This is a genomic window from Arsukibacterium perlucidum DSM 18276, from assembly GCF_000382165.1.
Taxonomy (GTDB): Bacteria; Pseudomonadota; Gammaproteobacteria; order Enterobacterales; family Alteromonadaceae; genus Alishewanella; species Alishewanella perlucidum.
In genome coordinates, this window is sequence record NZ_KB907713.1 from 1 (window position 1) to 100,702 (window position 100,702).

General features: G+C 50.5%; 97 protein-coding genes, 1 tRNA gene and 4 pseudogenes. 57 read left to right on the forward strand and 45 right to left on the reverse strand.

Going from position 1 to position 100,702, the window contains the following annotated elements:
- The 3 pseudogenes from H141_RS0110750 to H141_RS22095 form a co-directional block, all read left to right on the forward strand.
- A pseudogene (locus H141_RS0110750) lies at window positions 1–279 on the forward strand (IS4 family transposase); the annotation flags it as partial.
- A gap of 24 nt (window positions 280–303) precedes the next feature.
- Window positions 304–873 (forward strand): annotated as a pseudogene (locus H141_RS22090) (PAS domain-containing protein); the annotation flags it as partial.
- Window positions 874–1,026: 153 nt separating this feature from the next.
- Window positions 1,027–1,392 (forward strand): annotated as a pseudogene (locus H141_RS22095) (methyl-accepting chemotaxis protein); the annotation flags it as partial.
- 36 nt (window positions 1,393–1,428) lie between these two features.
- On the opposite strand, the gene H141_RS0110760 reads toward H141_RS22095, so the two are convergent.
- Both H141_RS0110760 and H141_RS0110765 read right to left on the reverse strand, forming a co-directional pair.
- Window positions 1,429–2,223, reverse strand: coding sequence for a substrate-binding periplasmic protein (locus H141_RS0110760; protein ID WP_019676276.1), 795 nt, complete (start codon window positions 2,221–2,223; stop codon window positions 1,429–1,431).
- A 280-nt stretch (window positions 2,224–2,503) separates the two neighbouring features.
- The gene (locus H141_RS0110765; protein WP_019676277.1) at window positions 2,504–3,127 is read right to left on the reverse strand and encodes a PEP-CTERM sorting domain-containing protein; all 624 of its coding nucleotides are present in this window, start codon (window positions 3,125–3,127) and stop codon (window positions 2,504–2,506) included.
- Window positions 3,128–3,434: 307 nt separating this feature from the next.
- Here H141_RS0110765 and H141_RS0110770 point away from each other — a divergent pair, with 307 nt between their 5' ends.
- A complete protein-coding gene (locus H141_RS0110770; protein WP_019676278.1) occupies window positions 3,435–3,755 on the forward strand; it encodes a hypothetical protein in 321 nt (106 codons plus the stop codon).
- Window positions 3,756–3,762: 7 nt separating this feature from the next.
- Here H141_RS0110770 and H141_RS0110775 read toward each other — a convergent pair whose 3' ends face one another.
- Window positions 3,763–5,493, reverse strand: a complete 1,731-nt coding sequence (locus tag H141_RS0110775; RefSeq protein ID WP_019676279.1) for an SGNH/GDSL hydrolase family protein — start codon at window positions 5,491–5,493, stop codon at window positions 3,763–3,765.
- Window positions 5,494–5,498: 5 nt separating this feature from the next.
- On the reverse strand, window positions 5,499–7,394 hold the full coding sequence (locus H141_RS0110780; RefSeq protein WP_019676280.1) for an SGNH/GDSL hydrolase family protein: 1,896 nt from the start codon (window positions 7,392–7,394) through the stop codon (window positions 5,499–5,501).
- A gap of 77 nt (window positions 7,395–7,471) precedes the next feature.
- On the opposite strand from H141_RS0110780, the gene H141_RS0110785 reads away from it, so the two are divergent.
- The 13 genes from H141_RS0110785 to H141_RS0110855 all read left to right on the forward strand — a co-directional run bounded on the left by H141_RS0110785 (window position 7,472) and on the right by H141_RS0110855 (window position 20,692).
- Window positions 7,472–9,310 (forward strand): carbamoyltransferase family protein, encoded by a 1,839-nt coding sequence (locus H141_RS0110785; protein ID WP_019676281.1) that lies wholly within the window; start codon window positions 7,472–7,474, stop codon window positions 9,308–9,310.
- Between the two features lie 38 nt (window positions 9,311–9,348).
- On the forward strand, window positions 9,349–9,774 hold the full coding sequence (locus H141_RS0110790; RefSeq protein ID WP_019676282.1) for an SxtJ family membrane protein: 426 nt from the start codon (window positions 9,349–9,351) through the stop codon (window positions 9,772–9,774).
- The gene (locus H141_RS21655; protein WP_008984845.1) at window positions 9,774–9,926 is read left to right on the forward strand and encodes a DUF5989 family protein; all 153 of its coding nucleotides are present in this window, start codon (window positions 9,774–9,776) and stop codon (window positions 9,924–9,926) included. The genes H141_RS0110790 and H141_RS21655 overlap by 1 nt, the downstream gene beginning before the upstream one ends.
- Window positions 9,927–10,059: 133 nt before the next feature.
- Window positions 10,060–11,298, forward strand: a complete 1,239-nt coding sequence (locus H141_RS0110805; protein ID WP_019676284.1) for a DEAD/DEAH box helicase — start codon at window positions 10,060–10,062, stop codon at window positions 11,296–11,298.
- A 139-nt stretch (window positions 11,299–11,437) separates the two neighbouring features.
- Window positions 11,438–12,646 (forward strand): EAL and HDOD domain-containing protein, encoded by a 1,209-nt coding sequence (locus H141_RS0110810; protein ID WP_019676285.1) that lies wholly within the window; start codon window positions 11,438–11,440, stop codon window positions 12,644–12,646.
- Between the two features lie 119 nt (window positions 12,647–12,765).
- Window positions 12,766–14,748, forward strand: coding sequence for an alpha-amylase family protein (locus tag H141_RS0110815; RefSeq protein WP_019676286.1), 1,983 nt, complete (start codon window positions 12,766–12,768; stop codon window positions 14,746–14,748).
- Window positions 14,749–14,750: 2 nt separating this feature from the next.
- On the forward strand, window positions 14,751–17,192 hold the full coding sequence (locus tag H141_RS0110820; protein ID WP_019676287.1) for a glycoside hydrolase family 31 protein: 2,442 nt from the start codon (window positions 14,751–14,753) through the stop codon (window positions 17,190–17,192).
- 332 nt (window positions 17,193–17,524) lie between these two features.
- The gene (locus tag H141_RS0110825) at window positions 17,525–18,262 is read left to right on the forward strand and encodes a hypothetical protein (protein WP_157610856.1); all 738 of its coding nucleotides are present in this window, start codon (window positions 17,525–17,527) and stop codon (window positions 18,260–18,262) included.
- Between the two features lie 28 nt (window positions 18,263–18,290).
- Complete coding sequence (locus tag H141_RS21145; RefSeq protein ID WP_019676289.1) at window positions 18,291–18,419, forward strand: DUF2200 family protein; 129 nt, start codon at window positions 18,291–18,293, stop codon at window positions 18,417–18,419.
- Window positions 18,420–18,503: 84 nt separating this feature from the next.
- A complete protein-coding gene (locus H141_RS0110835) occupies window positions 18,504–18,773 on the forward strand; it encodes a type II toxin-antitoxin system Phd/YefM family antitoxin (protein ID WP_019676290.1) in 270 nt (89 codons plus the stop codon).
- Complete coding sequence (locus tag H141_RS0110840) at window positions 18,774–19,073, forward strand: type II toxin-antitoxin system RelE/ParE family toxin (protein WP_019676291.1); 300 nt, start codon at window positions 18,774–18,776, stop codon at window positions 19,071–19,073.
- A 302-nt stretch (window positions 19,074–19,375) separates the two neighbouring features.
- Entirely contained in the window at window positions 19,376–19,771 is a 396-nt protein-coding gene (locus tag H141_RS0110850; RefSeq protein WP_019676293.1) for a hypothetical protein, read from the forward strand.
- Window positions 19,772–19,912: 141 nt separating this feature from the next.
- On the forward strand, window positions 19,913–20,692 hold the full coding sequence (locus tag H141_RS0110855) for an acetoin reductase (RefSeq protein WP_019676294.1): 780 nt from the start codon (window positions 19,913–19,915) through the stop codon (window positions 20,690–20,692).
- Window positions 20,693–20,837: 145 nt separating this feature from the next.
- Here H141_RS0110855 and H141_RS0110860 read toward each other — a convergent pair whose 3' ends face one another.
- Window positions 20,838–22,322 (reverse strand): tryptophan halogenase family protein, encoded by a 1,485-nt coding sequence (locus H141_RS0110860; RefSeq protein WP_019676295.1) that lies wholly within the window; start codon window positions 22,320–22,322, stop codon window positions 20,838–20,840.
- A 189-nt stretch (window positions 22,323–22,511) separates the two neighbouring features.
- On the opposite strand from H141_RS0110860, the gene H141_RS0110865 reads away from it, so the two are divergent.
- From H141_RS0110865 to dauA, 12 genes are all read left to right on the forward strand, one after another.
- Window positions 22,512–23,507: an alpha/beta hydrolase gene (locus tag H141_RS0110865; protein ID WP_019676296.1), complete on the forward strand. Its 996-nt coding sequence runs from the start codon at window positions 22,512–22,514 to the stop codon at window positions 23,505–23,507.
- Complete coding sequence (locus tag H141_RS0110870; protein ID WP_019676297.1) at window positions 23,507–25,363, forward strand: glycoside hydrolase family 13 protein; 1,857 nt, start codon at window positions 23,507–23,509, stop codon at window positions 25,361–25,363. Before H141_RS0110865 ends, H141_RS0110870 begins: the two co-directional genes overlap by 1 nt.
- A gap of 113 nt (window positions 25,364–25,476) precedes the next feature.
- Window positions 25,477–26,703: a threonine/serine exporter family protein gene (locus tag H141_RS0110875; RefSeq protein WP_019676298.1), complete on the forward strand. Its 1,227-nt coding sequence runs from the start codon at window positions 25,477–25,479 to the stop codon at window positions 26,701–26,703.
- Window positions 26,704–26,833: 130 nt separating this feature from the next.
- Window positions 26,834–27,271: an energy transducer TonB gene (locus H141_RS0110885; protein WP_019676300.1), complete on the forward strand. Its 438-nt coding sequence runs from the start codon at window positions 26,834–26,836 to the stop codon at window positions 27,269–27,271.
- Window positions 27,272–27,385: 114 nt separating this feature from the next.
- On the forward strand, window positions 27,386–27,679 hold the full coding sequence (locus H141_RS0110890) for a hypothetical protein (RefSeq protein WP_019676301.1): 294 nt from the start codon (window positions 27,386–27,388) through the stop codon (window positions 27,677–27,679).
- Window positions 27,680–27,810: 131 nt separating this feature from the next.
- Window positions 27,811–28,176, forward strand: a complete 366-nt coding sequence (locus H141_RS0110895; RefSeq protein ID WP_019676302.1) for an ArsR/SmtB family transcription factor — start codon at window positions 27,811–27,813, stop codon at window positions 28,174–28,176.
- A complete protein-coding gene (locus tag H141_RS0110900; RefSeq protein ID WP_019676303.1) occupies window positions 28,173–28,685 on the forward strand; it encodes an SRPBCC domain-containing protein in 513 nt (170 codons plus the stop codon). The genes H141_RS0110895 and H141_RS0110900 overlap by 4 nt, the downstream gene beginning before the upstream one ends.
- Window positions 28,686–28,700: 15 nt before the next feature.
- A complete protein-coding gene (locus tag H141_RS0110905; protein ID WP_019676304.1) occupies window positions 28,701–29,264 on the forward strand; it encodes a DUF5655 domain-containing protein in 564 nt (187 codons plus the stop codon).
- Between the two features lie 53 nt (window positions 29,265–29,317).
- Window positions 29,318–29,548: a hypothetical protein gene (locus tag H141_RS21440; protein ID WP_157610859.1), complete on the forward strand. Its 231-nt coding sequence runs from the start codon at window positions 29,318–29,320 to the stop codon at window positions 29,546–29,548.
- Between the two features lie 255 nt (window positions 29,549–29,803).
- Window positions 29,804–31,300: an MFS transporter gene (locus tag H141_RS0110915; protein WP_019676306.1), complete on the forward strand. Its 1,497-nt coding sequence runs from the start codon at window positions 29,804–29,806 to the stop codon at window positions 31,298–31,300.
- Window positions 31,301–31,302: 2 nt separating this feature from the next.
- Window positions 31,303–33,051, forward strand: a complete 1,749-nt coding sequence (locus tag H141_RS0110920) for an alpha-amylase family glycosyl hydrolase (RefSeq protein ID WP_019676307.1) — start codon at window positions 31,303–31,305, stop codon at window positions 33,049–33,051.
- A 130-nt stretch (window positions 33,052–33,181) separates the two neighbouring features.
- Window positions 33,182–34,933, forward strand: a complete 1,752-nt coding sequence (gene dauA / locus H141_RS0110925; RefSeq protein ID WP_019676308.1) for a C4-dicarboxylic acid transporter DauA — start codon at window positions 33,182–33,184, stop codon at window positions 34,931–34,933.
- Here the strand turns inward: dauA and H141_RS0110930 are convergent.
- Window positions 34,901–35,926: a LacI family DNA-binding transcriptional regulator gene (locus H141_RS0110930; protein ID WP_019676309.1), complete on the reverse strand. Its 1,026-nt coding sequence runs from the start codon at window positions 35,924–35,926 to the stop codon at window positions 34,901–34,903. The two genes, dauA and H141_RS0110930, sit on opposite strands and share 33 nt — an antisense overlap.
- A 244-nt stretch (window positions 35,927–36,170) precedes the next feature.
- Here H141_RS0110930 and H141_RS0110935 point away from each other — a divergent pair, with 244 nt between their 5' ends.
- From H141_RS0110935 to H141_RS0110960, 5 genes are all read left to right on the forward strand, one after another.
- The gene (locus H141_RS0110935) at window positions 36,171–37,043 is read left to right on the forward strand and encodes a MipA/OmpV family protein (RefSeq protein WP_019676310.1); all 873 of its coding nucleotides are present in this window, start codon (window positions 36,171–36,173) and stop codon (window positions 37,041–37,043) included.
- Complete coding sequence (locus tag H141_RS0110940) at window positions 37,043–37,435, forward strand: DUF3019 domain-containing protein (RefSeq protein WP_019676311.1); 393 nt, start codon at window positions 37,043–37,045, stop codon at window positions 37,433–37,435. Before H141_RS0110935 ends, H141_RS0110940 begins: the two co-directional genes overlap by 1 nt.
- Window positions 37,435–38,124: a winged helix-turn-helix domain-containing protein gene (locus H141_RS0110945; protein ID WP_026349389.1), complete on the forward strand. Its 690-nt coding sequence runs from the start codon at window positions 37,435–37,437 to the stop codon at window positions 38,122–38,124. The genes H141_RS0110940 and H141_RS0110945 overlap by 1 nt, the downstream gene beginning before the upstream one ends.
- 2 nt (window positions 38,125–38,126) lie before the next feature.
- Complete coding sequence (locus tag H141_RS0110950; protein ID WP_019676313.1) at window positions 38,127–39,341, forward strand: ATP-binding protein; 1,215 nt, start codon at window positions 38,127–38,129, stop codon at window positions 39,339–39,341.
- Between the two features lie 95 nt (window positions 39,342–39,436).
- Window positions 39,437–40,627: a multidrug effflux MFS transporter gene (locus H141_RS0110960; protein ID WP_033425487.1), complete on the forward strand. Its 1,191-nt coding sequence runs from the start codon at window positions 39,437–39,439 to the stop codon at window positions 40,625–40,627.
- Between the two features lie 44 nt (window positions 40,628–40,671).
- On the opposite strand, the gene H141_RS0110965 is transcribed toward H141_RS0110960, so the two are convergent.
- Together H141_RS0110965 and H141_RS21660 are read right to left on the reverse strand one after the other, a co-directional pair.
- The gene (locus H141_RS0110965; RefSeq protein WP_019676316.1) at window positions 40,672–41,346 is read right to left on the reverse strand and encodes a DUF3334 family protein; all 675 of its coding nucleotides are present in this window, start codon (window positions 41,344–41,346) and stop codon (window positions 40,672–40,674) included.
- Window positions 41,347–41,400: 54 nt separating this feature from the next.
- Entirely contained in the window at window positions 41,401–41,565 is a 165-nt protein-coding gene (locus H141_RS21660; RefSeq protein WP_019676317.1) for a hypothetical protein, read from the reverse strand.
- A gap of 253 nt (window positions 41,566–41,818) precedes the next feature.
- On the opposite strand from H141_RS21660, the gene pyrC reads away from it, so the two are divergent.
- Window positions 41,819–42,850 (forward strand): dihydroorotase, encoded by a 1,032-nt coding sequence (gene pyrC / locus H141_RS0110980; RefSeq protein ID WP_019676319.1) that lies wholly within the window; start codon window positions 41,819–41,821, stop codon window positions 42,848–42,850.
- A gap of 147 nt (window positions 42,851–42,997) precedes the next feature.
- On the opposite strand, the gene H141_RS0110985 is transcribed toward pyrC, so the two are convergent.
- Complete coding sequence (locus H141_RS0110985; RefSeq protein WP_019676320.1) at window positions 42,998–44,503, reverse strand: YifB family Mg chelatase-like AAA ATPase; 1,506 nt, start codon at window positions 44,501–44,503, stop codon at window positions 42,998–43,000.
- Window positions 44,504–44,690: 187 nt separating this feature from the next.
- On the opposite strand from H141_RS0110985, the gene H141_RS0110990 reads away from it, so the two are divergent.
- The 5 genes from H141_RS0110990 (at window position 44,691) to H141_RS0111010 (ending at window position 54,807) form a co-directional block, all read left to right on the forward strand.
- The gene (locus tag H141_RS0110990; protein ID WP_019676321.1) at window positions 44,691–47,003 is read left to right on the forward strand and encodes an efflux RND transporter permease subunit; all 2,313 of its coding nucleotides are present in this window, start codon (window positions 44,691–44,693) and stop codon (window positions 47,001–47,003) included.
- Entirely contained in the window at window positions 46,990–47,796 is an 807-nt protein-coding gene (locus H141_RS0110995) for an outer membrane lipoprotein-sorting protein (protein WP_019676322.1), read from the forward strand. Before H141_RS0110990 ends, H141_RS0110995 begins: the two co-directional genes overlap by 14 nt.
- Window positions 47,797–47,824: 28 nt before the next feature.
- Window positions 47,825–49,537 carry a type IV pilus assembly protein FimV gene (locus H141_RS20145; RefSeq protein WP_019676323.1) on the forward strand — a complete coding sequence of 571 codons (1,713 nt, stop codon included), beginning with the start codon at window positions 47,825–47,827 and terminating at the stop codon, window positions 49,535–49,537.
- Window positions 49,538–49,677: 140 nt separating this feature from the next.
- A complete protein-coding gene (locus H141_RS0111005; protein ID WP_240473120.1) occupies window positions 49,678–52,893 on the forward strand; it encodes a DEAD/DEAH box helicase in 3,216 nt (1,071 codons plus the stop codon).
- Between the two features lie 189 nt (window positions 52,894–53,082).
- Window positions 53,083–54,807 carry a hypothetical protein gene (locus H141_RS0111010; RefSeq protein ID WP_019676325.1) on the forward strand — a complete coding sequence of 575 codons (1,725 nt, stop codon included), beginning with the start codon at window positions 53,083–53,085 and terminating at the stop codon, window positions 54,805–54,807.
- A 79-nt stretch (window positions 54,808–54,886) separates the two neighbouring features.
- On the opposite strand, the gene H141_RS0111015 is transcribed toward H141_RS0111010, so the two are convergent.
- Both H141_RS0111015 and H141_RS0111020 read right to left on the reverse strand, forming a co-directional pair.
- Entirely contained in the window at window positions 54,887–55,300 is a 414-nt protein-coding gene (locus H141_RS0111015) for a c-type cytochrome (RefSeq protein WP_019676326.1), read from the reverse strand.
- A 71-nt stretch (window positions 55,301–55,371) separates the two neighbouring features.
- Window positions 55,372–56,781, reverse strand: coding sequence for an alpha-amylase family glycosyl hydrolase (locus H141_RS0111020; protein ID WP_019676327.1), 1,410 nt, complete (start codon window positions 56,779–56,781; stop codon window positions 55,372–55,374).
- 291 nt (window positions 56,782–57,072) lie between these two features.
- Here H141_RS0111020 and H141_RS0111030 point away from each other — a divergent pair, with 291 nt between their 5' ends.
- The 4 genes from H141_RS0111030 (at window position 57,073) to H141_RS0111045 (ending at window position 59,868) form a co-directional block, all read left to right on the forward strand.
- The gene (locus tag H141_RS0111030) at window positions 57,073–57,813 is read left to right on the forward strand and encodes an endonuclease (RefSeq protein ID WP_019676328.1); all 741 of its coding nucleotides are present in this window, start codon (window positions 57,073–57,075) and stop codon (window positions 57,811–57,813) included.
- A 92-nt stretch (window positions 57,814–57,905) separates the two neighbouring features.
- Complete coding sequence (locus H141_RS0111035; protein ID WP_019676329.1) at window positions 57,906–58,595, forward strand: Crp/Fnr family transcriptional regulator; 690 nt, start codon at window positions 57,906–57,908, stop codon at window positions 58,593–58,595.
- Between the two features lie 76 nt (window positions 58,596–58,671).
- On the forward strand, window positions 58,672–59,172 hold the full coding sequence (locus tag H141_RS0111040; protein ID WP_019676330.1) for an Mpo1 family 2-hydroxy fatty acid dioxygenase: 501 nt from the start codon (window positions 58,672–58,674) through the stop codon (window positions 59,170–59,172).
- A gap of 75 nt (window positions 59,173–59,247) precedes the next feature.
- Window positions 59,248–59,868, forward strand: coding sequence for a DUF6445 family protein (locus H141_RS0111045; protein WP_019676331.1), 621 nt, complete (start codon window positions 59,248–59,250; stop codon window positions 59,866–59,868).
- A 33-nt stretch (window positions 59,869–59,901) separates the two neighbouring features.
- Here H141_RS0111045 and H141_RS20150 read toward each other — a convergent pair whose 3' ends face one another.
- Entirely contained in the window at window positions 59,902–60,297 is a 396-nt protein-coding gene (locus tag H141_RS20150) for a hypothetical protein (RefSeq protein ID WP_019676332.1), read from the reverse strand.
- On the reverse strand, window positions 60,297–61,937 hold the full coding sequence (locus H141_RS0111055; protein WP_019676333.1) for a S41 family peptidase: 1,641 nt from the start codon (window positions 61,935–61,937) through the stop codon (window positions 60,297–60,299). The genes H141_RS20150 and H141_RS0111055 overlap by 1 nt, the downstream gene beginning before the upstream one ends.
- A gap of 270 nt (window positions 61,938–62,207) precedes the next feature.
- Between H141_RS0111055 and H141_RS0111060 the strand changes: the two genes are divergently transcribed.
- On the forward strand, window positions 62,208–63,248 hold the full coding sequence (locus tag H141_RS0111060; RefSeq protein WP_019676334.1) for a DUF2804 domain-containing protein: 1,041 nt from the start codon (window positions 62,208–62,210) through the stop codon (window positions 63,246–63,248).
- A 35-nt stretch (window positions 63,249–63,283) separates the two neighbouring features.
- On the opposite strand, the gene rlmF is transcribed toward H141_RS0111060, so the two are convergent.
- Together rlmF and H141_RS0111070 are read right to left on the reverse strand one after the other, a co-directional pair.
- On the reverse strand, window positions 63,284–64,180 hold the full coding sequence (rlmF, locus tag H141_RS0111065) for a 23S rRNA (adenine(1618)-N(6))-methyltransferase RlmF (protein WP_019676335.1): 897 nt from the start codon (window positions 64,178–64,180) through the stop codon (window positions 63,284–63,286).
- A gap of 104 nt (window positions 64,181–64,284) precedes the next feature.
- The gene (locus H141_RS0111070; RefSeq protein WP_019676336.1) at window positions 64,285–64,701 is read right to left on the reverse strand and encodes an organic hydroperoxide resistance protein; all 417 of its coding nucleotides are present in this window, start codon (window positions 64,699–64,701) and stop codon (window positions 64,285–64,287) included.
- Between the two features lie 143 nt (window positions 64,702–64,844).
- On the opposite strand from H141_RS0111070, the gene H141_RS0111075 reads away from it, so the two are divergent.
- Window positions 64,845–65,294 (forward strand): MarR family winged helix-turn-helix transcriptional regulator, encoded by a 450-nt coding sequence (locus tag H141_RS0111075; protein ID WP_026349395.1) that lies wholly within the window; start codon window positions 64,845–64,847, stop codon window positions 65,292–65,294.
- A 4-nt stretch (window positions 65,295–65,298) separates the two neighbouring features.
- On the opposite strand, the gene H141_RS0111080 is transcribed toward H141_RS0111075, so the two are convergent.
- Both H141_RS0111080 and H141_RS20155 read right to left on the reverse strand, forming a co-directional pair.
- Window positions 65,299–66,330 (reverse strand): hypothetical protein, encoded by a 1,032-nt coding sequence (locus tag H141_RS0111080; RefSeq protein ID WP_019676338.1) that lies wholly within the window; start codon window positions 66,328–66,330, stop codon window positions 65,299–65,301.
- A gap of 45 nt (window positions 66,331–66,375) precedes the next feature.
- A complete protein-coding gene (locus H141_RS20155) occupies window positions 66,376–67,119 on the reverse strand; it encodes a substrate-binding periplasmic protein (RefSeq protein ID WP_169337171.1) in 744 nt (247 codons plus the stop codon).
- A gap of 237 nt (window positions 67,120–67,356) precedes the next feature.
- On the opposite strand from H141_RS20155, the gene H141_RS0111090 reads away from it, so the two are divergent.
- Both H141_RS0111090 and H141_RS0111095 read left to right on the forward strand, forming a co-directional pair.
- Window positions 67,357–68,211: a PA4780 family RIO1-like protein kinase gene (locus H141_RS0111090; protein WP_019676340.1), complete on the forward strand. Its 855-nt coding sequence runs from the start codon at window positions 67,357–67,359 to the stop codon at window positions 68,209–68,211.
- A gap of 260 nt (window positions 68,212–68,471) precedes the next feature.
- Window positions 68,472–69,137 carry a DUF4097 family beta strand repeat-containing protein gene (locus tag H141_RS0111095; protein WP_019676341.1) on the forward strand — a complete coding sequence of 222 codons (666 nt, stop codon included), beginning with the start codon at window positions 68,472–68,474 and terminating at the stop codon, window positions 69,135–69,137.
- Between the two features lie 22 nt (window positions 69,138–69,159).
- Here the strand turns inward: H141_RS0111095 and H141_RS0111100 are convergent, their stop codons facing one another.
- The 5 genes from H141_RS0111100 to H141_RS0111120 form a co-directional block, all read right to left on the reverse strand.
- On the reverse strand, window positions 69,160–69,531 hold the full coding sequence (locus tag H141_RS0111100; protein WP_019676342.1) for a TM2 domain-containing protein: 372 nt from the start codon (window positions 69,529–69,531) through the stop codon (window positions 69,160–69,162).
- Window positions 69,509–69,769, reverse strand: a complete 261-nt coding sequence (gene yidD / locus H141_RS0111105) for a membrane protein insertion efficiency factor YidD (RefSeq protein WP_019676343.1) — start codon at window positions 69,767–69,769, stop codon at window positions 69,509–69,511. Before yidD ends, H141_RS0111100 begins: the two co-directional genes overlap by 23 nt.
- A 1-nt stretch (window position 69,770) precedes the next feature.
- Window positions 69,771–69,989: a DUF4177 domain-containing protein gene (locus tag H141_RS0111110; RefSeq protein ID WP_019676344.1), complete on the reverse strand. Its 219-nt coding sequence runs from the start codon at window positions 69,987–69,989 to the stop codon at window positions 69,771–69,773.
- Between the two features lie 18 nt (window positions 69,990–70,007).
- Window positions 70,008–70,634 carry a DUF2799 domain-containing protein gene (locus tag H141_RS0111115; RefSeq protein ID WP_033425497.1) on the reverse strand — a complete coding sequence of 209 codons (627 nt, stop codon included), beginning with the start codon at window positions 70,632–70,634 and terminating at the stop codon, window positions 70,008–70,010.
- 108 nt (window positions 70,635–70,742) lie between these two features.
- On the reverse strand, window positions 70,743–71,255 hold the full coding sequence (locus H141_RS0111120) for a hypothetical protein (RefSeq protein ID WP_019676346.1): 513 nt from the start codon (window positions 71,253–71,255) through the stop codon (window positions 70,743–70,745).
- A gap of 187 nt (window positions 71,256–71,442) precedes the next feature.
- On the opposite strand from H141_RS0111120, the gene H141_RS0111125 reads away from it, so the two are divergent.
- Together H141_RS0111125 and H141_RS21445 are read left to right on the forward strand one after the other, a co-directional pair.
- Window positions 71,443–71,769 carry a YceK/YidQ family lipoprotein gene (locus tag H141_RS0111125; RefSeq protein WP_019676347.1) on the forward strand — a complete coding sequence of 109 codons (327 nt, stop codon included), beginning with the start codon at window positions 71,443–71,445 and terminating at the stop codon, window positions 71,767–71,769.
- A gap of 73 nt (window positions 71,770–71,842) precedes the next feature.
- Entirely contained in the window at window positions 71,843–72,751 is a 909-nt protein-coding gene (locus H141_RS21445) for a hypothetical protein (protein WP_157610863.1), read from the forward strand.
- A 135-nt stretch (window positions 72,752–72,886) separates the two neighbouring features.
- Here the strand turns inward: H141_RS21445 and H141_RS20930 are convergent, their stop codons facing one another.
- A complete protein-coding gene (locus tag H141_RS20930; protein WP_019676350.1) occupies window positions 72,887–74,053 on the reverse strand; it encodes a helix-turn-helix transcriptional regulator in 1,167 nt (388 codons plus the stop codon).
- A 170-nt stretch (window positions 74,054–74,223) separates the two neighbouring features.
- Here H141_RS20930 and H141_RS20165 point away from each other — a divergent pair, with 170 nt between their 5' ends.
- From H141_RS20165 to H141_RS0111155, 3 genes are read left to right on the forward strand one after another with little or no spacing between them, the layout of a single operon-like run.
- A complete protein-coding gene (locus H141_RS20165) occupies window positions 74,224–74,916 on the forward strand; it encodes a hypothetical protein (RefSeq protein WP_019676351.1) in 693 nt (230 codons plus the stop codon).
- A gap of 35 nt (window positions 74,917–74,951) precedes the next feature.
- Window positions 74,952–75,362, forward strand: a complete 411-nt coding sequence (locus H141_RS0111150) for a nucleotidyltransferase substrate binding protein (protein WP_019676352.1) — start codon at window positions 74,952–74,954, stop codon at window positions 75,360–75,362.
- A complete protein-coding gene (locus tag H141_RS0111155; RefSeq protein ID WP_019676353.1) occupies window positions 75,355–75,678 on the forward strand; it encodes a nucleotidyltransferase family protein in 324 nt (107 codons plus the stop codon). Before H141_RS0111150 ends, H141_RS0111155 begins: the two co-directional genes overlap by 8 nt.
- 17 nt (window positions 75,679–75,695) lie before the next feature.
- On the opposite strand, the gene H141_RS21765 is transcribed toward H141_RS0111155, so the two are convergent.
- From H141_RS21765 to H141_RS0111170, 3 genes are all read right to left on the reverse strand, one after another.
- Window positions 75,696–75,833 carry a hypothetical protein gene (locus tag H141_RS21765; RefSeq protein WP_205620381.1) on the reverse strand — a complete coding sequence of 46 codons (138 nt, stop codon included), beginning with the start codon at window positions 75,831–75,833 and terminating at the stop codon, window positions 75,696–75,698.
- Window positions 75,826–76,080 carry an SDR family NAD(P)-dependent oxidoreductase gene (locus H141_RS20775; RefSeq protein WP_026349397.1) on the reverse strand — a complete coding sequence of 85 codons (255 nt, stop codon included), beginning with the start codon at window positions 76,078–76,080 and terminating at the stop codon, window positions 75,826–75,828. The genes H141_RS21765 and H141_RS20775 overlap by 8 nt, the downstream gene beginning before the upstream one ends.
- A gap of 389 nt (window positions 76,081–76,469) precedes the next feature.
- Entirely contained in the window at window positions 76,470–77,615 is a 1,146-nt protein-coding gene (locus tag H141_RS0111170; RefSeq protein WP_083923054.1) for a trypsin-like serine protease, read from the reverse strand.
- Between the two features lie 348 nt (window positions 77,616–77,963).
- Here H141_RS0111170 and H141_RS0111175 point away from each other — a divergent pair, with 348 nt between their 5' ends.
- Complete coding sequence (locus H141_RS0111175; RefSeq protein WP_019676355.1) at window positions 77,964–78,194, forward strand: MipA/OmpV family protein; 231 nt, start codon at window positions 77,964–77,966, stop codon at window positions 78,192–78,194.
- A gap of 3 nt (window positions 78,195–78,197) precedes the next feature.
- On the opposite strand, the gene H141_RS0111180 is transcribed toward H141_RS0111175, so the two are convergent.
- The 7 genes from H141_RS0111180 to H141_RS0111210 all read right to left on the reverse strand — a co-directional run bounded on the left by H141_RS0111180 (window position 78,198) and on the right by H141_RS0111210 (window position 87,172).
- Window positions 78,198–79,064: a DUF7281 domain-containing protein gene (locus H141_RS0111180; RefSeq protein WP_019676356.1), complete on the reverse strand. Its 867-nt coding sequence runs from the start codon at window positions 79,062–79,064 to the stop codon at window positions 78,198–78,200.
- Window positions 79,064–80,317, reverse strand: a complete 1,254-nt coding sequence (locus H141_RS0111185; protein ID WP_019676357.1) for a hypothetical protein — start codon at window positions 80,315–80,317, stop codon at window positions 79,064–79,066. The genes H141_RS0111180 and H141_RS0111185 overlap by 1 nt, the downstream gene beginning before the upstream one ends.
- Complete coding sequence (locus H141_RS0111190; RefSeq protein ID WP_019676358.1) at window positions 80,317–80,937, reverse strand: condensin complex protein MksE; 621 nt, start codon at window positions 80,935–80,937, stop codon at window positions 80,317–80,319. Before H141_RS0111190 ends, H141_RS0111185 begins: the two co-directional genes overlap by 1 nt.
- Complete coding sequence (locus tag H141_RS0111195) at window positions 80,937–84,602, reverse strand: ATP-binding protein (RefSeq protein ID WP_019676359.1); 3,666 nt, start codon at window positions 84,600–84,602, stop codon at window positions 80,937–80,939. The genes H141_RS0111190 and H141_RS0111195 overlap by 1 nt, the downstream gene beginning before the upstream one ends.
- Window positions 84,603–84,731: 129 nt before the next feature.
- Entirely contained in the window at window positions 84,732–85,358 is a 627-nt protein-coding gene (locus H141_RS0111200; RefSeq protein ID WP_019676360.1) for an IMPACT family protein, read from the reverse strand.
- A 4-nt stretch (window positions 85,359–85,362) separates the two neighbouring features.
- Window positions 85,363–86,550, reverse strand: a complete 1,188-nt coding sequence (locus tag H141_RS0111205; RefSeq protein WP_019676361.1) for a DUF418 domain-containing protein — start codon at window positions 86,548–86,550, stop codon at window positions 85,363–85,365.
- Window positions 86,540–87,172 (reverse strand): trimeric intracellular cation channel family protein, encoded by a 633-nt coding sequence (locus H141_RS0111210; RefSeq protein WP_019676362.1) that lies wholly within the window; start codon window positions 87,170–87,172, stop codon window positions 86,540–86,542. The genes H141_RS0111205 and H141_RS0111210 overlap by 11 nt, the downstream gene beginning before the upstream one ends.
- A 195-nt stretch (window positions 87,173–87,367) precedes the next feature.
- Here H141_RS0111210 and H141_RS0111215 point away from each other — a divergent pair, with 195 nt between their 5' ends.
- Window positions 87,368–88,321 carry a hypothetical protein gene (locus H141_RS0111215; protein ID WP_019676363.1) on the forward strand — a complete coding sequence of 318 codons (954 nt, stop codon included), beginning with the start codon at window positions 87,368–87,370 and terminating at the stop codon, window positions 88,319–88,321.
- A gap of 80 nt (window positions 88,322–88,401) precedes the next feature.
- Here the strand turns inward: H141_RS0111215 and H141_RS20935 are convergent, their stop codons facing one another.
- The 8 genes from H141_RS20935 to leuA form a co-directional block, all read right to left on the reverse strand.
- Entirely contained in the window at window positions 88,402–89,391 is a 990-nt protein-coding gene (locus H141_RS20935; protein ID WP_019676364.1) for an FHA domain-containing protein, read from the reverse strand.
- The gene (locus H141_RS0111225) at window positions 89,379–90,629 is read right to left on the reverse strand and encodes a S1C family serine protease (RefSeq protein WP_019676365.1); all 1,251 of its coding nucleotides are present in this window, start codon (window positions 90,627–90,629) and stop codon (window positions 89,379–89,381) included. The genes H141_RS20935 and H141_RS0111225 overlap by 13 nt, the downstream gene beginning before the upstream one ends.
- A 123-nt stretch (window positions 90,630–90,752) precedes the next feature.
- Window positions 90,753–91,157: a DUF2784 domain-containing protein gene (locus H141_RS0111230; RefSeq protein ID WP_019676366.1), complete on the reverse strand. Its 405-nt coding sequence runs from the start codon at window positions 91,155–91,157 to the stop codon at window positions 90,753–90,755.
- Window positions 91,154–91,411, reverse strand: coding sequence for a hypothetical protein (locus H141_RS0111235; protein WP_019676367.1), 258 nt, complete (start codon window positions 91,409–91,411; stop codon window positions 91,154–91,156). Before H141_RS0111235 ends, H141_RS0111230 begins: the two co-directional genes overlap by 4 nt.
- A gap of 158 nt (window positions 91,412–91,569) precedes the next feature.
- On the reverse strand, window positions 91,570–92,172 hold the full coding sequence (gene leuD / locus H141_RS0111240; protein WP_019676368.1) for a 3-isopropylmalate dehydratase small subunit: 603 nt from the start codon (window positions 92,170–92,172) through the stop codon (window positions 91,570–91,572).
- Window positions 92,169–93,617 carry a 3-isopropylmalate dehydratase large subunit gene (gene leuC, locus H141_RS0111245; protein ID WP_019676369.1) on the reverse strand — a complete coding sequence of 483 codons (1,449 nt, stop codon included), beginning with the start codon at window positions 93,615–93,617 and terminating at the stop codon, window positions 92,169–92,171. Before leuC ends, leuD begins: the two co-directional genes overlap by 4 nt.
- Window positions 93,617–94,693 carry a 3-isopropylmalate dehydrogenase gene (gene leuB, locus H141_RS0111250; protein WP_019676370.1) on the reverse strand — a complete coding sequence of 359 codons (1,077 nt, stop codon included), beginning with the start codon at window positions 94,691–94,693 and terminating at the stop codon, window positions 93,617–93,619. The genes leuC and leuB overlap by 1 nt, the downstream gene beginning before the upstream one ends.
- Window positions 94,690–96,291 (reverse strand): 2-isopropylmalate synthase, encoded by a 1,602-nt coding sequence (leuA, locus tag H141_RS0111255; protein ID WP_019676371.1) that lies wholly within the window; start codon window positions 96,289–96,291, stop codon window positions 94,690–94,692. The genes leuB and leuA overlap by 4 nt, the downstream gene beginning before the upstream one ends.
- A gap of 399 nt (window positions 96,292–96,690) precedes the next feature.
- Here leuA and H141_RS0111260 point away from each other — a divergent pair, with 399 nt between their 5' ends.
- Window positions 96,691–98,001, forward strand: a complete 1,311-nt coding sequence (locus H141_RS0111260) for a hypothetical protein (RefSeq protein ID WP_019676372.1) — start codon at window positions 96,691–96,693, stop codon at window positions 97,999–98,001.
- A 52-nt stretch (window positions 98,002–98,053) separates the two neighbouring features.
- Here the strand turns inward: H141_RS0111260 and H141_RS0111265 are convergent, their stop codons facing one another.
- Window positions 98,054–98,794, reverse strand: coding sequence for an outer membrane protein OmpK (locus tag H141_RS0111265; RefSeq protein WP_019676373.1), 741 nt, complete (start codon window positions 98,792–98,794; stop codon window positions 98,054–98,056).
- Window positions 98,795–98,946: 152 nt separating this feature from the next.
- Between H141_RS0111265 and H141_RS0111270 the strand changes: the two genes are divergently transcribed.
- A tRNA-Leu gene (locus tag H141_RS0111270) sits at window positions 98,947–99,033 on the forward strand.
- Between the two features lie 65 nt (window positions 99,034–99,098).
- Here H141_RS0111270 and H141_RS0111275 read toward each other — a convergent pair.
- From H141_RS0111275 to H141_RS0111285, 3 genes and pseudogenes are all read right to left on the reverse strand, one after another.
- Window positions 99,099–99,524, reverse strand: coding sequence for a hypothetical protein (locus H141_RS0111275; protein WP_019676374.1), 426 nt, complete (start codon window positions 99,522–99,524; stop codon window positions 99,099–99,101).
- Between the two features lie 37 nt (window positions 99,525–99,561).
- Window positions 99,562–100,401 (reverse strand): ion transporter, encoded by an 840-nt coding sequence (locus tag H141_RS0111280; protein WP_019676375.1) that lies wholly within the window; start codon window positions 100,399–100,401, stop codon window positions 99,562–99,564.
- A gap of 52 nt (window positions 100,402–100,453) precedes the next feature.
- Window positions 100,454–100,702, reverse strand: a pseudogene (locus tag H141_RS0111285) (IS3-like element ISAzo10 family transposase); the annotation flags it as partial.

A 100,702-nucleotide genomic window follows, 5' to 3' on the forward strand; every position in this document is an offset into this window, starting at 1 on the left:
CTCATTCGCTATCAAATGGTTCTTATGGCCGCATCATTAGGTAAAGATATCTCGCCAAGCCAGCTAAGCTTCAAGGAGGCTGCCAGTCACATCGTGTTCCAGCTCGCCACATTACCTTATGTGTCACCGGGCCGTATTCCACGAGTGGTAATGGATATTACGGCAATGGCTTCATACTTCCTGCTGCCCGGAAGACGAGAGCGATGTTATCCCCGCTGCGTAAAATCAAGCAAATTGAAGTATCCTGTCAGAAAGAAAAATGCCGGTCAGCTTAACTGACCGGCATTAGCACATCACCGGCTTTTTTGTGAGCCGGAAATGGTTAAAAAGCCTGAATACCGGCAATTTTGGCAGGACCTGGCTCGGGGTGTTTCCCAAAAAGGTACTTTTAAGCGTTTGACTAAACAGCAGCAGGTTATCTGGCTGGACGCGGCCTACTTTCCGGTGCTGGATAGCAAAGGCAAAGTAATAAGGATTATTAAGATTGCTTCTGATGTTACCCGGGACCAGCAGGATTTAATCAACAAAAATGCGCTGTTCGGTGCGCTGCAAAAGTCTTTAGCGGTCATTGAATTTAATGGTAAAGGCGAGATTATTTATGCAAATAGCAATTTTCTGAAGACGATAGGGTATAGCCTCGAACAAATAAAGGGCAAGCATCACAGCATGTTTTGTGAACCGGCTTTTTATCGACAAAACCCCCGATTTTGGGAGGAACTTGCCGCAGGAAAATTCCACTCTGGTCGCTTTAAACGTTTAGATTCAAAAGGGCGAACTGTCTGGTTGGAAGCAACTTATAACCCCATCTTCGATGAGAAAGGTAAAGTACTTAAAGTTATAAAGTTTGCGTCGGATATAACGCAGAGCGTTAATGCAGCAGAGGCGGCTTCAGCGGCGGCTGCTACCACTTCTGAAGAGACTTCACAGATTGCTCTTGGTGCTAAAGAGATCCTGGGTGATGCCGTCGCCACCTCCAGCCAAATCAGTTCACAAGTGGCTGAGGCTAACCGTAACAGCCAGATATTAAGTGAGCAATCGAAAAGTATTACTAAGATTGTAACAATGATTAGCGCTATCGCTGAACAAACCAACCTGCTTGCCTTGAATGCCGCAATAGAAGCTGCCCGGGCAGGAGAAAGCGGGCGCGGATTTGCCGTTGTGGCAGATGAAGTCCGTAATCTTGCTTCCCGTACCAGCGAAGCAACAAGAGAAATAGGCAGTGTGGTAACAACTAATGCTGAGTTAATCAGCAAAATTCATTCTCAGATGGAAGATATTAACAGCCTGGCGCTGAAAGCCCAGGAACAGCTTGCCGGCGTAACAAGTGGTATTTCTGAAGTAGAGCAGGGCGTGGCAAATTTTGCCCAATTGGTGCATCAGTTAAGTAGTTAAAAAATAAAAAGATTGCTGCTGATCATGTGTTACGGGTTATGCCGCTGGCTTACATAAACCAGCCTGGTCAGCAGTCATAGCTTTAGAAAAATCGTAAGGTAGCGTCAGTTCATTCAGCTTTTGGTTAAATTCAGTTAACAATATTGCCGCCGGATGGTGAATGTTCACCGCCATATGCAGCGTTTTCATTTCATATTCGCTGTGGTTAAACTGTAATACCTGTTTGAACGGCGTTAATTCAGGTTCGGTGGCAATAAGATACTGCAGTACATCATAATCAATTACGGCGGCGTCCAGCCGCTGATGAGCTAACCGCAGCAAATTTTGTTTATCGTTCAGGCTTACTTCAACCTTAAGCAGCTTATCTTCGATCATTTGGTCGATGGTAGTGGTATTTACGTAGTCCTGCACCACGCCAAGCCGGTAGTTTTTTAAATCTTCCGTTGAATTAATCTGCAGTGGTGCGTTGGAATGTTCGGCCAGGCCAACATGACTGTAACCAATACAACCAGACAGCTTTAAATCATCATGTTCCAGTGGATACTCCGGAAAATAGGCCAGATATTTTGGCTCAGGGCCGGTGCTGAATCTAACGGCGCGCGACCAAGGTAAAAAGTCTATTACAACCTGATAACCCATTTGCTGAAATATATGGCTAACCAGTTCAGCCGTTTTACCGCCATTAGCTAACTGCTGACCGGTATAGGGTGGCCATTCCAGCGACGCCAGATAAACTGTATTGCTGCCTTGCTGCAGCGGCTGGCTGGCTGGTGCAGAGGCAGACAACAGCAAACCCAACAAGGTGGCAGCCAGCAGTCTATAGTTTGGCATAAAGAGCTCTCACTTCTGACAGAAGTTGATGCTAGCATAATGTGGCAGCTTACTGTCTATTTTTCATAAGCATGGTTAAAAAAACCAGTTTCACAAGGTCAGTTTCAGGAACAAACAACAGGCTAAGAATACCCGCTTAATTACATTATTGAATACAAAGACGCGATAATTCTTGCAATCTTTATCTATCGGGCTACTCGTCAATTAGTACCCTATTGCTTTTTTATAGGACATAAAAAAAGCCCGGCAACCGGGCTTTTAATTAATGTGTGAACTTAAATTACGCTTTTCTTCTTAAGCTCAGGCCAAGCAAGCCAATGCCTAAAATTAAAATAGTGGCTGGCGCAGGGACTGCTACAGGTGGAGTTACTGCTGAGTTATAACTAAAGCCGATAGCGCCAATAGGGCCGCCTGCTTCAGATGAAACTGGGCCACCAGTCGTCAAACTTTGTCTGAGAAAGCGGGTTAGCGTAACCGGACTGCCTTCGATATTTTGTGAGAAGGCCGTTGAATAAGGAGTTGAACTTAGATTATTGTCCCAAGCCAGAATACCAATCAGGTTGTTAGCCGCAAAATTGAAATTTACGTTAAATACTCCTGAAAGGTTGCTAAAAGACGCCAATGTTATGAAATCCGTTGTGGAACCGCTCCATTCAGGTGGTGTGGCATTTAACAACAGGATTTCCAGACGATAAGATGTTGATAGTCCAGCTAAAGTATTTAACCAAACTGAGTCCATCGTGAACGCTGTCGGCGCTTCGAACCAATAACCTCGTATTAAGCCATTACAACAACCGCTGTTTTCGGCAGCAGGGTCAATTAAACCGGCACTGGCAGTATTAGTATTTCCCAGACTGACAACTATTAAAAATAGCGCCAGAAAAAGCGTTTTAGTTTTTATCATTATTTTTCCTGATTTTACAATTAATGCATCGCGACCATGCAAAAATAGAGCCAGCAATATAAATCTATTATTATTAAAAGCTTAGCGGGCTACCAAGGTGATAAGTTCAGAATTTTGTAAAAGAAACCGACATCTTGAGTGGGTAGGTTGCTCTTAGCGACTACTGCCTCTCCTTATTATCTTCGATTGCGGCAAAGTTTGATAATACTACTGATTTGATACCATTGGGCAAGAATCTATTTTCAAGAAACCTGGTCTATACTCTGATGTCTAATAATGTAGTTTTTACTTGAAAAGGAGTGGCTAAATGAAGTTGCTATTGTCAGGGTTGTTAGTCAGCATCGGGATGATTGCCGGGCCGTTGTTGGCCTCTGTGCAGCAGGGCCAGAGCATGCATTGTCAGCTGGGGGATGCCGTGCGGATAATTAAAGTGGTGTACCCGCAGGGCAGCGAACTCCCGTGCGAAGTGCAGTACACCAAAGATGGCGCAACCAGTGTGTTATGGCAGGCCAGCAATGAGGCGGGCTATTGCGAGCAAAAGGCTGCAGACTTTGTTGAGAAGCAGCGGGGCTGGGGTTTTGAATGTGTGGCAATGCCGGCGGGTAGTAAAGCTGCCGCCGGATTATAAGGCCAGATTATATGGCTAGCTTGGCTTGCAGTTGCTGTAGTTGCTGCTGCACTTGTGGCGATGTTTGTGGCGCTAGTATCGCCCGTTGTAAATAGCTTTTTGTTTCGCCGTGCCGGCCGGCTTGATGCAGAATTTGTGCAGCCTGCAAGTTGGCGATAGCGTCATGGGGTAGCGCATCAGCTATTATTTTTAAGGTTTTTAACAGCATATCGCCATCGCCCTGCTGATGATAATACCGGGCATTGCGGTTTTGCAGGCTGAGCCAATCCAGCTTACCCTCAACATAAGCCTGACCCCATTGTTGCTGAGGCGTTTGCGCGACCGGAAATTGCACTCGCTGTGGTTCGTCACTAAACGGATAGTCGGCTGTCAGCTGTAAAATACGTAAATAGCCGGCATATTCCTCGGCCGGGGTAATGGGCCGCTCCTGCCAGGCAATACTTGCCGGTACCAGAGTTGCCGGTGCTGGCTGCTGCCAGCCGGCCAACGCCTGCTTGCGACCCAGCGCTTTATAAAAACTGTCGGCCAGTAAAAAATAACCCTGCACATTAGGATGCACATGTTCCAGCAGCAGGCTGCTACCCACTATGCCCTGCGCCGAATTGGCGACAAAGGCCGCTTCGGTATCGACCAGCATGGCATTATAACGGCTGGCCAGCTTGCGGATTTGCTGGTTAATCGCTTCGGGTGCCCGAAAACGCAGTAAGTCGTGCTCTTTCGCCAGCAGAAACTGCTGCCTGGCTTGTTCTGGCATGGCCTGCTGTTGATAATGTTGGCCCAGTAAATAATGCAAATCAGCAGAACCGGCACCGGCGGCTTGGGCGGCCAGTGCGTCCAGCACGGTTACGTCGGCTGACCGGTTGCCAGCGGCAGATGCAACCGGTAACTGGCTTAATGCTGCCTCGGGTATCGGTTTACTGTTAAACGGTGGCTGGCCGGCTAAATTGCTAACCAGAGTACTGATATACACCGGGATCCCAGCCCGCTGATATTTAGCCAGCAACCGGCTGAGATTGCTGTCAAACTGACTCAGCCCGGCCTGATACTGGGCTGAGTCCAGCGCGATATCTTTATCCCGGGCCACCCGGGCCATAAAAGTCCGGCTGCTTTCATCCGCTGCCGGCAGCGGTTGGTTCAGCTGTTGATATAGTTGTTCCAGCAGCTGAAAGCTGTGCAGTTTACGCAAACTTATCAGCAGCCGGGTAAGGGCCGGGCTTTGGCTGGCTAAATAGTTTGACCCCACACCAAGTAACCCCAGGTATTCGTTATGGCCGGCATAAATCAGTACTGCATCTGGTTTAATGGCAATAATCTCGTCGGCCAGATCCAGCAGCGTATAACTATTTACTGCAGCCAGCGCAGTATTGACCACTTCTACCCGTTGCTCTGGAAAAGTGCGGCTTAAACGTTGCTCCAGCATTGCTGCCAGTGATGCGCCGGCGCCATAAGGGTAACCGGCGGCGGTTGAGCCGCCTTGCACCACCAGCCGGATAGCGTTATCCGGTTTTTCTGCCAGCAAAAAGGCTGGCTCCATTTTTACTGACGGCAGCGCAGTATTATTGGCAAAGTAGCGTTTTACAATATCGGTTTCGGTTACCAGGTAGGCCGGGTTGGCCGGGTTCACTTTAAATAATGGCCAGTTGTCACCGGCGCCGGTGGCCCGCAACGCCAGTTCTGCCAGCAGTAACACCAGCAGGGGTAATGCCAGGGCAATGGCCCTGAATAACCAAATTCGCATCAGGCTTAGTCTCCGGTTGCCAGTTGTTGGTGTAATTGTTGTTGTAGTTGCCGCTGTTGGCGCAAGGCCACCGGGTGCTCTGGCTGCAACGCCAGAATCTGCTGTATTTCAGCGAGCGCTAGGCTGAGTTGCTGCTGATAGTAGTAACTGCGGGCCAGCATCAAACGATAGTCGGTGTTGTCGGGGGCGATGGCCACCGCCTGGCGTTGGTAGCGGGCAGCCAACGGCAGTTGCTGGCTGTCGAAATACAGCTGGCCGGCCACAAAAGCCAGATGGCTTTCGGTTGGCAGGGCATCAGATAGTAACGCTGCGACTTTGGCGGCGTCGCTAATCCTGCGCTGTTGCTGATACAGGGTAACCAGTCGCTGACTGGCCTCCAGCCAGCTCAGGCCGTTGCTGCGAGCCCGGGCCAGCTCGCTGTATGGGTTATTGCTGGCAGCAAACGTCACCTGCTGCGGTGTTTGTACAAAGGGGTAATCTGCAGTCAGCTGACGCACTTTAAACTCTGCCAGTGCCAGGTCTACGTCAGTTAACGGCATATCTGCCAGCGCCTGCTCTGGCGTTACTGCGCTGCCTGCAGCCAGCTCCAGCCTCAGTTGTTGCTGGATCGCCGGTAAAAAGGCCTCTGCCAGCCAGAAATAACCCAGCTGGTTCGGGTGCAGATGCTCCAGCATCAGTTGCTTGCCAATAATGCCATCCGGGCTGTGCCGGCGTAGCATCGCTTCACCATCAACCAATGGTGCGGCAAAGGTTGTACTAAGCTCGTTAATCGCGGCATTAATAGCCAGCGGCGCCCGAAAGCGCAGTAAATCATGTTCCCGTGCCAGCTGATAATGCTGCAATGCCAGTTTAGTTTCACTGCTTTGCCGGTAAAGCCGGGCCAGCTGAAAGTGCCAGCTGGCGACATTGGCATTGCTTGCCAGCGCCCGTTGCAGTTGTGGTTTATCAGGGTTAACCAATGCAGGTTCTGCTGAGACAAAAGGTGGCTGATCAGCTTCATTACTGGCAATAGTGCTCAATACCAGCGGAATACCGGCCATCTGATATTCTGCCAGCAACAGGCTGATATTGGCAGTAAACTGGGCAATACCCGCATTAAACATAGCCGAGCTATGGGGGATTTCAGCATGGCGGGCAATCTGAGCCATCAGGGTCCGCCCGGGCGTAAATGCCGGCGCTGGGCTGAGCCAGCTTGTGAAACGCTGCATCGCCTGAAACAGCGCCAGCTTGCGTAACTTTAGATACAGTAGTTTACTGGCATGGCTGAATTCACCGGCAAAGGCTGAGCCAACGCCCATTACCCCTAAAAATTCATTATGGCCGGCATACAGCAGCACCAGATCAGGCTGCAAGGCAATCACCTCGTCGGTAATATCCAGCAAGGTGTAAGAGTTTACCGCCGCCAGCGCCAGGTTAATTACTTCAATGTTTTGCTCGGGGTACAGTCGTTTTAAACGCTGCTGCAACATTGCAGCCGGGGCGCCCCAGCGCCCATAAGGAAAGCCTGCCGCGGAAGAGCCGCCAATAAACACAATGCGAAGCTGACCGGGCATTTTTTCTGCCAGAAAGTACTGGGTGTCAGGGCTGATCTGCGGGGCCTGGCCGGGGCTGGCAAAGTAGCGGTTAATCAGCGCCGGATTGGCTTGCAGGTAGCCCGGCATGGTTGCTACCGGCAAGGTTAACGGGTAGCGCTGATACAGGCTGGTCTGGCGTAGCAGTAGCTCTGCCAGCAGTAATAGCAGCAGTGGGATAGCCAGCGCTATAGCGTAAAACAACACTTTTCTGTTACTGGTTGCTTTGTTGGCTTTAGCGGATGGATAGTTATGCATTGAATCAGACATTACCGGTGCAATAAAAATTACGGTACCCGATGTTGTTGAACTCAGCAAGTTTTGGCGCATTTGAACTACCGGCTATTGTCAATTAAGGTTACTTTAGGTAAGGGTTTAGTAACGGATGGCAGCTGCAGAGCCGGCTTATGCGATATATTCTGGGGATTTCCTGTTTTTACCATGACAGTGCGGCTTGCTTGCTGGTCGACGGCGTTATTGTGGCCGCAGCCCAGCAGGAGCGGTTCAGCCGGATAAAGCACGATGCGGCTTTCCCGGCTGACGCTATCCGCTATTGTCTGGCCGAAGCCGGTATAACGGTCGCTGAACTGAGCGCCGTAGTGTTTTATGATAAGCCGCTGCTGAAATTTGAACGGTTGCTGGAAACCTACCTGGCCAATGTGCCACGGGGTTTTCGCTCTTTTCTGGCGGCAATGCCAATCTGGCTGAAAGAAAAACTGTATTTAAAAACCGTACTACGCCGCGAGCTGCGTGCCCTGGCAGGACTTGAACGCAATGCCAAACTGCCGCAACTGCTGTTTAGTCAGCATCACCAGGCGCATGCTGCCTCGGCGTTCTACCCCAGCCCTTATCAGCGGGCGGCGGTAATTTGCCTGGATGGCGTTGGCGAATGGGCTACGTCCACTATCTGGCATGGTAAAGACAATAGCTTAACCCCGTTGTTTGAGTTGCAGTTCCCGCACTCGCTCGGTTTGCTGTACTCGGCCTTTACTTATTACTGTGGCTTTAAAGTCAATTCCGGTGAGTACAAGCTGATGGGACTGGCGCCTTATGGTGAGCCACGCTTTGTTGACACTATTTACCGGGAGCTGATTGATGTTAAAGCCGATGGCAGCTTTGCCCTGAATATGGCCTATTTTGGCTATCCGGTCGGCTCCAGGATGACCAGCCGCAAGTTTGAGCAACTGTTTGGCGCACCGCCGCTTAGCCCGGACGCCACCCCCAGCCAGCTCTATCTGGACTTAGCCAGTTCGGTGCAGCAGGTTACCGAACAGATCGTCCTGAAAATTGCCAGGCATGCCCATCGTTTAACCGGCGAGTCTAAACTCTGCCTTGCCGGTGGCGTAGCGCTTAATTGTGTCGCCAATGGTCGTTTGCTACGGGAGGGCCCTTTTACTGATATCTGGATCCAGCCGGCGGCGGGCGATGCCGGCGGCGCTCTAGGCGCAGCTATGTTGGCCTGGCATCAGTATTATCAGCAGCCCAGAGCCAGCGATGAGCTGCATGATCAGATGCAGGGTGGTTATCTGGGGCCGGCTTATAGTGCAGCCGAAATATGCCAGTTGCTTGATAGCCAGCAAATACCGTATCAGCAGTTAACTGACGATATGCTGTATCACAGCACCGCTGGGTTACTGGCTGCCGGCCAGGTGGTGGGTTGGTTTCAGGGCAGGATGGAGTTTGGGCCGCGGGCGCTGGGTAACCGCTCTATTCTGGGTGATGCCAGAAGTGCAGCAATGCAAAGCATTCTTAATTTAAAAATTAAGCAACGCGAGTCGTTCCGGCCGTTTGCACCGGCGGTACTGGCAGAGCGGGCAAGCGAGTATTTTGATCTCAATGTGGCCAGCCCTTATATGCTGCTGGTGGCAAAGGTGAACCCGGAATTGTGTATCAGCCTGCCACCAGAAGCTTGCGGTTTAGCTCAGCTGGCGCAACAACGCTCCAGCCTGCCGGCTATTACCCATATTGACTACAGCGCCCGGGTGCAAACCGTCAGTAAACAGGGTAACCCGACGTTTTATCACTTACTGCAAACGTTTAACGAGCTGACGGCGACACCGCTACTGATTAATACCTCATTTAATGTTCGCGGCGAGCCACCGGTCTGCAGTCCGGAAGACGCCTTGCAGGGTTTTTTAGCCACCGATATGGATTACCTGGTGCTGGGCAATTGTTTAATCAGTAAAGCCGGGCAACAGCCGGCGCAACTGGCTGCTGCCCGGCTGCGTAGTTTTATTGCGGATTAGCCATCTGCCTTAGCTAATGGAATTTTAAGGGAAACAAAATGCAGTTGTTGTCAAAAACCGACCATGGCGGGCTACGAACTTTCGGCTGGCAAATGGCCATCGCCGTACCAGTGGTGTTTTCGTTACTGTTACCCTGGTTATTCGGCTGGCTTGCCGCTGACAAGGTGCCTGTTTGGCCGCTGTTATTATCAGCAATATTTTTGCTGCTGGCCTGGCTATGGCCGGCAGGGCTGTATTATCCGTACCGGCTGTGGATGGCTTTTGCCCAGGTAATGGCCTGGCTGAATACCCGGCTGTTGCTGGGGATAGTGTTTTATCTGATGATATTGCCGCTGGGCCTGGTACTACGGCTGTTTGGCAAGCTGCAATATCAGCACAGCTACAAGCATAAACTAACTGGCGACAGTTACTGGCTGGCGCCTGACAAACTACCCAGCGCCAAAGATTTAGAGGATCCGTTTTAATGCAGGAATTTTTAACTGATTTATGGGCATTTTTGCGGGTTCGCAAAAAAATCTGGTTGCTGCCAATTATTCTGGTGCTGGCGTTACTCGGTGGTTTGGTGGTGGTAAGTCAGCAATCGGCACTGGCTGGTTTTATTTATACCCTGTTTTAATTACCGATTGTAAAAGCCGTTTGCAGCAATATTGGCTAAAAGCTGGCAGATCCTGTAAGCTGCACGCCCTTCAAAATGAGGGCCACTGCAGCTGCGGCAGATTTTTCTCGCAGCCTTTATTGCGGGATAACGCATGCAATTTACCGATTTAAACCTGTCGAACGACATATTAAAAGCTATCAGCGACAAAGGTTACACCACGCCATCTCCTATCCAGCAGCAGGCTATTCCTGCTGTACTGGCCGGCCATGATTTAATGGCTGCCGCCCAGACCGGTACCGGTAAAACCGCCGGCTTTACCCTGCCGCTGTTACAAATGCTGAGCGAGGGCAGCAGCCAGGGCCGTAAAGTACAGGCTAACCAGGTGCGGGCACTTATTTTAACGCCTACCCGCGAGCTGGCGGCACAAATTGCCGAAAGCGTAAAAGTATATGGTAAATACCTGCCACTGCGCTCGGCCGTGGTGTTTGGCGGTGTAAGCATTAATCCGCAACTGATGGCGCTGCGCAAAGGGGTGGATATTCTGATCGCCACCCCGGGCCGGCTGCTCGATTTATATCAGCAAAACGCCATGCGCTTTAGCCAGTTAGAAGTATTGGTGCTGGATGAAGCCGACCGGATGCTGGATATGGGTTTTATCCGCGATATTAAAAAAATTCTGGCGTTATTACCGGCCAAACGGCAGAACCTGCTGTTTTCTGCCACCTTTTCCAATGAAATTCGCACCCTGGCCAAGGGTTTGTTGCATAACCCGGTAGAAGTTACCGTAACCCCGCCAAACAGCACGGTTGAAAAAATTGAGCAATGGGTGTATCTGGTTGATAAAAACCAGAAAGCCGCGGCGTTAATATCGCTGGCTAAACAGCACAACTGGCGCCAGGTACTGGTATTTACCCGCACCAAGCATGGTGCTAACAAGCTTAGCTTGCAGCTGGAAAAAGCCGGGATCAGCGCGTTGGCTATTCATGGCAATAAAAGCCAGAACGCCCGCACCAAAGCACTGGCCGAGTTTAAAGCCGGTACTATCCGGGTGCTGGTAGCTACTGATATTGCCGCCCGCGGCCTGGATATTGATATGCTGCCGCAAGTAGTTAACTTTGACTTACCGCATGTTGCTGAAGATTATGTGCACCGGATTGGCCGCACCGGCCGTGCCGGCGCCTCTGGCCAGGCGATATCCCTGGTATGCGCGGATGAGTCTAAAGAGCTGGCTGGCATTGAGCGTTTAACTAAACAGCAGATCCCACGTCAGGTTATTGCTGGTTTTGAGCCGGTACAACAGCTGGCAGACAGTAACCCGAACAGCAAACCCTACCGGCCGAAGAAACCTAAAACTGAACATCGGGATGGCCGGCGCTCACCGCGCAGCTAAGCCCGCCAAGCCAAGTCACTTAAGCTAAATCGGCCTTAAAGCCGCCCCCCCGCAATGATGCGATTAGTTGGGGCGGAGTATTGTTATTACAGCAAATCCGAATATACTGAACTTGAGGAAGTAATGGAGTATTGCTGTTATGTACGGTTATATTGCCCGCCAGCCTATTTTTGCTGCTGATAAAACAGTATATGGTTTTGAATTGTTATTCCGGGATGGCGAAGCCAATAGTTTTCCGGATATCGACGCTGACGAAGCGACCAGCAAATTACTATTACAGCACCATCTTTTGCTGGGTGTCGAGAGCCTGACCGGTAATAAACCTGCTTTTATTAATTTCTCTGCCGACACTCTGCTGCATCGCTTTCCAACCTCTATTAACCCGGCCAGTACCGTTATTGAAATTCTGGAAACGGTACCCGCCAGCCCGGAATTGCTGGCGGTATGCCAGAGCCTGCATAGTCAGGGCTATAAGCTGGCGCTGGACGACCATGATTTTGATCCGAAGTGGGATGAATTCTTACCCTACATAACCTACTTAAAAGTTGATGTACTGCAGTTTAATCTGTTGCAGATAAGCCGCTATCTGCGGCGCATTGCTGATTATAAACTGGTGTTGCTGGCCGAAAAGGTCGAAACCGCTGAACAATTTGAAAAGCTGAAAATGATGGGCTTTGTGTTGTTTCAGGGCTATCTGTTTGCCCGGCCGGAAATGATGAAACAAAAGCAGCTAAGCTCAAACAAGGCTAATTTACTGGCACTAATTGCTGAAGCATCAAAGCCTGAGCTGGACTTTGAGCTGTTGGCCGGGATCTGTCAGCGCGACGTCGGGCTGTCGTATAAGCTACTGCGCTTTGTTAATAACAGCCAGTTTGCTGCCCGCCAGCCTATCAGTTCACTAAAGCTGGCAATGGTGTCGATGGGTGAGCCAGAGCTGAAAAAGTTTATCGCGTTATTAGCCCTGGCCAATTTAGCCGATGGCGAAGCAGATGCCAGGCTTACTGTGGCATTAATCCGGGCCCGTTTTTGCGATTTACTGGCCGAGCAGAAACGTCTGTCGAATAACCCACCCAGTGCGTTTTTAACCGGCTTATTCTCCAACGTCCATGAAATTATCGAGCAGCCGCAACCCATAATGCTGGATCAACTGCCGCTGCAAGCCGAAATTAAACAGGCACTGCTGGCTCAAAGTGGTTTACTGGGCCAGATGCTGCAACTTACTCTGGCCTTTGAGCGCGGTGACTGGGAAACTACAGTAAACCTGGAGCAGCAAATCAACGGTATTGCTGAGCTGGCCGAGGTATATCAGCAGGCGGTACGCTGGGCCGACAGCATTCTGGTTAGCTAGCCGGGCCATAATAGTAAGCTTGTCAGACAACTTGCATACGTATGCAGCAATCAAACGCAACCATTAACGGTTATTCTGCGGTAACTTACTGGGTTAATACAGTGGCAGGGTAAACCGCAATGACGATACAACTTAACATTAAATCCAATATTTTTCGTCCCCGCATTAATCTTTTACTGGCGGCTTGCGTTGCGCTCAGCCTGAGCAGTTGCGGTCAGCCGCCACCTGAGCAGTCGGCGCCGGCCAAGCCGATCGGCGTCACTAAGCCTGAAACCCGGCCGCAAGTTGAGCTGACGACCACTGAGCGCCAGGGTAAGCCGGTGGTATATCAGGTGTTTACCCGCTTATTTGGCAATACCAATACCACCAATAAACCCTGGGGCACCCTTGAACAAAACGGCGTTGGTAAGTTTAATGATTTTACCGATGACGCCCTGGCCGGCATTAAAGCACTGGGTACCAGCCATATCTGGTATACCGGGGTGCCGCACCACGCTGTAATCAATGACTACACAGCTTATGGCATCAGCCTGGACGACCCCGATGTGGTAAAAGGCCGCGCCGGTTCGCCTTATGCGGTAAAAGACTATTACAGCGTTAACCCCGATCTGGCGGTAGACCCGGCCAACCGGCTGGCTGAATTTAAAGCTCTGGTTGAGCGCACCCACCAGCACGGTATGCAGGTACTGATTGATATTGTGCCGAACCATGTGGCGCGCGATTATCAGTCGCTGGCCAAACCTGAGGGCGTAACCGATTTTGGCGCCAATGATGACAGCAGTGTTGAATATAAGCGCGACAATAACTTTTACTATGTGCCGGGCAACGCATTTCAGGTGCCTGCCTGGCCCGATAGTTATCAGGTGTTAGCTGGCGAGGCTCACCCGCTGGCTGATGGTCAGTTTGCTGAAAACCCGGCCAAGTGGACCGGCAACGGGGCCCGTGCCGCCCAGCCGGCCTTTGATGATTGGTACGAGACGGTAAAAATTAACTACGGCGTGCGGCCCGACGGCAGTTACGATTTTGATACGTTGCCAGCGGAATACGCTGAAAAAGACTGGCAGGCCCATTATCAGTTCTGGCAGGGTAAGGATGTACCGGATTCCTGGCTGAAATTTCGTGATATCACCCTGTACTGGCTGGATTTCGGAGTAGATGGCTTTCGCTACGATATGGCCGAAATGGTGCCGGTAGAATTCTGGAGCTATTTAAACTCGCATATTAAACAGCTTAACCCGGATGCGTTTTTACTGGCCGAGGTGTATCAACCTGATTTATATCGCGATTATATTAAACTGGGTTTAATGGACTACCTGTATGACAAAGTAGAATTTTACGACAGCTTAAAGCTGGTGATGCAGGGCAAGGGCCCGACCTCGGCTCTGGTGGCAACCCAGCAACGGATGGCCGATATTGAACACCATATGCTGCACTTTCTGGAAAACCATGACGAGCAGCGGATCGCCAGCCCCGATTTCGCCGGTGATGCCCGCAAAGGTATGCCGGCAATGGTGGTGTCGGCGTTAATCAGCACCTCGCCTACTATGCTGTATTTTGGTCAGGATGTCGGTGAGCCGGGTGCCGAAGACGCCGGTTTTGGTAAGCCGACCCGTACCAGTATTTTCGATTATATTGGCGTGCCAAATCATCAGCGCTGGATGAATGGCGGTAAGTTTGACGGCGGGGCGCTGAGTTCTGACGAAGCCGCGCTGCGCGACTTTTATGTGCGGTTAATGGCCTTTAGTGCCACAGCCCCGGCCTTAATGGGTAACTATTTCGAGCTGCACAGCGCTAACATTACTAACAACACGGCTTATGGTGAGCAGCAACTGGCGTTTGCCCGCTATACCGATCCGCAACAGCAAAACGCTCAACAGCTGATTGTGGTCAGTAATTTTAACCCTGAGCACAGCAGTGAATTTGAACTGTTATTGCCAACAGAGCTGATTAGCCAGTGGCAACTGGCCGATGGCAACCATAGCCTGGTAAGCGAGTTAGCAGAAGGCGCCGCCGAACTGCGGGTTACAAATGGCGTGGGTCGGGTTAATATTGCCCTGCCGCCGCTGGGCTCAGTGGTGTACCGCGTGCAGTATCAGGAGTAAACATGCGCTATTTCGTTTCGTTCAGCCGCCTACTGGCCGCTTTTAGCTTACTGGCTGCTTTTGGCCTGGCAGCTGCTGATTATCAGTCGCACCGCCAGCTTGGTAATCAGTTAGTGTTAACAACCAGCGACGGTGAGCTGGCCATTACCTTTTTTCAGCCACAGGTGGCCGAGGTGCATTACCAGAGCGCCGGGGTTAAGCAGTTACCTTCGTTTGCCATTGGCAGATCAGCGGCACCATTAACCCTGACGGTAGCCGATAATGGCGATCACCTGCTGTACCGCTCGGCAGAAATGCGGATTAAGATCGCCAAATCGCCGCTTAAACTGAGCTTTTACCGTGGCGAGCAACTGATCACCGAAGAGCAGCCCGGTTTTTTCAAAGATAACGGGCAGCTGGGCTTTAAATTCCGCTTAACCGAGCAGGAAAAGTTGTTCGGCGCCGGCCAGCGGGTGCTGGGAATGGACCGTCGTGGCCATCGCCTGCCGCTGTATAACAAAGCGCACTATGGCTACAGCACCGCATCAGAGCAAATGTATTTCAGCCTGGCCGGAGTGATGTCGAGCAACAAATATATGCTGTTGTTTGATAACTCAGCCAGTGGCCATATCGACCTTGGCAAAACCGCCGCCGACACCCTGGAGTTCAGCGCAGTGGCCGGCCGCAGTGCTTATATAGTAGTGGCTGGTGATAGCTTCCCCGAGCTTATTGATAACTACCTCACGGTTAGTGGCAAGCCGCCATTGCCGGCGCGCTGGACCCTGGGTAGCTATGCCTCGCGGTTTGGTTACCGCAGCGAGGCCGAAGCCCGGGCGGTGGTGCAGAAATACCGCGAAGCAGGCCTGCCGCTGGATGCGATAGTGCTGGATTTATATTGGTTTGGCCCCGATATTCAGGGCCATATGGGTAATCTGGCCTGGGACCGCGAGGCCTTTCCTGAGCCAGAGCAAATGCTGGCCGATTTTAAAGCCGACGGCGTTAAAACCATTTTAGTTACCGAGCCTTTTATTTTAACCAGCTCGAAGCGCTGGCAGGAAGCGGTAGCCGCTGGCATTCTGGCCACCGCGCCGGATGGTAGCCCGCAGACCTTTGATTTTTACTTTGGTAATACCGGCTTAATCGACGTATTTAACCCGGTAGCCGCCGACTGGTTCTGGCAAATTTATAAAGATTTAGCCGAGCAGGGCGTAGCCGGGGTATGGGGCGATTTAGGCGAGCCGGAAGTGCATCCGGCTGATACTCAGCACCTGCTGGGCAGTGCCGATGAAATTCACAATGCCTATGGCCATCGCTGGGCCGAGCTGGTGTATCGCGGCTATAAGCGTAATTTTGCTGATACCCGGCCCTTTATTATGATGCGGGCCGGCAGCCTGGGCTCGCAGCGCTATGGCATGGTGCCATGGACCGGCGATGTAGACCGCAGCTGGGGTGGCCTGCAGCCGCAGGTAGAGCTTGCGCTGCAAATGAGCCTGTTCGGTTTTGGCTATATCCACTCTGACTTAGGCGGCTTTGCCGGGGGCGAAGCCTTTGACCCGGAGCTGTATATCCGCTGGTTACAATACGGTGTATTTCAGCCGGTGTACCGGCCGCATGCTCAGGAGCATATCGCGCCCGAGCCGGTATTTCATAGCAAGCAGGTTATCGACACCCTGCGCCCGTACCTGAACTTGCGCTATCAGCTATTGCCGTATTTATACACCATGGCCTGGCAACACAGCCAAACCGGCATGCCACTGATGCGGCCGCTGTTTTTTGCCGATGAAGGCAACACCAACTATATGGACGAGACTAACAGCTACCTGTGGGGCGACGCCTTCTTAGTCGCGCCGGTAACCCAGCCTGGTGTGCGCAGCTGGCCGGTGAATATGCCGGATGGCGTCTGGTTCGACTTTTTCAGCGGTAAGCGGTATCAGGGCGGCGAGCTGACAGAAGTACCGGTGACTATTGATACCATACCGGTACTGGTAAAAGCTGGCAGCTTTGTGCCGATGGTTGAACCTATGGCCAGCACTAAGGATTACAGCTCAGCCAGGCTTACTGTGCATTATTATGCCGACAGCAGCGTAAGCTGCGGCAAAGGCCAGATGTATGAAGACGATGGCATCAGCGCTAACAGCACGGAAAACGGTAACTATGAGTTATTAAATTTCTATGCGCTTGACGATTCTTATACCCAGGATCATGAAGCGGGCCTGAAGCTGGAATTTACTCGCAGTGGTGGCGATTATACCGGTAAGCCAGATAGTCGCGAGCTAACGGTAGTACTGCATAATCAGCCTGGCAAAGCTGAAAGGGTTACGGTAAATGGCCAGTTTATTGCCATAGTAGCCCAACCCCAGCGCTTCGCCCGCCAGCAAAATGTGGCGTACTACGATAAAGCCAGCAAGCAGTTAAAAATTAAAACCCACTGGCAAGGCGATAAGCTGCAACTGCAGGTGCGTTAAGCCAACAACGACTTCCTGATCAAAAATTACCTGCGCCAAACAACAACCTGAGTTTTTACTGAGGTTGTTGTTTGGGCAGTTGTCCTGCCGTTTTCCCGTACCAGATATCACACCAAATTTATGTTGATTTGCTTAAACTTATTGCGTAACGTCATTTACAAAAAATAAGGTTTAATTTACACGTTATAAATTCGTAGGCATGACAAACTTATAAGCTTGTTATGTTTGAGAGAAATTATAAGTAGAACGGAAATGCAAGAAAGCGCTGGCTGCAACGCCAATCTGCTGGGCGGTGGTCCAAGTCAAAATCGAGAAAAAGGGACGTATTTAGAATGAAGAAAGTAGTCGTGTTCGCAATTGTGTTTTCAGTGGTTCTAATTTCGGCGTATAAATATTTTAATACAGCGGAGCGTAACTCTGATAGTCCCCACGATTTAGAAGTGAGGCACATGCCTAATGCTGAGTTGGAGTTGCAGCAAACTAAAGTTGATGCAACTGGAGACAGTCGGCAAGTCACCGGGAGCAGTGTTTTTATATCTATAGATGATATCGAAAAGTCAGTCGACTCTGCTGCAGAATCGGCCGGAGAAATGGGGAATGGTTCAAGTGCTCAAGAAAAAAATGTCTCATATGAGCTGGTGTTATGGTCTGAAGACTATAAAAAAGAAATATTTCTGATTGTAGATGAGAATATGCCCCAACATTCTGCTGACTTTATGAAGTTGTTAATAAACAAAAACAGTAGCCATATCAATAATAATGAGCTGAAACAAGACCCAGCTATAGATGAAAATTGGGCCTATATTATGGAGCAGGATATCCGTAGTTTAATAAACCAACATCAACTAAAAGCGGAATTCGATATATTAAGTGTTACATGCAAACAGCTATCTTGCGAGATTTTGGGAATTGAATACACACCACAGTCCTGGCAGAAAATTTATGTTAGTTTGCTTACTGCTTTGCCAAATGTAGTATTTCCAGATGTTGGTGGTACCCCATCCACTTTCAGTATAAACGAAGGAGCAAGAGATTTAGTATTTGGCCGTATTTCGTTTAAGAGAAGCTAACATCTGTTGCTATGAAGGAAGTGTATTCATGGCTGACCACCCTGTTTTTAAAATGGTCTTTGCCAAAGTTTATCCAATGTGTGTGCACAAAGCCGGGCGCAGAAACCGCACTAAAGCGGAAGTAGACCATATTATTTGCCGGCTTACCGGCATTTAATTATTATCTGCCCCTAATTTTCGTTTCTTGACGGCACCTTTAAACAGGTGCTATTAATGGCCCTGTTGACTAAGGGGTGGTAAAGTGCAAACCAAATTTTCGGAGGATGTTATTCCTCTTTCTGATCTGAAGGTCAATCCTGGCAAAGTGGTGGGCCGTGCCAATGAAACTCATCGGCCTATCCTGCTAACCAGCCGGGGCCGTGGTGTTGCCGTAGTGCAAGGTATTGAAGATTATGAAAAAACGGCTGAAGAGCTGCTTTTCGTCAAAGCTGTAGCTAAAGGTTTGGCTGATATCCGGGAAGGCGATACCGTTAGCCTGGATGAGGCTAAAAAGATACTTGGTGTGCCATAAGTGCAACTTGTTATTGCGCGGTCTGCGTTAAACGATTTGCTGGAGATTAAGGCTTACTACACAGCACAGGGCGTTCCGGAAATCGGCCAGCGATTCGTTAGTACTATTCTGGAAAAGGCGCAAAAGCTGACAGATCAGCCAGACTCTGGCAGGCAAGTGCCTGAGTTTTATCAACAGCAAATTCGCGAACTTATTTATCCGCCGTTTCGGATTGTCTACCTGCGACATGCCTCGGTAGTCAGCTTGATCCGGGTCTGGCGCACTGAAAGAATACTTTTACTGCCTGATGACGAAGCATAAAAGTAAGCTCGCTGAAGAATTAAAAAGCTACCATTGCCTGTCGATTTGGCAGTCAGCTGTATGACTAACTATGCTATCTCAGCATACAGGAGCATATTTATCAGCAACAACAATAGCGAAGCCCGACAGAGAGGGCTAATTGTGTTGGCAGCCTTTATTGGCGGCGTGCTTATTTTAAGCTTTGGCGTAGCTATTGGTACGTCTTTGGCTGAATTGTACTAATCTTGTCGCTGATTTAAATAAAAACCTTTTGTGACTCTTGGGAATATACCAGCTGCAATTTAAACAATTGGAGATTAAAAATGATTAAATTAGCGACCTGCCTGTTACTTTGTGGATTAGTGATCAGCTGTGCCGCGCCGTCATCGCATGTGATTACTGGTGAGGTTAGAGCGGCAACGTTAGCCTCCGATGTTGCTATTTATACTGAGCAGCCAGCAAAATTCAGCGAAATAGCCATTGTCTCTGCTACCAATACCCGTTCACTGAACGCTGCTGATCAGGCAGCCATTGATGACATTATTAATGCACTGCAGTCGGAAGCTGCAGCACTGGGGGCCAATGGTATTATTGTAACCAGTGTCTCGGAACAGCTGATAACTGACCGGGTATACAGTTTCGATGGGGTGCAGGGCAGTGTCAGAGATGTCGAAAAATTACAGAAAACTGCGCAGGGTTTAGCCGTATTTATTGAGTAAATACTCAATAAATAACCCTAGCTACCGCTGAGCCCATCGATCGCAAACGTTCCCCACCGCTCTTGGCTTTGTTGGATATCGAACATACCCATGCAAGCAATTTGGGTATGCTTGGCATAAGCAAAGTTGAAGGAGCTGAATATGAGTATTGCCGGTAAAGTTGCACTGATAAAAGGCGGTGGACAAGGGATCGGTCGCGGTATTGCGCTGCGTCTGGCAAACGACGGCGCGGATATAGCGATTGTTGATGTTAACGACGAAAAGGCAGCCGCGGTGGCTGATGAAGTACGGGCTCTCGGTCGCAAAGCGACGACTTTTAAAGCTGACGTAACGAAACGGCAACAGGTTTATGCCGCAATCGACCATGTTGAACAGGAACTGGGCGGCTTTGACATTATGGTGAACAACGCGGGCATTGCCAGTATTCAGTCTATCGCTGAGATCACCCCCGAACAAGTTGAAAAGACTTTTAAGGTTAATGTTCAGGGCGTTTTGTGGGGCATTCAGGCTGCTGCTGCAAAGTTTAAGAGCCGTGGACACAAAGGCAAAATCATCAACGCATCATCTATTGCCGGCCATGAAGGTTTTGCCTTGCTGGGCGTGTATTCGGCGACCAAATTTGCGGTACGTGCTCTGACGCAGACGGCGGCTAAAGAGTTTGCGAGTGATGGCATCACGGTAAATGCATACTGCCCCGGGGTTGTTGGCACCGATATGTGGATAGAAATTGACCGGCGTATGGCCGAGATTACCGGTGCTAAGGTCGGCGAAAGCTACGAAAAGTTCGTCGGTGGCATTGCACTGGGCCGCGCGCAAACGCCCGAAGATGTAGCGGCTTTCGTTTCTTATTTAGCCGGCCCCGATTCCGACTATATGACAGGACAAGCCCCCTTAATTGATGGCGGGCTGGTTTATCGCTGAAATTAGCAGAAGCAGCGGGAAAAAGGGGGGGTGTTGTTAGCCAATCTCCAAAGGTATCATTGGCGGATGCGTGCTAGCCTTGGGAAGTATGCGGCGTTACCAGCGAGCAAATTGCCGGGTTGACGGGTTAACGGCTAATGCCGGATCAGCCGGTTGTCATCTGCTGCGGGAAATGTTGCTTCACCAGTTGTTGCAGCTGACTGGCGATATGCCCGGCATGATAACGCTGCAGTTGCGGCGGCAACGGTTTTAAACTGGCAGCATCGGGAAAGATACCGTAGCCGCTGAGCAGACATTGCCAGGACAGCAGCGGATAGTGCTGACCTATTTGCTGGCGACGAAGCTCATCGCTCAGGGCCTCACCGCTATGCCATACTGCTAACAGTTGTTGCAGCGAATCCGACAACTGCTGATTGGCGGCATTGGCGCGCCAGTACTCGGTATCGGTGCGGCTGTTTACTTTATAGTGGCAGACAATGTAATCCCGGATACCATCGAACCGGCCATTAATATACTGATTAAACGCCTGTCTGGCGCCTGCCGCAGGCTGACCTGCCTGCCAGTGCTGAATAAAACGGTTAACCGTTTCCTGTACCAGCAGCAGGGCTGTGGCCTCCAGCGGTTCAATAAAACCCTGCGCCAGGCCCACCGCCAGACAATTGCGCTGCCAGCTGTTAGCAACCCGGCCCACTTTCATTTGCAAATGACGGGTGCTGATATCTGCATCCAGTAAGCCTAACTCACGTCTTAGTTCCGTTTCCGCCTGATCGGCACTGATATAATGCTGGCTGTAAACATAGCCATTGCCAACCCGGGAGGTAAGTGGAATATGCCAGCGCCAGCCATATTGCATCGCTGTTGCCGTCGTTTGCGGCCTGGGTTGCTGCCCTACCGGGGTGGCTATGGCAACAGCAGCGTTATTAAATAGGTTATCGGCATAGCTGATAAAAGGCTCGGCCAGTGCTTGTTGCAGTAAGCGGCCATGAAAACCGGAACAATCGACAAAAAAATCGCCGGCTAAAGTCAGGCCATCGACACAGTGTAAGCTTGCAATGTCGCCGCCGGGGGTAAGGCGAACCTGACTTACCTGGTTAACCAGATGAGTGACACCGCGGCTGACCGCCTGCTGCTGTAACAACTTACCCAACAGACCGGCATCAAAATGATAAGCATAATCCAGGGCAAAAGGCGCTGTGTCGCTTAGTGGCAGCCGCCGCAATTGGGCCAGCTGACTGGCCAGAAAATAGCTGTCGGGGTGGGCATCGGCCGCCATGCCTTTGCGTCTTAGCACGCCGTTGAAATAGCAGCCTTTGGCCGTTTCATCGTCTATTGCGCTGGGAAAAGGGTGAAAATAGTGGTCAAAACCCGCTTTAGTTGACCAGCCCTGAAAGCGAATGCCTGTTTTGTATGTAGCATGGCACTGTGGCATCCAGTTTGTCTCGGCCAACCCGAGTTTTTCAAATAGCAGCCGCAGTTGCGGGGTAGCGCCTTCACCGACACCGATGGTACCTATCTGGGGGGATTCTAACAGGCTGATTTGCCAGTTGGCCGGTAATGCCAGCGCCAGCAAGTTAGCGCATATCCAGCCAGCAGTGCCCCCGCCCAGAATAATCAGTTGTTGTGGTTGCATAGCCTGTCCGCTGCCAGAAACTACCCTATTGATACACCGCGGCCACAATATTAGCAACTACAGTTAATACGCAAACCCCGGGGTATATGACTGCAAACGTATGCAGCTTGCATTGCAACAGGCTGCTGTTTATGGTTTAGCCTAACATTCGGCGAGTGCTGCTGATTTAAAACAAATAAGGGCTGACGGATGCGTTTATGGCAATTTTGGCTACTTGCCGGGCTGGCAGCGCTGAACTTATCAGCCAGTGCCAGTGCGGTGGCGAATACGCAGACAAATACTGAGAAGAGCTCGCCACCGGCGCTACCTCAGGTGAACTATGGCAGCCTGGTTCGGCTTCCGGCGTTGCTATCAGCCTATGTACCAGAACGGCCAATTGATGTCTGGTTGCCAGAGGGGTATAACAGCCAGCAGCGCTATGCAGTCCTTTATATGCACGATGGTCAGATGCTGTTTGATGCCAGCCAGACCTGGAATGGCCAGAGCTGGCAGCTGGCAGAAACGGCACAGCGCCTGCAGCAACAAGCGCTGGTCAGGCCTTTTATTGTGGTGGCAGTGCATAACGCCGGCGCAGCGAGACATAGTGAATATTTTCCCCAGCAACCTTTTCTGAGTTTGCCTGCTGCCACCCGGCAGCAATTGTACCAGCTGGAGCGCTCGCCTGGCGTCAAATTGTTTGCAGGCAGGGTTTATTCAGATAATTACCTGAAATTTCTGGTTACAGAGCTTAAACCTTACATTGATCAACATTTTGCAACGGATTCCAGCCAGCCCGCGACGTTTATAATGGGTTCCAGCATGGGCGGCTTGATTTCCTGGTATGCCCAGACAGTCTACCCGCAGGTATTTGGTGGCGCGGCGGCATTATCCACTCACTGGCCCGGTATTTTTAGCGTTGAGGACAACCCTGTGCCGCAAGCTTTTTTAACCTATCTGGCCGGGCATTTACCGGCGCCCGGACAACATAAATGGTACTTCGATTATGGTGATCAAAGCCTGGATGCTCTCTATCCGCCATTGCAGCAACAGGTAGATCAGCTGTTCCGTCGAAAACAATTCAGCGCGCCGCTGTGGCGAAGTGAGTTGTTTGCCGGCGCTGATCACAGCGAAAACTCTTGGGCGGCTCGTTTGGCAGAGCCTTTAACATTCTTACTGGCAGCGCCAGTGCAGCAGGTGACAAAATAATGCGAAACTTATTAATTAGCCTGGGCCTGCTGTGTAGTATATTTTCGCTACAGGCTGTTGAAATTATGCGGGTAGAGCCCGCTAACTGGTGGGTGGGTATGGCCCATCCCCAGGTCGAAATAATGCTTTATGGCGAGGGTATTAGTGCTTTGACGCCTAAGCTGAGCTACCCCGGGGTTGGTATTTCAGCAGTGCAGCGCACGGAGAACCCCAACTATTTGTTCGTTGAACTAACCATAGCGCCAGATGCTGTAGCGGGTCAGCTGCCACTGCAGCTGTGGCGTGCTGAGCAACAGCTGCTGCAGCTGGACTACCCGCTACTGACGCGCCAGCCTGGCTCTGCGGCCCGCCAGGGGTTTAACCCCTCTGATGCGATCTATCTGCTGACCCCCGATCGCTTTGTCAATGGCGATCCGGATAATGATACTGTGCCGGCGATGCTGGAGGTTGCCAACCGGGCTGCTGATAATGGTCGCCATGGTGGCGATATTGCCGGGATGCAGCAGGCATTGCCGTATTTAGCTGACTTAGGTATCACGGCTGTCTGGCCGACGCCGCTGACAGAAAATAACCAGCCGGCGTATTCTTATCACGGCTATTCAGCAACCGATCTGTACCGGGTAGACCCGCGTTTTGGCAGCAATGAACAATTTCGTGATTTTGTCACTGCGGCCAACAGCCAGGGCATAAAAGTGATTCAGGATATTATTGTCAATCATATTGGCAGCAACCATTGGTGGCTAAAGGATTTGCCGGCAAAAAACTGGCTGAATTTCCCCAAGGGCGATGCGGGTGGCCAATTTATCGCCACCAATCATAACCGTAGCACCATTCAGGACCCCTACGCTGCAGCAATCGACCGAACCCTGTTTACCGACGGCTGGTTTGTCGACACGATGCCGGATTTAAACCAGCGTCATCCGCTGCTGGCAACCTATCTTATTCAAAACAGTATCTGGTGGGTAGAATATGCCGGTTTAGCTGGTATTCGTGAAGATACTTATTCCTACGCTGACAAAACGTTTTTAAGTGAATGGGGGCGGCGCATTATGCTGGAGTACCCGGATTTTAATATTGTTGGTGAGGAGTGGAGCCCGAACCCGTTAATTGTTTCGTATTGGCAGCGGGGCAAGCAAAATAAAGACGGTTATGTATCGCATACCCCGGCCATGCTGGATTTTCCACTGTATGATGCCCTGCTGCGGGCGTTAACTACTGATGAAAGCTGGAATGGTGGCTGGATTAGCCTGTATGAGATGCTCAGCAATGACCATATCTACTCTGACCCTTTTAATCTGGTGATTTTTGAAGGCAACCACGATACGGCCCGCATTTTCTCGCTGCTAAATAAAGATATGGACTTATACCGGATGGCGATAAGCTACTTGCTGACCATGCGGGGTATACCGCAATTGTTCTACGGCACTGAAATAGCGATGCAAAGCCCGAAACAGCGTGACGATGGCAAAGTGCGCGCCGACTTCCCCGGTGGCTGGGCCGGCGACAAGGTTAGTGCTTTTAACGGCAAAGGCTTAAATGCTAGCCAGCAACAGGCACAGCAGTTGGTTAAAACCCTGCTGAACTGGCGCAAAACGGCCACAGCCATTCATAGCGGCCAGTTGTTGCACTTCGCCCCGGACAGAGGCACTTACACCTATTTCCGGTATAACCATAAGCAAATCGTTATGGTGGTAATGAATAAGCAACACCAGCCGGTAACGCTCGATTTAGGCCGTTTTAACGAAGTATTGCCGCCAGATAAAACCGCCACTGAAGTAATCAGCGGTCAGCAAATCCATCTGGATAACCAACTGACTGTGCCGGCACGCGGCACCTTGCTGCTGGATATTCAGTAAGCTTAAGCACGATATTGATAAACAGAACGCAGTACTGGTATCTGCAAGCTGTTACGTTACAATGGGTTTAATAGCATTGTTATCCGCATATAACCCACAGCAGGAAGCCGCTTTTGTATACAGATGACTTTAATCATAAACGGAAATTTATCGTAAAACTGGGCAAGATGCTGCATAAGTATGGGACTCCGGCCTATCGGCTGGAAGCCCACCTGACTGAACTGACCACCCATCTTAATTTGAAAGGCTCATTTATTATATCGCCCACGTCTATGACCTTTGTGTTGTGGACTGAAGGCCATGAGCAGGAATATACCCATGCTTCGAGGGTAAACCCTGGCGATCTGGATTTAGGCGCGCTATCGCGAACTGATGAGCTGGTTGATCAGGTGTTGCAGGGCAATGTCGGTTTGTTTGAAGCCGATGCGCTGCTGGATGCCATCGACACCCGCCCCAGTTCTTATAATAAGTTAGCCACCGCTGTGGCGATGATGGCCTCAGGCGGCGCCTTTGCCATGTTAATGGCCACCAGCTGGAATGATGTGCTGTGGTCGGCGTTGTTATCGTTATTAGTTTATCTGTTTGTGCTGTGGGCGCAGCGCTCGCCCAGAATTTCTAATATGCTGGAACCGCTGGTTGCAATGGTTGCCGGTATTGCAGCCTGTGCTATTAGCAGTTATATCGACCCCGGCATCAATATCCGGCTGGCCGTGCTATCGGCCATTATTTCATTTATTCCCGGTTTGGCCCTTACCATTGGTTTTGCCGAGCTGGCTGCGCGCCATCTGGTGTCGGGTAATGCCCGGATTATGGACGCGTTAATGATGCTGTTTAAGCTGTATTTCGGGGCTTTTCTGGGCATTGCTATCGGCTTTACCCTGTTTGGCATGGTCGACTTTGTTAAGCCCGAAGCAATTTCCCGCCATTTCGCCTGGCTGGCGGTGGGTATTCTGGTCAGCTCGCTGATTGTACTGTTTAAAAGCCGCGGAAAGTACACGCTGTGGTCCCTTGCCGCCGGCTTTATAGCCTATGGCGTCAGCATTACCGGCGCCACTTTGGTTGATTACACCATGGGCGCTTTCCTGGGTGCTTTTGCCGTGGGTATCTACAGTAATCTGTTTACCCGGCTGGCCAAAGCGCCGGCTGTTATTGTCGCCATGCATGGCCTGATTGTGCTGGTGCCAGGCAGCAAAACTTATATTGGCTTAAACTCGCTGATTTCCGGCCAGGATTTTGTGGTATCAGACCGGGTTGGTCAGCAAACATTTATGATTTTAATGGCGCTGGTTGGCGGCCTTATTTTCGCTAATGTGGCGCTGCCACCGAAGAAAAGCTTATAAGCCAGGATTTGCCGGCTCATAACTTTTGGCCTGCGCTGCTATAGTTAATTAATGGTTGATTTAGTAAATATAATTGGTACATTTGTTGGCTATTAAAGGAAATATCCTGCTTTAATAACAAGGAAAACCAATGAAATTACAGATAATTATTGCTGTCGCTCTGACAACTGCGGTATTTCAGGCTGATGCTGCCGGTTACGGAGATGTGCAGATTACTTATATGCAACCGGCAGCGGCCGACGCCATCTGGAGCAGAGAAAAACAAGTTACGCCCCGCTATCCGTTAGAATTGGCCCAACAAGGTATTATCGGTTGCGGCGTGTTTAATATTAGCGTCGATGCAAAGGGTAACACCACCGATGTTAGCCTGGTTAGTTCAGTTCCTGAAAAAGTGATTGCCCGTCCGGCCAGTAAAGTCATCAAAAGCTGGAAGTGGGTTAATACCAGCGGTTCGGCCGATGCACCGGAACAAAAGCTGATCAGGCTGGATTTCTGTATGGGTCGCAGTACCATGGAGGAAGTACAGGCCCGTTGTAAAGTGCAGGCAACAGCGGCGTGCCAGATGTAAAGGCAATATGCTGCATAACATAGTACTGACTGACGATAGTTTGCTGCTATGGTTTGGTGTTATAGTTTTGCGATAACTATTATTGCAAGCCTGCAGAATGAAACTGGATAAAGCATGAACCTCGATAAAGCAAAAAAACGCATCGCAAAGCAGATAAACAAAGGTTTCGACGGTTATCCACAAATTACCCTGGCATATTTTGGCACCAGCGCAGATTGCGCCACTGAAGTCGTGGTCGGCTTTGTTGCAGAGGCCGGCGCCGCAGCGCAGGAGCAGCGTTTTGTCAGCAAGCAGGATGCGCGGCAAGACGAAACCATCCAGTCGGTGCTGGTAAAAATTATCGAGCGCGCGGATGCCAGAACCGTAACAGAAATACCCGGTGTGACCATTATTGCGGCTGAAGGTTGATTTGCCGTAATCCCTTATACCTGCCTTTACTGCCTTTTGACCAAGACCCGTTCGGCTGGCCTGTCACTTACTGGTCGTACTTGACAGCTTTGCTGTTATAGGTAACCATTAGGTTACTTATCGGAGGTGCTGTGAACGAACAACAACTGGATGCGGTGTTTCTGGCGCTGGCGAATAGCAGCCGGCGCCAATTGCTCGATCTTATTGCGGCCAGGCCTGGTTGCACACTAAGTGAGTTGCTTGGTGAATTTGAGATCAGCCGGATAGGTTTGATGAAGCATTTGCAGGTGTTACAGGATGCACAGCTGGTAGTGGCTGAAAAACAGGGGCGACAGCGGCCGCTGTACCTGAATGCAGTGCCGTTGCAGCTGATCCATGAACGCTGGAGCGAGCAGTACCGTGACTTCTGGGCCAGTCAGCTAACCCGGTTGAAATACGCGGTCGAAAGTAAGGTTGCAGCGCAAACAACTAAAAGTAAAGCAAAGGACAAGGTATGATTGATCCAACCCGGCTGGTTTCAAAAATAGTGATAAATGGTACGCTGGAAGCGATTTGGCGTGAGCTGACCAAAAGTGACGAGCCTCAGGCAGCCGTATTTAATGCCTGGCTGCATACCCAGGCACTAATCCCGGGCGCCAGCCTGCAGATGCGCACCGGCGATGGCCGCAATGTGCTGGTTATTGGCAAGGTGGTGGAGTTTGAGCCGCCACACCGTTTTGTCCACACTTTCCGCTTTACGCAGTATGACGACCCGGAATGCACCGTCAGCTATCAGCTGGTGCAGCTGGAACAAGGGGTTGAGGTAAGTCTGATCGTTGACAACCTGCCAGTGGGTAGCCGTACCGCTAAAGAAATGACCAGCGGCAGCAAGATGATCCTTAATACCTTAAAAGCCGTGGTTGAAACCGGCAAGCCGACCCTGGGTATCCGGATTATGTACGCCTTATTCAGCAAACTGGGCTTTGTTCTGCCCAAGCGTACCCGTACCGAGCACTGGCCACTTTAACGCAAGGAGGTTGTGATGAGTGATTTAAATGCAGCTGAACAAAGCCAGTGGCGTAATCTGGAGCAAGCCAGAGGTAAAAGTCAGGCCGAATGGATAACCCTGGCCAACAGTAAGGGCTTTGCTAAGCACAGTGAACTGGTTAACTGGCTGAAAAGCGAGTTTGCGCTGGGCCATGGCAATGCCAACCTGATTGCCCACCGCGCCAAACAGGCTGCCGCCGGGGGTGAACCCAGTCATGCAGAATTATTGGCCGCTCAGTACGGCGGTGCCAAAGCAGCGTTGCAGCCGATATACGACGAACTTACCGGCTATCTTGCTAGCCTGGGCAGCGATATTGAACTGAGCCCGAAAAAAGCCTATGTCAGCGCCCGTCGCAATAAGCAGTTTGCGTTAATCCAGCCCTCTACCGCCAGCCGCGTAGACTTGGGTCTGAATTTAAAAGGGGTTGAACCGGCCGGTAAACTGGAAGCGTCCGGCAGCTTTAATGCGATGTGCAGCCATCGTATCCGCCTGAGTAGCATTGCTGATATTGATGAAACCGTAAAGCATTGGCTGGCAGAGGCCTACAACCGCGGCTAAACTGCCTTATGCTGGATCCGCATCGCTGACTTTGATAGCAAAACCGAGGCATTATGAAAACGAAACTTGTGCTGGTCGTACTGGCGGTAGTCCTTTCTGGAACTGCTGGTTGCAGCAATAAAGCGGTGTACCAGAATCTGCAACTGAATAAAAAACAGGAATGCAGACGCTTGCCTGTTACCGAATACGACGATTGTATGCGGGGTATGGAACAAAGTTATGAAGAGTACGAGCGGCAGCGCAAGCAAGCGACCAAGCCGCAGCCTGCCAGAAACGGAGGATAGTTTAACCAGGCACGGCTGACAATACGCGCCAGCCATCCTGTAACTGGCCCAGTTGTAGGCCTGCTTAACATGCATTGTTTACCTTAATAATGCCTTGCGTTGCACCAAAACCTGCCATTAAAAGCCGTTTGAATACGTATTCATCTTGTGGTTGCACTAAAATGGGGTTATCAAAGACGCTCGGGGAGCCTGAGCAGCCCAAAAGTGTGCAGCGTGGGTATATCACAATTATAAAAGCCTGGAGAGACAAGCATCATGCAATTAAAGCCGAACCTGAGTTTCTGGCAAATTTGGAATATGTGTTTTGGTTTTTTTGGTATTCAGTTCGGTTTTGCCCTGCAAAACGGCAACGTCAGCCGGATTTTCCAGACCCTTGGCGCCGATATGGAGCAAATCCCGATTTTATGGATTGCCGCACCGTTAACCGGCTTGCTGGTGCAGCCAATTATTGGCCACTTTAGTGACAAAACCTGGACTAAGCTCGGCCGGCGCCGGCCTTTCTTCTTATACGGCGCCCTGGCAACCACTGCCGCCTTAGTGTTAATGCCTAATTCGCCGACCTTGTGGTTCGCCGCTGGTATGTTATGGATTTTAGACGCCGCTATAAATGTGACGATGGAACCGTTTCGGGCGTTTGTTGGCGATAACCTGAATAAACAGCAGCGGCCAACCGGTTTTGCCATGCAGAGCTTTTTTATCGGCGTAGGTGCGGTGGTAGCGTCGGCCTTACCCTGGATGATGACCAACTGGTTTGGCGTAGCGAACACGGCCGCGGCCGGGATGATCCCTGACTCGGTAGTTTATTCGTTTTATGCCGGCGGCGCCGTGCTGTTTTTAGCGGTGGGCTGGACCATTATCTCCAGCAAAGAATACAGCCCGGAGCAACTGGCAGCCTTTGATGCCGCCGAGCAAGCAGCATACCCCAGTGCCCCCCAGGCTACCCCAGCAGCCAACTACTGGAAAAGCGGTGCTGCCGCTGTGGTTATCGGTGTTATGGCATTGGTGGTGGTAGCCTACGCTAATTTAGATAAGCAACTGTATTTATTAGGGGGGCTGATCGCGGCCTTTGGTTTAATGCAGTGGGCGGCCAGTTGGTTTAAGCAACAGGCAAACCGCAATATGCTGGTAGAAATTACCGATGATTTATTTACCATGCCCTCCACCATGCGCCAGTTGGCTGTGGTGCAGTTTTTCTCGTGGTTCCCGCTGTTTGCAATGTGGATCTACACCACTGCTGCGGTAACCAGTTACCACTATGGTACCAGTGACACCACCTCGCAGGCTTATAATGATGGCGCCGACTGGGTTGGCGTATTGTTTGCCGTTTATAATGGTTTTGCGGCGCTGGCTGCCTTGTTAATACCGTTGTTAGTTAAGTTTACCGGTGCCCAGAAAGCGCATGCCGTTAACCTGTTATTTGGCGCAGCCGGCCTGTTTTCGTTCTTTGTGATTAAAGATCCGGCCTTACTCTGGTTACCCATGATCGGCATCGGTATTGCCTGGGCCTCTATTTTATCCCTGCCTTATGCCCTGTTATCGAACTGCCTGCCGGCCCATAAAATGGGGGTGTATATGGGTATGTTTAATATCTTTATTGTGTTGCCGCAATTACTGGCCGCGGCCATTTTGGGCAGCCTGATTGGTTACTTCTTTAATGGCCAGGCCATTTACGCCCTGGCAATTGGTGGCTGTTCTTATGTGTTTGCCGCACTGTATGTGTTGCGGGTAAAAACGGTAAAAGTGGAAAGTTAATTATGTTTAAATTATCAATATCAGCCATAGCGCTGGCCATTGCATTGGCTGGCTGCTCGCCAGCACCAGAACCAAGCTCGCTAAATCAGCCAGTGGCCCCGGCTAGTCAAAGCGCCGCCGCTCAGCAAAACGCTGCGGCTGAGCAAAACGCCGTGGCTCAGCAAAGTGATGCCTGGTGGGACAAGGCGATTTTCTATCAGATCTGGCCACGTAGTTTCTATGATACCGATGGCGATGGCCATGGTGACTTTAACGGCATGACAGCCAAACTGCCTTACCTGCAGGAGCTGGGAGTGAATGCGCTGTGGTTAACCCCGATGTTTGAAGCGCCTTCTTATCATGGTTATGACTTCACCGAGTTTTATCAGGTAGAGAGTGATTACGGCACTATGGCCGAATTTGAAGCCTTTATACAGGCTGCAGATGCCAAAGGCATGAAGGTTATTCTGGATTTGGTTATTAACCATATTTCCAGTGAACATGAATGGTTTCAGCGCTCTGCAGCGGGTGAAGCACCTTACAAAGACTACTTTATCTGGCGTGACGATATGCCAGCGGCCGGCAGCGGCTGGGGCCACGCCTGGAGTGACAACGATAAACCTGATGCCGTCTGGCACTGGAATGAAACCCGCCAGCAATATTATTACGCTGCCTTTGGTGCCAGCCAACCTGACGTAAACCTGCGCCACCCCGATGTGGTGGCTGAGATGGAAAAAATGGCGAAGTTCTGGCTGGATAAAGGCGTTGCTGGTTTCCGCTTGGATGCGGTGCGCTTTGCCATGGAAGGTGGCCCGGCTGCACAGGCTGATACTAATGAGACCATCGCTTACTGGCAGAGCTTTAATCAGTTTGTGAAAAGCGTTAACCCTGAAGCCTACTTAGTGGGTGAAGCCTGGGTCGATATCCCGATCGCTGCCCGCTATTTTGGCGAGGGCAAAGGCTTAGACCAGGGGTTTGATTTTGAAGTAGGTTATAAAATTCTTGGCTTATTACAGCAGGATACAGCTGGCGAAGCGCAGTTTGGCACTATGCAGTCGAATCAGCAGCAGGTGGCCGATGCAACAGTGCTGGCCGAAAACGTCCAGCAACGAATTGATTCGGAAGCGCCGCTTAGTTTTTTTGCGCCCTTTATAACCAACCATGATCAGGAGCGCGTGGCTTACCAGTTAAAAGAGCATGACAGCAAAGCCAAACTGGCTGCTGTCATGTTGTTCAGCTCGCCGGGTACGCCTTACATTTATTATGGTGAAGAAATTGGCTTAACCCAGGACAGAAGCGGCCACGACGTATTCAAACGGGCGCCCATGCTGTGGGATAACAGTAAACAGGCCGGCTTTACCAGCAGCGATAACAGCTGGGTAGAACAACTGGCACTGTTTGGCGATGGCTTCCCTAACTGGTGGCCGGATTTTCTGGCTAAGCAGCTTAGCGCTGAAGATCGCAGCGTTGCTGCGCAACAAGCGCAGCCGGATTCTGTCTGGCAATTGTATAAATTTTTAATTGCCCAGAAAAAACAGCGGCCAGAGCTGGCTACTGCCGGCAGTTATCAGGTTAGCCAGCTGGAAAATGGCGTGCTGCAAATCAGCCGTGAGCTAAACGGCAGCAAAAGTCTGTTTGTGCTGAACTTAACTGATTCAGCGCAGGATATCAGCGCCATTAACCGCGAAGGTTTAACCCCGGGCTGGGCCTTTGAGCTGGACGGCAATCTGTTAGCCGGCTTTGGCCTGCTGGTGCTGCAAACCGCTAAATAAGCAGCCTGATTAAACCGCCGGCTATGTGGCAGCGGCGGTTTATTTCTGGTAGCCCAGACTAATAGCGCATATCGGTTAGCTGCGCTGTTTGCTAAACTAACAACACCTGTTCTGCTGTAGCGGAGTTGTGGTGTCTCACCGTTCTTACCTGTTTTCCCTGCGCCTTTGCCATGCGCTGCGCGAAGCGCTGGCTGAAGGTTACAACCTTAATAAATTCAGTAAAGATATCCTGGCTGGGATTACCGTCGGCATTATTGCTATTCCGCTGGCGATGGCGCTGGCAATTGCCAGTGGTGTAGCGCCGCAGTACGGTTTATACACGGCAATTATCGCTGGTTTTGTTATTGCCTTAACCGGCGGATCTCGTTACAGCATCTCTGGCCCCACCGCCGCCTTTGTTGTGATTTTGTACCCTGTTGCTTTGAAATATGGGCTCAGCGGCTTGCTGATTGCCTCAGTATTGTCTGGTGTGATCCTGCTGCTGATGGCCGCCATGCGGCTGGGGCGGCTAATTGAATATATTCCCGAAGCGGTAACCCTGGGTTTTACCGGCGGCATAGCGGTGGTGATTGCCACCTTGCAAATTAAAGACTTCTTTGGCCTTAGCATTGCTGCTTTACCAGAGCACTATGTGGAGAAAATCGTCATGCTGGCGCAGCAGCTGCCGCAAGCTGCCTGGCCCAGTTTGCTGGTAGCGACAGTTACTCTGGCGGTGATGCTGTTGTGGCCAAAATTAAAAACCCCGGTGCCGGCCCATTTGCCAGCGCTGTTTATCGGCACTCTGCTCGGGCTGTTGTTGCTCCATGTCGGCGCTGAGCTCGACACCATAGGCTCGCGTTTCAGTTACAGCACGCCAGATGGCAGTAGCGGCAATGGCATTCCGCCCTATCTGCCTTACTTTGACTGGCCCTGGCTGCGCCCCGGCCCGGGTAATGAACTGCTCGGCTTTAGCTGGCAACTGGTGAAAGACTTACTGGCGGCTGCTTTTGCCATGGCAATGCTGGGTGCTATTGAGTCGTTGCTGTGTGCCGTGGTGCTGGATGGCATGTCGGGGCGGCGCCACAGCGCCAACAGTGAATTATTGGGCCAGGGCCTGGGTAATATTATTACGCCTTTTTTCGGCGGCATTACTGCTACCGCTGCGCTGGCGCGATCAGCGGCCAATTTTAAAGCTGGTGCGCAAAGCCCGGTGGCGGCCATGGTGCATTGCCTGGTGATCCTGCTGGCGCTGGTGCTGCTGGCCCAGTTGTTATCTTATGTGCCGATGGCGGCACTGGCCTCGTTACTGCTGATGGTAGCCTGGAATATGAGCGAGGCACCTAAAGCACTGCATTTGCTAAGAACGGCGCCGCGAAGTGATATTCTGGTGTTCTTTAGCTGTTTTTCACTGACAGTGCTGCTGGATATGGTTATCGCTATTACCGTAGGTATTTTGTTGGCTGCGGTGTTGTTTGTGAAAGATATTGCTGAGATGACTAAAGTTACCGATATCAGTCAGCATAAAAAACTGATTGATATGGAGCTGCCGGCCGGATGGAAAGTGCTGAAGATTAACGGCCCGTTGTTTTTTGCGGCGGCTGATCGGATTTTTGCCGAAATTGCCGTGCTAACCGCCCAATGTCGCGGCATAGTGTTGTATATGGATGGTGTTACGGTACTGGATGCCGGTGGCCTGGCGGCATTGAATAAGCTGATTAGTAAAAGTGCTAAAACTCATACTGAGTTAGTGATTGCCGACTTGCAGTTTCAGCCGCTACGTACCCTGGCCAGAGCAGGGGTTAAGCCGGTAGCCGGCAGGTTGCGCTTTTACCCCAGCTTAAAAGAAGCGCTGGACGCCCTGGCGCCAGCCTCAGCGGCTGCCGCAGGACTGGCGGATAATTAGTTTTGGCTGAATATGGGTGCTAACGATGGCTTCATTATTAATTAACCGCAGCAGGTTATCGACCAGCATTTCTCCGGCCAGCGAAGTATCCTGCTGAATGGTGCTTAGCGCCGGGGTAGCAAATGACGCTACAGGTATATCGTCAAAGCCCATTACTGCAATATCGGCCGGAATACGGTACCCCAGTTGGTGCAATGCCCGCATTACCCCAATGGCAATAGTATCGCTGGCACAAAATACGGCATCACAGGCCTTACCTTGCTGCATAATTTGCCGGATAGCCTGGTCGCCGGCGTTCTCGGTGGAGATAGCATCGCCCTGGGCAATATCAGCCGGTTTAATGCCTGCTACAAGCAGCGCATCTGTAAAGCCCTGATAGCGCTCAAAAAACTCAGGGCTGTGCTCAGAAGCATTACCAACAAAGGCAAAGTTTTGGTAGCCATTGGCTAATAGGTGCTCGCCGGCCAGCCGGCCACCTTCGCGGTTATTGCTGCGAATGGTAAATTCAGGGTGACCGAGTACCTCAGCGCCCCAGCAAACAAAATGGGTTTGCTGGGCTAACAGTTTTTTCAGTTTTTCTTCGTAATCAACATAATCGCCATAGCCAAGCAAAATAATGCCATCGGCTTTATTACTGTCTTCGTAATCGGCATGCCAGTCGTCACTCAGTTGCTGGAAGGATACCAGTAGATCCTGGCCGCGTTTGGCACAGGCCCGGGTAATACTGCCCAGCATTGATAAAAAGAACGGGTTGATAAGTGACTCGTCTGACGTGGGGTCTTCAAACAACAACAGTGCCAGCGTGCTGCTGCGTTGTTTACGCAGGTTGCTGGCGTTCTTATCCACTTTATAGTTCAGCTGTTTAGCAATGGCATGCACCCGCTCGCGGGTTTCTTTATTAACTTGCGGACTGTTGCGCAGCGCCCTCGACACCGTGGACTGCGATACCCCGGCTAAATAGGCAATATCAAAGGATGTCGCTTTGTCTTTCATCAGGTGCTCTGCTGTTACAGCGTCGCAGCTCTGCAGTTAACTGCAGCAATCTGCTTAGCGCATTATAATTATAATCTGCCCATCATAGATGGATTTGTTAGTAGATTCAATTTTGGCGTTAGCATCTGTTTCAGCACTGTTGCATCTGATAATTCCGGTTAATTTGTGAAACTATGTTATTTCTGTTTCGGCGTGGGGCCGCGCCTTGCTAAACTAAAGAGTCACTGGAATCAGGTAAGCTGTTGTGATTAAAAAATCGTTAAAAATAGTGTTATTGACGAGTTTGTTGCTGAGCGGTTTCGCAGCAACCGCCAGCACTCCCACCTGTCAGGGCGATGATTGTATTGCCGAGCAAAAGCTATATTTAAGCTGGGCCTTAGGCTATGGCCAGCGTAGTAATCCATTGCATGGCGGTAAAAAGCTTAACTTAGTGTTATTGCCGGAAATTTATTACTACAGTAAATACTGGTTTTTTGACAATGGCCGGCTGGGCAGCAGTATTGCCCTCAGCGATGATACGCAACTGAGTATCATTGGTCAGTTTAATCAGGAAAAAGGCTATTTTCAGCAATGGTTCAGTGGCAATTTACTGCAGTTTGAAGCCAATACCATCGTTGGGCCTGAATTTGGCGCTGCAACATTCCGCCAGGCACCCTCTCAGATAGCCGTTAGTCAGGTAAATAAAAGGCCTACAGCGTTTGATGTCGGGCTGCAATTAGATACGGTCCGCAGTGGCACCTTGTGGCAACTGGCATACTGGACCGATGTCAGTAAGCAACACCATGGCCAGTATGCCAGTCTGGGTGCGCGCCGGGGCTGGCAAAGCCCTTATGGTAAATGGCAGTTATCGGCACATCTTCACTGGAAAAGTGCCCAGCTGATTGACACCTATTACGGTTTAACGGCATTAGAAGTAACGTCAGGCCAGGAATATCAAGGGCGGGATAGCTGGCAGGCAGAACTTCGGTTAAACTGGAGCAAACCGTTAACAGAACGGTTGAGTGTGTTGGTATTCCTCCGATATTTACAACTGGATAGCGCTATGACTGATAGCTACCTGGTACGCTCTGATAACGTCACAACCTGGTTTGGTGGCGTTAGTTACCGGTTTTTCTGATGCGGCTGTTATGTTGTTTCCTGGCCCTGCTACTTGGTGTTTCGCTAAGCAGCCAGGCTGAAGTTGCTGCCGGCCAGTGCACTGAGCCGCTATGTTGGCAGGTTAGCCCAACGGTCTGTGTTACCGATAAGCTTGAGCAGGGCTGTGAAGCTGCGCTGCGGGTGATTTGGTTTAGTGACACCCCCAGAACAGTATGTTTATATCTGGCGGAGCAGGCTGAGCGCTGCTGGCAGGAAGCAACCAGCGGCCAATGGCAGCAGCAGGTTAACTGGCAAACCGGTTGGTTGAGCTTGCGCCAGCAACAGCAGGTGCTGCTGAGTGCCGAATTGCAGGTATTAAGCCGGCAACCGGCAAAACGACGTCGTGTCTCCGGCGCATGGAGTATTTTTTAATGGCTAAGATCCTGTTAGTGGAAGATGACGCCCGGTTGGCCGGCCTGGTGCAGAGTTTTCTGGTGCAGCATGGGTTTACCGTGCAGCAGCAAAGCCGCGGCGATCTGGTTGCCGAGCAATGCAAGCAATTTCAACCCGATTTAATTGTGCTGGATTTGATGTTGCCCGGGTTGGATGGCTTTGGCGTTTGCCGGCAAATCCGCCCCTGGTACAAAGGTCCGGTATTAATGCTAACTGCCAAGCAAAGTGATATTGATCAGGTGTTGGGACTGGAGCTTGGTGCTGACGATTATGTAATTAAACCGGTTGAGCCGCGGGTATTATTAGCACGGATTAATGCCCTGCTACGCCGGACCCAGGTTAGCCCGCAAACTGAACAGCAGCAACTGGCTTTTGGCGGTTTGATGTTAAAGCAGCGTTCGCGCGAAGCCTGGCTGGACAACAAGCTGGTCGATCTTACCAGCTATGAATTCGACTTATTATGGATGTTAGCACGACATGCCGGCCAGACCGTGAAACGGGAAGCTATTCATCAGCAAATTATTGGCCGTGAATATGATGGCCTTGATCGGACTGTCGATGTGCGGATATCACATTTAAGACGAAAGCTGGGTGATAATGCAGAGGTGCCTTTCCGGATTAAAACCGTTTGGGGTAAAGGGTATTTATTTGTCGCTGATGCCTGGTAACTATGCATCGCCTGTTTCTGCACTTTTATCTGTTTTTATTTCTGGTGTTAATTGGCTTAGGCTGGACGGTTGATCAGCTTTGGCAATATGCGCAGGGTGGTCAGCCGCCTGCGCTGGTAGATACCCTGGCCGAGCAAATGTCGCTGGTTATGCGCTTGCCTGAGGCGCAGTGGTCCAGTCACCTTGGTTTACCTTATCAGCCAGTGGCGCTTGATAGTGTAAGCTGGCAGCCCGATGAATGGCAGTTATTACAGCAAAACCATTTGTTACCGTTATTTCAGGATAACAGTGTGTTTTTTTATGGTCTGCGCGATGAGCAATTATGGCTGGTTGGCCCGCTGCAATTAAACGAACATTCGGGTTTTGACTGGTTTAGTATTCTTTTTTTCAGCTTGCTGGCGGTTGCTGTGGCACTGTGGCTCTGGCCGGTGGCACGGGATATCCGGTTTTTGCAACAAGGTTTGCAGCGTTTTGGTAAGGGCCAGCCGGCGGAGTTGCAGTTACCTGCCCGTTCATTTATCGCGCCCATTGCCGATAGCTTTCAGCAAATGAGTCAGCAAATTATCTCTTTGCTGGACTTGCAGCGGGAAATGACTCATGCGGTGTCGCATGAGCTGCGGACCCCGATTGCCCGGCTGAAATTTGCGTTGGAAATGGCGCCACAACTGCCCGAAAACGATAAACAGCTGATGTTGCAGGACGTGCGGGAGTTGCAGCAACTGGTAGATGAAATGCTCGACTACGCCAAATTGCAAAGCCATCAACTTGATCTTAAAAAGCAACAAGTTGACTTAACAGAGCTCATTCATAACGTTGCTGAGAAACTGGCCCCGCTGCCCGGTGCCGCTATTGAGCTGCAATTGCCGGCACAGGCGATGTTGTATTGTGATGCTCATTATCTGGAACGGGCTATTCAGAACTTGCTGGTAAATGCCAAACGCTACGCCAGACAACGAATTGTAGTTGATGTGAAATCGCGGCAGGGGCACTGGCAGATCAGCGTTAACGATGATGGCCCCGGCATTGCACCCGACCGCCGGGCTGAAGTGCTGAAACCATTTCAGCGGCTGGAGCAAAGCCGTAACCGGGAAGAGGGGGGCTTTGGCCTGGGCCTCGCCATTGTCCAACGTATTGTGCAGTGGCATCAGGGTAAGCTGCTTATCAGCGACAGTGCCTTAGGTGGTGCCAGTTTGCAGCTGCTACTGCCGGTAAGTTAAGCTATTCATCATAAAAAAATCTGCCGCCAGCGCATAATCAGCTAAGCTGGCTTCGGCCAATGCTAAGCTATGCTTCCCCAATAAGAGTACCTGTAATGCGAAGTTCCGAGCCTTCAATCTGGTTGCTGATGTTGCTGGCTGCTGTGGTTGCCACCACCCCATTGGCGATAGATATGTACTTACCTGCCATGCCGATGATGGCCGGTGAACTGGATACCAGCATTAGTCTGGTCCAGCAGTCGCTGAGTATTTTTCTGGCGGCTTATGGCATAGGTATGCTGCTGTTCGGGCCACTGGCTGACATGCTGGGACGGCGGCCACTGGCGGTATTTGGTTTAAGTGGCTTTATTCTGGCCAGTCTTGCGCTGAGTCAGGTCGACAGTATTGAATGGTTTCTGGGCTGGCGGGCGGTGCAGGCGCTGGCAGGCGCGGCAGCATCAGTAGTGGTGCCGGGTATTATCCGCCATTTGTATCAGCAACATACTGCTAAAGGCATGTCTTATGTATCGATGATTATGATGCTGGCACCGCTGGTGGCTCCGGCCATGGGCAGCGGCATCATCTGGCTGGCCAGCTGGCAGGCAATATTCCTGTTTCTGGCGCTATATGGTGCTGTGGTGGTTGGTTTTAGCTGGCGTTTTTTACCAGAAATCCGCACTGAGGCCGGACAGCAGCGGCCGGCTTTTTTCAGTGGTTATATCAAAGTGTTCCGGCATAAAGCGGCATGGCCGGATATTGCCAGCTCGATGTTTGCCTCGTTCGCCTTTTTCTGTTTTTTAACCGCAGTTTCTTTTGTTTACATTGGCTACTTCGGAGTAACTGAGCAAATGTTTGCGCTGTTGTTTGGTTGTAACGTGCTGGCACTGATGAGCGCCAACTTACTGAACAGCCGCTTAGTCGTGCGTTTTGGGCCGCAGCGTATGTTACGCTTTGGCTTAGTGGTGGCACTGTGCTGCGCCAGTTTATTAACGGGTTTTAACTATTTTGGTCTGGGGTTATGGTATACCGTGCTTACCATAGCACCGCTGATGGCCAGCCTGGGATTAATGGCGACCAATGCCGACGCGATGATTATTATGCAATTTCCGCATAACAGCGGCACCGCTACCGCTGTTATCGGTACCTTACGGTTTGGCAGTGGGGCCCTGGCCGGGCCTTTACTGGCATGGTTTTACACCGGCGATGCTTTGCCGTTCTCAGTACTGATGTTATCAGGAGTGCTGGCTATTGGCCTGAGTCAGCTGTGGCGCCAGCTTGCACATTCCCGCTTATCCGTTACCGGTTAAGCCAGAGCCAGGCTGTCCGATAGGCAGCCCGGCGCAAGGTTGGCTCAGAAACCGAGGTTTTTCAGAAAATCGTCGTCAACTTCCGGTTCAATATCTACTGTATTCTCCTGCCGGTATTGCTGAGCATTGGCCAAAATATCGTCCGGGTTTTCCTGCTCGGTACGTTCAAACTCTTCCAGCTGAATAAACTCAGTTTTATCCATCGCCAGTTCCATATAAAAAATATTATGTTCCGGTGTGCTGAACGTGACACGACGGGCCTGTGGCTGATCAAGCTGGGTGTTAATCAGAATTTGCACCTGCTTGTTAATTGCCATCATTTTCGGCTGGCTCTGATTAATTGAGGTATGTAAATCCTGACGTACCTTGTTGGTAAAGTCGCCGACGATCTGATTCATCAGCTCGCCCATCACATTACCCACCTCATCAGAGGTATGAAACTGGGCCAGCTCATCCTCCGGCATGCCCATACTCATCATGTATTTCCGGTAAATTTCCATTGCTGCCTGCGATGTGAAATTTATAATTACCAGCCCGGAAAAGCCGCCGTCAAACAATACAAAGCAGCCCAGATCGGGCCGTAAACAGGTTTTCTGAATTTTCTGAACCATCGGCGAATGACTGATTGTTGGGTTGCCGGCTGCTGCCAGAACGCCATTAACTGCCTGACACAGGGTTAGCAGAATGTCATCGGTGGTAATAATACGGGTTTTTTTCATGCTGTTTTCCAAGGGCTATTTTCTGACAGTATAAGCCCTTATCAGTAGTTAACGCTAAATTTTACAGGCTCCGCCGCTGCATTCGTCATCGTCATCACCAAATTGTGGCTCGGCAGCCTTTGCTGCGGCCTCGGCCTGCTGTTTGGCCAGTGCGGCTTCTGCACCATCAAAATCAAGATTGTTTAAATCGAAATCCTGATCAAAATCTAAGTCAGACATGGTGTTTGCTCCTATTCCCGGCGGCCCGGGTTGTGGTTACTCAAGTTGTGGTGATTAGCTTGTTTACAGCCAGTGTAGCAAATTGCCGGGGCCGGTTTAAACAACCACAGCCAAATTAAACCAGGCGCCACCAAAATTAAAAGGTCGGCCCACTATTTCCGGCAATGCTCGATTTCCGCCAATGGTCGATTTCACCGGTGCCAATTCCTTGCTATTATAACGCCCATCTTTTCTGACCTGCCCGGAGCTGCTGATGAGCCAATTAACTATTCAAACCCCAGACGACTGGCATTTGCATTTTCGCGATGGTGATATGCTGCAGGAAACGGTACCGGCTACCGCCCGTCAGTTTGCCCGCGCTATTGTAATGCCCAACTTAGTGCCGCCGGTAACCACCGCTGATATGGCCGTCGCCTACCGTGAGCGTATTCTGGCAGCCCGCCCGGCCGGTAGCAATTTTCAGCCACTGTTAACCCTGTTTTTAACTGATAAAACCAGCCGCCAGCAAATTATCGATGCCAAAGCGGCCGGTGTGGTGGCAGCCAAACTTTATCCGGCTGGGGCAACCACCAATTCCAATGCGGCAGTAAGTGCGCTGGACTCATTGTATCCGGTGTTTGAAGTAATGGCAGAGCAAGGCATGCTGCTACTGATCCATGGTGAGGTTACTGATCACGATATCGATATTTTCGACCGGGAAAAGGTGTTTATTGACCGCTATCTACAGCATATCGTGGCGCGGTTGCCGCAGTTGAAGGTAGTGTTTGAACACATTACCACTGCCGATGCCGCCAGTTTTGTCAGCGAGGCTGGTAGTAATGTTGCCGCTACCATTACCCCACAGCATTTACTGCTAAACCGCAACGACTTACTGGTAGGCGGCGTGCGGCCGCACAATTACTGTTTGCCGGTGTTAAAGCGCCGTACTCATCAGCAGGCATTGCGCGCAGCCGTAGCCAGCGGTTCGGCGAAGTTTTTCCTCGGTACTGACTCGGCACCACATGAAAAGCACCGCAAAGAATCAGCCTGTGGTTGTGCCGGTTGTTACAGCGCCCACAGTGCGATAGAGCTATATGCTCAGGTATTTGATGAGTTAGGTTGTCTGGATAAACTGGAAGGCTTTGCCAGCCATTACGGCGCCGACTTTTACGGCCTGCCACGCAACAGTGGAACCGTGACCCTGCAACAGCAGCAGTGGCAGGTGCCTAGTGAAATTATTCTGCCCAACGGCAACCCGATAGTACCGTTTTATGCCGGTGAAACCCTTAACTGGAAATTGATTTAATGCTGAGTTTTGCAGAATCGCACGAACCGATGTACTCACGTCAACACGCCGTGAACCCGTCCCTGGGGGCTCGATTCGGCCATCCGGGCCTGCAACGGTTGCCTTAGAGTACAACGATTCCTGCTCACATAGACCTGTTCACGTAGATTAGTTCTTTAAGTAGCTCAGCAGCCGCTCCAGAGCGCGGTAGCTGAGCGCTTCCATCAGATGAGCGCGGCTGATTTGTGGTTGTTGCTGCAAATCGGCGATAGTGCGGGCCACTTTAATAATTTTGTGATAGGTACGAGCCGACAGCTTAAAGCGGTGAATAGTGTCTTCCAGAAAACGGGCATCGTCCTGTTTTAACGGGCAAAAGTCGGCTATTTCACTGCCACTGAGCCGGGCATTGGCCTTACCCTGGCGGGCCAGCTGAATGTCACGTGCTGCGACTACCCGTTGTTTGACCCTGGCACTGCTTTCTTCTGAACTATGCTGCTGACTGAGCATGCCCTTGGGCAGTAACGGCACTTCAATTTGTAACTCTATCCGGTCAATAAAAGGCCCCGATAAGCGGTTTAAATAACGCATTACCTGCTCGGGCGTAGCGCGGCCATCTTCATGGTGGCCGGTTGGGCTGGGATTAAGCGCGGCCACTAACTGAAACTGGGCCGGAAACTCGGCCTGGCGGGCCGCCCGTGATATGTGAACGATCCCTGTTTCCAGCGGCTCGCGCAAAACATCCAGCACCTTGCGCGGGAATTCGGGCAACTCGTCTAAAAACAGGATCCCGTGGTGAGCCAGGGATATTTCACCGGGCCGCGGTACCGAGCCACCGCCGACTAATGCCACAGCAGAGCTGGTATGGTGCGGGCTGCGAAACGGCCGCTGCTGCCAGTCGGTAAGGTTGCGTTGCAAGCCGGCAATCGAATAGATCGCTGCCGTAGCCAGTGCTTCCTGCTCGGTTAGGGCTGGCAGAATGCCGGGCAGGCGCTGCGCCAGCATCGATTTGCCGGTACCGGCCGGGCCCAGCATCAGCATATTGTGCTCACCGGCGGCGGCAATTTCCAGCACCCGTTTAGCATGCCCCTGGCCGCGGACATCGGCTAAATCCGGCATATGCTGCACTGGCCGTTCGGGGAGCGGCGGTATGGCCGGTAACGCCTGCTGCGCCAGTAAAAAGCTATGCACCTGCAACAAATGCTCGGCGCCATGAATTTTTGCTTTGGGTACTTGCTGCGCCTGCTGAGCATTTAACATTGGCATCAGTGCGGCCCGGCCCGCATCGCGACAGGCAACTGCCACCGGGATTTCCCCGAGAATTGGCCGTATTTCGCCAGATAATGCCAGCTCGCCGTAAAACTCGTAATTGCCGGTGCTCTGTTCATTGAGCTGACCGCTGGCGACAATAATTCCCAGGGCTATTGGCAAGTCGAAGCGGCCGCCTTCTTTCGGTAAATCGGCCGGCGCCAGGTTAACGGTGATTTTGCGATCGGGAAAGGCAAAGCCACTGTTTACCATGGCGCTACGCACCCGGTCGCGCGATTCTTTTACCGAAGTTTCAGGTAAGCCAACTAACTGAAATGCAGGCAAACCATTGCTGATATGTACTTCTACGGTAACCAGTGGGGCATCCAGGCCGTGGCGGGCCCGGCTGTAGACAACAGCCAGTGACATCCTGTCTCCGATATTTTTACATAAACACTGCATTATGTTTAGCATAATGTTAATTTAATGCAAGTTTCGGTGTTCTAAGCTAACAAAAGCAATATGAATACAGTTGGTTATTCCCTGCTTTGGTAATTGCCTGCTAAGCTGAGAGGCTAACCGGCATGCCATTAACGTCAACTAAAGGTAGTTACAGATGATTCAGCGCTGGCTACAGCATATTCTGGCTTATCCACGCCTTGTCACGGCCTTATCGCTGCTGTTTATTGTTGGCAGCGGCTTTGGTATTGGCAATTTGTATTTTCGTGGTGATTACCGGATCTTCTTTACTGACGATAATCCACAGTTGCTGGCGTTTGAACAAATGCAGCAACAATTTAATAAAAGTGACAATATCCTGATTGCCATCGCGCCCGCTGATAAACAGGTGTTCAGCGCACAAACCCTGAGTCTGGTAAGGCAGTTAACTGAGGCCGCCTGGCAAACACCTTATTCTATCCGGGTAGATTCGCTGAGTAATTATCAGCACACCGAAGCGATAGATGATGATTTATGGGTTGCCGATCTGGTTGGCGAAGATCTCGGGCTGACCGGCCCTGAACTTAACAAAATAGCACAAGTAGCGCTGAATGAGCCGGTGCTGGTGCAGCGCCTGGTGTCCGGCGATGGCGCGGTTACTGCGATTAATATTACCCTGCAGTTACCCGAGCACAATCTGCAGCAGGAAGTAAAAGAAGTATGGCTGGCCGTCTCTGGCATGCTCGATACCTTTAAAGCATCGCAGCCGGATACCGACTTTCATGTCAGTGGCGTGGTGGCGATGAATTATGCCTTTGCTTATGAGGCTGAAAACGACGTTAAAACCCTGATCCCCGTTATGTTTGCGGCCATTTTGCTAATGCTGGCCTGGCTACTGCGTTCGGTGTTGGCGTCGCTGGCCACCCTGGTGATTATTGTGGTGACCGTGGTCAGCACCCTGGGGCTGGCCGGTTGGGCCGGGCTGTTTTTAAGTACCGCCACCGTTAACGTGCCAACCATTTTAATGACCCTGGCAGTAGCGGATTCAGTACACCTGATTGCCACAATGCAGTTTGCGCTGCGCCGCGGTGACAGCCGGCTCCAGGCAATACAATACAGCTTGAAACGCAATGTCATGCCGGTATTTATTACCAGTGCCACTACGGCTATTGGCTTTTTAACCCTGAATTTTTCTGAAGTACCGATTCTGCGCGATTTAGGCAATATGACGGCCGTCGGCGTGATGCTCGCCTGTTTGTTCAGCCTGGTATTGTTACCTGCATTGCTGTTGTTTTTGCCAATCAGCGCCGGTCAGCGCCAGCACAGTGTGGCCGGAAGTGCCGATAAAACCATGTTGTGGCTGGCTAATATGGTGATCCGCCGCCAACAACCGCTGTTCTGGGGTATGAGCGTGCTGATTATTGGCTGTAGCGCCTTGATTAGCCTTAATACGATTAATGATGAAGCGGTAAAGTATTTTTCTGCCGATACAGAGTTTCGCCAGGCCAATGATTTTCTGGAGCAGAACCTGACCGGGGCCACCACTGTTGATTTTGTTATCGCTGGCAATGAAGCCAGTGCAGTAAACCAGCCTGAGTTTTTGGCGGTGGTAGCCGGGTTTACGGAGTGGCTGCAGCGTCAGCCGGAAGTGCTGCATGTCAACAGCATTACTGACACTATGAAGCGACTGAATAAAAACATGCATCAGGACGACCCGGCATACTACCGTCTGCCAGACAATCAGCAACAGGCCGCCCAATACTTACTGATGTATGAAATGTCATTGCCGTTTGGACTGGACTTAAATAACCAGTTGAACCTGGATAAAAGCGCTACCCGGCTGGCCGTCAGCTTACAAAACCTTGGTAGTAAACAGCTTACCGCTTTTGAGAGCCGCGCCCTGGCCTATCTGGCCGAACATGCCGGCGCTTATAGTGCCAGTGCCGCCAGTACCGCGCTGATGTTTGCCCATATTGGCGAGCGCAATATGGCGTCGATGCTGCAAACCCTGCCGTTGGCGTTGGTGTTAATCTCACTGTTACTGGTATTTAGTTTGCGATCCTGGCGGCTGGGGATACTAAGCCTGATCCCTAATATTACCCCGGCATTGGTCGCTTTTGGTTTATGGGGGCTGCTAAGTGGTGAAATTAACCTGGCGCTGTCGGTCGTAGCCGGAATGAGCCTTGGGATCATTGTGGATGATACTGTGCACTTTCTCAGTAAATACCGGGCGGCCAGAGTGGAAGGGCAGGCAACCGAGCAGGCAATACGCTATGCTTTTACCACCGTAGGCCGGGCGTTATGGATCACTACGGTAGTATTGGTAACAGGTTTCGCGGTATTGATGTTGTCTGGCTTCCGGCTAAATTCTGATATGGGGATGCTGACGGCGCTGGTGATCCTGGTGGCGTTAATTATCGATTTTCTGTTCCTGCCGGCTTGCCTGCTAAAATTTGATGCAAAGGAGTATAAAACTGATGCCTCAGCTTAATATCAGCCAGACTGGCATGTTAATACTGGTTATTGGCCTGCTGCTGGGTTTGCCAGCGCATGCTGCTACTGATGCCGGTAGCGACAAAGGGCTGCAAATTGCTACCGAGCAGAAACAGCGCGATACCGGCTGGGGGGACAGCGAAAGCAAAGTGCTGATGGTACTGCGCGATTCCAGTGGCAATGAAAGTATCCGGCGGATGCGTACCCTGGCGCTGGAGGTGATCGACGATGGCGATAAATCGCTGATTATTTTTGATGAACCCCGGGATGTGAGAGGCTCCGCCTTTCTTAGCCACTCTCACCCTACGGCCGAAGACGACCAGTGGCTATATTTACCGGCGATAAACCGGACCCGGCGCATTGCCAGTCGCAATAAATCCGGCCCTTTTATGGCCAGCGAATTTGCCTATGAAGATATGTCGTCATTTGAACTGGCGAAATATCAGTTCCGTTATTTACGCGAAGAAGAAGTGAATGGCGTCATCTGTTACGTGATTGAACGGATCCCCACTGATAAATTCTCTGGCTACAGTAAAACCATTGCCTGGGTCGATAAAGCGCACTACCGGGTGCAGAAAATTGAGTTTTACGATAAAAAACAAAGTCTGTTGAAAACTTTATTGGCCAGTGATTATAAACTGTATCTGGATAAATACTGGCGGCCGCTGTTGCTGCGGATGCAAAATCATCAAACCGGTAAAAGCACAGATCTGGTGGTAGAGGAGCTGCAGTTTAATGTTGGTCGTAGCGCTGCTGATTTCGATGTTAACGTGCTGGAGCGGCTGCGTTGAGCGCCGACACAAATCAAACCGAGGTAGTATGACAACGTTGCTATATCAGGTTATCCGGGGCTCAGTTGCCCCTTTGCTGCTGGCAACCATGCTCGTTACCACAGCTGCGCTTAGCAGTACGGTGCAGGCGGCAGAGCTTGGTCCGGTAGCGAAAACCGATACTCTGTGGCGGCTGGCGGTGCAGGCCCGGCCGGATGACGCTGTTAGTATGCCGCAGGTTGTTTATGCGCTATGGCAGGGCAACCCCGCCGCCTTTGTTGATGGCGATATTAACAAGTTGCGCGCCGGCAGTGTGCTGCAGGTGCCCAGTCGCAGCAAAATGCTGGCCACCGGCGTCACTGAGGCCAGAGCCTGGTATTATCAGGCTATCCGGGGGCAGATAGCGACAGCGGTCCAACCGGCACAGCCCGTTAACCGCCAGGCGGCAGTTAAACCAGTACCAGCTGTGCCAGCCCCCGTAACAGCAACCCCTGAAGTGCAACCCGAAACAGCAGGCTCTGAAGCTGCAGCTGTGCCCGCTCAGCAGCCAACTGCCGGAACAGAGAGCAGCACTACGTCTGCAGCCAGCAGACCACAGCTTGCTGCAGCGGCAGCAGAGCGCGCGCCGTCAGGCGGCTTTAATTTACGCCAGCAACATCAGCTGACCGTGCAGCAACGTTATTTTGCTGAGACCGGTAATACTGGCCAGGCGCGGGCCCATACTTTGGTTAGTCTGCTATCAGACTGGTCGTGGCAGGATGACAATGGGGTGCATAGTTTTCAGCTAACACCGTTTTTACGCTGGCACCAGCGAGACAGTGCCAGCAATTTGCTGGACTTGCAGCAGGCTTACTGGCGTTATGCTGGCCGTAACTGGGAATTCAAAGCCGGTAACGATATTGTGTTTTGGGGGGTAACTGAGTCACAGCGGCTGGTTGATGTGATTAACCAGGTAGATATGGTTGGCGGGGTGGAAATGGAATCGCGGCTGGGCCAGCCGATGCTTAGCTATAAAGGCTGGAACAGTGCCGGCACGCTCGAGCTGTACTTAATGCCCTATTTCCGTGAACGCTTGTTTGCCGATCCGGCAGGCCGGCTGACAGCACCCTGGCCGGTTGAGCATGCTAGTGCTTTGTATGAATCCAGCGATAAGCGCAACAATCCCGACTTTGCTCTGCGCTGGTCGCAACGCTTCAGTTCGCTTGATTTGGGCTTGAGCTATTTTGCCGGTAATAGCCGTGAACCGCTGCTACTGCCACAACCGGCAACGCAGCAACTGCAACCTTATTATTTCCAGATGCAGCAAATTGGCGTCGATGCCCAGTATGTGGCTGGTGACTGGCTATGGAAGCTGGAAAGCATTTACCGGCAGAGTGGGCCGCAGGAGTTTGTCGCCGCTACCGCCGGCTATGAATATACCCGGGTAGGGGTGTTTAACCGCAGTTGGGATTTAGGCTGGATAGCTGAGTATCAATATGACAGTCGTGGCTTGCAGGCACCCGTTACCGGCCAGAACGATCTGTTTATTGGCTGGCGTCTGGCACTGAACGATGTGGCTGGCAGTGAAATCTTGCTTGGTGTATTACAAGATTTAGATCGCAGTAGCAGCCGCAGCGCTAAACTGGAAGCGTCGATGCGCTTAACCAACAGCCTGCGGTTGCGGCTGAATGCCTGGCTGTTTCAAACTGACGATATCAGTGATGTGCTGTATAACCTGCGCCAGGACGACTACCTGGAGCTTAGCCTCGATTATTATTTTTAACCCGCCATTTTATTGAAAAACTACCAACAAGTTACGAAGACGCTTTGGTCTGCTGCCAAAGTAAGCTAGCATGGGGGTTTTCGTTGGCGCCAGGCCTAATGTTGTCGCCAGAAGTCACTTTCGTAAGAGTTAACCATATTTTGAATAGCCCGACTGAACAGCACGCCTTTCCACTGGATGAAGACCGCTTGTTGCAATGGTTTGATAGTGCAACTATGCACCGGGCCCGTGCCTACTTACAGGCTGGTAAAGTGGTAAAGCTGGAATACAGCGACGATTTAAGTCAGGTCAGCGCCCAGGTATGGGGCGCCGGTTTCTCGCCGTACCGGCAAAATATCGTGCTGGCCCAAACCGACAATGGCTGGTCGCTGCGCGACAGCTGCAGCTGTCCGGTCGGCCATCGCTGTAAACATATTTTAGCGGTTTTACTGCGCTTAAAGCGTGATTATGCCCAGCAGCAGCTGCGGATAAAACAGCTGCCGCAATTAAAACTGGATAACTGGTTTAACGAACTGGAGCAGTTACAGCAACCGGCGCGTGATGACAGCGGCGATACCGTGTTGTATTTGCTGAGCTATGGTCAGGCTGGCCTACAGTTGTATCCACGCCGGGTAAGGCTGATGAAAAAAGGTGGCTTTACCAAAGGCCAGGCCATCGGCAAATATGATTTAGTCAGTCCGCAGCCACCGGCCTGGCTGAGCGAGAGTGACTATCAGTTGTTAACCTTGTTTCGCAGTCATAATCTGGCCGAGCAATCAGTGCTGGAAGACAACTGGGGCTACCAGCTACTGCAACAATTACTGGCAACTGAGCGATGCATGTTCAGCGAGGCCCGTTATCCACTGAGTTGGGGTGAGCAACGGCCACTGGAGTTAAGCTGGCATAACAGTAAGGCCGGCCAGCAACTTGGCTGGCAAATTGGTGACGATCATAACAGTGTACTGGTGTTTACCGATCCGCCCTGTTATCTGGATACAGACAATTATCAACTGGGCTTACTTAACACGCCACTTAGCGGCCGTGAATTAAAACTGTTATCAAAAATGCCACCAGCGCCGGCTGCCCTATTACAAAGCCGGCTGGGCCGGTTGCAGCAATTATTGCCAAAAATCAGCCTGCCGATGCCAGCCGGGCTGGGCGTTGAGCAAATTAATGTTAAGCCGACGCCGGTACTGCAGTTAAAAATGTTGCCACGGCACAGCAAGGGTCGGCAGGAACCGGTGGCTTTACTCAGTTTTGACTACGATAAACAACGGTTGCCGTTGGATTTACAGGCATCGCAAACTGAAGTGCAGCAGAGCTCCCGCACTTTTTTTGTAAAACGACACCGGGCCAGTGAAACCGCTGCGCTGGAGGTGCTGCTGGAACTGGATTTGCTAAGCCTGCCACCGTTGCCTGCGCCAAATGAGCGGCAGGCTGCTTTTGGGGTAGGTGATGGCCCGGATAACCCTGAACTGTGGCAGCCCTTGCTGCAACAGCTGGACAGCTTGCGGGATGATGGCTGGCTGGTCGAGCAGGACACTGATTTTAATCTGGATATTCTGGCCGCTACGCCTTACTTGCAGGTAAAAGACGGTAAACAAACCGGCTTCGAACTGGGTATTCAGGTAGATATTGATGGCCAGCAAGTGCCACTATTGCCGCTGATCAGCCAGTGGCTGCGCCAGAACGGCCTGCCAGGAGCAGAGCAGCAAATCTGGCTTAGTTTGCCACAAGGTAAACTGGCCCTGCCAATGACCTTAATTCAGCCGCTAATCGACACTATTGTTGAGCTGCTGAATATGCATAAAGCGCCGCTTACTCTGGAGCTGCCAGATTACAAAGCGGCGATTCTGCCACCACCGGGCGCGGCAGAGATTCAATATTTAAATGCCAACCGCCTGGCCAGCCTGAATCAGCAACTGCACAATTTTAGTGGTATAACCGATGTGGCGCTGCCTGATAAGCTGCAGGCCACGCTACGGGGTTATCAGCAGCAAGGCTTAAACTGGCTTACTTTTCTCAAGCAGTATGGTTTAGGTGGGGTACTTGCCGATGATATGGGGCTGGGTAAAACCTTACAAACCCTCAGTTTTATTTTGAAACAGTACCAGCAGGGCGAACTGAACCAACCGGCGCTAATCGTCTGTCCTACCAGCTTGCTGGGTAACTGGCAGCAGGAAGCCCGCCGCTTTACCCCGGATTTAAAAGTACTGCAGGTATATGGCCCAAAACGCCGGCCACTGTTTGATGAGATGGCCAATTATCAGTTAATCGTTACCAGTTATCCGTTGCTGGTACGTGACATTGCCTTATATCGCCAGCACCGGTTCAGTGTGGTGGTGCTGGATGAAGCCCAGCATATTAAAAATGCCGGCAGCCAGGCCGCGCAAAGCGTGCGGGTATTGCACCGCGACTTTAGCCTGGCGTTAACCGGTACACCACTGGAAAACCATCTGGGCGAGTTAAAATCGCTATTTGATTTTGTGCTGCCCGGATTGCTGGGTACCGAGCAACATTTCAGCCAGGTGTACCGCAAGCCCATTGAAAAACATGGTGATACTGAGCGGGCCCGGGTCCTGCGCCAGAAAATAGCGCCTTTTATGCTACGCCGGACCAAAAGTCAGGTAGCCACTGAGTTGCCGGAAAAAACCGAAATAGTCCAGCTGCTGGAACTGGAAGCAGATCAGCGCAACCTGTACGAAAGTATCCGCTTAATTATGGAAACCAAGGTGCGGGAGCTGTTTGTCCGCAAAGGGGTGGCTGCCAGCCAGATCGAATTTTTAGATGCCTTGTTAAAGTTACGCCAGGTATGTTGTGATGCCAGGCTGGTACCGATAGAACAGGCGCAGAGCGTGCGCCATAACGCTAAGTTGCAATGGTTGCGCGACACCCTGCCTGAGATGCTGGAAGAAGGGCGACGTATTTTATTATTCAGTCAGTTTGCCAGTATGCTGCACCTGATCGAGCAGGAGCTGCAGTATATGGGCATCAGCTACAGCAAGTTAACCGGCCAGACCAGGCAGCGTCAGACCCAGATTGATGCGTTTCAGAATGGCGAAACTGAAGTATTTCTGATCAGCCTGAAAGCCGGGGGAACCGGTTTAAACCTGACCGCTGCTGACACCGTTATTCATTACGACCCCTGGTGGAACCCGGCAGCAGAGCAACAGGCAACCGACCGGGCTCACCGGATTGGCCAGGATAAGGCAGTGTTTGTTTATAAACTGATAGCCCGCAATACAGTTGAAGAAAAAGTACAACAATTGCAAAGCTTTAAACAGGGCCTGGCTGATCAGATGTTAGGCGGCAGTAAAGGCCAGCTGTGGCAGGGTGAGGCGGCAGATTTGCTGGCGCTGTTTACCAGTGACGAATAGCTGTCAACTGACGGCGCATAGCGCTGGCCGCAACCTGCAAAAGCTGAAGCTGTAACATTGTTATTAAGCAGTTAAGAATGTAATATTGATGCGTTTTTATCCTGCTCGGTGCAATGCATCATTCGGCAAGCGAAACTAACAACCCAGAAGTTAAAATCAGGATTTAATTACAATACCAAGGAGTCAGTGATGCGTAAATTACTCGTTGCGGTGGCCATTATTGCCGGCGCAATTTATGGTTATATCAAACTCACCGAAACGGACAGCTTAGCGGGTGATCACCCCGAACTGGAATATGTGCCGGCCGATACCATATTTCTGTCAGCACAGTTAGAGCCGGTAGATTTAATCGCTTATTTAAATGCTTTCGGTTTAAGCCCGGATTATTACAGTGACGCCAGTCAGCAGCAGTTAGCGGAGTTTGCTGCCAATACTGACCAGCCGCAACTACGCTTTTTACTGAGTTTAGCTGGTGATTATATGCGGGCTCTGGCGCAACCAGAGCAGTTAGAAGTCGTCACCGGAATTAAGCCGCAAGTGCGCTCACTTAGCTACATGGTTGGTTTGGCGCCGGTAATGCGAATTGAACTGGCCAATGAAGACGCGTTCTGGCAATTATTTAATCGAGCTGAAGAGGCCAGTGGCGTTAGCCATCAGGCTATTACCGGAGCTGCCGGCGGTTTTCGTTCTTACCAATTCAACTTTGGAGAATTCAGCGCTGAACTGCTGGTATCGGTAACCGATGGCTGGGGTAATATGGCGTTGGTGTTGCCAACCCAGAGTGAACAAACCCGTCAGCTGGCTTTGTTGACTGCCAAACCTGAGCGCAGCATTGTCAGTGACAACCAGCTGGCGAAGATGGCGTCTGACTATAAATTGAACCCAAATGCCATTGGTTTTATCAGTTTTCAACAACTTGTAACCGGCTTGACCACAACCGATGGCAACCGCCTGGCAAACGATATGCAATTACTGGCCAGCCCGCAACTCAGTGCAGCTATGCAACCCTGGCAAACTGCCGAGTGTCAGCAGGATTTAACCAGTATTACCAACAGCTGGCCTGGGATTTATCTTGATAGCAACATTGCCAGTAAAGCTGGCAAGCAAACGCATATGCGCAGCAAAATGCTGGTGCCAACCAGCAACCAGGATACGGTAAAAGCACTTAGTAGCATCCGTGGTTTTGTACCAGGTCATGTTGCTGACGGTGTGAATAACTCAGTATTCAGCTTTGCACTGGGACTGGATATGGCTGAATTTGCGCCAGCGATAACTAAAATCTGGCGTGGTTTAACCCAGCCGGCATATCAGTGCCCGCAACTGGCAGCGCTGCAGCAGCAAATGCGACAGGCAAACCCGATGGCAATGCTGGCGGCCGGTGCTATGGTGCATAGTGTGCAGGGCGCGTCGATAACCATTAATGATCTGGCGATGGACCCAAACAGCATGCAGGTTTCGGCGATTGATGCGGTGCTTAGCGTAACGGTAAAAAATGCCCGCAGTTATCTGGAAGGTTTAAAAGGTATGGTGCCTGGCATGGCTGAAATTACTCTGCCAGCCGACGGTGAAGAGCTGGCATTAAACAGCGTGCTGCCGATGCTGGATGCCTTTGGGGTAACGCCAATGCTGCAGGTCAATGATTCGCATCTGGTAGTGTATGCCGGTGATAAAGGCACAGCTCAGGCTAAAGCCACGCTGCAGCAGGCGATTGAGAAAAACGGCATGCTGAGTTTTGGTATGGATTATGCGCGGTTTTTCGGCATTATGGCTGAGTCGATGCAAGCCACTGGCCAGCCAGTACCTGAAGAGTTCAGCTCGTTAACCGAAATGAATATGCAGGTGCAGGTTAATATGGATATTGATGAGCAAGGCGTGGTTATGCATAGTCAGATGACAATGGGTGAGGCTAAATAGGCCTGGGCTACAGCGATAAAACAGTAGATAAGGGCAGCCATCGGCTGCCCTTATTATTTATGCCGGTTAATCTGGAGGATCAATCAGCTGTTGCGGCAGCAGCTGGTGCGGTTTGCAGTGAATAATAGAATGCCAGCGCGCTAATGTCGGCGTCATTCAGACCGCGGGCCTGCGGGGTCATCAGCGCATGTTTACGCTCGCCACTGCGATAGGCTGCTAACGCGCTGGCTAACTCCTGCTCGCTACGGCCGGCCAGGCTGGGGTAATTAGGATGACTGGATACACCATTACGGCCATGGCAGGAGGCGCAGCTATATGCTTTCAGCTGGCCCTGCTCAAACAGCTGGCGCTGTGGCTCAGTCAGATTGGCAGTAAGTTGCTGCTGACTGGCATCGGGGGTGGGGTCGGTACAGGCGCTGAGACTACTCAGCGCCATAACAGTTACTGCAGTAAATAATGTTACACGTCTGGTGGGGGCTAAGGCTTGGTTCATAACAGCTCCTGAAATTGGTTGCTTCAGCCTGCCATAATGCCTGAAAAAAGCCCAGCAAATACCACTTAAGGTTAGTCGGCATACCACATTCTGGCCTGGCGGGCCGGAATGCTGAAGCTATGATTACTGCCGCTAATGCTGAAGGTCGCGCCGCCGCTCAGCACATCGCGGTAAGTGCGGTACCAGTAAAAGCGGCCATTGGTGTTAACATTAAAGGTGACCTGACTCCCGCATTTATTAATGCCAACCACCCCTTGCTGGCCGCGGCGGAATAATATAGCGCAGTTACTCGAGGCCAGTACTTCCATACCCAGGCCTTGCATCCGGTTATGAAAATTAATCATCCGCTGCATAAAAGTAGCACGATAAGCATTAAGCCAACGGTTATTGTCAGTACCGGTGCTGTCGCTGAACACCAGCGGTTTACCGCCATCCCGGCCCATCACATAAGCGTAGGCCAGGTACTCGTCGGTTTGGTCCATAATCAGGTAACGAAAGCCATCGTTTGTTGGAATATCATGAGTAATGGTAAATGTCACCGCCCGGTTATTGGCCAGTGCCTGGCCATAGGCCAGCGGGTTCACCAGCTCATTCATGCTGCCACTGGGGTTAAACGCCCGGCGCAGGCTTTCAAATAGCGGAAAATCGTAGGCTTTATGATCGGTATATTGTAAATAAGGTGCCAGAAAACTGCTGTATTCATTATTGCCAGCGCCACCGCTGGTAATAATTTCGCCAAATACATACATGCCGTTTTTGATATCAGCAGTGAAAATCTGGTTAATATGCCAGATGGTCATATGCTTGGCAGCATCGACCCGAAAACCCTTTACGCCCATGGTTTTAAGGGCCTGCAAGTAGCTACGTTGTTGCTGCAATACCCAGCTGTTAGGGTTTAAATCGGGTAAGCCACTATCACCGCCACCGCCGCATAAACGCCAGTTCTGCACCTGCCAGACATCGTTGTAATTCTGAATACAGTTAGCCGGGTTAAAATCCCAGGGACTGAATATTCCCTGGCTCAAATTGCCAAACAGCCGCTGATTATTCCAATAGCCGGGGTTGCCGGCATAGCTGTTTAACGCTGCCTGGCCGGGGAAGTCAGTGGCACCATTGCGCTCGTTAGCCATATGGTTTAAAACGATGTCGGCATAAACCTCTACCCGCCGTGCCGGGTTACTGTCGTTCAGTGCATTAATCATCGCCTGAAATGATTGCTTATTGCCTTTGCAGTGGTCAATAACCCTAATATCCTGTGGCTGATAACGTTGCCACCAGGCACAGTTACCGGCGTTAGATTTCAATGGTGGGGCAACCAGTACCGCTTTATAACCGAGATTTTTTATTTCCTCGGCCCTGTTAGCTACCTCGTTATAATGCCAGTCGAAGGCATGTAAAATAACGTCAGCCAGTGCCTGTGGCGTGATAAACAGCAATATGCCAAGCAGCATACTGCGACAAGTTAAGGTAAAAGCTCGCATGTTTTCGTCCTGTAATTTATTGTTTTGCAAGACATCCGTGCATGAGCCGCCAGCATAGCCAGCGAAGTGTTAGTGACAACCAGACCCCTTTAACACAACTTCAGCATACTTAGCTGTTGCCATGAAATATTGTTATTTCACGCCAAAATGACAAATGATTTACAGTTTATAAATAATGGGAACGTTCGGCAGCCGGCTTAGGGCAAAACGGGCAATGGAACCGCGTGATAACTCAGCATGCTTCGGGTTATAGTAAGCACCCGGCAGTTTCACTGAAGTAAGTGGTAGTGAATGAAGTTATTTTCTTTTGTTGGCAGCAGCTTACTGCTGCTGTTGTCAGTTGTAATTCAGGCGGCACCAGCCAATTTTGATCAGGCAAAAAAGCTGGCGCAGTTGATCCACGCGCCCGGGACCAGCAGCTTTTACTGCGATTGCCCGATTCGCTGGCAGGGCAATAAGGGCATTCCCGACCTGAAAAGTTGTGGTTATCAGGTACGCAAAAACGGCCCGCGGGCAAACCGGATTGAATGGGAGCATGTGGTACCGGCCCATCATTTTGGCCATCAGCGTCAATGCTGGCAAAACGGTGGCCGCAAAAACTGCGTGAAGACAGACAGCGTATTCCGGATGATGGAAGCAGATTTATACAATCTGGTACCGGCGATAGGTGAGGTCAATGGTGATCGCAGTAATTATCGGTTTGGTGTGTTGCCTGCTGCGCCGGTACAACACGGCGCCTGCCCGGTCAAGGTCGATTTTAAGCAGCGGGTGTTCGAGCCCCCGATGCAGGTAAGGGGCGATATTGCCCGTACTTACTTTTATATGGCCGACAAATATAACCTGACGCTGTCACGCGCTCAGCAACAACTGTTTATGGCCTGGCATAAACAAGACCCGGTAAGTGCGGCAGAGTTGCAGCTAAACCAGCGCACTCGTCAGCATATGGGCCACGATAACCCTTTTATCAGCGGCAATCGGGAGTGGCAGCTGGGTTATCGCCCAACAGGTTATGGTTTAGTCGTCAGTTATTAGTAAATCACAGCGGCACCGCTTAACCTAAACTATAGTGATATTAACCACTTAAAAATGGGTCAGAGTGATTTTTCTTATCGACAGGATCAGCCATGCCGCATAATCCGTTAAAACAGCACAGTATCTGGTTTAATTCGCTTAGCGAAACGCAGCAACAGCAGTTGCTTGCGCAGGCTACCGTTTGCCTGCTGGCGGCAGGCCAGCGTCTTTTTACCCGGGGTGACAGCTTTGATGGCATTTACGCATTGGTTGAAGGGGCTATTTTGATCTCAGGAGTGAACCGTCATGGACAGCAGGCGCTGTTAACCATAATTGAGCCGGGCGACTGGTTTGGCGAAATTGCCTTATTTGATTTAAAGCCCCGCACCCACGATGCCACCGCCAGCGTTGACAGTATCCTGTTGCATCTCAGTGCGGCGGCGTTACAGCAGTTGTTACAGCAACCATTATGGTGGCGCAGTTTTGGCCAGTTGCTTACCAATAAAGTACGGCTGGTATTTCAGGTGCTGGAAGATATCAGCCTGCAATCAAGCCAGGTGCGGCTTGCCAGGCGACTGTTGATGTTATGCCGGGTGCATCAGCAAGCCGATGGCCGCTGGCTTATTCCTATTCAACAAGAACAATTGGGCCAATTGCTGGCATTGTCGCGCCAGACCATAAATCAGCAATTACAGGCCCTGGCGCAGCAGCATATTGTGCGCAGTGCTTACGGCAAAATTGAAATTTTGGATATGGCGGCATTAAAATCACTGGCAGAACTGAGTAATAACACTGAGCAATAACAATGTCGGCTAGCTGACAGTTTTTAGCTTTTCACTTCGCTAAGCTGTACTCCCGCATTAACCGGAGTAAATAACCATGAAAACCCTGACTGAACACCTGAGCCAGTATGCGCTGTATCATCGCGACCAGCGTAATATCCGTACTCACTATGTTGGCATACCGTTAATAGTGGTGGCGATATTCAGCTTGTTGTCACTACCGCTGGTAAGCCTATCGGATATTATGCTTACCCCGGCCTTGTTGCTGTTTATCGCCACAGCGATTTTTTACTTCCGGCTTGATTTACGCTTTGGTCTGGTAATGCTGCTGGTTAGCGGCAGCTGTTTTGCTCTGGCAACCTTGCTGGCGGCTCAGCCTTTTGCTATCTGGCTTGGCAGCTCACTGGGGCTGTTTATTGCGGGCTGGATACTGCAGTTTATCGGCCATTATTATGAAGGCAAAAAGCCGGCTTTTGTCGATGATATTGTTGGCCTGTTTGTTGGCCCGTTATTTGTTGTTGCCGAAATTGGTTTTATTCTGGGGCTACGAAAAGAGTTGCAGCACGAAATCGAACAAATCGCCGGTAAGATCCACTAATCCTGCTAAACGGGTTGATCTGGCAACGGCTGACAGCCTAGACTGGGCTTAAAAAAATAATCAAGGAATTATAAAGTGCCGACATCATTTATTGTGGTAGACGATTTTCTGGATAATCCTCATCAGCTGCGCGACGCAGGCCTTAGCTTAACTTATCCTGAGGTGCAGGGAAATTATCCGGGCAGGAATTCAACACAGCGGGTAAATCTTGAAGGGCTCAATAACCAGGTGTCAAGATTGGTTGGTGAACCGCTAATGGCAATGGCGCATAATCAGGCGCATGGCAAATTCCGGATTGCGTCGGCTAATGATGTCGGTAAGGCAAAAGTGCATGTGGATAGCTCACACTGGTCTGGTATTTTGTATTTATCGCGACCAGAAGATTGCAGAGGTGGTACTGAGTTCTTCCGGCATAAAGCCACCAATACTGAGCGTGTTCCTTACAATGATCAGGAGTCGATGCAAAGATTTGGTGCGCCTTCAGCCAAGCAGTGGATTGCAGACTTGCTGGACACTGATACCAACGATGATTCGAAGTGGGAGATGACGCATAGGATCCCAATGCGCTTTAACCGGCTTATTTTACTGCGGCCCTGGCTCTGGCACTCGGCGGGGGAATCCTTTGGTACCACTCTTGAAAACTCCAGAATGGTTTATCTGATGTTTTTTGCCTCCGCTGCCGCCGCCAGGCGTTAACAGCCTGGCCTGGCAACAACTATTGTTGTGAAATTACTCTTCTGCAGCTGCGCTAGGCTGGCAGCGGCCAGTGCTTAGCTGCACGCTGCGACCGCTGGCCGGGTGGCTGAGCAGACACTGCTCATCAACTTGTTGTAGCTCCAGTAAAATAGCTGGCTGCTGGTGACGGCCCATAATGGGCCGGCCTTGCGGGTCACGTAAAATGGCTTGTTCAAGCAACAGCTGATGACTACTTACAAACGCATTGTCGGCCAGTTTTACCGGCTCACCGCCAATCAGTTCAATGATAGCTTGTTGTAACTCTGCTTTTACCGCCGGGCTCATATTCGTAAGCCGGGCTGGCTGTGGCTCAGCCTGGGTCATGCTACAACCTGCCAGCACGCTAATGCCAGCCAGCAGGCTGACGCTTAATAGTGATCCACGCTGCATTATTGCGGGTCCTTAGCAGGCTTAATCGGCTGATTAAGTTTATTTTCCAGCAGAAAGGCTTTCATCCTCGGATCCTGACGCTGAATGCTCAAACCACTGTCATCGCTAATACGCTGCTGCTGGCTCAGGCTTTGGCTGGCCACACCCATAGGGCAGCTGTCATTGGCAGCATAATGTAGCGCGCTGGCCAGCATTCTTTCACTCGGGTCACCCAACTGGGCTGAGAAGTCATCCGCTACCTGGCAACCCTTTACATCAGCAGCAAATACCGGTGCCGGGGTAGGAACGAAACCGTCGGCATACTCGCCAAAGTCTTTGGCATTGGCGCCGCTAAACTGAATAGTAAAATAGGTGGTGCCACAGTTATCGGTTGGGTAAAAGCCATAAGGTTTACCACAGGTTTTATCGCCAATCAGAATAACTTCAACATCGATACCGCGTAAGCCGTTAATAAATGCTTCACTGGCCGAACAGGTATCGCCGGTTGATAATACAAAAATCCGGTTCAGGTTCAATGCTGGCAACGGAGTGCTGGTTAACAGGCCGCCTTCATAGTCAATTTCAAAACCGTAAAACGGCATCGGGCTAAGTGGCCGGTTGTTTATCGGATCGCGGTTCGGGTGCTTATCATTAAAGATGGTTTTCTCGAATATCCGGTCCTGAATAATCGCATCACCAGTTACCATATAAGCAAATTGCGAAGCCAGCGCCAGCAAACCACCGCCGTTGTAGCGTAAGTCGAGAACAACCTCTGTAACATTCGCATCGGCAAAGCTGTTAACAGCACTGATCAGTTGCGGCTGCGCCAGGGCAATATGGCTGTTAAATTGCAAATAACCTACTTTGCCGGCGCTGGTATCCAGTACCTTAACATTTTGCACCGGGCTGCTGGCAACATCGGCCGAGGTCATGGCAACGGTCAGGGTTTGACCGTCATTGGTTAAAAATACAAATTCATGCTGTTCACCAGCACTCTCTGGGAATAGCGCGGCGTTAATTATATTGACACCTGCTTGACCGCCTTCATTTACAAAATCAACCCCATCAACTTCTATCAGAGCAGCTCCACGCAGGATATTGGAGTTAGCCGCTGGAGACTGAGGTTCGGTATACTTTACAACAAGTGACCGCGGTGGCGTAGTGCTGCCAACTGACCAGCTGATACCATAACCTGAGCTAACGCCAGACTGAGTTCGCTGGCGATAATTGGCGGTACTTTCGGAATAGTGGAAATTGTCTTTCGCGGCGCCCGAGTCAGTCAGTTCGTCGGTCTTGAGTTGATCGAAAAAGGCTTTAACGGTACTGAAATTGGCCGGATTATTGTCAGGTAACTCGCGATACCATAAGTAGGTATTATTGCTCCACGAACGCAACCACATTTTTTCATGCATGCTGGCGCCTGCGCGGTCGGGATAAGGCTGGTTGTCGTTATACGGATCGGTGCCGGTCCGTGGTGTGGCGCAGTAATTTTTAAAGTTACTTTCTGCCGCAAATACCCCTGCTGTCCAGGTGGGAGCACTAACGCCAGACCCGCCGCCAGAGCCACCAGTGCCGCCGGTACCAGCGGTGTTGCCAGAGCCACCGCCACCACAGGCAGTGAGTAAAATAACAGATGAGACCAGCAAGCTGCGTTTAAACATGGTTATCCTTACCACCATTAGTCAAAAAATGAAGGGCCACGATGCTTGTTAAGTTGTTAACAAAACAGCGGGGTAAATGTAATTTCCAGTGGGCTGAAATTTAGCAAAATCGTAGCAAAACGGCAATTAATAAATTAAGTTGCAGTGTGGCGCTAACCGCCTATAAAATCGGGTAAAATCGCTGAACTACATGTTTTGTTACAATAAATGGCTGCTTAGCCCTCTGTTTAAGCTTAGATTAAACAGCAAATATTTTGTTCAGGAACTGCCATGGTCGCCTCTGTATCAGCTGAAGTCAGCCCGCAACCCGCACCTTTCAGGCTTATTCAGGCCGACGGTCAGCCACAATTTGGCATTTTCGGTCAGCCGGCCACTGAGCTGGGTGTAGCAGATTTTGATTATCGCACTGCCATGGATAAACCGGCATCCAGATTAGCGCGCTGGGCTCATTACAAGCAGTTTCAGTTTGTCAGCGTCAGCCACCCGGACTGGATACTGGCGGCGGCGATTGCCGATATCCGCTACCTGTGCTCTGGCTTTGCCTACTTTTATCAGAGCAGTACCGCCAGTTTAACCGAGTTTAAGCTGCTGCAACCGTTAGGGCGGCATAGCCAGATGAGTAGCTCACCCACCGCTGGGGTAGCGGCCATAACAGGCGGGAATAACCGGATCTGGATTGAGCCCTGTGGCTATAGCTGGCGACTGGCTCTGCAAAGTAAACAACTGAATGCCGACTTATTGCTAAGCCCCGGTAAAATCGTCGAACCGCTGGCTCTGTGTTTACCAACAGGCTACAACGGCTGGACTTACACTCAAAAACATAACGGGTTGCAGGTAACAGGAGATATTCAACAGCAGCAACAACCTGTTGACGTGGCGGGTGCGCTGGGTGGTTATGATTTTTCGGCAGGTTATATGCGCCGGGAAACCAGTTGGCGCTGGGGTAGTTTAAGTGGCTATAGCGGCAGCGATAAAATTGGTTTTAATCTGGCGGCTGGGGTTAACGAAACCGGTGCCACTGAAAACTGCTGCTGGTTAAATGGTAAGCGTTATTTACTGCCAGCCGTGCATTTTAGTTTTAACAGGCTTAAACCAGATACGCCCTGGCAGCTCACCAGCCACTGTGGTGCGATACAACTGCAGTTTATTCCGGCGGCCAAACGGCAAGAGCGGTTGAACCTGGGGCTGCTTGCCAGTAACTTCCGCCAATATTGCGGCAGCTGGCATGGCACGATAACCCTTAGTGACGGCCAGCAAATTAATTTTAACGGCCAGCAGGGCCTGGCAGAAGATCACTTCGCCCGCTGGTAAACTCCTTACCGGAAAAGCATCTGCTAACAAAAAACTTAAAAACGCCAGGCCAGCAGATGGCTGCTTTTCTGGCCCTGCTGCATGTTAATTGGTTTAATCTCAGCTGCACCAGCCTGGCGCGCAGCAGCCTGCAGGGCTTTCAGGTGGCTTTGTTGTGATACCAGGCTGCTGAACCAGCCAACCTGGCTGGCAAACTCAACGCTCTCACTAATAAGCTGTTTGATAAACGCCAACTCACCACCCGGACACCATAATTCATGTTGCTGACCAGCAAAGTTGCGTTGCTGTGGGCTGTCAGGCAATTTCAGATTAGCTCTTTTGCGTTGATTGGCAGCGGCAGCCTCGGTGGCTGAACTGTAAAATGGCGGATTGCAAACGGTTAACGCGAAGACATCGCCGGGCTGAATGATACCGCGCAGGATGCTGTTGCTATCAGGCTGGCGGCGCAGGCTTATCTGGCCTTTTAATGTTGAGTTGCTATCAATAATCAGCTGCGCAGCGGTTAACGCCAGCGGGTCAATATCGGTGCCGACACAGCGCCAGCCATAGCTGCGGCTGGCAATAATTGGATAAATAAGGTTAGCACCACAACCAATATCCAGCATGCTGATTTGCTTACCTGTTGGCACGCCAGCGGGCCCGGCCAGTAAATCTGCGGCATAGTGAATATAGTCGGCCCGCCCCGGAATAGGCGGACACAAGTAACCCGGCGGCAGTTGCCAGTGGTTAATCTGATAGTAATGCTGCAGCAGCGCCGCATTTAACGCCTGCACCGAGTCGGGGTTACTGAAATTAATAGTTTGCTCACCACCAGGCGTTACGGTCAGATGTACCAGCAGCGGGGGATAGCCCTTGCTTAGCGCCGTTAAGTCGTAACGGCCCTGATGCGGGTTGCGGGGGTGCAGCTTGGCTGATTTTGTCATAGTGGTCATAGTGACTGCAGTAACTTATTTTGCTGGCAGTTTACGTTATTCCAGTATGGCTTTGCGAATGGTATTATCTGAAGTCAGCTGACCTCAGGCGTTAAAATAGTTTGTTATACCGTTACATGCAAACGGACATCAACATTACCACGGGTGGCGTTTGAGTAAGGGCAAACCTGGTGCGCCTGCTCCACCAGCTGGTCAGCCGCTGCTTTATCCATACCTGGCAAGCTGATATGTAAATCAATGTCTAAGCCAAAGCCGCCTTCAATTTTGCCAATGCCGACTTCTGCAGTCAGGCTTAAATTATCTGGCAGGCTGGTTTTGCTTTTGCCGGCTACCGCTTTTAAGGCACCAATAAAACAGGCTGAATAACCGGCAGCAAACAGTTGTTCCGGGTTGGTGGCGCCGCCGCTGCCACCCAGTTGCTTCGGTGCTGATAGTTTAACTGCTAACAGGCCATCATCTGACTTTGCTTCGCCATCACGGCCGCCGGTAGAGGTAACAACTGCTTTATAAAGAATATCCATAATTAACTCCCTGATTAAGGTTTAATGATTAACAACACCAAAATAAAATAGCATGCAAGTATCTTGTGCGCAAGTTAATTGTGTACTGTGTAATTTCAGGGCGCTATACTGCACACAATTAGTAAGCCAACCCGGACCCTGAAATGAGCCAAACCCTGCCACTGGATCAGCAATTGTGCTTTGCCTTGTATAGTGTTTCCAATGCGATGGTGCGGCTGTACCGACCGCTACTGCAGCCATTTGACCTTACTTACCCGCAGTATGTGGTATTACTGGCGTTATGGCAGCAAGACAATATCAGTTTAGGAAAGCTTGGCCGGGCAACGTTATTTGATTCTGGTACCTTAACGCCGTTAGTCAAAAAGCTGGAGCAAAAGCAGTTGCTGCAGCGGGTGGCCAGCCAGGATGACGAAAGGGTAAAGCAGGTGGTGCTGAGTGCAGAGGGTAGAGCATTACAGCAAAAAGTCAGCGGTGTAATGCAGGCCCTGCGCTGCCAGGTGGCAATGGAAGATAATCAGCTGGTTCAGTTGCGCCAACTGGCCCAGCAGCTACAACAACAAATTAGTGCAGCGGCCAGTTGCAGTTGCTCTTAGTCAGTTAATCAGCTTGTTGTAATGCCTGTAAGCGTAATGGTTCAAGTTGTTGCAGCCGTTGCCTGTAGTCAGAATAAAACGGAACACTGGACGCTACCAACAGCCTGCCGCTTGGGTTGCGCAGCCAGCTGTACCAGGGGTAAGTCGCCTGTTCATCTTGCTTTAAAAGCTGCTGTGCATGAACGTTTTTGGTGTCTTGCAGCAGAAATAGCGGGCGAGCTAACCGGACAAAAACTGTCTCAAAAACGCTTTGATTCTCGCTCTCATCAGGATTATCTAGCCAGGTGTCAGCTAAAATATCAGCGCCAAAATGCCATTCACCCGCCATCACCAGCTCAAGACTCAAGGCTTTATCACTAATGGCACTCGCCCAGGCAGCCGGCACCGCCGCCGGGCGTTGCGCTTTGGGCAGTTGCTTGATTATCTCGGGAGCAAACTGAAAATGGTGCTTGAGCGCTGCGGTGCTAACCATCTTGGTGATCAGGCTATTGCTGTTAGTCAACACGGTTTGCCAGAACTGGTAATCTGCCGTCAGTGCAGTTTTAACCTGTTTGTTATTGCCCTGCTGAGCCTCGAGCCAGGCCTGCCAAAGTAGTAATCTTTGGCCATGCAATAAACCCTGATAAAGTGGGATGTCTTGCAGAGTGGGTGGCGGCTCTTGCCACTGCGGGTATTGTAGTAATTGCTGATAAAACTCCATTAGTTGACGATGCTCAGCAATCAGCTTAGCTAAATCAGTTTTGGCGGTTAGCGCCTCAGCACAGTCTTGCTGGTTACACTGGTGGTAAAGCTGCTGCAGTGACTCGGAGAGCCGCAGTTCATTATTGGCATGATGGGCAACAAAGTGCTGGTAGCCATTTTGCGCTGCCGGGATTGGCGGTGGTTGCAGCAGGCTTTGCATATGCAGGCTGGCATCGTTAGGTTTGGCATCCTGCCAGTTTATTGCCAGTAATAACAGATATAACCCGATCAGCAACAATAACAAACCCAGCAAAAGTTTAACGGTACCGCGCGCCACTGTTTTTAATACAGCCATGCAGCTTCCTTATTATTTAGTGATGATATTTAGTAGGTTACCAGATTATTGGCCGGCATATTGTGCTATCAGCAGATCAATTACGCCTTGTTGCTGCATCAGCTCTAACTCTTGCTGCATTCGTTCCGCTAGCTCTGGCGGAAAGGCACGATTAAGTGCCAGATAATTATCACCGACATCCTGCAATATGATTATTGGCTCTGCGCTATCTTCTGGCAGCTGCTGTTCACGCAGCCAGCTACGCAGCGAACGCTTTGAACCCACTACTAAATCGATACGATGTGCCATAAGCAGGCGTAGTGGTTCAGATTTAGTCGCAAAATCGAGCATATTCAAACCATATTCAAAACCAAGGTTAAGAAAGTAGTTTTCATATACATCGCCGCGCGCTATCGCCAGTTTATAATTTTTTGCTTCTTCAAGGTTGCCGGGGTTTACGTCGTGACGCCCTTTTAAGCGAAACAAATAACCCCAGTCTGATGCTATCGGACCAACCCACTGAAACATCGACTCGCGCGCTGCGCTGCGGGATGTAGAGAACACACCGCTCATCTGATGTCGCTGAGCATTCTCATAAGCTCTGGGCCACGGCAGTAGCGTAATCTGGCAGTCTAGCTTTTGTCGCTGACATAGTTGCTGCATTAATTCGACATTGATGCCGCTTACCTGGCCATCCTCCAGGTAGCTGTATGGTGGCATATGTTCTGTGTACAAGGTAATACTGATCGGCTCTTCGCTGGCGTACACCGATTTTATTAGTAACAACCAGCAAAAAAGTACAACACGCATGAGGTTATCCGCTAAATACATGATGATTTAGCCTAGGCTTTAATTGCTTTGACAGCAAGTCTGGCTGCATAGTGCCGCCCGTTGGTAACATACTGCACATTCGTTTAAACAGCGTTTATCCAGTATTGTATGCACTGAGAGCAGGTTGGTTGCTATAAAAGTGAGGTAAAATATTTTTTATTTAATTTGCGCTGTCGTGATATTCCCTGGCGTTGTTAACTAGGGTATAAGGGCGCTATGAAAATACCGAAACGTATTCAGCCACTGGTCGACGAAGGTCTGGTGGATGAAGTTATCCGGCCATTGATGAGTGGCAAAGAAGCCGCAGTATATATCGTCCGCTGTGGCGAGGACATCCGCTGCGCCAAAGTGTATAAAGAAGCAGACAAACGAAGTTTTAAACAAGCCGTGTTATATCAGGAAGGCCGTAAAGGCCGGAACAGCCGGCGCACCCGCGCTATGGAAAAAGGCTCAAAGTTTGGCCGCGCCCAGCAGGAACAAAGCTGGCAAAACGCCGAAGTAGACGCCCTGTTTAAGCTGGCTAAAGCCGGCGTGCGGGTGCCGCAGCCTTTTGGTTGCTACGATGGCGTACTACTAATGGAACTGGTTTGCGATGATGAAGGCATGGTGGCACCGCGTTTAGGCGATGTGGCGATGGCTGAAGATATTGCCCTGGCTGATCACGCCACCATGATGCAATACGTGGTAATGATGTTGTGCGAGGGCCTTATTCACGGTGACTTATCAGAATTTAACGTGCTGGTAGATGATTACGGCCCGGTAATTATCGATTTACCACAGGTAGTAGATGCTGCTGCCAATAACAACGCTAAATGGATGCTGGAGCGCGATATTAACAATATGCGTGATTATTACGGCCAGTACGCCCCACAACTACTGCAAACGAATTATGCCGGCGAAATCTGGGCATTATATGAAGCCGGCGAATTACACCCGGATGTGACACTAACCGGCGAGTTTGTGGCCGACGAAAGCGCCGCTGATGTCGACTCAGTGCTGGATCAAATTAAAGCCGCCTTTGCCGAAGTGGAAGAGCGCCGGGCCCGCGCCGCCGCGGACCAGGATGACTAAAGCTCCGCCTCGGGCAAAGCCGCTATTCTCCTTTGCCACTGACCGTTCTTGCTACCGCGCTGGCCAGAATAGAACCCTAAACATCTTGCTGGCACTGGTAACTTGCGGGTCAATAAATTAGTTAATATCGCTAAATTTTGGTGATATTGCTTTCTTCTGTTAATCACCTTTCCCATTAAATTTATATATATCATAAACTTATTTTTGGCAAAACAATTGCAAACTGAGTGGCAAGCTTAATAATAAATAAGGATATAAAAATGAAATTCTTTCAATTTGCTGGTGTGACTACGTTAGTTGCTGCTGCCGTATTATTCAGCGGTGTTTTTATTAGCGCAAAGGCCAATAGCCCGTACGGCAATATCGATAAAGTAATGGGTAGTGCCGTGGTGGGTAGTGGCGAGCAGTATGGCGATATCTCACTGGTGAATGGTAGTGTGCAGATGGCAAGTAACAGCCGGGCTAAAACGGTATCGGTCGTCAATGGTGGTGTTGATATTAGGGACAATGTGCAGCTGGACAGCGCCGAAACCGTTAACGGCACCATTGAAGCGGGCCGCAATTTACAGGTAACGGGTAACCTTAGCACGGTAAATGGCAAAATTATCGCAGACGATAATGCCCGGGTTGCTGGCGATGTCAGTTCGGTAAACGGCGATATTACCCTCAACAGCGCGCAGATAGCGCAGGATATCAGCACCGTTAACGGTGATATTAAACTTGCTGGTAATACTGTGATTAAAGGCAATGTGGTATTTAAAAAGCCCGGTAAGAAAAAGTCGTTTTTTGGCTGGGGTAACAATAACAAGCCCAGCCTGCATATTGCAGCCGATGCAGTAGTTGAAGGCCAGATTATTCTGGAGCAGCCGGTAGAGCTGGATTTCGCTAACCCGGAAATGCAGGCCAAAGTGGTTGAACGTTTTTAAGCCTTGCTGTTAACAGCGTTTGCTAGCGCTGCAACAGGCGGCGCATTAGTTGGTTATTCCAGTGTTGAATAATAATCTGGGCACGAAACAGTGCCCAGAGCTCTATTCCTGTTATAAGCAGCAACATGGCAATACCGACCAACACCAAGGGCGTAAACAATAGTGCCGCGCCAACCACAAATATCAGCAAATTAACCAGGCCGCGGCCCCACTGGCCCAGATAAAAATGGTGCAAACCGGCTAAAAAACACCAGTTTAACGTGGCGTAGGTATCAGGGTCACGCAGCAACGGCTTAAGTTGCTGATAAAACTCTTTGCGTTGCTCATCCGGCAGGGCTGCAACCCACTCACGAATTTGCTCTTCTTCGGCATCAACCTGTTGCTGATTCAGCATCGTTACGTGCTCCCACAAATGGCACCGGCTCTATGCATTTACAAAAACTGTCATGCCGGTTGCAACGCTTAATCCGCTGCCAGCCCATACCAACCCCTTTGCGCGCACCAAAGCGTTTAATGGCGGTATAAGTATAAGCCGAACAACTTGGCTCGAAGTTGCAGTCAATACCGAACCAGCGTATGCCACCCCCCGTTTTACGATAGAAACGAATAAGCCGCAATAACAGGCGTTGCATCTTAGCGGCCCAGTGTCACAACCATGGCCTCGCGGGTCCAGAACAACCAAAAGCGCTTTTGCTCAATTAACTGAAACACCACCTGCCAGCCCTGTGCTGCTTGGGCATTCAGCTCAGCTTCTACCTTTTTAAGTGGCAAGCCCGATGCACCAAGAAAAATAGTGCCACAACCGCCTTCGGCTATATAAATCATTTTGTATTCTTTAAACGCAGTGGCCATATCGCTGTTCCTTACTCGTTATTTTCGGTATGGCAGAAAACGCTGCTCTGCCTGTTGATATGCTCGCTGTGCCTGCCGTAAGTTTTGTTGCAACAGGGGTAGCTGGTCATGTATGTCCATCAGCTCGGTTTTCAGCAGTTCAATTTCAGCTAATAGTTGAATACGTTCATCTTTTACCAGACCATCTTCGACTAATAAGTCAGTTTTGCTGATGATGGTCTTTTCTGTTGTTCTGATTTGCTGTTGCAGACGGTCGATACTGGTGCGAGCACTGGCAACCGCTTGCTGTAAGCCGTAAAGTTCCTGGCCGTCACGATATCCGCTAAGAAAGGGTTCGGCCAGGTCAGCTGCACAACTACCCTGGTAGCTGCCGCCCCTCATACCAACCTCAAAGCCATTACGTTGGGTGCAATAATTCTCAGAGCCCTGGCGATGCCCCAGACGATAGGCATTCAGATCAGGTGTTACGCCATGGTCTGCACAATCCTGCCGGTAGGTGCTGATTTCAGTTTCAGGTTTGCCTTTGGAGCCGTCTTCAAAGCCAATGGTCCGCCAGTCGGCAGTCAGACACTGCGATTTATCCATAGTGGCGCAGCCATGCAATGCTGCCAGTGCCGGCAGTAACAGCCAAAGTTTTTTTGTCATAGCCATCTCGTTATTATTAATTGTTGTTGAGCCACTACACCTCAATGCCAAGGTCAGCTGCAAGCTAAGGTACACGGTATATTTGTCTATTGGCAAGTAGAACAGCGTTTATCGTTTCTTACCCAGCAACAGTAGCTGGACAGCGCCAACGGGTTGTTTATGCAAGCCTATATGTTGTCTTGCAACGTTAACGGCCTCTAAATAGGCATCCTGGGTTTTAGCCCGTTCGTTAGCGTACAGTGCCACTTGATCCTCATCAAACATCTCAGCATTTGGGATCTTGGAAATAACACTGGCCAGTTCTATCGCAGTTGTCAGTAATGCATCCATAGCCTCAACGACTTCTGCCGGGGCATAGATATATATTTTATTAATATTCTTTTTGCACGCCAGTATCTTATCGGCTTGATCATGAGCGCCATGTTCCTCGCAGTAAGCGGCATGATTTATCAATGTATCCAGCGAGGCCAAATACTCAGTAGCGGCTTCCCGCTCCAGCTGTTCCTTGTGATATTCAAGATCAATTTCTTTTTGCTGGCGGTAAGTAAAAATACCCAGCAACGCTGTGCCGATAGCTGCAATTACTGCAAGAAAATTGGCAATTGGTAAAAAATCAGCCATTTCCCGCTCCTTTTCTGCTTTGTTAAATTCACCACCTAAGATAGTAGTACAACTTTATTCGGATAAATGATAACCACGGATAACTTGTAGAGCGACGATTCTGAAAAACAATCTGTACCTGATTTCCATTTACTTTAAGTTTACTTAACTCTAAACTCGGCGCCAGATTTAATGCAGGGATGATGAAATGAAAACACTAATACTTGTAATGGTAATACTTAGTCTGACAAGCTGCGCTACGGTAAAGACACTGCCCGCCACCACTACCCATGTCAGCATTGAGCACGAGGGCAAGAAAAGCTATTGTCAGAGCATACCCCGTATATACAGCGGTTTTTCCTACAACTTATGTAAGCTTAATGGTGAACCAAGCCGTCAGGTAAACCTGGGAAGCAGCTTTAACAATGTGCCGTTTTTTATTATCGATGGCACCTTTTCCTTCGTCGCAGATACCGCTGCTTTGCCTTACACCCTGTATACCCAGAGCAAGCACGGCAGTATTGATGTTAATTAGCTCACCACAAAGTATTGTTAACCGATAGAGCAAGTCACATTGTCGCTAGCTGGAATGGACTCTTAGAAAGCAGATGAATTTTGTCATAAAAAACATTGTTACGTATTGCCTGGCCATGGTTTTCAGCTGCTTATCGTTACCTGTCTTTTCTGACGACATATCAGCAAATTGCGCTGATTTGCCTGCAGGCGCTATTGCAGCGCTACCGCTTATTTTTGAATTCCGACACCTTCGATTAGCATGTGACAAATTTGGTCACCGGCTTGAACCAAATACCGACGTCACATGGCTAAGTTTGTTGAACGAGCCCTTCGATGTTTATGCCCGACAACCACTAAAAATGAGCAATAAAGCTGAAAGCTCAGTGTATTTTTTGACGGTTTCCGCAAAACAGCTTAGCAACAAGTATCGAAGAATATTGCATCGTAATTTTTTAAAGAAAATCTTTCATAATTATTCGCTACCGTCGTTGATCACTGAATTTAGCGCTACTACCACGGAAGGAATAGTATTCACGTTATATCTGATGCCTGACAGGGGAATAGTTTGTTTTGACAACTGTGCTTACTGGCAAATTTTTCTGGTTAAACAAAACACGCCACTTTGGCAAGATAGTAAAAGTAAGAAAGAAGACTTTATTAGCTATCCAACCAGTGAATCGGCATGGCCAAAACAGAAAATAGCCTGGGCCATTGTCCTGGTGCTATTTAACTGGCCAGTTCTGACGCTCTATATGTTTTTTATGCTGATGCCTGCAATATACAATGACTTAAATACTCAATCTCCAACTCTGGAGGGGTTTATAAAACATGACCGGAAAGGGGGCACCTTGCCGCTGTTAATTATTGGTATGCAGTGGCGAGTAATACGTGGTAAGTACACTGCAGATGCCAGACAATCAAATTGTTTAACGATGGTGCGTATAGGCCAGGGAATGGTCGCTGCTAATATTTTAATTTTTTACATGTTTATTTCAAGCTAGGGCCGCCATCGTGCTGCCTACACCATAATGTATATAATGATGTTTGTTGTTGCCTTTGGCAGCTTGCTACGGCTGGTGTTGTGGTAAGAAGCGAAAAGCCAGAATGGTTGCTCAACCTGCATTTAAGTCAGTACCTCATTGCCCTGAGTACTGTGCCCGGTATTGCGCCGGTGTCAGGCCAGTACTGGTTTTAAACGCCTTGTAAAATGACGAGCGCGCATTAAAACCAACGGCCATGGCAATGGTCAATATACTGGCATTGGTGTGCTGTAACTGCTGCTTCGCCGCGGTAATTCGGGCTTCGTTAATGTAGTCGTAGAATGATTGCTGTAATGTCTGATTCAGCGTTTGCGATAAATATTGCGCCGATACGCCAATATGCTCTGCCAACTTATATAGGGTTAGCGCCGGGTCTAAATAAAGTTGTTCGCTATACACTGCCTGTTGCAGCTTAGCAGCAATACGCTGAGCCTGGACCTCAGCTAAGGCAGAGCGCTGATACTTTGTATTATCGGTTTTTGTCATTGGCTCGTCTGGTTCAGCTGCTACTGCTTCTGTCAGGGTTGTTGCGGCAAGCCCGGCAAAACCCGGCTGCTGATTCAGGCCGCATGAACAAAGTAACCACACCAACAGCAATGCCAATAACAGCACGCCGGTTTCATTTAGCCAGGGCGACGGCTCACCAACCAAAAAAACCAAAACGGCATAACCCCAGCTCAGTAGCAATATCACCATTAAAGCGCCAAGCCAACCTAGCTTTTTGCCGTCGTCTGCAGCAAACACCTGTTTTAGTCGCTGCCGGTAATGCTTAATTAGCAGTGTGATACGCAGCAAGCTCATCAGGCTCAACACCAGCCATAACATGGTGGCGATGAAAAACAGCGCAGCGGTGAGCAACAGCTGGCCTTGCAACTCAGTGTCATCTGCAAAAAACAGCGCCTGTTGCTCCGCCGTGGGCAGGGTATAAATCAGCAGCGCCAGCGGTATCGCCAGTAATTGTGGCCAGTACAGGCCAAGGTAGCTCCACTGCCAGTGCCACGGTGTGCTGGCAGTCAGCGCCCGGCAGTATAAATATAAACTGGCAGGCAGCGCCAGAAAGGTAATTGGTAAGCTGGCGATATAAACAAAGGTTAGCTCCGGCAAAGTGTTAAAAATTATCGGGCCAATAATAATCAGCGCCATTGCCCATAATACGAATAATAGCGGTAGCAAAAAGCGGCGCTGCGGCAGTTGCGGCATCAGCTGCTGTATCGTAAGGCCGATAATACCCAGCGCCGTAGCGCTAACAATCACTTGAATCATTTATCTGGTTAACCTGTTGCATTAGCTGCGCTCAGTGTACGACGTTTTCTTGGTCTGCAATAGCAAAAGCCTGTCCGCGCTTATCGTCGCGGACGACATAACGCTATTAATTACATAAGGTTATTGCCGACATTTATCGTCAGGACACTTTTTCTAAAAAGGATAATATTATGGACAACAGTACAACATCAGGCGTCGCTCTGCTAAAAACAGGCGGCTGGGCCGCCATCGGCATGGCGCTTTGTTATATCAGCGTGGCAGTGATTTTCTTTGGCCTGTTAGCCGTGCCACAGGGGGCTGATACCCTTGGCCGGATCCAGTATTTGCAGCAAGAATATACGCTGGTCGCTACGGGCTATGGTATTGGCTACCTGCTGTTCGGTGTGCTGCTGGCCATATTGCTGCAAACGCTACAGCAGGCAGTGCCAAACAAACACGCTGCTACGGCTGCTTTAGCAGACCGCTTTGGTAATGTCTGGGTCGTGCTGATGATGGCATCTGGCATGGTCGTATTAATTGGGCTGGATAAAATATTCCGCTTAGCCGGTAGCGATGTGGTGCAGGCAGTAGCGCTTTACCATAGCAGCGGCCTGCTTACCGACGCACTTGGCGGTGGCATTGAGCTGGTTGGCGGCCTGTGGGTATTGTTGCTTAGCATTGCCGGGTTACAACAGCAGTGGTTACCCAGGGCTGTGCATCTGTTAGGTTTGCTGGTGGGTAGCTTAGGCATTCTAACCGTGTTACATACCGCGCCTTACCTGAAAGAAGCCTTTGGCTTGTCACAATTAATGTGGTTTATCTGGCTGGGCGTGCTGTTGTTAAGTAGCGGCACTGGCAAGCACAACAGCTCTGCGTTAAGCTAAGCAGCAAACCGCTTCGCCCTGTAAAGGATTAGCCTATGTCATTCGATATCAGCCCGTTACTTAACGCCATTGCCCGCCTGCAGGAAGGTTGGCAGCGTTATCAGCTGGATATCAGCGATATTCAAATCCGGGATGGCCTGGTGCAGCGTTTTGAATTTACCTATGAAATCAGTCATAAAATGCTGAAACGCTATCTTGAGCACAGTTCTGCGTCACCTGAGCAATTCGACGTGATGCCGTTCGCTGATCTAATACGCAGTGCCAATGAGCAAGGTTTATTAAAAAGTGACTGGCCGGCCTGGCGCGGCTATCGTGATATGCGCAGCAAAACCAGCCATACCTATGATGAAGATATCGCCCTGCAGGTTGTCGCTGGTATACCGGCTTTTATCAGCGAGGCAGAATTTCTGGCCAGCCAGTTACAACAGCGACTGGCCAATGGTTAAACCTAACGCCCTGCAAATTACTGAGCAGCAATGGCAACAGCTAGTTGCTATTTTGCAGCGCCATCTGGCGAAATACCCGGTCTGGGCCTTTGGCTCACGGGTTAACGGCACGCCAAAGCCATACTCCGATTTGGATCTTGCCATTATCAGTGAGCAACCGTTACCACTGTCTCTGCTGGCCGAAGTAGCGGAAGCCTTTAGCGAGTCGGATTTACCCTGGAAAGTAGATTTAGTCGATTGGGCCACAACTTCAGAGCGGTTTCGGCAGGTGATTGAGCAGCAGAAGCTGGTCATTTCCGATGGTCTGAAACCATAAAGGTAAGTTTAGCCCGGCTATTTGGTTGGCATCAGGGTAATTTCCCGTACATCGCATCTTGGGTTGGCAGATATCGCAAACAGCACGGCATCGGCAATGTCGCCTGGGTCTAGTTTGTCCGGTTTGGCTTCATCAAAAAACAGCGTATTAACCATACACCGAGCCTTTTAAGGTTATCTTGCTGGCAATCTCAACCACATTTTTAATTTGGTTTAGCTTTGATACGTCTGCGGTTACCGCCAACACCTTATCGCTGCCCCAACGATCTGCTATTTTATTTAGTTTATCGGCGCTTCTGGCGGTGATAACCGCTTTATGACCGGCTGCAACTACCTTATCAACAGTAGCAGCACCGATACCACTGGATGCGCCGGTAATCAGTACTATTTTTTCATTGCTCATGCGTATCTCCTTAATTCAGACAATTTGATTGTTTGCTGCGCAACTAAGCGTGCAGATAACAAAGCGTGCAGATAACAAAGCGTGCAGATAACAAAGCAATACTGATACCAGTTTAAAGAAAAGCGGCGCAGGCCACTAAAATGGCGAGAGGTAGGTTTAAAACCTGCCCAAGAACATAAAATAAATAGGATGGTTTTGTAACAAGTTATCGCCCCAGGTAAGATTTACAGGGGAAAATGCAGGGTAAAAGTTGTAACAATTGGATCTGACCCTTAGCGTTCTAACAATTGGATCTGACCCTTAGCGTTCTGAGTGCTAAGAAAAAGGAGCAAGTATTCTACCGCTGCAGCGGTTTAGCCCTTGCTCCTTTTTAAAGACCTATGTGTCGATTAGTGAGCTTTGCGACGACGTGCAGAGGCGCCAATCGAAAACAAGCCTAAGCTCATCAAGAGAAGTATGCCAGGTTCTGACACCCGAACCATCGCACTACCAATAAAATTAGCATGAATGTAAGTAGGGACAAAACCACTGAACTCTCCAAAACTAGAATTTAAGCCACCACCGATATCTCCAAAGCCAGTACCAAAACTTAAGCCGTAACTGTTAATGCCGGAGATTAAACCATTTATAAAATTAGGACCACCGGAGTCTCCTCCCGCTACGCCAACTTCACGATCACCCAGGCCTATATCGTCAAAAGTGCTACCCAGGCCAAGCGCTGCGGCGATTCTGCCTGCTGCATCATTGATCAGTAAACTATTGTCGAAATCAGAAACGTATGAGTATGTAACATCAGCAGAACCAAAGAAGCTGTCTGTAAAGAATCCGCCAAAAAGGTCATTGCCCCATGCGTAGTCATACTTGTTGTCACCTTCGCGCAAGTAACCCGTAGTTCCACTAAATGCACCGTTACCAGTGCCCATTAAACCATAGCCCGCTACGTTAAAGTTTTGCCCTGTAAGGTCATTACCAGTATAAATGTCATGGGAAATGGCCCACACCGGTGCTTTCTCAGCTAAGCGCAATACGGCAACGTCGTTTTGATCAATGACTTCACCGGTGTAGTTTTCATTAACGAAATAATCAGTAACCGCAATACTTACTACATCTGGCTGTACACCATATATCCGTGCATCAGGAGCCAGGCCACCATCGGGCTGGAAAAAGATAGTAGTCGATAAAGGGTTAGCTGTGCCTGCGCCATCAGAAACACAATGCGCTGCAGTTAGAATTGACCGGCGATCGTTTAGTAATGTGCCTGAACAGACGAAACGGTTACCATTTCCATAATCCATTAACATGCCTACCACGCCGCTGTAAGCAGGATAAGTAGGGTGATAAATAGCGTTACCTGCCAGACCTGCTTCCGGAGAGGCAGTGCCGCCGGGTGCTGCACCAGTTAACAAACTGCGCGCTGTCCAGCTTAAAGTTTCGTTACCGCCGCTGGTAATCAGGCCGGCATGTGAATTAAAAACCGCACTCATACTAAGCGCTAGTGTTACTGTTGCTGCAGAAAACATGTTTCTTAAAGTCATTATTATTATCCCTTCTAATACATTTTATGGATTGTTTAACTTTTGCTATTTAGTGAACCAGGTCTTAGTAGATAGTCGAAATGAATTTAAAAGCAATCAGCAAGCCTCATGCCAAAATATAAAGTAAATTAGAATCATAGGCTTGGTGATTTTCATTGAGTAACTTCTAATTTTGTGTAAAAAAAACTGACATCTTTAGAGGTTTAGTAGCGCATGCTAATGTAATGAGGCTAAGGACAGCACCATCCGGGCTTTTGCTTACCTTACGAATACTGGCACCCATGTCATAACGCGCTGTCTCTGAGGCACTCTTGCTTTATAGATATAGCAAAGACCTCGCAACCGGCTTTGTGCCTGCTGCAACTGCAGGCTGCTGCCTCAGGACTGGACCAAACCAAGCTGAGCGGCGGTTTCCGCTCAATTGGGGTTCACTACAATTATCGCCATTATATTAACGACACTTGGCGGATTTTCGGCGAGGCACTCTACGAGCGATACCTTAGCGACATTGCAGACAGCCCAATAGCACGCAACAACTATGAAGCAGAGATAGGCGTCGGAGTTATTTACGTATTCTAGGGTTTAAAGCATTGCTATCGGCATTAGCAACATCCGCTGCATATTCTGCTGGCGCAGTCCTTTAAGTTGCTGGCAGATAAGCTGCTGATAGGGCAAAAATGCCGGGCTGGCTGGCATCTGCTGTAGCCGTTGTTGATACTTAAGTTGCTCGTCGGCCAACATGGCAGGGTTGGCGTGCTGGGTAAACTCGTTAATGGCAGGCAGCAGCATGCTTTGGCACTGCAAGCTTAGCCCGATGCTAAGCCCGGCTAAATCAGCATCACCAAAGTAAATGCTGGGTTTGGCGCTGCTCAGCCAGGCGGTGGAGAGTGCTTTACAGCCTTTGCTGTACTGAGTGTCACCGCGATAAATAATCAGCGGCTGCTGGTACGGCAGCTGAAAGTTAAAACTTGTCAGCTGATAAAAACAATCGAGGTTTTCGACTACCAGCAGCGCATCAAACTGCGCCAGTGGCAGTTGCTCCCATTCGGTATCAATAATATCTGCCGTTATGCCAAGATTGGTAGCTACCGCTTTATTGAGCCGCAACAACACCCTGTTTTGGCGGGGTTGCAGGCCAATGCTTTTTAACTCTTGCCGGCTGTACGCGGCGTTCTCCAGGCGGCTGTTCTGGTTTAAGTCATCCAGAAAACAGGCTTGTTGCAAGTTGCGTTGTACCGCAGCAATGTCTTTTAGTAGCGTCAGGCTAAACGTAAAGTACGGCAGGTTCAGGCTGTTACCCGGTACTAATTCATGCTCAATACACCAGGCCAGTACCTGCTGCACTGCTTTAACACTGGTTTTGACCCGCTCGCTGCCACTGGCATTCAGCCGCTGTTGCAATTGCTGCAAGTAGCGCAGTGTTTGGGCGCTTAGCGGCGGGTAACGCACTACGCCGCCTGTCCCTGTGCTTTTAAATGCAGGCTGATATCACGAATAAGCAGCAGCTGGTTCATACTGCTGGCTGGCGCTTCGTCGCGCACTATCGCGAACATTTGCTTTTCGTCCTGCGGCAGTGCCTGGTATTCGGCGATGATCTGATACAGCCAGATCTCGCTGTCCCACTCAAGTGCCTGCTGTTCAAGATATTCAAGGGCACTGAGTTTACCGCCCTGGTCAATCACCCTGAGATAAAAGTTCTCAACATCGGTTTTCAGTGCCTGCTGCCGGGCAGCTATTTCGTCATCCACCATTACACTGCTAAAGCTGGCACTTTCGGTATCAAGCAGTTTTACCGGCTGATAGCGTGGCAGGGCGCGCACCAGTTCGGCCAGACTTTGCCGATCGCTGGCGTTATCCAGCGCAATGGCAGCTTGCGGCACTATGCTGGCCGCCTGATTAAACAGCTTCGGTAGCTCAGAGCGGTTCGGGTAATCGGCCGGCTGGTATGTCGGGTGCTGGCGTAAAAACGCTGCCATATTGGCAATCAGCATCGAGCGCGCCTGTTGCTGGCGGAATTTAGCCAGCAGTTCGACTAAGCGTTTTTGTACCTCCAGCAGGCTGCTATGGTGCGAGCTGAGCTGATTCTGCAGCTGACTAACCAGCAGCTTACGCAGGTGGTTATTACCTTCCGATAACTCAATTAACTCGTTAAAGTCGAGTAAATCCAGGCCATCGAGTAAGCGACGCAGTTGTTTTTGCGCCCGTTCGTTTTCACGGATTTTATCATCCAGGCTGGCGACAAAACCAAAGTCGCTGTTCAGCCGGTGCCATAAACTGTCGATAGCTTCTTCAAACTGGCCGCTGAGATCATGCACATGCTCGGTTAAGCGTTGCAGTTGCAGCTCAGCCACGCTGTAATCGCCTTTAAACTGGGCATCTCGGTAGGCCTGCACCCGGTTGCGGATTTGCTCCAGCTTTTCGGCCACGTCGGCGTTAATCTGGCGCCGGTTTTCATCGGCCACCATACTGGCAATCAGCTCGCTGACCAATGGTCTTAGTGCCAGCGGATGTTGCTCGTCCGGCCGCCATAAAATACGGGCGGCAATCAGTTTTTTTAAGGCGCCTTCGCTAAAGGCGGTTTCATCAATAAAGCCGTCCAGATAACCCTGCATCAGCGCTTTATGGTGCTTGCCCAATAGCGCTAAACGCTCGGCGCCGATATTGAGCAGGTTAGAGGCAATACCGCTATCTGTTGGCGCCATCAGAGCAACGCCTCCTGGCTTGGGGTATCGTCTACCGGCAAATGCTCTTCGTCGCGGATAAAGCGAATTACATCAATTAAGTAGTCAATTTTACCGGTTACCACATAATACTGGCGGTCGTGGTGTGGCTGCAGCAGGTAGCCATGCTCTTTTAAGCGGCGGAAAATCAGTTTTACCTGGTTATCCAGCTGCTCGCTCTGGCTGTTAAAAAAGCGGTCGCTGGCCAGTTGATTCAGCCGATGACGCAAACTCTGATTATCTTCGGTGCGCAGCACAAACTCCTGCAGCTTAATGGTATCGCCGGCCGTTAGCGCGCTGTCACGGCCCAGGGTTTCCTGCACCAGTTGCAACCACTCCAGCAATGGCAACAAGGATTGCACTGTTAGTGAGAACTGGCTGCTCAGCTGCTCGCGCGCAGCTTTATTCAGCTCAAAGTAGCCGAGAAAAAATACGGTATTGTCGTCGTTGCTGACCAGGCGCCGGTTCAGCGGTCGCAGGTAGTGGTTAATATCCTGCTGCGTTTGTTCATTGCTTAAATGGCGAAAGGCATCTTCGTCAGTTACCTGGCAAATAAAGTCACCGGCCAGCAGGCGCTCGAGTAAAGGTCCGTGTTGTAACATCAGCTTGCCTCCTGCTGTTTACTGGCGAGGCGCTCGGCCAGCCGGCTTACTTTCGGTTGAATCCGTTTTAAGCGGCGCTTGCTTGGCTCGTGCTGATCCGGCTCAATTAAATAGCGATGGCTGAACAGCATTAACACATCAGATTCCGGGTTAGGGAAGGCGCCGACAATCACAATATTATTGCTGCTGCAGGCGGCAAACAGTTTTTCGACGTTGTGATAGGCCAGGGTGCCAATTTCGTCAATTGGCCAGTGAATGGCTACCTCGGCATCACCGCGCAGCAGCCGGGTAAAGGCCAGTAAGTACTTACATAAAATCAGGTAAGCCATACCATGGCTGGACGACTCCAGTAACTGGCGATCATTCTTAATTACCAGCTCCGAGCCACCCTCGCTTAAATGCAGCTCGAGGCGGAGTAAGGATTCAATGCTGTACTGCTCATCGGCGCGCAGCAATTCCACCACGTCAGCCAGCGCATTCAGATATTGCTCGGATGGCAGCGCTTTACCTGAATTGCCCCAGTCATCATACAGTTTGGCGAAATGTTTCAGCGGCTGCCAGAAACCCAGCTCATCAATAGTGGATAAAATCCGCACTTCTGAGCGGCTGATACCTTCCAGTACCAAGTCATCGGCCACCGCTTCACTTAAGCGGCGGCTTTGCTGGGCAATCCGGCGGTTAATGTCACTGAACACGGTAAAGAATTTCTTCAGATCGCCGCCGATGTTCTCACCCATCTCCAGCAATTGCTGCTGGGCGTCTTTTAAAATCTGCAGCAGGTTTTGCAAAATAGGCAGTTGCTGGCGCTCGCCAGCGTACTCGGCCAGTTTGCGTTTTTCATGCTCCAGCCGGTCTAAAAATTCCGGGCCGGCGTCTTTACTCAGCACACTTTCAAACTGGCCAACCGCCTGCTTTAACGCACTGTCGGCTTTGCCGCGCTGCTCTAACGCTTCGTTGGCGCGGGCCAGGCGCTCTACTAAATCAGCAGAACCACTGACATTGGCCGGGCTAATACTCGCCAGATGCAATTCCTGCAGCTTTTGCAGCGCTGGTTTTATCTGGTTAAGCAGTTGCTCGGCCTGGCTCATCAGCTCTTGCTGGCTGCGTTTTTGTTCATCCAACTTCTTGGCATTGGCACTGTAATCGGCTTTTTGCTGTTCCAGTGCCTGCTTCACGCTGCGCTGTTGTTGTTTCAGGCCGGTTTCCCGCTCCAGCAGCTGCGGCCTTAGTTGTTGCCAGTCGAGCTTAATAAACTGCTGCCAGGCGGTGAGTTGATCCTGGCGGGCTTCTACCGCTTTAATGGCGGTTTTCAGCTGCTCCTGCTTTTGCTTCAGTTCGGTCAGTCGGCGGGGGTCAATACCTTTAGCCGACAGCTCTTCACTAAACGCCTGCTGCAATTCTTTGATCTGGTTTTTATTGTCATCGCGCTTGTGTTCCAGCTGCCGTTCCAGCTCGTCGATTTGCTCATCGAACACTTGCAGCTCAGCCTGCCAGTCGGCTTTTAACTCCATTTTCTGGCTGTTGTGGTCGCTCTGCAATGCCTGAATGTCTTGCTGCTGTTGCTGCTGCAGTTTTACCAGCTGTTGTTGCTGGGCAGTCAGCTCGGCTTTTACGTTACTCTGGCGCTGGGCGCTCAGTTCGCGCTGCTGTGCCTGCAAGCGATTGCGGGCATCGCGGGCGTAGTCAATGTTCTGCTCATACTGGGTAAGCTGCCACTGCGCCTGCTCCAGTTGGCTGCGGCTAAGCTCTGCCTGCTGATGCAGTTGCTGCAGGTTTTTTTCAGCCTGTAGTTTAGTTGCTGTCGCCTGTTCCAGTTGTTGCTCTGCAGAGTGAATACGATGGCGAATAGCCGCTTCGTCCTGGGCGTAATCCGGCGTGTCAATGGCTGTTAACTCAAGCTGTAAGCCATACAGATTATCGCTAAGCTCGGCTAAATGCGGTTGTAAATCCTGCCGCTCTAATAAGCGCTCGTCCAGCACCTTGCCTAATTTTTGCTCCCAACCGCTGTAATGCAGCCGTAAAAAGTGGCGCAGGCTGCCCTGTTCGGGCGTTAGCTGGCGGTGTAGCTGTTGCAGTTGCTGCTCGCTCTGGTGCAGCGCTTTACGGCTGTTTTCCAGCTCGCTATCTGCCTGGTCGCGGGCGCTACGGCCACTTTGATATTGCTGTTGCAGCTGCTGCAGCTGGCGGGCTTGTTGTTGCGCTTGCTGCTGCGCCTGCTCTAACCGCAGGTCGGCGCTGCGTAGCTCGTCATGTTCGGCTTCAGTTTGCATCGGTGCCTGTAGCTGGCTGTGCAGTACCGCTATGCTGCTGCTCAGTTCAGTTAACTGGCCGGCAAATTGCTGCTGAGCCTGCTGCAAGCGCTGGCTAAAGGCCTGCTCCAGGGCGGCCAGCTTGTTGTCTTGCTGCTCGCGGGTGCTGTCTTTTTGCTGTTGCAGTTGGCGGGCTTTAGCGCGATGTTGCTCGCTAAGCCGGTTAAAGGCTTCGGCCAGCTTCATCTTTCGCTGCTCCAGCTGGCGTTCTAAATCGCCGTGTTGCTCTACCATCAGTTGATATTGCTCAGCGGCTTCCTGCAGGCTTTCCCGCCACAGCGGCAGGGCGTCGGTATCCCGTTGCAGTTTGGGCATATCCTGGCTGTCGAAATCGTCATAACGCTGCTGCAGCTGATCGAGCCGGGCACTGGTTTCATGTAAATCGGCATCGGTTTTCGCCAGCTGGCCGTTTAGCTCCAGCTGCTGCTGGTTGAATTGCTCTTTAATGCTTTGCAGCTGACCACGCAGGGTGTTTACCTGTTGCTCGGCATCGGCTTTACGTTGTTTCTGGCTTTGCTCATCCTGCAGCAGTAGCGGTAATAAGCCGGCGAGCTGCGCTTCGGCGCCATCGAGTTGCTGGGCCAGCTGTTTTAAGCGCTCAAAATCCTGCTGTAGTTTATCCAGCCGCATCGACTGGCGCATTTGCTGGATCCAGTCGCGCGCCTTGGTGTTTTTCACTTTGGTAGTAGGCAGGGTAACGCCGTCTTCTTCAAAAATGGCGGCCAGCATTGCCTTTAGCGTATCCATTTTGCCTTCTTTGGCATGCACGGCACTGACCAGTTTTTCAATATGGCGCAGTTTATGGCCACTGCTTACCAGGCTGAAACTGGCCGCCAGCCGGCGCAGTTTCACGCTATCGGCGTTATTGCCCCTAAGCGCAGCGGCATCGTTCTGAATAATGCTGCGGTATTCGCTGGTGGCGCTTATTTTCGCCGATACCTGCACCTCAGGCCGGCTGCGCATACTGGCTGCCCAGTCGCTGTAACTGAGGGCTTTTACGCCATCGTCGTTTTCTATTAAATAAAACTCGCTCTGGTAGGGCGCCCCGACAAAGCGGTATTCCACCCCGCCATCACTTTTACGGGTCAGCACTACCTGGCACAAGGCACCGCCTTCGCGCTGATATTCATAAATCAGGTAGCTGTTGCTATAGGGCAGATAAAATTCGTCAAATTTTTTGCGCGTTTTCGGTACCACCCGGTTTGGTTGTTCGCCATAGAACACCGGTACCAGCCGTTGTAAGGTGGTTTTACCCGAGGCGTTGGTGCCGCAAATATTGGTGTGCTGATCCAACTGCAATTCCACCACCCCAGGCAGGTGGGTGTGAATAAGCACAATACGAAGTAAACGAGACATAGCGCATCCTGTCGGCGGCGCCATACAGGGGCACCGCTCTGGTCATTTTAATCCGGCTTATTATCCATGGAATGGCAGCAAATGCCAGTTTGAAAACACAGTGAGCGCAAGATTAACCCAGGCAGGGGCTTAAGCTTTGGTTGCAGCTGGCAGCTCACTGATTAGCGCGTTGCCAGAGCTGATATTCTGCAGCTGCTGGCGAAAATCCGCTGCAGCGCTAAGCGGCAGGCTAATAGTTAGCCGAACTTGTTGCTGATAGGCGGTGCTCAGCAGCTGGCCTCCGAGCTCGCTTAATAACTGGCGTGCTTTAGCTTCCAGCGCAAAGTCGAGCCGGATTGTCAGTAGCAACTGTGGCCGTACCTGGCGGCGGGCCGCCTTTGCTACTGCCTGCGACACCGCTGCCGAGTAAGCCCGTACCAGACCGCCGGCGCCAAGTTTCACCCCGCCAAAATATCGCACCACCAACGCCAGGCTATTGCCCAGCTCCTGCTCGGTCAGCACATGCAACATCGGTTTGCCTGCGGTGCCAGCGGGTTCGCCATCATCGCTAAAGGCCTGTGTTTCCGGCTGGCGGGTATTGCCAATAATATAAGCCCAGCACACATGGCTGGCAGCGCGGTACTGCTCGCGATACTGCTTAACAGCGATCATCGCCTCCTCACGGCTGGCAACCGGCAGCAGAAAGCTCAGGAATTCACTGTTTTTCTCAGTCAGGCAATGCTCAACCGGCGCAGCCAGTTCGGTATAGAGATTCATATAGTTACTCAGCTTGACTGGTAGCCGCAGGCTGCTTACTCAACCTGCGCCATAACCACTCCAGCGGGCCTTGCGCAAAGTGCTGCAGATACCAGCGGCAAAATAGTAGTTGCAGGATGATGGTGCCAACCGCAATACCCAGTAGTGCCAGCCGGTCGAGGCTGGCAAACCAGTCGGGTTTAAACACTTTAAACAGCAATACCATTAACAGGCTCTGGCTTAAATACAAGGTAAAGGCCATCCGGCCGCAGGGTGCCAGCCAGCGTTGCAGCCAATGCTGCAACTTGAGTTTATGCCGGGCATTAATCAACGCGCTGGCAAAGGCCAGCGCCATCATAAGGGCACTGATTTGCGCCCACGGCAGCATAATCGCCAGGTCGTAACCATAGCCGCTGAGATGGTCGAGCAGCGCCGTGCAGCTACTGATGCTAAAGGCAGCCAGAAATAACAGTGTCGTTGTGCGGCGCGAATACCCCTGGCTAAACCAGTCGCTTTTAAACAATGCCATGCCGAACAGCATCAGCGCCGCCATCAGCCAGTAAAGGCTTAACCCAAAACCTACCAGCATTGTCAGGTTAAGCCATAATAACTCTGTTAACTGAGCCAGATAGGGGCCGGTCCAGAGTTGCTGCTGTGCCAGTAACAGCTCAGCAGTTAAGGGCTGCTGCGGTGGTGGGGTAGCCAGCAGCAGATATAAACTGAACAACGCCGGCATAAGCAGCGAAATAGCAAATAGCACAGCACCTTTGCGGCACAACGCTGCACTATCGAGTTTATGGTAGCCCTGCTTTAATACCAGCATGCCGGTAAGCGCGTACCAGAGCAAAATGTCGCCAAACCAGATAAAGCTGATATGCAGCAGGCCAAACACCGCCAGCCACTTTAGACGGCGGTTTAAGTAGGCCTCGCCATATTTCTGGACGATTAACCACAGGCTTACCCCAAACAGCAGATTAAACAGGGTTAAAAAGCGGCCGGAGAATAACAGCGTCTGCAGATTAAATAACACGATATCCATGTTACTGACGCCTGGTTGCCAGATCAGGCTGTGCGAGTAATCCGGCGGGTTGGCAAAGGCGAAGATATTGACCAGCAAAATACCTAATATCGCCACGCCACGAATGATATCGAGCTGAATAAGCCGTTGCTTGTTATTGGTAGAATTATTTGCTGACTGCAATTCAGGGCTCATTTAATTCGTTATGGTGTTTGCTAAACACCGGGATGGTAATGTGCCATTTAATCGCTGCCAGCCGAAGTAATAATAATGCTGACATACCGGCCAGCATGGCAGACAACTGGCCGGCGCCCAGCGCCAGCAGGCTGGTGTAAACACCGCCGCCGACCAGACAGGTGACGGCATATAACTCGCCGCGAAACACCATCGGGATTTCCCGGCACAGTACGTCACGGATCATGCCGCCGCATACGCCGCTCATAGTGCCGAGCATAATGGCCACCAGGGTAGAAGTGCCATAATCCAGCGCTTTCTGGGTACCCATAATCACAAAAAATGCCAGGCCAATAGCATCAAGGATCTGCAGGGTATTGTTTGGAATAGTCAGGCGGTTGCGCACCAGTAAAATAGTCGCCACCGCGGCAATAAAAATAGCGTAGAAATAACTATTATTGTTTATCCAGATAACCGGGACATCAAGCATAAGATCGCGCAGGGTGCCGCCGCCAATGGCTGTAACACTGGCCAGCACTATTACCCCAAAGCCATCCATCTGATTACGCCATGCCGCCAGGGTTCCCGACACCGCGAATACCGCAACGCCCAGTAAATCAAACCAGAAAAAGTAAGTGGTCATGTTGCGGTTTTTTTAAGCCGGGAAAAGATAACAGCACGCTAGCAGGCTTTCGCCAGCAGGTAAATGTTTTCGAGTAGTAGCAGCAACTTATAAAATAGTTTAACGACTGCCTTTTCGCTGGACAGAGTGTTGTGCTACGATTTCACGCTTTTGTAAATAATACGTTTGATAAATAATAGTGAATAAAGGATTACTATGAATAAATTAGTTGTTGGTGCCGGTATTGTTGTGGTTGCCGCCGCTGCGGGCTTTTATTACGCCAATTCGCAAGCTGAAAATGCCATCAAAGAACAAATTGAGCTGGCAAATAAGTCTTATGCAGAAATGGCAGCAACCGGCCTGATGCCAGCAATTAGCCTTGGCTATCAGGATGTGTCGGCCAATGTGTTAACCTCCAGCTACAGCGTTACAGGTGTTGATGTCAGCATTGCTGGTATGGGCCAGGTAGCCACCATTGAAAAAGTCACCGCTGTGGGTTTAAAACCACAGGGCTTAGCAGATAAAGGTAGTGCCCAGCTGGTTGGTGCTAAAGTGGCCGAGCCGATGCTGGCAATGTTACCACCGGATATGAGTGCTTTTGTGCAGGGCGTGGCATTGCATGCCGACTACAGCTACGAATATACCCCAGCTACTGGTGAGCTGTATTTTAGCCAGGATACCCGGATTAACGATGAATTCAGTCTGGCTTATAATGTCTCTTTTGCCCAAATGCAGGAACTTTGGGCTTTCGCCCGCGATATCAGCGAGAAAACGCCGGAAGAGCAACAGCAGCTAAGCATGTCTGACAGCTACATGGCAGATGTCATGGCCAACCTGGTAAAAGGCGCCCTGAAAAGTGGTGAGCTGGTTGTAACGAATAACGGCTTTATTGAACGTTTGGTAGCAATGGGTAGTGCCCAGGGCCAAATGCCGCCGTTGGAAGCCTTGCAAGGTATGGCGTTAATGGCGGTAACGGCAGATGAAAACCTGCCACTGGAAATGAAAGAAAGCCTGACTACCTTTATTAACCAGCCAGAAAAACTAAAAGTAAACGTCAGCTTTGCCGAGCCGCTGAGCTTTGATGCTGTGCAATCCGGTGCCTTAATGGCCGAGCTGCAAACACCAGAGCAAATGATTAAATTTGCTAACCTGAAAATGGTTGCAAACTAACACTGGCATGCTGTGTTTCGGCACATAACCGCATAAAAAAGGCAGCTTAGCTGCCTTTTTTATTAAGCACCGAACATTGCCTAATCAATGCTGGCCTGTTTTGCTGCTTTCTTAGCGCGGGCCTGTTCGGCTTCTGCTGCTGTTTCAGCGAATAAGCTATCACTGTGCTCAAGCAAACTTTCTGTGGTAGCCGGCTGGCGCAATAACCATGCCTGCGGCAATAACTGATGCTGGTATTGCGGCGCATAATGTTGGTTGTGTTGCTGCGTCCATGGGTATATCCAGTAAATACTGCTTAACAGCAGGGTAAGGCCAATATGTAACCAGCGGCGCTGAATACTCATTAAGGCAAAACTTAACCAGAAAAAACCGACTAACAACGCTGTTGGCAGCAAATAGCTTAATCCCGCCGCAAGCAAGCTGTTATTCAGGTTAAAGTTAAGTAGGGCTGCCAGTATTTGCCAGCCAGACCACAATACTAACAGGCTGAAAGTGAGGGTAAGTTGCGATCGCAGGCGTGGTTCGCGGCCACTGAAGCGGGCCAATACCGCAAGCAATAATGGCCACAGCGCAAACATCAGCATAATAAACGGAATAAGTAGCAGTTGTTTGTGCCACTGACTGTCTTCGCCTATACCACTTAACCAGAATTCGTAACCCAGGCTGAGCGCAACCAGTAACATGGCGCCAAGCAGCAAAAGTGGTGAGCTTAACAGCTGGAATAAGCGCTCTGCGGCGTGCAGCGGTTGGGTTGCCGCTACCGGATGGTCACTGAACAGGATGCGTAGTCGTTGTTTGCCAAGGGTGAACTCCTGGCCTGACTGGCTGATAGGTTGTTGACTAACCCGCTGCCCGCGCTGGTTAAGCACGCCGTTCACCGAGTGCATATCGGTCAGCTGCCATTGCTGTTGTTCATTCAGGGTCAGTACCGCGTGCTCGGCACAGCTGTGCGGATCAAGCAGAATAATGTCATTGTTATAGCCACGGCCCAGGCTAATTTGTGGCTGGTTGAATTTATGTCGCTCGGTAACCCGGCCCTGGCTGTTTAACAATTCAATCAGGATTGCCATACCACGGCCTCCATAAATTTACGGGCAAAAGCTTTGGCGTTATCCCGGGTTACCCCAGCCAGGGTAAAGTGGCTGACAAAGCCTTGCTGTTGCTGAGCAACGGTAGCAGCCAGGTACAGCGCATCAAATAATTCCGGATAATCTTTATAGGCCCGGACACAGAAAATAACCCGGGTTGCCACACCGGCCAGCGCAACGATGTCGCTGCGACAGCTGAAGTTGGTTACATCATGTTTGCCGGCACGGTTGTCGGCACCGCTGTAGCTGATCCGGCTTTGGTAATGATGGTTAAACTTCAGCGGGTGTAAGTCTTTGCCATCCAGCCATTCAAATTGCATTTCCAGCTTACCGGTTGTCAGGCCTGAGCTCAGGTAAATTTGCTCACTCTGGCCGCAACTGGCGGTAGCGGTATCGATACCATTTTCTTGCTGCTGCTCAGTTGCCCGTCCCCAGCACTGGACAAAGGGGGCAATATCTTCCGGCACCAGGCCCTTGCCCAGTGCCTGCATTTGCCAGTCTTTACTAAGCAGCGGACTAAGCATTTGTTGTTGGTTGGCCAGCAACTGCTGCAGAATTTGCTGCTGTAAAGTGGCAATATCCGGCACGGTATTGCCTGCCGCCGCCAGCAACGCACTAACCTGAGCAACCGGCACCACAAAGCCAATCTGATTGCCGGCCGTGGCGACATTCACACCTATAACTTCGCCGTCACTATTGACGCTGGGGCCACCACTCATACCGGGGTTTATTGAGCCGGTAACATGCAGTCGCGGGTAAAAGCTCTGTTGTTTCAAGCCATTAAAAGTACCCGGCACTACTACCATGCCTAAGTCATGTGGGTTACCGAGGCTGAACACCTGTTCGCCCTGAGCGGGCAGGCCATTTGCCAGGCTAAACTGGCGGCTTTGTTGCTGTGGCGCGCGCAACAGGGCTAAATCGTTAACCACGTCAACGGCGATAATATCCAGTTGCTGTTTATTATCGCTGCCAAGATTGGCCATTAACTGATATTGCTGTTCTGAGTGAATTTTCTCGGCGATAACATGGTAGTTGGTGATAAGTAAGTCACCGCTGACATAAAAACCGCTGCCGATAGCCGACTTACGCTGGGTTTGGTTTTCAATAACCTGCACCTGGATCAGCGCATCCTGATAATTACTAAACACACTTTGCGCGGTATCAGCAACAGCTGGCTGGGCCAGCGCCAACACTAATCCGCAAAACACTCTATACCACATAGTTTGCATCCCTGTTAATTAAGTGGCCAAATTAGCGGCTTGCAGCCAGAAATACAAGTTACTATGCGTTATTCTGCAAAGGGTTTTACGTTTTACTGTTTAGTGCTGTCGCCCTGAAGTTTGTTATTTTTTAAATTGGCGGGGAGGCAGCAGATACCAGCTTAATAACACCAGACAAGCGAAACTGGTATAGAGCACAATAAATACCCAGTCTGGTGCGCTGTAATACAACAGATATTGCAACCAATGCTGAATAAAAGAGCCGGCGTAAGTTGCCGCACCAGCTTTTTCCCGTAGCGCCATTTCCCAGATTGTGAGTGGGCAAATCATGTCAAGCCAGGACTGCAATACCACTATGCCAATGGCCATTAAATGCAGAATCCGAAAGGTTTTGTTAGCCACCCATCGCCACTTCAAAAAATAGCCCAGGTAAATGGCAAGCAGGCTCAGCACCACAAACAGTACAAACAGCACGTGAATAACCAGAATGGTATCGGCCAGCAATAACAGTATTGCAGGAGCGGTCATTTCTGCTCTTCGGTTGGCTTAAACAATCTGACAATACTTTGCAGGCCAATATTAAAAATGCCGGCAATTGAGTCTTCTTTTTTAAGGCGATTGTCAGCATTACCATGCTGACCAGGGTGTTGCTGCCGGTGCTCTGCATTACTGACAGCACCATTGGCAAAGTCGTCTGCTGCCTGCTTTACGTTGTTACTGGCGCAACCTGCGGTCATAACGGCAACTAGCGCAACCAACGTTAATTTCGCTCTGTGCTGCATATTGCTTCCTTGTATGTTGTTAATGTCGACTATGCATCAGCTTGTTTAGCCTGCCCCGGGTTTGTTGATGATATATAACGGTTAATGATTTGGCGAGGATATAAACAAGCGCACCTACTAAATGTTAAAGTGCGCTTGTAATAAATCTTAGTACTGCACTACCCCAGCCAGGGCTGGCTGGCTTTTCGGCTTTTTTCAAAGTCAGCAATTTGCGGGTTCAGCTGCTCGCTGCTGCCGATAAAATCCAGCCCGGCTAACAGGCGCTGTTTAATATCGGCATCAATTTTAAAGCCCAGAGCAGCATTATTGCCAAACATAATCTCCTGACTGGCTAAATCAATCTGCCAATGCTGCGGCCCTTGCTGACAACGGTTAAACAATAAGTCGATATTGGTTTTGCTTAACTGAATTAATAACATGCCGTTGTTAACACTGTTATTAAAGAAAATATCAGCAAAGCTCTCGGCGATGATGACGTTAAAACCGTACTGCTGAATGGCCCAGGGTGCGTGTTCGCGGCTGGAACCGCAGCCAAAGTTAGCACGGGTCAGCAAAATGCTGGCGCCGGCATATTCCGGTTTATTGATCACGAAATCAGGATTGGGGCTGCCATCGGCTAAATAGCGCCAGTCAAAAAACATCGCCTCGGCAAAACCGTCGCGGCTGACACTGGTTAAAAACTGCTTTGGGATAATCTGATCAGTATCCACGTTGTTTTTATCTAACGGGCAAACTAAACCCTCTGCAAATACCTTACTCATGCCTGTTCTCCCGCTACTGTCGCGGCTGCCGGAGCCTGCGCCGCAATGTTAACAAACTTACCGGCAATTGCTGCTGCGGCGGCCATCGCCGGGCTAACCAGATGAGTGCGGGCGCCGCGGCCCTGGCGGCCTTCAAAGTTACGGTTGCTGGTGCTGGCGCAGCGCTGGCCTGCCTCTACTCTGTCATCGTTCATCCCCAGGCACATGCTGCAGCCTGGCTCGCGCCATTCAAAACCGGCGCTTTTAAAAATATCGGCCAAACCTTCTGCCTCTGCCTGGCGCTTTACAATACCGGAGCCTGGCACCACTAAGGCGCGGACACCCGTAGCAACCTGCTTGCCCTGCACCACGCTGGCGGCAGCACGTAAGTCTTCAATCCGGCTGTTGGTGCAGCTGCCTATAAACACTACATCGACCTGGCAGTCGGTCAGTTTCTGACCGGGCTCAAGCCCCATATAAGCCAGCGCCCGCTCGGCGGCTTCGCGCTTGGTAGCATCGCTAAAGCTGGCAGGCGAGGGTACGTTTTGATCAACTGCCATAACCTGCTCCGGGTTGGTGCCCCAGGTAATTTGCGGCGTAATACTACTGGCATCAATGGTGACGGTATGGTCAAACACCGCGTCAGCGTCGGAATAAAGGCTTTGCCAATATTGTACGGCGGCGTCCCAATGCTGAGCTTGCGGGGCATGGGCCTTGTCTTTGATGTAATCGAAAGTAGTTTGATCGGGTGCAATCAAGCCGGCCTTGGCGCCCATTTCAATGCTCATATTGCACAATGTCATCCGTCCTTCCATGCTCATTGCTGCAATAGCACTACCACAAAACTCAGCCACATAACCATTACCACCGGCTGTACCCAGTTTGCCAATTACCGCCATAATTACGTCTTTTGGCGTAACATGGCTACTTAGTTCGCCATTTATCTCAACTTTTAAGGTTTTTGCCTGTTGCTGTGGCAGGGTTTGGGTGGCCAGCACATGCTCTACTTCTGAGGTGCCAATACCAAAGGCCAGCGCGCCAAAAGCACCGTGGGTAGAGGTGTGCGAATCACCGCAAACGATAATCATCCCGGGCTGGGTTAAGCCCTGCTCCGGGCCGATAACATGGACTATGCCCTGATCAGGATGGGTTAAATCCAGCAGAGGAATGTTGTTTTCGCTACAGTTAGTCGCTAACGCTTCCAGCTGTTTGCGTGAAGTTTCACCGGCAGCGTCTATGCTGCGCCGTTGAGTTGAGACATTATGGTCCATAGTGGCAAAGGTTAAGTCGGGCCGGCGCACACTGCGGTTGGCCAGCTTTAAACCGGAGAATGCCTGTGGTGAGGTCACCTCATGAATTAAATGGCGGTCGACAAACAATAAGTCGGTACTGGGGTTTAACTTACCGACCACATGACTGGCGTAGATTTTTTGATAAAGCGTCTTTGTCGAAGAATTGTGGGCCATCAGTTATGCTCCTGGCGCAAGGTGGCAACAATAGCGGCGCCAACAGCAGCCGTGCCATAAGTGGATTTCGGGTCAATATCACGGGTGACGATATGCTGTTCTAAACAATGCTGCACAGCCTGCTCAATCGCCCGGGCGGCGTCTTCTTCGCCAAAGCTGAAGCGCAGCATTAAGGCGGCACTTAAAATCTGGGCAATAGGGTTGGCAATGCCTTTGCCTGCGATATCGGGCGCACTGCCACCGGCTGGCTCATATAAACCAAAGCCGCTGCCATTTAAACTGGCCGATGGCAGCAAACCTAAACTACCGGCAATGGCGGCAATTTCGTCTGATAAAATATCGCCAAACAGGTTATCGCACAAAAGCACATCAAACTGCTGCGGGCTGCGAATCAATTGCATCGCAGCGTTATCAATGTACATGTGCTCCAGGGTTACCCCGGGGTAATCCTGCGCTACCCGCTCGACCGTTTCGCGCCATAAAATACTGGTTTGCAGCACATTGGCTTTATCTATCGAGGTGACTTTATTGCTGCGCTTTTGCGCGGCCTCAAACGCCACACGGGCAATCCGCTCAATTTCTGCCACGCTATAGCGCTGGGTATCAAACGCATCGGTGTCGCTGCGACCCTTTTCACCAAAATAAATGCCGCCGGTCAGCTCGCGCACGCACAACACGTCCATACCCAGGCTGCTGACCCGCGGGTGCAGTGGCGATAAATCGGCAAAAGCCGGGTAGATCTGGCCCGGGCGCAAATTACAGAATAAATCGAAGGTTTTCCTAAGCGGTAATAACGAGCCGCGCTCCGGTTGCTTGTCCGGCGCTAAGCCTGTCCACTTCGGCCCGCCGACCGAACCAAATAAAATAGCATCGCTTTGCTGACATACCGACAAGGTTTGTGGCGGTAACGGCTCGCCGGTGGCATCAATAGCAGCGCCACCCACCAATGCCGGAGTTAAGGTTAAGCCAAACTGAAATTTGTCGGCCACCACCTGTAATACTTTTTCTGCTTCAACCATGACTTCCGGGCCAATGCCATCACCGGCCAGCACGGCTATTTTGTAGTGCTTACTCATTGTTGTTCACCTGTTGCAATTTTTACTATGTTCTGTTCGCGGCCATGGGTCTGGCGGGCATGCTTGTGGGCATCAATGGTCTGAGCACGTTGGATCATATTCAGCACGTGAACATAAGCCAGCACCGAGCTGCGCACGATGTCGGTGGCTAAACCGGCGCCATGAAAGCGCCGGCCCTCATGCTCGGCAATAATATCGACCTGGCCCAGCGCATCTTCGCCGCTGCCTTTGGCTTGTAAGTTAAAATCGACCATCTTGATAGTTAGCTTGCTGATGCGGGAAATAGCGCTGAAAGCGGCTTCAACCGGGCCATTGCCGGTGGCGGCTTCGGTAAACACCTGATCACCGCAGCGTAAGCCAACGGTGGCACTGGCAATATGGCCGGTATGAGTAGATGAGCTTAAAAACTCCAGCGCAAAATAATCATTTTGCTCCTGCATGTTTTCAAAAAACACCAGCGCTTCTAAGTCGTAATCAAATACCCGGCCTTTTTGGTCAGCCAGCGCGACGAAGCTTTTGTATACCGCTTCTAAATCGTAGTCATCATGGGTGTACCCCAGTTCAGCTAAGCGATGCTGAATAACATGCCGGCCCGAACGCGAGGTTAAGTTCAGCTCGTTCTGGCGAATACCGACTTGCTCCGGTGCCATAATCTCGTAAGTATTCTGGGCTTTTAGTACGCCATCCTGATGAATGCCGGAGCTGTGGGCAAAAGCGTTTTCGCCAACAATGGCCTTATTTGGCTGAATTGGCATATTGCAGATTTGGCTGACTAAGTGAGAGCTTCGGTAAATCTCAGTAGTTTTAATATCAGTGTAAAGCGGTGCTAATACGTCTTTGCGGGTGTTGATAATCATCGCCACTTCTTCCAGCGAACAATTACCCGCCCGCTCGCCAATACCATTTACCGTGCATTCAATCTGACGGGCACCGGCCTGAATAGCACTGATACTGTTGGCTACAGCCAGGCCTAAATCGTTATGGCAATGCACGCTTAAACGGGCTTTGTCGATATTCGGTACTCTATTGCGCAAGGTGCTGATAATGGCAGCGAACTCATTCGGAATGGTATAGCCGACGGTATCGGGAATATTAATGGTGGTGGCGCCGGCGCTAATAGCCCGCTCGACTATCCAGCATAAATCATCAATCGGGGTGCGGCCGGCATCTTCACAGGAAAATTCGATATCGTCGGTGTAGCGGCTGGCCAGTTTAATGGCGGCCACCGCCTGCTCACTGGCCTGGGCCAGGGTTTTGCGCAATTTGTATTGTAAATGCAGCGGCGAGGTGGCAATAAAGGTGTGAATACGGCGCTGTTCAGCGTCTTTTAAGGCTGCGCCGCAGGCTTCAATATCGGCTGCGACGGCGCGGGCCAGGCCGCAAATAATCGGGCCTTTTACTTCGCGGGCAATCCGTTGCACTGAGTCAAAATCGCCCGGGCTGGATACCGGAAAGCCCACTTCCATCACATCCACCTTCAACCGCGCTATAGCGTGGGCCAGCTGAATTTTCTGCTTCTGGCTTAAGCTGGCGCGCAATGCCTGCTCGCCGTCACGTAAGGTGGTATCAAAGATCCAGATTTTATTATCGCCGCTCATCTTGTGTTTCCTGTTCCGTTAATCGGTGTCGGTGGCAACTTATGGCGGGGGCTTTAATGCAAAAAACCCCGGCCAGTGGCACGGGGTTTTTCGTTATCGGTTCGTTACGTTTCTACCAATAAACCACACCCCGCGCGCCGGTGAGGAGCACGAGGAGGCTGATAATAGAAACGTGACGTTGTAAATTCATTGATTGCTCGTATTGGTTACTTTCTAGCAAGACGCCAATAGTAATAACATGGTTATTTTTTAACTGCAACAGTATAGATGGCTAAACAGAAAAAATTATTGGCCAGGGCAGATAAGTGAAATACTTAAAAAGTTGCTGCTTGCCAGCTTAAGCGCTAGGCTAACTGCATAAAAATCAATAAATTCGTTAACATATTAAGGAGGTTGATTATGCGATTTCAACTGTTTAAGCCGCTGTTACTAACCGCCAGTCTGGCGCTGGTTACGGCCTGTGGTAAAGCGACTGAGCCGCAGGTAGCAGCCAGCGTCGACCCTGATAATATTGCCCGCCAGTATATGCAACTGGTGCTGGCACTGGGTGAGCACGACAGTAATTATGTTGATGCCTATTATGGCCCGCAGCAATTACGGGATGAAGCCGTTGCCCTTGGCCTCAGCGCAGCTGCCATTGCTACTGAAGCGAAAAGCCTGCTTGAAAAAATTGCTACCCAGCCTGCGGCTGATAATGAGATGCGTAAACTACGGCTGCATTATCTGGATAAGCAACTGCAGGCGCTGGCTTTTCATGCCGACAGCTTAAGCAACGGCAAAAAAGCCAATTTTGAAGCTCAGGCCCAGGCGTTGTACGACACTACGCCGCCCAATTATCGTCTGGAAGATTTTGACGAAGTGCTGGCCGGTATTGATGCAATTGTGCCGGGCGACGGTAATTTAACCGAGCGGGTAGTCGCCTATCGCAAAAACTTTGTGATCCCGGCCGACAAGCTGGATCTGGTTTTTCAGCGGGCGATTAGTGAGTGCCGGCAGCGCACCCAGGCTTATATCAGCTTGCCTGACGGTGAAGATTTCAGTCTGGAATACGTGCAGGATAAGCCCTGGAGTGGTTATAACTGGTACAAAGGCAAATCGTATAGCCTAATTCAGATTAACAGCGAGCGGCCGATTGATATCTCCCGCGCTGTCGATTTAGGCTGCCACGAGGGCTACCCGGGGCACCACACTTACAATGCACTGCTGGAGCATAAACTGGTGGATGAATTAGGCTGGCAGGAATTCAGCGTGTACCCGTTGTATAGCCCGCAATCGTTAATTGCCGAAGGCACGGCCAATTACGGAATTGAACTGGCCTTTCCGGGCGAGCAGAAACTGGAATTTGAACGTGACGTCCTGTACCCGCTGGCCGGGTTAGATCCGGATACGGCGGCGCAATACGCATCTTTCCTGAAATTAATGGCCCGCCTTAGCTATGTGGGTAACGAAATTGCCCGCCAGTACTTAAATGGCGATATCGACGGCGAACGGGCAGTGGCGCTGTTACAGCAATACAGCCTGAACAGTGAAGCCGAAGCCCGGCAACGGCTGCGCTTTTTCGACAGCTACGGCGCCTATGTTATTAACTACAACTGGGGCAAAGAACTGGTAAAACAGTATGTTGAACAAACTGATGATCATGACGAGCGCTGGGCCCGCTTTATTAAGCTGTTGTCATCGCCGCGGATCCCATCATCAATAGACTGGTAAATTTGGTGAACTACACAACGGCCTGCGCTGACGGGCCTTTGTACCGCTGCGATTAAAAGTGCGCTTTAACCAGTAAGTTGATATTCGACTCATGAGTCCGAAATTGCGGGCTGTCAGCAATACCGTATTTATTGCGCCAGTATACATATTCCACGCCCAGATACAGCTTGTTTTGCAGCCCCAGTACAGGGTGTAGTGCCCATTTTAGCTGCGAGGTAGCATTAAAACTGGCGTTTTGCTGAGCGCTGGCGCTGCTCCAGTCAATAAAGCCATCCAGCAGAAATTGCTGCTGCCCCAGGCTAACCGGCACTGCCCAAGTGGTGGTTAGCTGCCAATTATCGGCCACGCCATCGTTGTTACGCCGGTAAAAATTCATTTTAAGGTAGTTAAAGCCTGGCACGGTTAAGTCAGTGGCTATCCCGTACAGAAAATTGGTGCGCGCCGATGACATCTCAATGGTGCTGGTAAACAACACATCTTTAACAATACCAAACTGCAGCGCTTTGCCACTTAACTTGCCAAAGCTAAATCGCGGTGACCATTCAGCATAGTTAGTGCGGCGGCGGTAATCTGCCCGCATGTGGTCAAAAAACAAAAAGCTGTCACCCCAGCTGGTCGTTGCCACATGCTCCAGAGTCAGTACCTGTTTCTTCGGACCGTCAACGCGATAGTTGCTGCCGTTAAGGTAAGTGGCACTAAAGTCCTGCCATAACACGTCTGCACTCAGCGGCAAGCAGTTTAGCGCCGGTATAGCAAACGCGGCATATAAGGCGCGTAGTTGCACTTTCTGCATAGCCAGTACCAGCTTGTTGTTTCAACTTGGTATCTTATAGCTTAATACTCAGCACCTTGCGGTGTAACTGACGAAAAATAACTTGCATATTGCAGCAAGGTTACATAATATGCGCGCCGTTCTGCCAGCACTTTTCAGTGCAACGCAACTCTGCCCGGGTGGTGAAATCGGTAGACACAAGGGATTTAAAATCCCTCGCTCGAAAGGGCGTGCCGGTTCAAGTCCGGCCCCGGGCACCATTTATTCCCTCTGTTTTTATTGAGTCTTTTCTGAGCAATCTCAATAGCTTGAAAAAATTCTGTCGTTACATTACACACTCTTGGTTCGGCTTTCCTTCCTCTATGCCGCTTTCTATTAACTGTCTAATTTCTGCGTTTGTGATGTTCGCTAATAATTTTTGCATTACATCTTGTGCGGTATCAGCAGAAGACGCTGCAACGAGACAAGAGTACACATTTTTGATGCTTGTTTTAAGTCTGTTGACCTCAGCAATATTACTCAGATCAGCATTTAGCGCATCATTGACTGCTGCATTAAGCTGCGACACAAGCTCTGGAGCACTTTTAAACAACTCGCTGTTAAAGCTTTCAATATCAAAATTCTCTATCTTGTTTTGAAGCGATTCAACTTTCTGATTTGCTGTCTCCTGAGCCTTATCGAGCATCTGATTTGCACTATCACAACCAGACAGTAGGACAACCAAAGAAATTGTTAAAACTGCAATTTTCATATTCACCTCGTTTAATTAACTTAAGATCACTCATCATCTATAAATTTCGAACTCCTTTAAGCTCGCAGCGCAGAGCATTCAGCTCAAGCTGTAGCATTTGCATTTGGTTATACAGTTGTCGTTGAGTTGCTTTTTCTTCGTCCTCAATTTTCTTGTTATCTTCTTCATTAATTGTTTGCACGGCATTGACAATAACCGCAATAAACAGGTTTAGCATAGTGAAGGTAGCAATAAGTATAAAGGGAATAAAAAATGCCCAAGCATATGGAAATTGCTCCATAACTGGTCGGGAAATGCCCATTGACCAACTTTCTAATGTCATGATTTGAAAAAGTGTGTATAACGACGCCCCAATATTTCCAAACCAGTCTGGGTATGCTTCACTAAAAAGTTTTGTCGCCATAACAGCGGAAACATAATAAATAAGGGCTAATACCATAGCGATTGACAGCATGCCATTTAGTGATTGAATCAAGGCTCCAACTATTTTTCGCATTGATGGAATAAAGCTAACTACGCGCAATACGCGCAAAACTCTTAGAGCTCTTAAAACAGCAAATGGGCCGTTTGATGGGATCAAAGCAACGCTAATCACAATAAAGTCAAAGATACTCCAGCCATCTTTGAAAAATGCAAAACGATAGACGAATAAACGAAGCAGAATTTCAATAACGAATATACCAAGAATGATGCCATCGACTATAAGCACATATTGGCCAATCGAAGACATGACAGGAACCGAAGTCTCCAAACCAAGTGTCACAGCATTTAGTAAGATTAGTATTAACAAAGTACGCTGTACAAGCTTATTGTTAATGAAAAATTGTATACGCTGACGAATTGAGTCCGCAGGTATAACAACCGCTTCAATGCTCATTTCAACCTCACTAACACGGAGTTTTTCAAGGTAGTTGTCCGATTTTCCCGTTTTATGCTGCTGCCTGAACCGGCACGATTTCCCGATTTGGATTCAGACTTACTGGCCCTATAGGGCTCCAGTTTCTTGTTGCTCTGCCAGCCCATCGCTCTGGATACGCTGATTTCGCCTGTTCATACACCTCTTTACGCTTTGCCAGTAGTGCCTCGTCTTGCTGCTTATGACGCTGCGCCGGTGTCACGAATCTTATGCCGCTGTGGCGATGCTCATAATTGTAAAAGCGCGTGAACTCCAGCATCCA

What these genes read in the sequence shown, in the direction of transcription:
- H141_RS0110760 (WP_019676276.1), bottom strand. Translation starts at nt 2,223, where the DNA reads ATGCCAAACTATAGACTGCTGGCTGCCACCTTGTTGGGTTTGCTGTTG.
- H141_RS0110765 (WP_019676277.1), bottom strand. Translation starts at nt 3,127, where the DNA reads ATGATAAAAACTAAAACGCTTTTTCTGGCGCTATTTTTAATAGTTGTC.
- H141_RS0110770 (WP_019676278.1), top strand. Translation starts at nt 3,435, where the DNA reads ATGAAGTTGCTATTGTCAGGGTTGTTAGTCAGCATCGGGATGATTGCC.
- H141_RS0110775 (WP_019676279.1), bottom strand. Translation starts at nt 5,493, where the DNA reads ATGCGAATTTGGTTATTCAGGGCCATTGCCCTGGCATTACCCCTGCTG.
- H141_RS0110780 (WP_019676280.1), bottom strand. Translation starts at nt 7,394, where the DNA reads ATGCGCCAAAACTTGCTGAGTTCAACAACATCGGGTACCGTAATTTTT.
- H141_RS0110785 (WP_019676281.1), top strand. Translation starts at nt 7,472, where the DNA reads ATGCGATATATTCTGGGGATTTCCTGTTTTTACCATGACAGTGCGGCT.
- H141_RS0110790 (WP_019676282.1), top strand. Translation starts at nt 9,349, where the DNA reads ATGCAGTTGTTGTCAAAAACCGACCATGGCGGGCTACGAACTTTCGGC.
- H141_RS21655 (WP_008984845.1), top strand. Translation starts at nt 9,774, where the DNA reads ATGCAGGAATTTTTAACTGATTTATGGGCATTTTTGCGGGTTCGCAAA.
- H141_RS0110805 (WP_019676284.1), top strand. Translation starts at nt 10,060, where the DNA reads ATGCAATTTACCGATTTAAACCTGTCGAACGACATATTAAAAGCTATC.
- H141_RS0110810 (WP_019676285.1), top strand. Translation starts at nt 11,438, where the DNA reads ATGTACGGTTATATTGCCCGCCAGCCTATTTTTGCTGCTGATAAAACA.
- H141_RS0110815 (WP_019676286.1), top strand. Translation starts at nt 12,766, where the DNA reads ATGACGATACAACTTAACATTAAATCCAATATTTTTCGTCCCCGCATT.
- H141_RS0110820 (WP_019676287.1), top strand. Translation starts at nt 14,751, where the DNA reads ATGCGCTATTTCGTTTCGTTCAGCCGCCTACTGGCCGCTTTTAGCTTA.
- H141_RS0110825 (WP_157610856.1), top strand. Translation starts at nt 17,525, where the DNA reads ATGAAGAAAGTAGTCGTGTTCGCAATTGTGTTTTCAGTGGTTCTAATT.
- H141_RS21145 (WP_019676289.1), top strand. Translation starts at nt 18,291, where the DNA reads ATGGCTGACCACCCTGTTTTTAAAATGGTCTTTGCCAAAGTTTATCCA.
- H141_RS0110850 (WP_019676293.1), top strand. Translation starts at nt 19,376, where the DNA reads ATGATTAAATTAGCGACCTGCCTGTTACTTTGTGGATTAGTGATCAGC.
- H141_RS0110855 (WP_019676294.1), top strand. Translation starts at nt 19,913, where the DNA reads ATGAGTATTGCCGGTAAAGTTGCACTGATAAAAGGCGGTGGACAAGGG.
- H141_RS0110860 (WP_019676295.1), bottom strand. Translation starts at nt 22,322, where the DNA reads ATGCAACCACAACAACTGATTATTCTGGGCGGGGGCACTGCTGGCTGG.
- H141_RS0110865 (WP_019676296.1), top strand. Translation starts at nt 22,512, where the DNA reads ATGCGTTTATGGCAATTTTGGCTACTTGCCGGGCTGGCAGCGCTGAAC.
- H141_RS0110870 (WP_019676297.1), top strand. Translation starts at nt 23,507, where the DNA reads ATGCGAAACTTATTAATTAGCCTGGGCCTGCTGTGTAGTATATTTTCG.
- H141_RS0110885 (WP_019676300.1), top strand. Translation starts at nt 26,834, where the DNA reads ATGAAATTACAGATAATTATTGCTGTCGCTCTGACAACTGCGGTATTT.
- H141_RS0110890 (WP_019676301.1), top strand. Translation starts at nt 27,386, where the DNA reads ATGAACCTCGATAAAGCAAAAAAACGCATCGCAAAGCAGATAAACAAA.
- H141_RS0110900 (WP_019676303.1), top strand. Translation starts at nt 28,173, where the DNA reads ATGATTGATCCAACCCGGCTGGTTTCAAAAATAGTGATAAATGGTACG.
- H141_RS0110905 (WP_019676304.1), top strand. Translation starts at nt 28,701, where the DNA reads ATGAGTGATTTAAATGCAGCTGAACAAAGCCAGTGGCGTAATCTGGAG.
- H141_RS21440 (WP_157610859.1), top strand. Translation starts at nt 29,318, where the DNA reads ATGAAAACGAAACTTGTGCTGGTCGTACTGGCGGTAGTCCTTTCTGGA.
- H141_RS0110915 (WP_019676306.1), top strand. Translation starts at nt 29,804, where the DNA reads ATGCAATTAAAGCCGAACCTGAGTTTCTGGCAAATTTGGAATATGTGT.
- H141_RS0110920 (WP_019676307.1), top strand. Translation starts at nt 31,303, where the DNA reads ATGTTTAAATTATCAATATCAGCCATAGCGCTGGCCATTGCATTGGCT.
- H141_RS0110930 (WP_019676309.1), bottom strand. Translation starts at nt 35,926, where the DNA reads ATGAAAGACAAAGCGACATCCTTTGATATTGCCTATTTAGCCGGGGTA.
- H141_RS0110940 (WP_019676311.1), top strand. Translation starts at nt 37,043, where the DNA reads ATGCGGCTGTTATGTTGTTTCCTGGCCCTGCTACTTGGTGTTTCGCTA.
- H141_RS0110945 (WP_026349389.1), top strand. Translation starts at nt 37,435, where the DNA reads ATGGCTAAGATCCTGTTAGTGGAAGATGACGCCCGGTTGGCCGGCCTG.
- H141_RS0110950 (WP_019676313.1), top strand. Translation starts at nt 38,127, where the DNA reads ATGCATCGCCTGTTTCTGCACTTTTATCTGTTTTTATTTCTGGTGTTA.
- H141_RS0110960 (WP_033425487.1), top strand. Translation starts at nt 39,437, where the DNA reads ATGCGAAGTTCCGAGCCTTCAATCTGGTTGCTGATGTTGCTGGCTGCT.
- H141_RS0110965 (WP_019676316.1), bottom strand. Translation starts at nt 41,346, where the DNA reads ATGAAAAAAACCCGTATTATTACCACCGATGACATTCTGCTAACCCTG.
- H141_RS21660 (WP_019676317.1), bottom strand. Translation starts at nt 41,565, where the DNA reads ATGTCTGACTTAGATTTTGATCAGGATTTCGATTTAAACAATCTTGAT.
- pyrC (WP_019676319.1), top strand. Translation starts at nt 41,819, where the DNA reads ATGAGCCAATTAACTATTCAAACCCCAGACGACTGGCATTTGCATTTT.
- H141_RS0110985 (WP_019676320.1), bottom strand. Translation starts at nt 44,503, where the DNA reads ATGTCACTGGCTGTTGTCTACAGCCGGGCCCGCCACGGCCTGGATGCC.
- H141_RS0110990 (WP_019676321.1), top strand. Translation starts at nt 44,691, where the DNA reads ATGATTCAGCGCTGGCTACAGCATATTCTGGCTTATCCACGCCTTGTC.
- H141_RS0110995 (WP_019676322.1), top strand. Translation starts at nt 46,990, where the DNA reads ATGCCTCAGCTTAATATCAGCCAGACTGGCATGTTAATACTGGTTATT.
- H141_RS20145 (WP_019676323.1), top strand. Translation starts at nt 47,825, where the DNA reads ATGACAACGTTGCTATATCAGGTTATCCGGGGCTCAGTTGCCCCTTTG.
- H141_RS0111010 (WP_019676325.1), top strand. Translation starts at nt 53,083, where the DNA reads ATGCGTAAATTACTCGTTGCGGTGGCCATTATTGCCGGCGCAATTTAT.
- H141_RS0111015 (WP_019676326.1), bottom strand. Translation starts at nt 55,300, where the DNA reads ATGAACCAAGCCTTAGCCCCCACCAGACGTGTAACATTATTTACTGCA.
- H141_RS0111020 (WP_019676327.1), bottom strand. Translation starts at nt 56,781, where the DNA reads ATGCGAGCTTTTACCTTAACTTGTCGCAGTATGCTGCTTGGCATATTG.
- H141_RS0111030 (WP_019676328.1), top strand. Translation starts at nt 57,073, where the DNA reads ATGAAGTTATTTTCTTTTGTTGGCAGCAGCTTACTGCTGCTGTTGTCA.
- H141_RS0111035 (WP_019676329.1), top strand. Translation starts at nt 57,906, where the DNA reads ATGCCGCATAATCCGTTAAAACAGCACAGTATCTGGTTTAATTCGCTT.
- H141_RS0111040 (WP_019676330.1), top strand. Translation starts at nt 58,672, where the DNA reads ATGAAAACCCTGACTGAACACCTGAGCCAGTATGCGCTGTATCATCGC.
- H141_RS20150 (WP_019676332.1), bottom strand. Translation starts at nt 60,297, where the DNA reads ATGCAGCGTGGATCACTATTAAGCGTCAGCCTGCTGGCTGGCATTAGC.
- H141_RS0111055 (WP_019676333.1), bottom strand. Translation starts at nt 61,937, where the DNA reads ATGTTTAAACGCAGCTTGCTGGTCTCATCTGTTATTTTACTCACTGCC.
- H141_RS0111060 (WP_019676334.1), top strand. Translation starts at nt 62,208, where the DNA reads ATGGTCGCCTCTGTATCAGCTGAAGTCAGCCCGCAACCCGCACCTTTC.
- rlmF (WP_019676335.1), bottom strand. Translation starts at nt 64,180, where the DNA reads ATGACCACTATGACAAAATCAGCCAAGCTGCACCCCCGCAACCCGCAT.
- H141_RS0111070 (WP_019676336.1), bottom strand. Translation starts at nt 64,701, where the DNA reads ATGGATATTCTTTATAAAGCAGTTGTTACCTCTACCGGCGGCCGTGAT.
- H141_RS0111075 (WP_026349395.1), top strand. Translation starts at nt 64,845, where the DNA reads ATGAGCCAAACCCTGCCACTGGATCAGCAATTGTGCTTTGCCTTGTAT.
- H141_RS0111080 (WP_019676338.1), bottom strand. Translation starts at nt 66,330, where the DNA reads ATGGCTGTATTAAAAACAGTGGCGCGCGGTACCGTTAAACTTTTGCTG.
- H141_RS20155 (WP_169337171.1), bottom strand. Translation starts at nt 67,119, where the DNA reads ATGCGTGTTGTACTTTTTTGCTGGTTGTTACTAATAAAATCGGTGTAC.
- H141_RS0111090 (WP_019676340.1), top strand. Translation starts at nt 67,357, where the DNA reads ATGAAAATACCGAAACGTATTCAGCCACTGGTCGACGAAGGTCTGGTG.
- H141_RS0111095 (WP_019676341.1), top strand. Translation starts at nt 68,472, where the DNA reads ATGAAATTCTTTCAATTTGCTGGTGTGACTACGTTAGTTGCTGCTGCC.
- H141_RS0111100 (WP_019676342.1), bottom strand. Translation starts at nt 69,531, where the DNA reads ATGCTGAATCAGCAACAGGTTGATGCCGAAGAAGAGCAAATTCGTGAG.
- yidD (WP_019676343.1), bottom strand. Translation starts at nt 69,769, where the DNA reads ATGCAACGCCTGTTATTGCGGCTTATTCGTTTCTATCGTAAAACGGGG.
- H141_RS0111110 (WP_019676344.1), bottom strand. Translation starts at nt 69,989, where the DNA reads ATGGCCACTGCGTTTAAAGAATACAAAATGATTTATATAGCCGAAGGC.
- H141_RS0111115 (WP_033425497.1), bottom strand. Translation starts at nt 70,634, where the DNA reads ATGACAAAAAAACTTTGGCTGTTACTGCCGGCACTGGCAGCATTGCAT.
- H141_RS0111120 (WP_019676346.1), bottom strand. Translation starts at nt 71,255, where the DNA reads ATGGCTGATTTTTTACCAATTGCCAATTTTCTTGCAGTAATTGCAGCT.
- H141_RS0111125 (WP_019676347.1), top strand. Translation starts at nt 71,443, where the DNA reads ATGAAAACACTAATACTTGTAATGGTAATACTTAGTCTGACAAGCTGC.
- H141_RS21445 (WP_157610863.1), top strand. Translation starts at nt 71,843, where the DNA reads ATGAATTTTGTCATAAAAAACATTGTTACGTATTGCCTGGCCATGGTT.
- H141_RS20930 (WP_019676350.1), bottom strand. Translation starts at nt 74,053, where the DNA reads ATGATTCAAGTGATTGTTAGCGCTACGGCGCTGGGTATTATCGGCCTT.
- H141_RS20165 (WP_019676351.1), top strand. Translation starts at nt 74,224, where the DNA reads ATGGACAACAGTACAACATCAGGCGTCGCTCTGCTAAAAACAGGCGGC.
- H141_RS0111150 (WP_019676352.1), top strand. Translation starts at nt 74,952, where the DNA reads ATGTCATTCGATATCAGCCCGTTACTTAACGCCATTGCCCGCCTGCAG.
- H141_RS0111155 (WP_019676353.1), top strand. Translation starts at nt 75,355, where the DNA reads ATGGTTAAACCTAACGCCCTGCAAATTACTGAGCAGCAATGGCAACAG.
- H141_RS21765 (WP_205620381.1), bottom strand. Translation starts at nt 75,833, where the DNA reads ATGGTTAATACGCTGTTTTTTGATGAAGCCAAACCGGACAAACTAGAC.
- H141_RS20775 (WP_026349397.1), bottom strand. Translation starts at nt 76,080, where the DNA reads ATGAGCAATGAAAAAATAGTACTGATTACCGGCGCATCCAGTGGTATC.
- H141_RS0111170 (WP_083923054.1), bottom strand. Translation starts at nt 77,615, where the DNA reads ATGACTTTAAGAAACATGTTTTCTGCAGCAACAGTAACACTAGCGCTT.
- H141_RS0111185 (WP_019676357.1), bottom strand. Translation starts at nt 80,317, where the DNA reads ATGGCGCCAACAGATAGCGGTATTGCCTCTAACCTGCTCAATATCGGC.
- H141_RS0111190 (WP_019676358.1), bottom strand. Translation starts at nt 80,937, where the DNA reads ATGTTACAACACGGACCTTTACTCGAGCGCCTGCTGGCCGGTGACTTT.
- H141_RS0111195 (WP_019676359.1), bottom strand. Translation starts at nt 84,602, where the DNA reads ATGTCTCGTTTACTTCGTATTGTGCTTATTCACACCCACCTGCCTGGG.
- H141_RS0111200 (WP_019676360.1), bottom strand. Translation starts at nt 85,358, where the DNA reads ATGAATCTCTATACCGAACTGGCTGCGCCGGTTGAGCATTGCCTGACT.
- H141_RS0111205 (WP_019676361.1), bottom strand. Translation starts at nt 86,550, where the DNA reads ATGAGCCCTGAATTGCAGTCAGCAAATAATTCTACCAATAACAAGCAA.
- H141_RS0111210 (WP_019676362.1), bottom strand. Translation starts at nt 87,172, where the DNA reads ATGACCACTTACTTTTTCTGGTTTGATTTACTGGGCGTTGCGGTATTC.
- H141_RS0111215 (WP_019676363.1), top strand. Translation starts at nt 87,368, where the DNA reads ATGAATAAATTAGTTGTTGGTGCCGGTATTGTTGTGGTTGCCGCCGCT.
- H141_RS20935 (WP_019676364.1), bottom strand. Translation starts at nt 89,391, where the DNA reads ATGGCAATCCTGATTGAATTGTTAAACAGCCAGGGCCGGGTTACCGAG.
- H141_RS0111225 (WP_019676365.1), bottom strand. Translation starts at nt 90,629, where the DNA reads ATGTGGTATAGAGTGTTTTGCGGATTAGTGTTGGCGCTGGCCCAGCCA.
- H141_RS0111230 (WP_019676366.1), bottom strand. Translation starts at nt 91,157, where the DNA reads ATGACCGCTCCTGCAATACTGTTATTGCTGGCCGATACCATTCTGGTT.
- H141_RS0111235 (WP_019676367.1), bottom strand. Translation starts at nt 91,411, where the DNA reads ATGCAGCACAGAGCGAAATTAACGTTGGTTGCGCTAGTTGCCGTTATG.
- leuD (WP_019676368.1), bottom strand. Translation starts at nt 92,172, where the DNA reads ATGAGTAAGGTATTTGCAGAGGGTTTAGTTTGCCCGTTAGATAAAAAC.
- leuC (WP_019676369.1), bottom strand. Translation starts at nt 93,617, where the DNA reads ATGGCCCACAATTCTTCGACAAAGACGCTTTATCAAAAAATCTACGCC.
- leuB (WP_019676370.1), bottom strand. Translation starts at nt 94,693, where the DNA reads ATGAGTAAGCACTACAAAATAGCCGTGCTGGCCGGTGATGGCATTGGC.
- leuA (WP_019676371.1), bottom strand. Translation starts at nt 96,291, where the DNA reads ATGAGCGGCGATAATAAAATCTGGATCTTTGATACCACCTTACGTGAC.
- H141_RS0111260 (WP_019676372.1), top strand. Translation starts at nt 96,691, where the DNA reads ATGCGATTTCAACTGTTTAAGCCGCTGTTACTAACCGCCAGTCTGGCG.
- H141_RS0111265 (WP_019676373.1), bottom strand. Translation starts at nt 98,794, where the DNA reads ATGCAGAAAGTGCAACTACGCGCCTTATATGCCGCGTTTGCTATACCG.
- H141_RS0111275 (WP_019676374.1), bottom strand. Translation starts at nt 99,524, where the DNA reads ATGAAAATTGCAGTTTTAACAATTTCTTTGGTTGTCCTACTGTCTGGT.
- H141_RS0111280 (WP_019676375.1), bottom strand. Translation starts at nt 100,401, where the DNA reads ATGAGCATTGAAGCGGTTGTTATACCTGCGGACTCAATTCGTCAGCGT.